A 115343-nucleotide genomic window follows, 5' to 3' on the forward strand; every position below is an offset into this window, starting at 1 on the left:
TACTTGAGAATTTTCGAAACAACACCCGCACCAATAGTACGGCCACCTTCGCGAATTGCAAAACGCATTCCTTGCTCAATAGCAATAGCGTTGATTAGTTCAACAGTCATTTTAATCCGATCACCAGGCATCACCATTTCCACTGCACTGCCATCATCAGCAGTGTAGTCTTGGATGGTTCCGGTCACATCCGTGGTACGGACATAAAACTGAGGGCGGTAATTCTTGAAGAAAGGCGTGTGACGACCTCCTTCCTCTTTTGTTAAAACATAAACTTCACCTTCAAATAGAGTATGAGGAGTAATAGAACCAGGTTTAGCCAAAACCATTCCCCGTTCAATATCTTCCTTTTGAACACCCCGCAGAAGCAGCCCCACGTTATCTCCTGCCATTCCTTCGTCAAGAGTTTTCTGAAACATCTCTACTCCAGTAACAGTGGTGCTACGAGTATCTCGAATACCGACAATTTCAACAGTTTCGCCTACTTTAACTTTACCTCTTTCAATTCTTCCGGTGGCAACGGTTCCTCGACCAGTAATGGAGAAGACATCTTCAACTGCCATTAAGAAAGGTTTATCGATTTCCCTCTCAGGTTCTGGGATATAAGCATCTACTTCTCCCATTAATTTCAGGATTTTATCTGTCCACTCATTATCCCCGGCAGCAAGCTTAGGGTTCTCTTTTAAGGCTTCTACGGCCATCAGAGCAGATCCAGTGACGATAGGAATATCATCTCCGGGAAAATCATACTCACTAAGAAGTTCACGAACTTCAAGTTCTACGAGTTCGAGAAGTTCTTCGTCGTCAACTTGATCTTCTTTGTTTAAGAACACCACTAGACTAGGGACTCCTACTTGTTTTGCCAGCAGAATATGTTCGCGAGTTTGGGGCATAGGTCCGTCAGCTGCCGATACGACTAAGATCCCCCCGTCCATTTGAGCAGCTCCGGTAATCATGTTCTTAACGTAGTCAGCGTGTCCTGGGCAGTCTACGTGAGCATAGTGGCGGTTTGGCGTTTCATATTCAACGTGGGCGGTATTGATGGTGATACCCCGCGCTTTTTCTTCAGGGGCTGCATCAATATCCTCGTAGTTACGAGCTTTAGCACTACCTGCAGCAGCCAAAGTCATGGTAATAGCCGCTGTAAGGGTGGTTTTCCCATGGTCAACATGACCGACGGTGCCGATGTTGACGTGGGGTTTTGTCCGTTCAAATTTTGCGCGTGCCATGAATCAATTGTTCCTTTTTTTGTCTTCTGTTTAAATTACAGTGATAAATATCAGTTTAAATTACAGTGATAAATATCAGTTTAAATCACAGTGATAAATATCAGTGATTAGCGATCAGTTACCCGTAGTTCATTATTAACTATTAAGGGTTTACTATCCACTTTTCACTGTTTACTATTCACTGTAGTAGGCGTTCCCTGTATTTTTTGCTATTATCGCTTCGGCAACACTGGACGGGACTTCGGCGTAATGGCTAAACTCCATTGAGAAGATCCCCCGACCCTGAGTTTTTGAACGAATATCGGTCGCATAACCAAACATTTCTGCTAGAGGAACATGAGCAGAAACTTTGGCAAGGCCGTCTTCAGATTCCATTCCTTCAATGCTGCCACGACGAGAGTTTAGATCTCCCATTATCTCTCCTAGAAAATCTTCAGGGACTTCTACCTCAACTTTCATCATTGGTTCTAACACAATGGGAGAGGCTTTAGTGACAGCATTACGAATGGCCATTGAACCGGCGATTTTAAAGGCCATTTCCGAAGAGTCAACATCATGGTAGGAACCATCAACCAGCGTTACCTTAAGGTCAATAACAGGATATCCTGCAATAATACCTGATTCACAAGCTTCTTTTATTCCTTGTTCCACAGGAGCGATATACTCTTTGGGTATGGTTCCCCCCACAATATTAGAAATAAATTCAAAACCACTTCCCGATTCTCCTGGTTCAAGATGAATGATGACATGTCCATATTGACCTTTTCCTCCACTCTGACGAATATACTTTCCTTCCGCATCACAAGGTTTACGGACGGTTTCGCGGTAGGCTACCTGAGGTTTACCAACGGTTGCCTCTACCTTATATTCCCGCAGCATTCTATCAACAAGGATCTCTAAATGTAATTCTCCCATCCCAGCAATAACTGTTTGGTTAGTTTCAGGATTGATACTTACTCGGAAGGTAGGATCTTCATCAGAGAGAGATTGAAGAGCTTTGGAGAGCTTCTCCATATCCTGCTTAGTTTTGGGTTCAACAGCAACTGAAATAACCGGTTCTGGGATGAACAAAGATTCAAGGATAATGGGCTTATTTTCATCACATAGGGTATCCCCTGTGGTAGTATTCTTTAAACCAATGGCAGCACCTAAATCTCCGGCTCTTAGTTCATCAACTTCAATGCGATCATTGGATTTCAAAACTATTAAGCGTGAAAGCCGTTCTTTACTGTTTTTGGTTGAGTTATATACATAAGTCCCTTTAGCTAAAACCCCTGAATATACTCGCATAAAGGTTAGGCGTCCATAGGGATCAGCTGAAATTTTAAAAGCCAATGCGGAGAAAGGTTCATCATCTAAAGCTTTTCTCTCTTCTTCAACTCCATTAGGTAATAATCCTTTAATTGCCGGCACTTCTAAGGGAGAGGGTAAATAATCAACTACAGCATCAAGAAGTAGTTGAACACCTTTATTCTTGAAGGCAGAACCACACAAGAGAGGAATAATAGAGCGATTAAGAATTCCTAAGCGTAATCCTTGTTTGAGCTCAGCTCCAGTTAGTTCCTCTCCCTCGAGATACCTTTCCAAAAGCTCTTCATTGTTTTCTACTACTGCTTCAATGAGTCTGCTTCGGTATTCAAGGGCTTGTTCTAAATATTCTTCAGGAATATCTGTATCTTCAACGTTTTTACCCAAGTCATCTTGGTAGATTTTAGCTCTCATCCGAACCAAGTCTATAATACCACGGAAATCGTTCTCACTCCCAATAGGAATTTGGATCGGCACTGAATTAGCTCTGAGACGATCCTTGATTTGCTCACAAACCCTGAAAAAGTTGGCCCCAGTGCGGTCCATTTTGTTCACAAAGGCAATACGAGGGACTTGGTAGCGCTCCGCTTGTCGCCACACCGTCTCTGATTGGGGCTGAACACCTCCCACGGAACAAAACACAGCTACTACACCATCCAACACCCGCATAGAGCGTTCCACTTCAATGGTAAAGTCTACATGACCTGGGGTATCGATAATATTTATTCGGTGGTCAAGCCAACTGGTACTAATGGCAGCAGCAGTTATGGTGATGCCTCGTTCCTGTTCTTGTGCCATCCAGTCCATAGTGGCAGTTCCTTCATGGACTTCTCCAAGCTTGTGGGCGATTCCTGTATAGAAGAGGATTCTCTCAGTTGTGGTAGTTTTGCCTGCATCTATATGAGCTGCGATGCCTATATTTCGTACCTTCTCTAGTGGAATAGTACGTGTCACAGCTACCTCCTTGGTTTTATTTAAACTAGTTTCATTATTTCTGTGATTATCTGTTTATAGGAGAATGAGTTTTTTGTCTGGGTTTATCTATTACCGCCTAGCAAAACTAACCCTTAATAGCGATAGTGAGCAAAGGCTTTGTTTGCTTCAGCCATACGGTGGGTTTCATCCCGTTTTTTCATCGCTCCCCCTGTTTCGTTGGCTGCGTCCATTATTTCACTGGCTAATTTACTTGCCATTGTGCGACCTCCCCTAATACGAGCATAGTGGACTAACCAACGTAACGCTAGAGTTGTTCCTCGTGAGGAACGTACTTCCATGGGAACCTGATAGGTAGCACCTCCAACCCTACGGGCTTTAACCTCTACTAGGGGTGTCAAATTTTTAATAGCTTTTTCAAAAATTTCTAAAGGGTCAGCTCCGGTTTTTTCACCGACAGAAGTCATTGCATTATAGATAATGCCAGCCGCAACAGATTTTTTCCCGCTTTTCATTACTCGACGGATTGTCATGCTGAGTAGACGGCTATTGTAGACAGGATCGGGGGGAACCGGTCGTCTTTTTATGTTTCCTCTACGAGACATAGTTGGGTTTTCCTCTTAAAATAGTGATTATGGGTTCCCCCTCTTCCCATGAAGAGGATAGGATCCTCGGGAGATGTTCGTCTTCTATAGACCTACACATTTAGCATTGCCTTTGAATCTGATTTTTCTCTAAGAAAATTAGATTCGCCTATCGTTCAAGGCAAGACTCGGTGAAACTAAAGTACATTGACGATCGCCTAACTAAAGAAAATTATACTTCTAGACTTAAGTGATGATTAATAATTAGATACACTCTATTTATAATTTTATCCTTTAGGTCGTTTGGTTCCATACTTGGAGCGCCCTTGTTTTCGATCTTTGACCCCTTGTGCATCTAATGTTCCGCGAATGATATGATAGCGTACTCCAGGTAAGTCTTTGACTCTACCTCCACGAATGAGGACAACGGAGTGCTCTTGCAAATTATGACCAATCCCAGGGATATAGGCAGTAACTTCAAAGCCAGAGGTAAGACGAACCCGGGCTACTTTTCTCAAAGCTGAGTTAGGCTTTTTTGGGGTAGTTGTGTAAACTCTGGTACAAACTCCCCGACGTTGAGGACACTGCTTGAGCGCCGGCGATTTTGTCTTCTTTTTTAATTTCGAGCGTTCGCTGCGGATGAGTTGTTGAATAGTGGGCATGGGTAAACTCAAGTTAGGGTTACAACCAACCCTTAATCGTTAATATAGTTGTTGACAAATTACCATTTTACCTATAAAGAAGATAGTCTGTCAACTCTTAAAAGGGGGATTCTTTTTAGTTAATGGGGAACTGTAAAGGATAAACCACAACTACAAGTCGCCGAGACTTGAGGATTGGAGAACCTAAAACCACCGCCCATCAGGTCTTCTGCATAGTCCAAACGTAATCCTTCAAGATAGGGAAGACTCGCCTTATCGATCAACATTGAAATTCCTTCTAGTTGATAGAGATGATCACTTTCTTGTTGCGTATCAGACAATTCAAAAATATAGTACAGTCCTGAACAACCTCCCTTTTTTACCTTTAGTCGAAAGTAATTATTGATTTTCTGGCGGCTTTCCTGCATTCGTTGGACTTCTTTGACTGCGGCTGGTGTAATTTGAATCATAAAAACTCCCAAGTAAAGTATTGATTATCAGTGATTGTTATATCAGTTCTGAACCTTTGATTCAGATGTTTGTTAACTCGGCTAAATTTGTGTAAAGGTTTACTTCGTTTATCACAGATAATAGGAGGCAAAAACTTTCTACTCAGAACTGTTGTTTATTCTCTTAGAATATAGATCTTTGGATTAGGAGTAGAAAACAGATACACTAAGAAATGTAAGGATATTCAATCCATAACAGCTCAACACATATATTAAGACTGCCAAAATAAAAGAGGTATTAGATTGACGTGATTTAGACTGGATTGTATTGCAATAACAGAACAGTCTTCGGACAAGCAATAACTATCGATGTTATCATTTGCTTTACCTCAAACATTCAGCAAAAAAAGCGAAAAAAGAGTTGTCGCGTTAATCTTCACATTAATCGTAATAGGCTGTTGAAAGACCTTTCAGCAGATGTAGAGTTAGACGACACTGTACGAAGTTATACAAACTGTTCCCAGGGGCATAATATGAACATCTTATTATTTCTATATAAGTACTATGTAACTAGTGCTAGTGAAATAATTATTTACTATTTAATGACTTCTGAACAAACTTCTTTAACGTTGCTTGTTAGAATATTAATTTAGCACACAAAGAATGACCCCAAGTAGTCTGAAAACTACTGCTAGATACTATCTAGTTTAAAAAATTAGCTAATACAATCATAATTGTAATGACACATCATATGTATTAATTTACTTTTTTATATCCGACATAGTTATGAAAATTATAATTTATTTATCAATAATTTATTTTTATCCTTAATTTTTTTCAACAATGGAACATGTTAGTTTATTAATTGTTTTTTTAAAATTTCACTAGAGAATTGGCAATAGTCAAAAATGCTGAAATCCTTTAGTCATAGTTAATTCTTGAGGAGGATATCTCCCTTGATCATCAACTAAAACCACATTTAGTTCTTCTGTTATAGCTCCAATAATAGCTGCCCCATTCCCTAAGCGATTTGCCAATTGCTTGGCTAATTCTAGGGGTAAACAGAGAATTAATTCAAAATCTTCTCCCCCATACAGAGTCCAATATAAAGCTTCTTCTGGTGACATCCATAGCAATGATTGTGGAGATGGTTCAACTTGCGAGCGTTTTAACCTCGCTCCCACTCCACTCATACAACAAATTTGCAGCACACCATCGGCTAACCCATCACTACTGTCTATTCCTGCCACCGATGTAGTTCCTACTATTTCCCAAAGTAAGGGAAGAACGTCTAGCCTAGGTTTTGGGCGTTGATGAGATTCAATTAAAGCGTTTCGTTCGTAAATATTGCAATTATTTCCTAATTCTGGATTAAGTAACAATTGCAATCCTTTATAAGATTTTCCATGAGTTCCTGTCACCAGGATAGCATCTCCAGGTTGCGCTGAAGAACGATGAATAACATGATTAGGCACTACAGTTCCAAAAGCGGTGATATTTATGGTAGTGACTGGAGAACGACAGATATCACCACCGACAATGGGAGCTTGATACTGTTGGAGGCAATCGGTTAATCCTTGATAAAGCCTTTCTAGCCAAGTTACCTTCAATTCTCCTGGTAAGGATAACCCTACTGTAATGCCTATGGGGGTAGCTCCCATAGCCGCTAAATCGGATAAATTAGCCGCGGCAGCACGCCATCCTACAGTTTCAGGAGGAGTAGTGCGATCACTGAAATGAACCCCATCTACTAAAACGTCAGTAGTTATGACCAATTGCTCTTGGGGGTTGATCGATAAAACCGCTCCATCATCTCCAATAATATCTCTATGACAAAATAGCTGAAGTTTCTTTAATACTCCTTGTTCACCTATATCATTGACTGATTGGTTTGATTTCATGATTTTTCCTCAAATGATTGCAATATAAATATTGCAAGTCTTTATGACTAAAATAATAGCTATCTATTAGGTAAAACAATAATAAGTTATCAAATAATAAAATACATACTAAATAGATTCTAAATTTTTCACAAGAATAGAGGAGATTACAATAAGTCTTATCGATTTGTTATTCTTTGCTGGTAATTTTTTGATATTTCGAAATTTATGTGTAGTTAGCTTTTATCTTTCCATATTACTTTATAGTTTTTGCTAAATATTTTAATTAAATAATTTAAAAAATTTAGCAAAAACTACTTTCATATAACCTTAGACCCACTAAAATGATCTTAATTCAATTTATCAGTGAGGTTTCTGTGGCTTTATACGCGGACTTACATCGTCATTTGGGAGGATCTGTGGTTCCTCGTATTCTCTGGCGATATTTTCAACGCCATGATATGGAAATGGCACGGCAATTTCCTGAATATCAAAGATTTGAAAAATTTTACACTTGTGAACGCAATACCCTCGATGAATATCTAGAATTACATACTATCGTTGAGAAAGTTCAAACTGAACAAACCCTCCCTTATTTCATTTATCGATTAATTAGAGGAGCTTATATTTTTGAGAATTTAGCCTATCTAGAGTTGCGCTATACTCCTTATTTGCGGACGCCTGAACATTCGAGTCAATCAAAACGTATTGATGCTATGAAAAATATTGTCGAAATCGTTGGGAGAGCGACTCAAGTCAGGGAATATCCGATTATTATCAGTCAAATCCTTTGTATGCACTCCCGTTTACCATATGAAGTTAATAAAGCGATTATTGATTTAGCAGCTAGCATGAAAGACTATGTCTGTGCTATTGATGTAGCAGGAGGAGACTCTCATTATGGAGAAAGAATAGAAGAGTTTATTAGTTTGTATCAGTATGCCCATGCTTCAGGATTAAAAACTACTGGACATCTTTACGAAACCCCAAGCGGTTGTTATCAAGAACTCCTTCCCTATTTAATGCGAATTGGTCACGGTATTCAAATACCTTTGAAGTATCCTGAATTATTACCCAATCTTGCTCAATCAAAACAATGTCTAGAAATTTGTCCCACTACATATTTGAAAACAGGAACACTAGAAAATTTAGAAGAACTAAAAATAGTCTTTGATCGCTGTTTTGAAGCAGAAGTCGATATTGCGATTTGCACAGACAATGCGGGGCTAAATAATGTACGTCTCCCCTTTGAATATGAAAATCTATTGACTAAAGATATTATTGATTTTCATCAATTACAAGCTTGTCAAGACTCAGCTTTTCGTCATGCTTTTGCTTGGCCTCATAAAGAACCTCCTGCCTCTTTACTTACTGGATTACTCCAAGATAATTCGGCAACGGATGGCTTGGTATCAGTTTGACTTTTAAATTCATTCCAGAGTTTCTCAAATGTATAAATTTAATTGTAATTTATTTTCATACTAATGTTTCTAAAAACTAAAAAACTCTATACCTCATAAATATGAAATTTTCTGCTATGCACTCGTTAAGTATTAGAAAAGTAGATTTAATCTTAAAATAATTAATTTAAACTTTGTTCAATTATCCCTTCTAGATTAGCTGTAGTAAAATTACGGCAAATATCTACTATAAAACTTATTTAAGGATAGTTAAAATTATTGAATAATTTTCCAAATTAAATTGCTCATATAATTTACTTTAGTAAAACTAATAGATCTAAAAATTATGGATACTAATTAATAAAAATAGATGTAACTATTACAGTAATTTTAAGTGTTTTAGTCTATATAAATTTAAAATACTTATCCTTTTTTGAAAAATAGTTAATTATAAAAAATATATATTAATAATTTATTCTGAATTTAGTAACTTTTACATGAAAAATTCAAATATAAATACGATTACTATTACTATTATTAACTTTATTTATACTTTTATATATTAAGTATCTAAAAATATAGTACTGTTTAAAAAATTAACTGCTAGCTGGTCAATTTAATGATACTAGACAAATTAATTACTAAGATACTTTGCCCTATTTTATAAGAAGTTGGCTATTAAATATAATATTTAACTTTACCATTTTTAATATGATCAATAAAGATAGTGCTGATTATTTAAACTATATAGTCTAAATAATTATTAAAATAGTAAAAGCGTATTTTGTAAATAAATCATATATTAAAATATGGTTATTGAAATAGAAAAATTTTTCTGATTTTTGATTCTATACTGCCATATAAAAAATATTGTTAGTTTTTAATTAAAACTCGAACTATTTCGGGTAGTATATTCTATACTAGTGAAGTTAGACTCATGTATTAAACAAAATCAGACAAAAATTAAATTGAATAAACTTTATTCAAAATATAGTTAATCAATACACATAATTAGTTTCTTATCAACTAGTATATTTTATGTCTTCTAAAAAAATATTTTGTATCTTACTTTATTTTTAATAATGGTTACATCTTCGCTTTCGATTCCTCCCCGTTTTGTGCTGGCTTCCGTATCTCCAGCACGTCGAAAATTATTACAAACTGTTGGAATTGAGCCGATTATCCGTAATAGCCAATTTGACGAATCCCAAATACAATCCAAGGATCCTCTTAAACTAGTCCAAACCCTAGCTCACTATAAAGCTAAAAGTGTTGCTCCTTATTTTCAAAATTGTCTAATTTTAGGATGTGATTCTTTATTGGTGGTGCAAGGGGAAATTTACGGAAAACCCCACTCATCTGAAAAAGCAGTTAGTCATTGGCAAAAAATACGAGGGAATCGAGGCTCATTGTATACTGGACATGCAATCATTGACCAGAAACAACATAACACTTTAATTCGCTGTGGTGTCACCCTAGTTGACTTTACCAATTTAGACGATGCTTCTATTGAAGCTTATGTTAACACTGGAGAGCCACTCAAGTGTGCTGGATCTTTTGCCTTAGATGGAAAAGGGGCTTTATTTATTGATAGAATTGAAGGATGCTACAGTAATGTCATTGGCTTAAGTCTTCCTTTACTTAGACAGATGTTAGAAGAGCTAGGCTATCAATTTACACAGTTTTGGAATAATCAGTAGAATCACTTGATTTTTTATTAGTTTTTGCTGGGCTCTAAAAAAATTAGAGAATATGTTCATTTTATAAGCTCTGTAGACAAGAGTTTTTTTAAAACTATTATGCTAAGTATAATTAATTTTTAACAACTATTAATACTTTTTTATCTATTTTTAGATTTAAACTTTATTTATTTTAAATAAAACTGACAGTAATATAAAAACATATTATGAATATATTGATTAGCTTGTTCTGTTTACGCTCCTATAGCTCTATCAAAATTAGGACATGTTTTAGATATAAAAATAACTAATTCAATATTATGATTGAATTAATTTACACACATGTAACTATTAACTATGTATGATATTTTTTAAATTAAAAGTAAGTCTTTTGTAGACTACTATAATTCTAGTATTATTTGACAGGTTGAATACTGAGACTAACTTAATTACATAACATTAGGTAATTTTCTAATTTTATATTGACTTTCGCAAATAGAATTACATCTTTTTTATAGAAAATGTAATAAGTAGTAAGTAAAATAAATCACGTATTTGGTAAAACTATTAAAAAATTAAATAATATAAACAACTTATAGTCAAAATAAAAAAATAACATTGAATAAATCTTCATGGAATTGTTTACAACGATATCTAAAAATATGTCCAATCTAGATTAGGCAGCCAAATAAAAAATTGTTTAAATCAATTTCTGTTTTTTTATGTATTGAAATTTACATATAGATAATAATTTTTTTATTAAATGTCTAACTTTATTTATAGAGTTAAGATTTAGTTACTAAAATTTATGAGCTTTCTACTAGCGTTGATTAAAATATTTATTAATAAAATTTAGCTATTTTAGATTTACTTTTAAAATTTAATATCGTATTCTTTTATTATTAATAATTGGCTTAATTTATAAAAATGTGATAGTTAATGCCTGTGTCTTACTACAGTAGTTTCTTTTTCTTGTTAACTTTAACTCTCTTCTATCTTTATTAAGTCTTCATATATTTATGTTAGTTGCTAACAGTATTTTGTCTGGATTTTTCAAACAAATAATATTTTTTGTTCAAAACATTATTTGCTTTTATATTATAGTCTAATTTTTTATAACTATCTCTATTTATCAAATGGTATGATTGTATTTATTTTAAAAATTTTTGTCATAGTTTTGTTTGAAAATCTATTTTTTATTCTGTCCTTATAAGTCAATACAATAGTTTATTAGTTAATCTAAGTTTTTCTTCTTAAATTGATTATTTATAATACTTTTAACTCTTTCTTTCTCTAATTCATTATTTTTTTATAAGAAAAAATGTTTATACATAATTTAATAATGACAATTAAGTAATTATTTTTATCTGATACTAGCATTTAATAAGCAGAAATTAATGAATAAGATTATTTTTTAGCGGTCATTTTTTATTGATTCCCTTTGCTTTTTTATAGCTATAATCAGTACAATTCAAATTATTTTGCGCTACTACAAACCCATTTCCGTAAAGGATGACTTGGTTTAAGTTGTTGAATTTTTTTAAGCTGATTTTTAAGACGAATTTTCTCTTTGGGAGAAAGGTTACGAATAGTATGACTGCTATGCCAAGCCGAAACAGCTCCAGTGATTGCAATACAAAAAAATAAACTTAACGTAGGAAGTAAATTAAAAGCTAATCCGTAACGTAGTGCAACCCAAGTAAAATGTTCATGCAATAATTTAAATTCTCCCCATAATTTCCAAAGAGAAAAGGACCCTAAGGTTAACCAACACAAGATAATAGATAACCAGCGACGATAAAGATTGAGTTTGTATAAACGTTGAACTTGTTGATTGAGTATAGTATCGGAATGTTTCATTGACTTTTGTGGGACTTAAACGAAATATTTCATTGACCTTTGTGGGACTTAAACAAAGCAGTATCTAATGATACTAGGTGTCCTTGGTGAATCTTCCAACAACGATCAGCAATTGCGAATAACTCTCCTGGATCATGGCTTACAACTAACAAAGTCCAGTGACTTTTTAGTCTAGCTAACAACTTAGCTAATTGATTGCGCATAGACCAATCCAAACCGGCTGTTGGTTCATCTAAAAGCAGTAAATTGGGTTGGCGGATTAACTGTACAGCTAAGGCCAGCCTACGCTGTTGTCCTCCACTAAGAGCATGGGGAGACTGATTTAAGGGAATATGTTCCAACCCTACTTCTTGCAAGGCAGTTTTGATATGATAAGAAGGAACTTCTGGATGTCCTAAACGTAATTCTTCTAAAATAGAATGGCCACAAAAATGCCGTTGGGGAAATTGAAAGACTAACCCTCCTAATTGTTGTAATTCTAGGGATGTAAGTTCTTGATTTCTCCATAAAATTCTTCCTTTAGTTTTCTCAACTAATCCAGCCATTATTTCTAATAATGTTGTTTTTCCTGAACCACTAGGTCCAATAATTAAACCTAACTCTTGAGGAGCAAGCTTTAGGTTAGTCTCCTTCAAAATAGGGGTCAAGGTTGCTGGAGGGTGATAGGTCACATTTTTAAGGTAGAGCATTCAAACAGCAAGGTAGAAGACTATACTAAAGACAATTGGAAATGATTCCTTTATTTTGACAGATTTTTGTTAGCATCAATATCGATACTCAGTGTCTGCTACTAAAATTATAATTTTGTGTTGTTAGGAGTGAGGTTATGATAGCGCGATTCATTAAAGTTCAACAGATGTACCTGTCTATATCAATGGCCTGTACCGCTATCTTAAATATTTGGGGAGGACCTTCTTTCGCTGGCGACCCTTTTCGAAAGGATGATTCTCGTAATATTGGCGATCAAACAGAAGCGGCTTTTATCGCTGTCTTTCATGAAGGAAATTATTCTAAAGCTCAAGCTTACCTCGAAGAAGCAGTTAAGAAAGAAGTTAATGAACCTTTAGCTCATGCTATGCAAGCGTCATTGGCATATTCTAATGGAGATTTAGGGTCCATGAACACTCATGCGCAACAAACCTTAAAAGCTGCTAGACGACTAATTGAGGAAGATCCCTTACGAGGAAATCTTTATTTAGCTGTAGGACATTTTCTCGAAGGAGCTTATACATTTAAAGTAAAAGGGGCCATTGGAGCAGTGAATAAACTTCCTCAGGTGTTTAGTTACCTTGATGAAGCAGAAAAACAGGACCCAAATGATCCTGAATTAAATTTACTGAAGGGCTATCTTGATTTGATTTTAGCTGTTAATCTACCGTTTTCCAGTCCAGAAGATGCAATTATTCGTTTTGAACGATATGCAGCCCCTGATTATATGGTGAGTCGTGCCATATCTGCTGCCTATCGAGATCTAAAAGACTACGATAAGGCTCTAAGATCTATTGATCGAGCACTAGAAAGTAATACTAACAATCCTGAAGTTCAGTATCTTAAAGGTCAGATACTTCTTAATATAGGGATAAAAAATCAAGATTCAGAAAATCTTCAAGAGGCTTTCACATATTTTGAACGGGCAATGATTAGAATAGAACAATTGCCTGTGTCTGTGCAAACCTCTCTGCGTCACGATTACAATAAGGTACAACTAGAAATGGATAAATTAGCGACTAAACTAAATTAATGACATGTTCCAACCTTTTTATATTGATGAAAACAAATCACTTTGTTGTTTGTCAAATTAGTGGCAATCACAGCTTGAATTGTTTGTATTTATTTAGACTAGTAGCATATTTTTATCCAAAGAACTTTCTTACTTTACCGTTCCAGATTTAATAATATCTAGGTTATTGCTATACCGCCTATTATTACGAGAGAGTATGACCTGAGATAGCAACCCATGTATTTTCCTATCCTGAGTAGTACATTGATTGTAACGAGAGTACGATTAATCTAATGAGAGTCAGCTATCTCCATACTACTTGGAAGGTAGGCTAACTTTCAATTGCACTGGGATGCGGATGCTAACGTGTCTTTTAGATACCGTACTATCTTGCTATTTTTTCCATAAAAGCTCTTATATAACCAAATGTGGTTAAACGAAGCAAAACTCAGACCCTCATCTAATTAGAATAATTCTAAATTTATTGGCACTTATTCACATAATTCCCCATCATTATCATTGCTGATGATCTCATTTAAGAGCTCAATCAATAACTAATCGCTAAACTTATTGATAACTGTGAAGATTTTTATTTTACTTACTTGTCTAGCATTCACTCAAGTTTTTGGGGATATACTACTTAGTAGAGGAATGAAGGATTTTGGAATTTTTGAGTTTTCTAATCCCTTAATCATACCTCATTTAATTACTTATATTTTAAGTAATATCTGGATTATTTTAGGTATCATTGTTCTGATTATTTCATTAGGTCTTTACTTGACAGCAATTTCTGACTTAGATTTGAGTTATGTATTACCTATTCATGCCTCAAGTTATGTATTGAATGGTATATTCGCTTGGTTACTTTTAGACGAAAAAATTTCGATAATGCGATGGTCAAGTACTTTATTAATTGCTTTTGGTGTATTTTTAGTTGGTTTAAGTGATAGTAAAACTGTCCAAGTTTCTCATAATAGAAATATAACTCCCCAAAATTTACCTTTGTTTTTATTTCCATTTAATGCAGCTATTTCTAAATCTTGGTTAATAGTTTTAGGTATTTCTTTGTCTGATTCTGCAGGAGATTTACTCTTAGCGCTAGGAATGAAAAAGATCGGTAAAATAGAAGAATTAACCTTTAATTCAATGTTAAAGTTAATTATTAAAATTATTACTAATCCTATGATTATTAGTGGTATTGCCTGTCAGGGAATTGCTTTTTTTTGTTTTATTAGTGTGTTGACTTGGTTGGATATTAGTTTTGTTCGTCCTGCAACAGCCTTGACTTATCTTATAAGCATGTTTGGAGCTAAATATATTTTACACGAAAAAATTGAAGAACGTAAACTAATTGGCATTAGTCTAATTGGTTTAGGGGTATTAGTACATAGCTAACACTATTAGTTAATTTATTAACTTCACTAACTTTGAAAAAGGTGTTGCACTGACTTATTCTAATATATGTTTAAACAAGAATAGAAATGGGGATTACTTCAATATTTTTATCTCAATGACAGTTTTTAGACATAATTTACAAATTATTGCATTATTATTTCTTCCCTTTACTGGGAAAGCTGTCTAAAGAGATAAATTATGTCTATAATTACTTAGAATCTATTTTTATATTTTTAGCCTTTGAAATTATTTATTTCATTAGCTTGATCCCCTAAAATATTTTTGGTAAAATTATTACAAGAGAAAGTTAACAGTATTACTTTGTGAATTTTTTAAAATTATAAATACTTAATCGTTGTAATGTTGTTTCATTGATACATTACAAAAATAATTCTTGTTGCTAATAATTTAATGGCATTAACTTTACATAATTTTTTGATATAGTTAATAAATAGATTACTTTTTTATTTTTTAAAAAAATCTAAACCAGAAAAAATATTTAAATTTTTATAGTTATTCTCACATCATAGTACTTTGATAATCAATGACAGAGTCTATATTTTTAGCAAAGGATAAGTCTAAACTTTTATTGTTAGAAAGTAAGACTATGTTTTAGGTATATATTCAAATATATAGAATAATTGTCTATATTATCAAAATATTTGAGTAATTTTTTATAGAAAGAGAAGTCTCAGTAGATTTTAATAAATCCAAGAATATCCCTCTTTTAGTCGAAGAAGTTTTAAGGTACTACCAAAATACTAAAGTTACTATTTTGAACTAAAATTATTAAATTTTTTTGTATATTATTAAGTAATAATTAAGATAAAGTCCATTTTAGTAAAAAATACTTAGCCCATTACAAGAGATATTTAATACCTTTAATAAAATATTTATTTAATCAAGATTAATTTTAATTATGTTTGGAGTTTATTGACTATTTTTTTTGTATAAAATTAGGAGCTAGTATAATTAGCCTAAGTAAACTACCTTGACTATCATCAACAGAATAATTTTATTGGGCATAGTCTTAGGATAAGACTATGTTCGTTTCCTCTTATAGGTACAATTAAATAGAATATTAATCTTTGTCGTAATTATAATTAAACTCAAATATTTTCCCGATTGCATTCCAAAATTTTTAAACAAATTATCAGCTCTGTTTCTCTATTTTAATAACTGGAAAGCTATCCATTAATTTTATTTTTGCAAAAACAATAGAAATAATTATCATATCTACCTTTTTATTGTGATTTATTGTCTAATACAATAGCTAACAAAACATTTATTCTATGATTATTGCTTTACCCAGATTCAGTCAAATTAAAAACACATTAATTAATGCGCTGTTGTTAGGGAATAAATCTACTCCCGAACTTTGGGGAATTCTAACTGTTTATTTTGTCCAAGGAATCTTAAGTTTAGCCCGTTTAGCGATTAGTTTTTTTCTAAAAGAAAATTTAGGACTACCCCCTGCTCAAATGAGTGCCCTGACCGGCATTGCTGCTTTACCTTGGGTAATCAAACCTGTATTTGGGTTTATCTCCGATAGTTTACCTATCTTTGGTTATCGCCGTCGCCCTTATCTAATCCTGTCGGGAGTATTAGGTAGCTTTGCCTGGCTCATGCTAGGAACTATTGTGGACAACCTTTGGAGTGCTACTGTCAGTCTACTATTAGTTTCTGTATCTATCGCTATTAGTGATGTTATTGTAGATTCTTTAGTAGTAGAAAGGGCAAGAAAAGAATCTCTAGGACAAGTAGGTTCCTTGCAATCTTTAACCTGGGGTACTTCTGCATTAGGAGGAGTAATCACCGCTTATTTAAGTGGCTGGTTGTTGCAACGTCTAAGTAGTCAAACGATTTTTATCATTACTGCTATTTTTCCCTTAATTGTTGTAATGGTTGCTGGGTTAATTACTGAAAAATCGGTTAACCAGAATTGTGTAAATAAAATATCTTCTAGGAAGCCTTCAGTTAAGCAACAGTTACAAGAACTCTGGAAAGCCTTCAAACAAAAGTCAATTTTATTTCCTGTTGTTTTTATTTTCATCTGGCAAGCAACACCCAATGCTGAATCAGCTTTCTTTTTCTTTATTACTAACGAATTAGGATTTGGTCCTGAATTTTTAGGGCTAGTTCGCCTGGTCACTAGTCTAGCTACTCTAGTCGGTATTGGAATATACTATAAATTCCTTAAAACAGTTTCTTTTCAGCGTATTTTGGGTTGTGGTATTCTCATTTCTTCGAGCTTAGGGATGACGATGTTACTCTTAGTAACTCATACTAATCGAGTGATAGGAATTAGTGATCGTTGGTTTAGTTTAGGAGATAGTTTAGTTCTCACAGTTATGGGAGAAATTACCTTCATGCCCATCCTTGTTTTATCTACTCGTTTATGTCCTAAAGGCATTGAAGCTACTCTTTTTGCCCTACTTATGTCTATTCTTAACCTATCAGGGTTAGTCTCCCATGAATTAGGAGCATTATTAACTAAATGGCTAGGTATAACACAAACCAATTTTGATAGCCTTTGGCTATTAGTCATCATCACTAATCTTTCTACTCTTTTACCGCTCCCTTTTTTATGTTGGTTGCCGGCTACTAATCTTCGAACAGAAGAACCATAAATCAATATTACACTTCCCATAAAAATTTCAGTACATTACGATATTTACTAGTAAATAGTTTATGATTTATCTATTTATCTAAAAAGATCATACTTTAATAAAAAAGTTATATTTCGCCCCAGTCATTATTAGAATCTATTACTATGTTAGAGTAATTTATGATAGTTTATAATTAATTAAATTGAAAAGATAATATATTCCAATGTAGTCTAGCATCAGATTTAAGGATCGTCGTCGTAAATTACTATTATTTTTATTCTAGTATTGTCCATGATACGTTGATAAGTAATTCTCTATAAGTCACCTTAGAAATAGCTTAACGTGGATACTTTTAAATTAGACTAATAGAGTAAATTATTAATCTTATTGACTCTCTGTGTGACACCAGTAAAATAAACTGAAAACTTAATTTAATTACTTTTAAAAAATGTTCATAAAAAATGAGGTAGAAGCATAATCTATAAAAAATTATGTATTACAATAAAAAAAAAAGAGGGAAACTACCTAAAAAATTATAGTTTTTCCAATGTACTTCATTCCAAGTTTCATGTAAGAACAGTTTTTTGGTTTACAAGTCTTCCCACCGAGATGTATATATGAACTGTATACATCTCGGTGGGAAGACTTGTAAACAGATTCTGTCCTTAGTATTGGGAAATTAGAGCTAAATTTAGCTCATCTATGCTCATTGTCTTTCTCTATTTTCTTATTCAAATTTATCTTAAGAGTAAGTTACATTCCCATGATTTCATAACCAGCATCTACATAAAGTACTTGTCCTGTAATACCACTAGCGAGATCACTACATAAGAAAGCCGCCGCATTACCTACTTCTAATTGGGTGACAGTTCGCTTAAGGGGAGCAACTTTTTCAACATGATGAATCATATCGAGAATACCCCCTACCGCCGATGAAGCTAAAGTACGAATAGGACCTGCAGAAATAGCATTGATACGAATGTTATTGGAGCCTAATTCAGACGCTAAATAACGTACACTCATTTCTAAGCCTGCTTTAGCTACCCCCATTAAATTGTAGTTAGGAATTACCTTCACCCCACCTAAATATGTAAGAGTAACAATATTTCCTCCATCAGTCATTAAGGGCTTAGCATATTTAACCATATTGGCTAAGGAGAAGGTGCTAATTTCTAAAGATTTAGAAAAGGCTTCACGGGATACCTCACTAAAGTCGCCTGTTAATCCTTCTTTATCTGCAAAGGCTAGGCAATGAATAAGAATATCGAGTTTACCCCAAGTATCCGCTACTGTTTGAAAGGTTGTCTTCATCTGGATTTCATCTTGAACATCACAGCCGACAAAAATAGAGGGGTTTAGAGGTTTTACGATGTCCCGTACTTTTTTTTCAAAACGACCCTTTTCATCTGGTAAAAAGGTAACACCAAGATTTGCCCCAGCTTTATGAATTTGTTGGGCAACACCCCAGGCGATAGAGCGGTTATTAGCAATTCCCGTTACTAGTGCGTTTTTTCCGGTGAGATCTAACATAATTATTATCAACAATTGTGCAATTTTTAGCGAATGAAGTCTCCCACTGTTTAAGATGAATAGGTATAATCTTCACAGAACTGAGAACTTCTTATCCCAATAAAAACATTGTGAAGCAAAACGTAGCAAAAACCACCTCTGAAGATAGATTAAAGTATTGTGTCTATACTGAAGTTAATAATCACCTGTCCGTTTAATCGAGTCTATACTTACCGTCCTTAATATTCAAGTGTGATGGAAGCATCCTTATCTCAAGATAAACCTTTAGCAGCCGTTTTTCGCCGCATTGGTGGCGGTGCCTATCCCCCTTTCGTTGAATCTTTTGAACGGGGTAAAACAATTTTTTTTCCAGGTGATCCAGCCGAAAGAGTCTACTTTTTATTAAAAGGAGCAGTCAAACTTTCCCGTGTTTACGAAGCTGGGGAAGAAATTACTGTGGCTTTGTTGCGCGAGAATAGCGTTTTCGGAGTGTTATCCCTGATTACAGGGCAACGCTCAGATCGCTTTTATCATGCAGTTGCCTTTACTCGTGTAGAATTATTGTCTGCTCCAATAGAACAAGTAGAGCAAGCTCTCAAAAGAGAGCCTGATTTGTCTATTTTGATGCTTCAAGGGTTATCTTCACGGATTTTACAAACAGAAATGATGATCGAAACCTTAGCACACCGCGATATGGGTTCACGTCTTGTCAGTTTTCTATTGATTTTGTGTCGGGATTTTGGAGTTCCTACTTCTGAGGGGATTCGTATTGATTTAAAGTTATCTCATCAGGCGATTGCTGAAGCTATTGGTTCGACCCGTGTTACTGTAACTCGCCTTTTGGGAGATTTGCGTCAAGAAGAGATGATTTCCATTTATAAGAAAAAAATTACTGTTCATAATCCTGTCGCCCTAAGTCAACAATTTACCTAACCCATTCAATCATTCTTGATCACCAATGACTAGTGCTTATATCTTAATTGTAGCGATTCTTATCCTCGGAGGCTTAATCGCTGCATTGGGCGATCGCTTAGGCACTAAAGTAGGTAAGGCTCGACTCCGTTTATGGAATCTCCGCCCAAAGGATACAGCTATTGTTGTAACAGTATTAACCGGAACCCTTATTGCTGGCTCTACTCTAGGTATTTTATTCACTTTTAGTAAGTCATTGCGCGAAGGGCTATTTCGTCTCGATGAAATTCTCGAACAGTCACGAACAGCTCAGGCTGATTTAGAAAAGGTTTCTAGAGAAAAACAAGATGTAGCAAAAGACTTACAAACTGCTCGAGAATTACAAAATCTTGCTCAACGACGTCTTAAGTCCATTAATGAGAAATTTGAAGATGCCAATGATCAACTAAAACTGGTTTCTGATCAAGCAATAAAATTAAAAAAAGATATTCAAATTATTCTTAAGGAACGCAAAGAACTTTTAGAGAGCAAAACTAGGCTTGACAAACAAATTGCCCAGCTTCATGAACAAGTTCGTGCTAGAGATGAAGAACTCAAAAAAGGTCAGGAAAAAATTGCAATTCAGAATCAAATTCTTCAAGAGAGACAAACTCATTTACAAGAACTTGAGACTCGTTTACAATCTCTAGAAAACCAACAAAATAAATTACAAACTGAAATAGAACAACGAGATAGTAAAATTGCCAAACTTGATAAGGCGATAAACCAAAAAGACGCTGCCTTGAAAAGTCGAGAATCCCAACTAAATGAGTTGGAATCTCAATTAACGTATCTTGAAAGAGCAGTTCAAGTCTTAGAACAACACTATCAAACCTATCAAGAATTACGAGAACGTCAAATCGCTATTGTTCGAGGCCAAGTGTTAGCACTAGGAGCCGTTAGAATTGTTTCTCCTAATGCAGTTCTCCAAGTTGTAGATGAACTACTTAGACGTGCTAATGAGTCAGCTATTGAGGCGGTTGGTAGTCGAGATGTTCAACCGCCAGAACGGGTAGTTAAAATCACTAAAGCTCAAGTACAACAATTAACTCAACAACTTAAAGAAGATCAAAATTTTGTTGTAAGAATTATCTCGGCTGGTAATTACGTAGAAGGAGAAAAAGAGGTAAGAGTTTTCGCTGATATCGTAGTTAACCAAAAGATTTTTAATCAAGAAGAGACAATTGCGAGAGTTTCTATTGATACATCTAATATGACTGAAGAAAGTATTCAACAACGTATTGATATCCTATTAGGAGTAACCCAATTTCGTGCACGTCGTGCTGGTGTAGTGGGTAATATTCAGATTGAAGACGGACGGTTAAAAACTATTGTTAATTTCATTGAAGAAATTAGTGCTAGAAAAGAAGGACTAGATGAAGTTAAGGCAATCGCAGCTGAAGAAACATATACCATTGGACCTCTTAAAATTCGCTTAATTGGGATTAAGGATGGAGAGATTCTTTTAAGTACTTGAATAGTTTATAGTTAATAGTTACTATTTAATAGTTAATATTTGAATAAATTTAGAATGATTATTGGATTCGATCCTGGACGAGATAAATGTGGTATTGCAGTAAGAAATGAGCAAGGACAATTCCCCTATCATCAAGTAGTTAATTCTGAAGAGGTAATCGCCACTTTACAATTTCTTTGTCAACAGTTCCCAATTACATTATTAGTAATGGGTAACCAAACAACATCTAAACAGTGGAAAAAGCAATTAGAAGGTATACTTTCTCCTTCTGTTTCTATTGAAATGGTTGATGAACGCAATACCAGTTTAGAGGCTCGTGATCGCTATTGGAAAATGTATCCACTGCAAGGAATTACTCGAATAATTCCTCTTAGCATGAGGTTTCCTTCTCGTCCTATTGATGACATTGTGGCTATTTTACTAATTGAAAGATACTTAAGGATAAATACTCCATAGAAATTAAGATGCTAATTTTTTTGAAAACTTGTAAGATATGTAAACACTATAACTATCTTTAATAGCCAGAGGCAGCAAAATATTAGCTAGTTTTATAAAAAAATAAATTTTTCAACTATCTATTCAGATATTAGTGTGTAATGCAAGAATATGATAATAAATAATTAACAACACTAAGGGTAAAATTTAAGACAAGGAAAGGAAAAAATATCTATCAACTAATTAACTAATTAGAAAACTGATGCCAGCACTAACCAATATTTAGTATATTGTCTTTCTTGACTAATTAAACCTTATATATCTACTAATAATTTAATTGAATTTTGAGATCTGGCTAGCTTTATATAAAAAAGAATTTTTTGAAAAGTTTATTTAACTAATCAACCGACGTCAGATGCTTATTTGAGAAATATATTTGATTGAACAGTTTTTTGTGTAATTATTCCGAATCTGCCAGTTCACTACATATCATTAAAGTCTAACAACTCAGGTATAGCAGCAGAGTTATACTCGTAAAATCTGTCATTAAATAAATGCTATCTGTTTTAGTAACAGAGTGTTCTAATTTTAGTTTTTAACTCTCTTATTCACTAACTTATCGAACTGAAATATTTTCAATATTCCAAAATGCCCCTCCTAATGGAGAATACTCAATTTCTTCAAAGCGATTTCTAACAGCTTCTAATGAATAAGGGTTAACTAAATAAATAAATGGAACATATTGCGAGACTAATTGCTGTGCCTTACTATAAATTTCTTTACGTTTTTCTCGCTCTAATGTTTGTGATCCTATTAAATATAATCGTTCAATTTCCGTTTCCCAGTCTGCGACAACTCGCCCAGTAATAGGTTTTTGTCCTGCCTGAGGTTTTTGATTAAACATATGTAAGTTACCATCAGTATACCAGATATTAGGAGCATGAGGTTCATTTCCACCAGTAAATCCAATAATATGAGCTTCCCAATCCAAAGAATTACTTAACTTGTCAACTAGTACGTTAAATGCCAAGGGAGTAAAATCGACTTGTATTCCCAATTTTCTTAAATCCTCTTTAATTTGCGCTCCCATTGCTTCTCGAATTTTATTTCCTGCATTGGTAATTAAACTAAATTGGACTCGATTTTCTTTCTTGTCAAAAAGTTCCCCTTTTTTATTTAAAAAAAAGCCTTCTTTTTTAAGCAATTCTTTTGCTTTATCAATATTAAACTCATAGCCCTTAACAGACTCATTATAATAAGGAGCTTGTACAGAGATTTGGGTATTTTGAGGCGCTCCTAATCCACGATAAACATTATTGATAATACGGGGACGATTAATAGCATAAGCCACTGCTTTTCTAAAATTTAAGTTGTTAAACCACTCTGATTTGACAGGATTTACTAGAGGTTTACTATCTCGTTTACCTTTATTTAGATTAAATGACATAAATGTAGTTCCGTAAGCAGGACCTCCATTGTAAATGGTAAAATTACCTCGACTTTCTTCCCGTTTTAATAAAGGAAAATATTCAGGAGTGATTCCAATAGAATCTAAACTTCCTGAACGAAATTGTAATAAAGATGTGTCGGTTGATTCTACAATTGCAAAAACAATCTTATCAATGTTAGGAAGTTGATTTCCTTGTTTGTCTTTTTTCCAATAAAAAGGATTTCTTTCAAAGACAACTTGTTGACTTGTTATATAGTCTTTTAGTTTATAAGGTCCATTAACAATAATCTTTTCAGGAGGTGTGTCGGTTCCCCAAGTTGATAAAAAAGCTAGATTGCCATTATTTCCCCTTTCAGTTAATGTTTTTTTTAAAATATGAGCCGGCAAAACTGGGACACTTGCATTATCTAAAAATGGTGCAAATGGTTCATTTATTTGAAATTCAATACGCCGGCTATCAAGTTTTCTAATTTTAGGAAATGTTCCTTCCCGTCCCACACGAAAACTATCTCGATAATTATTAGGTATTTTTTCATTTAAATATAAGTCATTATAAGTAAAGACAACATCGTCAGCCGTTAATGGTTCACCATCTGACCATTTTAAATTTTCTCTCAAAGTAAAAATAATTCGTAATTTATCATCAGAAATTTCCCAAAACTCCGCTAAAGCAGGCTCTTTAATACCAGTGATAGGATTTTCTGAAATTAGCCCTTCATAAGTGTATTGAAATATACTCGGAGAAGAACTATTAAGTACAGCATTAAAAGTTTTAGGATCACTTATCCAAGAAAAAACTGCTTGATTAGTATTTTCTCTTGTAGTACAACTTGTTAGAGGCAAAAAACATAAAAAAATGATTATAAAAGTTAGACCTCGTTTATATATAAAAGTAACCAAATTCTGTAATCCCATAAAATTATTTATTTAATAATTTACTTTAGTTAATCATTTTATCTGATTAACAGGACTCATAGCAAAAGTTTCTTTAAGAAAGTAACCAATCAAATAAAGAGAACCACAAAGGACAATTGTCTGCTCAGCATCATCAACAGCTCTGTCTAACGCTTGAAAAACATTAGAAAATATTTGAATATCATTCAACTGAGAACAAATTTTATTTGCCAATAATGCTAAGTCTTCTGGGTTTGCAGTTTGATGATCAGGAACAGGAACTAAGTACAAATTATTCTGTGGTTGCAACAAAGCTTCAAAAATTTTATCGTGATCTTTTGTTGATAAAATTCCCATTACCCAAGTAATAGGTTTATGTAATGTATCTACATACTCTCGCAGAGCCGCGGCAGCGGCTCCATTATGTGCGCCATCAATTAAAATAGAAACACCACGCCATTTTATCCAATGTAATCTTCCCGGCCACTGAGTATTTCTCATTCCTTTTTGAATAGCAGATAATGAAATTTTCCATCCTTTTTCTTGTAATATTTTTGATGTTGCGATAGCTAAAGCAGAATTCATTAATTGAATTTTTCCTAATAGAGGTAAGGGATAGCTAATATCTTGGTATTGACCCCAATTTTTTCTGGTTAATAAGGCAGGTTTTACCCATAAAGAAGGACAATTTAATTCTTTAATACGGGTTTTAATAACTGTTTCTGCTTCTAACGGAAGTTGTCCAATAATAGCAGGACATTTCGGTTTTAAAATACCTCCCTTCTCATAAGCAATATCAGCTAGTGTTGGACCTAATACTTGCCAATGTTCTCTACTAATAGACGTAATAATTGTAACTAAAGGGTTATTGCAAACGTTAGTTGCATCTAGCCGTCCTCCTAGTCCCACTTCAAGAACAGCAACCTCTACTTTTTTTTGAGCGAAATAAGCCAACGCTGTTGCAGTCATTACCTCAAATATACTTGGTTGGTTTTTATAGGAAAGACTTAAGTTTTTAACTTTAACAATAATCTTTTCAAAGTCTGTTTCAGAAATAGGTTTATTATCAATACAAATTCTCTCTGTGGGGCAGACCAAATGAGGAGAAGTGTAACGTCCTACCCGGTAACCAGCTTCGGTTAATATAGAAGCAATATAAGCACAAACAGATCCCTTACCATTACTTCCTCCAACATGAATAATAGGAAAACAATGATGGGGGTTATTTAAGGATTTCAATAGAGCTTGAATTTTGTCTAACCCTAAAGTTACTCCAATAAGTCCAAAAGATTGTAGCAAAGAGTGAATAGCCACTTAGTTTAAGTATCCATCATAATTTGTAAGTAAGCAACTATTAACTTAACACTCTTTAATACACTTCTCTGAAATCAGAATAATGTTTTTACTTCTAGCTTTCTGGCAGTCAACTTATACATTTTTATTTGTAATATTCGAAGAATCCTTTTGTTTTGTTTTTTAACTTAATTTAAGTTATCATTAATAGGTCAATAATTAATTAAATAGTGATTTTTAGTTAATTTTACAGAATGCAATAAATATAAATAGATATTTTTTGACACCAAAAATATCTATTTATATTTTATTTTTTATAGAAATAGATTAAAAACCTTGTTTTGCAAGAAGTCTATTAAGTTGATTGCCTAGGACTCTCGAATTAACGATGATCTGTACTGAATACGTTTGAGATAAAAATTTTAAAGACTGCTAGCTACCAGTTCTATTTACTTAGTCTAGGGAAGTTAATATTGTCTACTATAGATTATAGATGCATCATCTAAAAATATTATGAAGTACAGACGATTTGGCAGAACTGAATTTAAAATGCCTATTTTTTCTTGTGGTGGAATGCGCTATCAATATAAATGGAAAGATTTTCCTTTGAAAGATATTCCTAATGATAATCAGCATAATTTAGAACAAACTATTCGTCGTTCTTTAGAGATAGGAATCAATCATATAGAAACGGCTCGAGCTTATGGTACATCTGAAGTACAATTAGGACAGATTTTACCGAAATTACCTAGAGAAAAATTAATTATTCAAACAAAAGTTATTCCAAAAGGAGGAATAATAGAATTCAACAGTAAGTTCAATCAGGGACTATCATTACTAAACATAGACTATGTTGATTTGTTAGGAATTCATGGAATTAATACCCTAGAAATTCTCGAATCTTGTGTCCGTCCAGGGGGTTATATAGAAGAAGCTAAAAAATTACAAAAACAAGGAAAAATAAGATTTATTGGTTTCTCAACGCATGGTTCTACAGATGTTATTATTAGAGCCATTAATACTAACTATTTTGACTATGTTAATCTACATTGGTATTATATCAATCAAGATAATTGGAAAGCTGTAAAAGCTGCAGAGAAACATGATATGGGACTATTTGTTATTAGTCCTTCTGACAAGGGCGGTAAGCTCTACGATCCCCCACAAAAGTTAGTAGAACTCTGCCAACCTTTAAGTCCTATAGTCTTTAATGACTTATTTTGTTTGTCTCATCCTCAAATTCATACATTGAGTGTAGGAGCTTCTTGCCCTAAGGATTTTGATGAACATTTAAAGACATTATCTTATTTAGATAATCCTCATAAAATATTAACTATAATTCTTCAAAAGTTAGAAAAAGAATGTATTAAAACTCTGGGAGAAACTTGGTATAAAACTTGGTATCTTGGTTTGCCAAGTCAAGATCAAACGCCAGGGAATATTAATATCCCGGTAATTCTATGGCTGAGAAATTTAGCACTTGCCTATGATATGATTGACTATGGAATTATGAGGTACAATCTGCTAGGAAATGGAGGACACTGGTTTCCAGGACAAAATGCTGAGCGAGTTAAGGAATTCGATTTAAAACCATGTTTAATTCATAGCCCCCATCAAGATAAAATTCCTGATTTGTTGGTAGAAACTCATCAGTTGTTAGGCGGTGAATCAGTAAAACGTCTGTCTCAAATGTAGATAGTTGATATTTTTCTTGTTTCTCTTTATCTCGTTAATAAATATGATGAGTAATCAAGAACGTAAACCTATTTTATTAATATATAAAGATACTAACGCTTAGTATCTTTATGTCTACAGGATTAATCATATTTTAGTCCATTTAATTACGTTTCACCACAAGATGCAAATTATGGCAATAGGGAATATAGGTTTATAGCAAAGCCTTTATTCCGGATGGTAGATGACAGTTTTTTAGTGCAGATTAATTTATCTGCCACGGAGTACTATTTTGCCCAGTCATGATGTCTAAATTAGTATCCAAGGAATATACTAATTTAGAGAGGAAGTGAAAAGGCAATGTTTTGGTCAGTTTTACGATAGAAAATATCAAAAAATTGTGAATAACTAACCATGATGGGATAGTGGAGAGAGCCTATCGTAAAAATCATACATAAATACATCAAATCTATTTTAATAATCTTTATGTAGAGTTAATTATTACTGATCCTCTAGCATTATTAGAACTACTAACAAACAATAGAATGTTATTGGTTTTAACTTGAGATGATTTATCAGCCTTAAAGTTTTAGAGAACTCATGATAGTCTGATCGGAATCTATTGCCCTAGCGGAATTACTTACAGATATCTGTGCAATAAATACACTGTGAACAGTGTCCCTCTAGTTTCTTATATTTCTAATTGTATTTCTAGTGATAGTTTTTCTGCTATTTACTCTCTGTTCAAAATATTATGTAAATATAAAAACTGATACCATGATAGTGGACCAGCTATCGTTTAGAAAATAACTAAGGAGTTTACGTGTTATCGATAGAAAAATTTTACTAGAGCTTTTTAAAACACCTATCTATATCCGTATACGTAACATAATTGATACTAGAATTTATATTTATAATCTTTTTTTAGATTTGCACAGATTTAGGACATATTGTCCCTGGGGGTATCTATTTAGGTTTAAAAATTTATAAACTATTGATTTAAATAATTTATAAATTTTATTGTCTGCTTTAAATTTAATTTAAAGAATATTTAACTTTTAATCATTACCTCTGTAAGTGTGCAGTAATACTGGACCTGCCGTAGTTTAATCTACATAAGTAGAACGAAGTATATAATTTGTAAATTTTAGTACTAGGCAGTTGTTAATATTTTTAACTCCAACCATAACTATGACTATTATTTATATGATCAATGTTATCTAATAAAAATCGTGGTTGATATCAATATTATTATTTCTATCAAACTCAATAAGACAGCTTTCTTAATTTAGTTTTGATTATCTCAAAGTCATTTGCTTACCATTCTTAATGATAAGTTTTCTTTCTCTTTTTCTTTTACTCTCGTACTTCTTCTTATATTTTACGACTCTTACTCCACGCTTGCCAGCCTACATACACCAACAAAAAGGTTGATCCGGTAGCAAAGCCCCAACCACTAGGAATATTGGAAAATCCTAAGGCCAAACTTCCCACCCATAACGTCAACGAGTAGATGAACAACACCGTTAAACGATGGGAAATACCTGCATTAATTAAACGATGATGTAAATGACGTTTATCAGCACTGAAAGGAGATTTTCCTTGACTTAAACGTGAGATGATAACTGCTGACATATCCACAATGGGGACAGCTAATACCAAAAAGGGTAATAGAACTGCTGTTACTGCTACCGTCGTCACAGCTGCTATTTTTACCAAACCGATTACCCCTACTCCAGCAAGGGTAAATCCCATAAAATAGGCCCCACCATCTCCCATAAAAATTTGAGCGGGGTTGAAGTTATAACGAAGAAATCCTAATGCTCCTCCAGCAAGGGCTGCAGCAATTAAAGCGGCAGCAGGTTGAGCCATAAATAGAGTTAACACCAACATCACAACAGCAGAAATTCCGCATCCTCCAGCTGCTAGACCATCCAATCCATCAATCCAATTAATTGCATTAGCCATCCCTACTAACCAAATGACCGTTAGTAAAAGACTTAATCCATCATTAATCTGGATTAACCCCCCAAATGGAATAGAAAAGAAATCGATACGCACTCCGACTCCCCAAGCAGCACTGGCAACAACTGTTTGGATAATCAAACGGGACAGAGGACTTAAATTAAATAGATCGTCAGCTAATCCAATTAGAAAAAAGCATACTCCTCCTAAGGTTACCCCCAAAATTTCCCATTCTTTATCGGGGGGGAGCCAACCAAACCCCCCTAACCCCCAAACCACTAGTAACGCGGTAATAGTTCCAGTAAAGATAGATACTCCCCCTAAACGCACCATAGGACGTTCGTGCATCTTCCGCCCATTAGGTTTATCAACATAACCTGTTTTTAAACCAATTTGATTGATGAGGGGAGTCATCGACCAAACGACAATCATAGCAATCAGAAAAGCAACAATATGGAATAATTCTGCTGGTGGGATGGGCATGAGTTTAGCTAACGCGCCGGGAGTCACATTTGAAAAAGTTTACCCCACGTTACTCTATTTTCGTTAGGGGTGTAAACGACCTTAGAAATCAGAAGTAAAGTCAGGCTAAAACGGAGATGGGAATGCTCAGATGGGAATAGTCACATGAGAATACAACGGGAAGTGGTCACATAGAGATTTAACTCTACCTAAACAGTTTTGTTTAACCTGCTCTTCTCCTTTAGAGAGAATAAAATCAGCGATAATATCGCCAATTTCCTTAAATTGTTCTTCCTTCATTCCCCTCGTTGTTAATGCAGGAGTTCCCAATCGTAACCCACTGGTGACAAAAGGCGATTCAGTATCAAATGGGACAGTATTCTTGTTTGCAGTAATGTTAATCTCACTAACTAAGCGATCAGCTTCTTTGCCAGTCATTCCTACAGATCGTAAATCCACTAACATCAAATGGTTATCTGTACCGTTTGATACTAATTTAAACCCCCGTGTCATCAATTGATTGGCTAGGACTTTTGCATTAACAATGACCTGTCCTGAATAAGCTTTGAATTCGGGCTTGAGAGCTTCTCCAAAGGAGACTCCCTTTGCCGCAATTACGTGTTCCAATGGACCCCCTTGAATTCCTGGGAAAACTGCTTTATCAAATTTTTTCCCTAGGTCAACATCACGGGTTAATATTAACCCTCCTCTAGGTCCTCTGAGAGTTTTATGAGTAGTAGTCGTTACAACATCGCAATGGGGAACAGGATTAGGATGATGTCCACTAGCTACCAATCCTGCAATGTGGGCAATATCAGCCATTAAGTAGGCTCCTACTTCATCGGCAATTGTTCTAAATTTTTCAAAGTCAATAATTCTAGGATAAGCAGAATAGCCGCAAATAATCACTCGCGGACGTTTTTTAAGAACTAACTCCCTAATTTGGTCATAGTCAAGCCTTTCTGTATCCGGGTTAACTCCATAGTGGCATACCTCAAACCATTTCCCAGAAACGTTAACAGGGGAACCATGAGTTAAATGACCTCCGTGAGATAAATCCATCCCCATAATGGTGTCGCCAGGGTTTAGAAGAGCTAAAAAGACAGCGAAATTGGCTTGTGCCCCCGAATGGGGTTGGACATTAGCATGAGCTGCCCCAAACAACTTTTTAGCCCTGTCAATAGCTAACTGTTCCGCACGATCCACAAATTCGCAACCACCATAATAACGTTTTTGTGGTAGTCCCTCTGCATATTTATTGGTTAATATAGAACCTTGGACTGCTAAAACTGCCGGAGAAGTAAAATTTTCACTCGCAATTAACTCCAGATGTTCCCGTTGACGTTGAAGTTCTAAGTGAATAATTTCAGCCATTACTGAATCACTTTGGGCTAAGAAATCTAAGTTAGTATTAGTCACTGTTGTTTAATCCTTTTTATGTTAGAAAACAATATCCCAGAACCATCCATTATAGTAAATTTAAATTTGGCGGCAAACTAAGCCAGAAAAACTTAAGAATCCTAATAAAAATCATGAAGACAGATAATTTATAGAGATTAAAATGGTTAATACTCTAATTAAGAGTTATCTAGAAACTTCGTAGAAAATAGTTAAGCTATGTGGCGATTTAGGGAATTGAAGTTAGATCTTACTACTTAATCTACTACAATATATCCAATATATATTGAGGAGCGGTGGAGGTATTGTATGTTGGTTATCCTGACTCAGGAAAATGTTTTATCAGCACAGACAGTCTGTCAAGACTGTCTGTTAGCGGATCATCAGGGATTACCTCGCTGGAAACAGGGAACACTCGGCTGTAGGTCTTCTCTTGATAAAAATTTGGACACTCATCAGCCAAAACATTATCAATGTCAAATGGGCTTTCAAATTGTTGAAGTCGAATAATTTTTAAGATAATCAAATTCCAATCACATATTTGCGCCACTTGTGATTGAGATATCTTTTGATATATTTGACAAGTTAAAAATGTAGACTTCTATAAGAACAACGAGGGAGACAGTTTATATTCATGTTCGCTTCTTTTGGGGGACGATGTCTTTTTTTAGAGTACAATGAATATAAGCAGTAACTAGGTTTTTCCTAACCTCTCCCTCGCCTCGTAAACGAGTTATAATATAATTTGACGTTAATTGTTCTTCCTAATAGTTGCTGCGCTCACGTCAATGATATTGCATTGAGTTAGAAAAATTTTGTTGTAAGGAATTCGAATATATTGGCGTATAAAGAAAAAAGATTAACAGAGTTTTAAATGATTACTACAGCTTCTACATTGGTTTCTATTTTTTGTAGACTTTGTTTTTTTTATATCAGTTCATCTTTATAGCTCTTTTGATTTGACTTATTTGAGCTTGTTTAAGATACATAGCTATCAAAGTTGACAACATTAAATACTATTTCTGACACATATAGGTAGATATGGTAATTGTGAGAAAAGTTGTGTATTTAATAATATTACTTTAATAACTTTGACTCCTTGTTGATAGAAATCTCTCGAGATAATAATAGGATTAGGATAGAATAAGGACCTATATTGTTAGAATAGGAGACCCTCGGTGTTATCTTCTCTCATTGTTGACTTTCGCATCATCTTTGAGCGTGACCCCGCAGCCCGTAATTGGGTAGAGGTCCTTGTTTGTTATCCAGGTCTACAAGCCTTAGTTTGCCATCGTTTTGCTCATCTCCTATATTGCCTTGGCTGTCCTTTTATACCCAGATTTATTTCCCATCTAGGTCGCTTTTTGACCGGCATTGAGATTCACCCGGGAGCAAAAATTGCCCAAGGAGTGTTTATTGATCATGGAATGGGGGTAGTTATTGGGGAAACTGCCATTATTGGAGATAATAGCCTGATTTATCAGGGAGTTACTTTGGGAGGAACTGGCAAAGTAACAGGCAAACGTCATCCTACTCTTGGTAAGAATGTAGTAGTTGGGGCGGGTGCCAAAATTCTTGGTAATCTAGAAATTGGTAACAATGTCCGAATTGGTGCAGGATCAGTGGTCCTACGAGATGTTCCCTCCGATTGTACTGTGGTCGGAATTCCAGGACGCATAATTCATCAATCAGGGGTTCGAGTGAATCCTTTAGGGCATAATAATCTTCCTGATTCAGAAGCAAAAGTAGTACGATTGTTGCTAGACCGTATTGAATCTTTAGAACGAGAAGTTCAAAAATTAAAACAAGATATTAAGGAAGATAAATCTAGAGACTGGGACTCAGTAGCTACCGAGTCTTCTACTCCTATTCATTATTATAGTTTGAGAGATAAAGAGATTGAAGAGTTTCTCAATGATGTAGAATAATAGTTTTCATTCTAATAATTAATTTATACTGTCTACCCTGTTAGGATAAATACTTATTGATATAAATAATATTTAGCTACTTTACAATCTGATCTTACTTGCATTCTTATAAAGGTATATAGCTGTACAAAAAAAGTCTTATTAAAACAATAAACTATAGAGTATTTTGTACACTACTTATACTTAATAAATATGGCTAGTTGATACTGGGATATATCTATAAGCTTGCTAAATTTTTGGGGTATTCTTTAGTTGAAAAGGATTAAAATAGTCCTTGTAAAATATAAGTAATATAGTTTTAGCTCTAGTCAATGCAAAAATCTCTACCACTGGACTAATGGATTATAATTTCACGTCCTGACAATACTTTTTTGCTTTGAGAATACTTAAAATAATTATTAGGGTGGTTTTTGAGTAAGTTAACTGACTGTAAAAAATAGGATAATTACCTTAATACAACCTGACTATATAAATTGACAAACATTGTAGTAAATACTGATCATAAAGTAATTAGGTTAGTATAGTTTACAGCTAAAGACTTGTGGACAATTGTCGCAAAAGTTCCAATACTATGTTCCTAAAGACAACTCTACCCTGGATAATAAGCATATTAGTGAGTGGCTTAATATCTCCAGCCATTGCTAGTCCTTTCTCCTTTCAACTTATTGTCCAGAAATCTTCTCAAAGTAATCAGCTAAAAGAGCTCCTCCGTTTAGGTCGAGAATATGTAGATGCTAAAGATTATAATAATGCCATTGCAGTTTATGAAAAGGCAGCTATTATCGATGAAAAAAATCCCAGAATTTTTTCGGGAATTGGCTTTCTATACGCAAAGAAAGGAAATTATAGACAAGCTGTTAAAGCTTATCAACAAGCGGTCACTCTTGATTCCGATAATGCAGAATTTTATTATGCCCTAGGGTTTAGTCTAGCTAATATTAGTGATAATGCTAACGCGGCATCGGCTTATTATTATGCAATTCAACTTGCTCCTAAAGTAGCCAAAAATTATATTGGTTTAGGAGTTGTCTTGTTACGTCAAAATGACTATGAAGGAGCTGCACAAGCTTATAAACGGGTTATTGCCCTTGATCCCCGCAATCAAGAAGCTTTTAATATCATGGGATCTTCGTTAATTCAACAAAAGCAAATTGATGAGGCGATTAAGTATCTCGATAATGCAGTGAAAAGGTTCCCTAATAATAGTGATTTAAGGTTATTATTTGCAACCGCCTTATTAGAAAAGGGAGAGGTTGAACAGGCATTTAAAGAATTAAAAATTACTGAAAAACTTGCTCCAGGAGTAGTTAAAATTCAGTTAAAAATTGGTAGACTGTTGGAACAACAAGATGTATTTGACCACGCTCTCAAAACCTATAAACGGATTACATACTTATATCCTAGTTCAACAGAAGCCCGTGCTGGAGTAGGAAGGATGCAATTAGCAACAGAAGATTATCTAGGAGCCGTCATTACCTATCGAGAATTGATTGGTATGTTACCAGAAACTCCAGAACCATATTATTATCTCGGCATAGCTTATAAAGAAAGGAAAAGAAAAACAGAAGCAAAAAAAGCTTTGAAACAAGCTCGTCAATTATACAAGAAACAAGATAATACTAAAGGAGTTGAGCAAGTTGATAAATTACTGGAGGAACTGTAAACTGGCTTTAACCTAAAGCTAAATAGTTAAGATTATGGTAAGAACCCCTTCAACAATGTTACCCCTTGGCACAAAAGCACCTGATTTTCAATTACCTGACGTAGTATCGGGAAAATACATTTCTTTAGATACTTTTACTAATGGAAAAGCTTTCCTAATGATGGTGATTTGTCAGCATTGTCCCTTTGTTAAGCATATTCAAAATGAACTCGTTCAGCTGGGTAGAGATTATATTAGACAAGGGTTAGGAATTGTTGCAATTAGTGCAAATGACGTTTTTAATTATCCCGATGATTCTCCTGAAAATCTCAAGACAATGGCTCAACAATTAGGACTTAATTTCCCTTTTTGTTATGATGAAAGTCAAGAAACAGTTAAAGCTTATACTGCCGCTTGTACGCCCGATTTTTTTCTTTTTGACAGTGACTTCAGGTTGACTTATCGGGGACAACTAGATGATAGTCGTCCGGGGAATAATATCCCTGTCACTGGTAAAGATTTAAGAACGGCAATAGAAGCCACTTTAGAGAGAAAAACTGTGAACAGTAACCAAAAGCCCAGTCTTGGTTGTAGCATAAAATGGAAGCCTGGAAATGAACCCTCCTACTATAGTTAATTTCTTCAAAAATACGGGAGTTAGTTCATCGTGGATGATCTAATCAGATTAGATACGATGGATTTGATATGGTCATCTGGTATCATTACTGCGGCCGTAGCTCTGTCAAATTGGCAAAAATTAGAGTTAGAAGGACAATTTATTCTAGCCGCGGGGAGAGCACTTCTACAATTATTGGTAGTAAGTTCTGTTTTATTAGTCATATTTGAGTTGGATAATCCTGTTGCTGTCCTAGGAATTTTGGGAATTATGCTAACTATTGCTGCTAAGGCGGCTAATAATCGTATCACTCATCAAAGACAACAGTTATTTCCCATTATTTTAGGAGCATTGCTGGTGAGTAGTTTATTAACTCTAAGTTATGCTATAACTATCATTATCAGACCCCATGTTTGGTACTCTCCTCAGTATTTAATTCCTTTGACTGGTATGATTTTGGGGAATGCTATGAATAGTGCTTCTTTGACTGGGGAACGATTAGGAAGTATGATTGCTCACAACCGTTTAGAAGTGGAGACTCATTTGTGTTTGGGAGCAACGCCAAAACAGGCAATCGCTTCTTATCGCAAAGAGGCTATTCGTATTGGATTGATTCCTACTTTAAATCAAATGATGGTGGTAGGAATTGTAAGTTTGCCTGGGATGTTTACCGGACAAGTCTTAGCCGGAACTGATCCGTTAAGTGCGGCTTCCTATCAAATTTTGATTTTATTTATGATTGTTTTTAGCAATTTATTAACTGCTATTTTAGTTACAGAAGGAGTATATCGTAAATTTTTTAATTCTCAAGCTCAGTTACTTCTTTGACTAATGTTTACTTTTTACTTTTTTTTAGAACTGAAGTAGTTTATTCCAAAATAAAAATATAAATGCCATACTCATAAAAGTTATGGAGATTACCTTAATAATATCTACCATGTTGTCATTAACAATATGGTTATACTTATTGATTTTCAGAGGCAAATTCTGGTTATCTAATCAAAAGATAGATTCGGAACAAATACAGTTAAATACTTATCCTTCTATTTGTGCAGTTATCCCTGCTAGAAATGAAGCAGATGTTTTACCCGATAGTTTAGAATCATTGCTCAATCAAGAGTATTTGGGGGATTTTAGAATTATTCTAGTTGATGATCAAAGTGATGATGAAACGGCAGAAATTGCTCATAAATTAGCTACAATCTTTCGTAAGACTGATCGCTTGACTGTTATATCTGGACAGTTATTATCCTCAGGATGGTCAGGGAAATTATGGGCAATGGAACAGGGAATTAGGTACATTAAAGAACAAAATTTACACCCCGATTATATTCTCTTCACTGATGCCGATATTAAACATCATAAAACCAATCTACAGGAATTGGTCGGCAAATCTCAACAAGAAAATTTAGCCATGACTTCTTTAATGGTTCGGTTGCGCTGCCAGAGTATTTGGGAACACTTTTTGATTCCCGCTTTTGTTTTTTTCTTTGAAAAACTATATCCCTTTGTGTGGGTCAATGACCCTCGCCATAAAATGGCTGCTGCTGCAGGAGGTTGTATTTTGATTCGTCAAGATATTTTAGAACAGGTAGGAGGACTTGAAATTGTCAGTCAGGCTTTGATTGACGATTGTTCTCTGGCAGCAGCAGTTAAATCAAAGCTACAATCGGAAAATACCTCTCAAGGAATTTGGTTAGGACTAAGTGAAAAAACTTACAGTTTACGACCTTATGATTCACTAAAAACTATTTGGGATATGGTAGCTAGGACTGCCTATACTCAATTAAATTATTCTCCATTTTTACTCATAGGGACCGTTGCAGGGTTAATCCTAATTTACATTATCCCTCCAGTTAGTTTAATTTGGGGTTTTGTCGTTGGTAATAGCTTGATTACTAGTTTAGGAGGAATCACTTGGCTATTGATGAGTATTTCTTATCTACCCACTTTGTGGTTATATAGAACTTCGCCATTATGGTCAATTAGTCTACCTATCATTTCTTTTTTCTATTTATTGATGACCATAGATTCTGCATTACGCCATTGGAGAGGAAAAGGAGGCCGCTGGAAAGGAAGAGTCTATTCAGTTGATCATTTGTCTTAAAACCTAAATTAAAGTAATTAAAATATCTAGAGACAACCGTCTTTTTAAGATACTCTTTTTGACGTAGTTTTAGAGTCCTCAAGCTCAAAGTTAACTGGTGAGTAATTTATACTATCACCGGCTTCTCTATCCATTCATCAATTTGTAGTTTTATCCAAGTAAAGTATTTTTACTTAGCTGTTACACCAAATTTTCGTAATACTAATATTTCTGACCCTATTGTAATTAAAATTGTAGATCACTATCCTGCTAAAGACTACAATAGAAAAAGTAATAGTTAAAAATGATAAAGTAGAGGTGTTAATATTAATCCTATTTATGGGGTGATATCTTTGCTAATAAGATTAGTGAACTAATTTTATTAGCAATTGTTATTAGAAGTAGTTATCAGTGAGAGATGTTTTTTCTCAGTTTAAGTCAGGTTGTTTGAAAATATTAAAACAGACAAGATAAATTTTTTAACGATGTAATAATAAGTTTTGATTACTCAATAGTTAATAATTATTATTGTATCAAACTACTTAGAATTTATAAATTAGTCTTGAAACTTTTAAACTTTATAGACAGTTTATTATTCTTTCCTGGAATAGTAAGCTATATGATTAAACAGATACACAGTTAAACTGAACAAAGGAAATTACTAGATCCTATATTATGTGATTGTATAATTGTAGTCATAGATTTTCTAAAATTACTTATCATACTCAATGTCCCGAATATTTAGAATTTCTTATAGTCAAAGAATAGTTATTAGCCATCTTTTTTATTCTGTAGAAGATTATCCTGACATTACTAAATTAGAAAGAGAACTCTGGCGTGCTGAGCTGTATTTTGATCATAAATTTATTAACTTTTATAAGTTATAATAAAGTGATACTAATATCTTCGATAACTTTATTTATGATTTTGTGAGCTAATATCATTCAATATCTGCTCTTATGCCCTTATCAAGATAATAGCTCATTAAACAATTATTAACTATTGCACTAGGCTATACTAGTAATCAAAATACAACAAATATAAATTCACCTTGGCTCTATTTTTTTAAAATATTAAGTTATTCCTATCCTATTTCTATCTTATTGAAACCATACAAATATTTGTTGATGCTAAATATTATGAGCATCAACAAAGTGAATCTTAGTTTCAGCGTCTTCTATCTTGTAACTTCCGGTAAACGTCTTTAATATCAATTTGATGGTAGGATAAAGCCACTAAGGTATGGTAAAACAGATCAGCAACCTCGGAGGCGATTGCCTCTGGATCGTCATCTTTACAAGCCATTATTACTTCAGCTGATTCTTCCCCTATTTTTTTGAGAATTTTATTATCTTTTCCCTCTAACAAACTACAAGTATATGAGCCATCAACAGGGTGATCTCGACGGTTACAAATTACTTCAAACACTCCTGATAAGGTATCGGCTGGTGGTGCCACCTTTCGATTATCCACTTTATGAAAACAACTTCTTTCCCCCGTGTGACAAGAAATATCCCCAAGTTGTTCTACCGTAACTAATAAGGCATCACTATCGCAATCATAACGAATCTCTTTAACCTTTTGAATATGTCCAGAAGTTATTCCTTTATGCCATAATTCTTGCCGAGAGCGGCTCCAGTACCATGTTTCTCCTGTCATTAAGGTTTTTTGTAGAGATTCTCGATTCATCCAAGCCATCATCAACACTGTTCCATCTAAATAGTCCTGGACGATTACAGGGATTAATCCTTGTTCATTGTATTGAATATTATTTACTGGAATGGCATTGGTTAAAGAAAACATCTTAGGTTAATTAATAATATATTAAGTTAGTTAATAGTTTCGTTCTTTCCGCGAAGGTAACTGTCAAATTTTAAAGATTGAAACTTATCGTTTTTGTAATTGATAGTCATCACGAACATCCTACTTGATTTTAAGATATAGTCTTTTCTGCTTTATCAACTTTTAAGATTGTCTGCTCTAATTTATATTATCCTTCTTAAGATGGATTAAATTTAACTCTGACAATAATGGAATTAGTTACTGAATTATAGAAAGGGAAAAATCTTATCTATTAATTTAATATAAGAACAGTATCTTAACTCAAAACAAAAGATGGAACTACTATAAATATAACAAGCACTAAATAAACTTTCATTATTTGTTTATCAAAATTTAATTGTAAATTATTTAAAAATTATCAATTATAATCTTTATTTTTTTTTAAACAAGGACAAAATTTATTTGGTTAGATTAGTTTAATTCTGGAAATAACTATCCATGCTATAAATACTAGATAAACGTAATATACATATACTTTTTAAGGTTTGATAATTTATTAAAAAATATTTGTTATGTAGAAAATTTAGCAAAATAAGTATAATTGCCTTCTGAATTTAAGCTAAAAAACTAGACAAAACGACAGAAAAAAGATACATTAGATATCTAATTGTACCCCAATGTTCAGTTAATATAAAAATGAGATTGTTTAAATTTGATCTTTGCTTTTGGGGAAGACTTCAACCCTCAAGACAAACAATAGCCAAAACTTTTATTTAAAATAAAAATCTACTAAAATACTCTTGTTTTCTTCTCCAAGTCAACATCTTTAATATCATTGTCTCTTGGCTGTAGAACAAATGGATTCAATTCCACGTCACATAAATTCATAGCGTTTTCTATTCTTTGTTTACCGTTCCTTCCAGGTGAAGTCTTACTTGACAAGTTTGATACAACTTTATTAACTTATCTTTTTTAACACCAACTCTAGAATTTCTATAGCTTTTTCTACTTCTATTTCTGAGACAATTAAAGGAGGTACAAAACGTAATACCTTCGGCCCTGCTGGAGCCAATAACAACCCGTTCTCCATTGCCATTTTAATAATATCTAAAGAAGTTAATTTAATCTCTTGTTTTAACTCTATTCCATTGATTAATCCCCATCCTCTAACTTCTGTAAATAAATTAGGGTATTTTTGAGTGATTGTTCGTAAGCTAGTTCTTAACTGTTCTCCTCTAGCTTGAACATTCTGTAAGATATTTTCTTTCTTAATAGTTTTTAATACTGTTAAGGCTACAGCAGTTACAAAAGGGTTTCCTCCAAAGGTACTTGCATGAGTTCCCGGGCCCAAGACATCGCAGAATCTTTTGCACATCATCGCCCCAATGGGAATCCCTCCAGCTAGTCCTTTTGCACTAGTAAGGATATCCGGTTCGACTCCTAAATGTTCGTAACCCCATAATTTACCAGAACGACCTACCCCAATTTGGACTTCATCAAACACCAAAAGAATATTCTTTTCATCACAGATTTTCCGTAACTTAAGAAAATATTCTAAATCCCCTGGACGAACTCCTCCCTCTCCTTGAAGAGGTTCTAACATTACAGCAACTACTCTACTATTCTCTTGATTTAAGTCAGTGATGGTGTCTTCTAATATTTTGATATCATTATAGGGAACATAAACAAATCCTGGTACTAGGGGGCTAAAATCTTTTTGATACTTAGGCTGCCCAGTGGCAGTAATGGTAGCTAGGGTTCGTCCGTGAAAACTGGCTTTAGCGGTTAGAATTACGGGCTGTTTACAGCAATCTAACATTGTATGAGCATATTTTCTTACTAATTTAATAGCCGCTTCGTTGGCTTCTGCACCAGAATTACAAAAAAATACACTATCAGCACAGGAATGATCTACAAGCCATTTAGCTAAAGCTCCCTGTTCGGGAATATAGTACAAATTCGAGACATGGTGAAGTTTTTGAATTTGTTGCGTAACCGTTTCGATTAAAGCGGGATGAGCATGGCCGAGAGTAGAAGTAGCAATTCCGGCAACAAAGTCCAAGTATTCTCGTCCCTCAGTATCCCAAAGGCGACATCCCTGTCCTTTTTCGATAGCGATGGGGAAACGCCCATAGGTGTGCATGACATAATTGTCAAACTCATTGTAATTAAACGCATGGGCGAGAGTGTCAAGAAGGACAGGGTGGCTCACAGTTTGCTCCTAATAAAGTTATGCTAAGCTACACCCACCATTGTAAGTCAAAATTAAAGATAAGACCAAGATTTGTTTAGATATTTCTCAGATTTAATTTTGGATTTTTTCAATAAGGAAATAGATAAGGTAATTGATTTAAAAATTCAATATTTTAGTTAAAGTAACGAGTAGAAGTTAAGGGATATTTTAAAGAATTACCTTCTCCCATAAAATGTTATAATCAACCTAATTATGTTGGTTAATCAGTGTTTATGAGTAGTCAATTTACACTGAGTCCAAGATATTGGCGTTTAATCTGTTGGATCTTTATTCTTGATTATTATTAACACAAAATGTCTAACTTGACTCATTCTCAGTATGGTCTTGCCTTCCACACAACTAGTGTTCAACTTGGACTAAGTATTAGTGATTTCTCAAAGGAAACTTATTCTCAAACTTGGGATATTGATCACAAATTATCCACTCATTTACATCAATATCTAATTGAGTTTATCGGATCTATAACATGGGAAAAAATAGCATTTATTGCGGTTGCAAAAGGACCGGGTAGTTTTACAAGTACTCGTATTGGTGTAGTTACAGCGCGGACACTAGCACAACAATTAAATATTCCTCTTTTTAGTATTTCAACTTTAGAAGCTTTTGCCTGGCAGATTAGAAATAATTATTCTGTTGACGCATTAGTTCCTGTACAAATGTCAGCTTCGAGAGGAAAACTGTATGTTGCTATTTACAAAGTAAAAAACAAAGATCAAAAATTTACTATTATTTTACCTGACATGGTTATTAACCCTGATACATGGAAACAAAAAATACGAGATTTAAATATTAAAATAAAACCTGCAATAACTCCTGAAAAGCTAGGTTTCACTGTAACCAGTATTTTAGAACTAGCTTATCATGATTGGCGACAGGAAAAACGCCCTCATTGGTCAGATACCATACCTTTTTATGGTATGTCAGTAGTTAGTTGATAATGTTAAAAACACGATGAGAATATATAAAAAAAATACTTTAATTAAGAGTCCTTTACGCTTTCCTGGAGGAAAATCCAAAGCTATTAAACAGATTATTCAACATCTTCCTAAAAATTTATCTAAATATACTGAATATAGGGAACCCTTTTCTGGCGGTGGCTCTATGTTTATTTATCTTAAGCAAACTTATCCTAATCTTCATATTTGGATTAATGATTTAAATCGTGAATTATATTTATTTTGGAAAATAGCTCAATCCGATCTGGAGGAATTAGTAATTACCTTGCGAGAAATTAAATTAAATTGTACTGATGGTCGAAAACTTTTTAAAAGGCTAATATCGATTAATGTTGACGAATTATCCGATTTTGAAAGGGCAGTTCGTTTTTTTATTTTAAATAGAATTACTTTTTCAGGAGCTGTAGAATCTGGAGGATTTTCATATCAATCTTTTTTAACTAGATTTACAGATTCTTCCATTGATCGCCTTGAAAATTTAAGGCATATCTTAAAAGATGTTACGATCACCAATTTAGATTACAGTGAAGTTATTAATGTAGAGAAAGGGCGAGTATTTATTTTCTTAGATCCTCCTTATTTGGCTGCCTCTCAATCTAGATTATATGGAAAAAAGGGTAATCTACACACCTCTTTTGACCATCAAAGATTTGCAAAAAATCTAGTGAATTGTCAACATAAATGGTTAATCACCTATGATAACTCTGAAGAGATTAAAAATAACTTTAAAGGGTTTAATATCATTAACTGGGAATTTCAATATGGGATGAACAATTATAAACAAGGAAAGGCTATAAAAGGAAAAGAAATTTTTATTAAAAATTAATACACTTAAAATAACTCATTGATATCCTTGAATATTTACATCTATATTTAAAATCTTTCACTTTATGAGAATATACCTTTGAGATCAAGTTGGTGTAGTTACGACGAGGACATCAGCACAATTATTAAATATTCAATAAAATCCCAAACTATTTTATAGAAAACTTTGATTTTAAGAACTTTATTTTTGTAAAGATAGAGTTCTTAAAATTTTATAAGTCTTGCAAAGCTAAACTTTCAATTTTTTACTTTATGATTTTTACCTAATGTGAAATAAGCACAATTTTGTGTAGGCAAACATTTAGTTTTCTCAAATCATATTAATATAATTGCATACTTTTATCTTCGATTTTAATAAGTATTTTTAGCAATAAATTCTACATAATTTTGTATTTCCAACCAATTTATTTATTAAAACTATATATCGTTTAATAACATAAGTTATTTCTGAGGAGATGAGACTCTTTAATGTAGAATCAGAAAAAGACAATAACTATAAAATTTAAAAAAGAGAGCTAGTCACTCAAGTTATTCTGGTGGCTTATATATCCTATTGATAACAAATAAAGATAAGTAATTCTCAATATTACAAGTTTGCTTGTTTAAATACAATATTAAATATTTAATTAAAAAATTTATTTTGTAGGTATACTTTATTATTAATCAGTAATATTATTTATCAAAAAAAACAATATTTAATGGATATATAAAACAGTAGTCGTAATTAATTATAATAGTTATTTAAAACAGCAGATAAAAATAACCTTATCTTAAACAGGTAAGGTTTACACAAAAAAGTTATCAATCAAGTAAAGAGAACAATAAAATTATTTTAACTACTTAATATCTAGAACTGCTAACTTATGAGATAATCTATTAAGTAGTTCATCAACATAACATTAATCAAGAAAATTTTACTAATTAGTTTCATTTGTTTTTACAGGTTTATATCTTGTTGATAATGAGTGACTGATTAAATTTGTTTTTTACGAAAAGTATTAAATAATAATTGAGCAACTTTTTCTCAGCTTTCCAATATTTAGTTAATTAATCTTTCCTTGATTTAGAAGTAAATATACTGTTTTGACATTTCCTGTAGCAGAGTTAAAATAAGCATCTTACAGTAATTGTTTGTTATCAAACATAATCTAAAAAAATATTTTTTACCATAAATAGAATAAAAGACTTTTATCGAAAACAGTGTAGTTATATTTTTAGTAAACTAAATATAGGAAGTACTTTTCTATTCTAGAATAAGGAAAAGTCCATACTGTATAAAAATATTTAAATATTTTAACTCTCTAAATAGAGATATACAATTGTACTATCCATATAATTTACCTAAACTTGAACGTAAACAGAATCTTTTCTCTAATAAATAATATCAATTCATGAATAAGGTTAAAATGCTGTTAAAATTTTTGATGAATACTTACCCAGAATAAAAAATGTTATAGTGGGAGCGTAACAGGATAGATATAAAATATACAAATACTCAAATATCAGTTTTCGCAACTAATTTTGTCAAAAGCGTCTATAACTTCCCCTACTGTTACCCATTAAAGTCAGGTTCGATTCTAGAACAATAGCCAAATCTTGGTTTGGATCGATAGAGATAACCTGAGTTTCACCTCCTCCAATAACACCCGTTTCTGGTAGGCTCCATCCGGCTAGAGTTCCTACTGCAGCGCCTGCTAAGACTTCTAGAGCGTCAATACGGCGATCACCCGTCGTTCCCGCAATGATGGCAGCCGCAGCAGAGCCAGCTAAAGTCCCCCCTAAAATTTCCTCAACACTTGCCCCTTCATTAACAGTTTCCGTCCGAGTAATGACTCCAGAACTGGCATAAAGGGGATACCGTTGATTGTCAACGACGATTTCCCGCGCAACAAACTGAGCCCCCCCATTAGCTGGTCGTATGATTCCTATAACTTTACTACCTACCGGAACTAAGAAATTACCGTAGCGATCCTTGATGTTGGCCGCAGTTTCAAGGGTTATATCAAGACTTTCTTCCTGAGTAACAAGGATCTTCCCAACATCTTGGTGTCGGAGGGGAATTCGAGTTCCGAGGGGAACTACTACATCATTAGAAATAGAATCAGAATTATTGTTATTTTCTCTAGAAAGTAATTGAGCGGCTGCCGGCTTTAAGAGACAGATAGGAGTCACTACTGTCATTCCAACCAAGAACGATATTACTAAAGCTGCCCCATGTTTACTATAATTTAATTCAAACATAATGTTAAATCTCCTTAAGACTTCTGCGTAATAACATAGCAGTTCCCCACTTTATACTCCGATTCTAACTTCTTCCACTAGGGAATGTCAGTCCTAAATAATAAGTAATTATTTGACCTAAGTGGATAAAAGTGGAATTTTTTCCATTTAAGCTAGTAAATTTTTCGTCTTATTCCAATTCAATAAAGTTATTGTAATCTTTATTAAGATACTTAAATATTTTCAACAAATAGCAGGTTAAACTTATAGACTAACTCAAATAACAGATTTTTAATTTTAAAAATCTGCTATTTGTCGACAAGAACGACTTTAGGACTCAAAATCTGATAATTATCAAATTCAACGACATTTCCAATGCCTAATAGCTTATCCTCTGGTTGATATACTCTAACGACTCCGGAAACGGATAATGGCAGTAAATCTTGAGTGATTTTTTGTCCTTGAAGCCAACGTTTTTCATCCATTTCCGATAAAGTTATTTTATTTAAATGTTGTAGGGCAATATCTGAAGAGATTAAGCTAAAACTTCCCTTTTCAACTTCTTCCTTTAATTGTCTTAAAGAAATGCTCTCAGATAAATGCATTCCACAACTTTCAATACGAGTTAATTTAGCTAAAGTTCCCCCTGTATTAAGCATAGTCCCCAAATCGCGGGCAATTGCTCGAATATAAGTTCCTGAGCCGCAAATAATGTCAACTTCTAATTCAGGAAATTCTCCAGGAGACCAACCTACCAATTTTATTAGCTCAATATAAACTGTTCTTGCTGGAACATCTATTAATTTTCCCTTTCTGGCTAAATCATACAATCGTTTTCCATTAATTTGAATAGCACTATAAATAGGGGGAGTCTGTTGAATAGTACCAACAAACTGATGTAGTAGAGGTTCAACTTGTTTTAAAGTTAACATAGAAGCAGGTTGAGATTTAACTACCTCTCCTTGGAGATCATCAGTGGTTGTCTGCACTCCTAATCGAATCAAAGCACGGTAAGTTTTGTTTTCGGGGAAAAATCGCAACAAACGAGTTGCTTTTCCCACAGCAATAGGTAAAACTCCCGTAGCTAAAGGATCTAGAGTTCCGCCATGACCAACTTTTCTAAGTTTTAGAATTTTTCTGACCTTGGCTACACAATCATGGGATGTAATTCCTGATGGTTTATTTAATGCGATAAATCCAAACATTCGTTCCTATAAAGACTGCGTTTTGTTATTATAATCTTAGAAGTTGTAAAGTTCCTTTTAAACCCCATAGCAGTAATCTTGAAATCTGATAGCAACACAAAATTTGAGTGGTATGCCCTTGACATAATTTGGGGAGGTACTGAAGAACAAGTTAAACAAGGACTTCCCCATGATCAATTGTCTCCTACATGGCAAATTCTGTTATTAGGCGATGGCTCTCCGACTCGTCATTTGCAATTGCTCACAACAGAGAATACAGAAGTTGATCTTATTGACATGTCTTTGATTAATAGAGGTGAAGATGGTGCACCAGCAGAGATTCAAAAAATCCTTGAACCTCATTTACGACGACAGGTTTGGCTACGAACAGTGTCGGGGCAAAGATTAGCCTATGCTGCTTCTTGGTGGAATGAAGCTCATATAGATGAGTATTTACAGAATCGCTCCTTACCTATTTGGGAAAGCCTTTCGCGATCATATACAGAATTGTACCGCGATATTCAAGGAATTTATTATGGTAATTGCACTGCTTTAGAAGAAAAATTTGGAGAAAAAGGACCTTTTTGGGGCAGGCATTACTTATTCTGGCATAATGGCAAACCTTTAACTCTAATTTATGAGGTATTTTCTCCATATTTACGCAAATACTTGGGTCCTTTTTGTTTAAATTGCTCCTGACCTAGGCTTGTAAAGCACCGAGTGTGAGATGTTAAAGTCTAATGGATAGACAAGTAGAAATTGTGCACTGAATAGACTTCTAATACACTTTTTGATAAGAATTTATCTTTTAAAGATTATAAACTAAAGCTCATTACATCTAAATCAATCATTATCATTTATAGTTTTAAAACCATAAACGATAGTGGATAGTCCTTTTTATTTTAAAATAGTCTATTCTCTGAGAATAAGAAATATACTATTCGCTATTTTGTAGCAAGATATATAATTAAAAACTAACAATTTTGTTATGGGCAAGTTTTATTAATGAAAATTTATCCTAACCTAAATAGCTAGTACTATTAAATTAGTTAAAGGTTGATTATAATCAGTTATATGTTGACAGTGATAAACAGTCTCCATCCTTTATCATCTTATTATTAATAATGATAAATAGTTCAAATATGTTCTTGTATTTGACTAAAGTTTAACTTTGATTATGAAAAATTACTTTTTAAGGATTCTAATGAAGCCCAACGATTATCAATAGGTAACGTATTTTGATCATAATTAGAAACAGGTTGCCGACATTCCTTTCCACATAACCGTCTAAGAGGCATTGCTAATGACAATTGTTCATAAAGCCAGGTCTCCAGATCAAGATGTCCATCAGGAGAAAGGGTTTCTGATAAGTCCTCCAAAGAAACTTCTCTTTCTTGGGGAATACCAGATAAACTGAGGTTTTTATCAAGCCAAATAATTTCCGAAGTGTTGATAATAATACGATGATTGTATTGTTGTACGCAGCGATCACAGATTAAGGTAACGATTGTTTCTCCTTTTACTTTTACATCCAGAAACGTTCCTCCATGACGAATGCTCAGAGTTCCACGAAAAGGGGTCAAAGTATCTAAGCCAGGGATAAAATCATCAATGAGAATAGTTTGAGTTTTCTCGGCGCGTTGAAGTAAATGAGGAATGTAGAGGGATTGCATTGTGTCACGCCTCCTATCCATAGCTATTATTCACTGATCCCATTGTACCAATCGTTATACTAACGGTGAAGGGTGAAGAGTCATAATAGCCCAAGGTTTAATTTAATTTAAGGTTTAATACATTTAGTTAGTTAATCTATTTTCTTAATAGGATTGATCATCCCATTTGTCTCAAAAGGGTTAAATGGAGGCAAACAGTAGAAGAAATGTCAATTATTTTTTAGTTTGAATATATGATTATTCTGAGCTCTTTTAGACTAGATATGATCAATTAGCAGTCAATAACTTTAATAACAGTCATTTTAACTATATTTTTCGCCAAAAACTTAACTTTTATCAGAATAAAGTCTTATAAAAGTTGTAAACTTCGTAAAGTTAAAATCGTAGCATTTTCAATGGAGATTTTGTCCATAGCTAGTCTAGAAGAGCTGTAATTCTTAATTAGAGACGATGGATAGTATTTTTTAGGTTCATGAGATACTCATAATAAAAATTTTATGCTTTTGCTTTACTAACAAACATAGGAATTACGATTAACTACTTACCCATACCTAACTGTTGAGCTTTCTGATACACTTTTCCTTCCGTTAATAATGACGGCGCAATAACGACCTCAACCTGTTGCATATCTTTGATGTTCTTTGCTCCTAAGGTTCCCATACTAGTTTTAAGTGCACCCAGTAAGTTGTGAGTTCCATCATCTAGTCTGGCTGGTCCAGTGAGGATTTCCTTAATTGTTCCAGTGCTACCAACATTAATCCTAGTTCCCCTGGGTAACACTGGAGAAGGAGTCGCCATACCCCAATGATATCCACGTCCAGGGGCTTCTATAGATCGAGCAATTGGAGATCCAATCATCACGGCATCGGCTCCACAAGCAACACACTTACAAATATCTCCTCCTGTTATCACGCCCCCATCGGCAATTACAGGGATATAGTCCCCAGTTTTTTGGTAATATTCATCGCGTGCCGCAGCACAGTCAGCTATAGCAGTTGCTTGGGGGACCCCTACCCCTAAAACACCACGAGAGGTACAAGCAGCTCCAGGTCCTATTCCCACTAAGATACTAGCTGCACCAGCTTTCATCAGATTTAATGCGACTTCGTAGGTGACACAGTTGCCTAAAATAACTGGCATAGGCATTTCTTGACAAAATCGGCTTAAATCTAGGGAGTTAATAGATTTAGGAGAAAAATGATCCGTAGAAACTACTGTTGCCTGAACAAACAATAAGTCTGCTCCTGCTTCGGCCACAATTTGACCATATTGAGAAGCTCCTGCTGGAGTCAGACTAACTGCTGCAATGCTTCCTTTGGCTTTGATATCAATGATGCGTTTCTTGATTAATTCCGGGTCGATAGGTTTGGCATATAGTTCTTGCATTAACCCTACAAATTTCGATGTCCCAACTGATACGATGCGATCAAGAATAGGATAAGGGTCTTCATAACGGGTTTGTATTCCTTCTAAGTTGAGAACTCCTATTGCTCCTAACTCGGATAGCAGTACCGCCATTTTGACATCAACAACTCCATCCATTGCACTAGCGATAATAGGTATATTTCTTTCAATACCACCAATAGTCCAGTTAGTCTGTGCTAAACTCGGATCCAAAGTACAGTTTCCGGGAACAAGAGCAATTTCATCTATCCCGTAGGCTCGCCGGGCAATTTTACCTTTACCTATCACTATATCCACGAATTTATATCCTATTTCCGATAAGTATTAGTTTAGATTATCAAACTTTGAGAGGTTTAGGGATCGGGCTCTCAGAATTATTTAAGAAATTTCCACAAGTATTAGAGCTAGGGAGAATATAAAATTTATATAGTAAAATAAGATTAAACAAAAAGTTTAGGTATGAACACTATATAAATCTTTCAGTAAAGAAATTCTGCTTTTTTTACTTAGAAGTAGCAACAATAATATTTTATACTGACATCATAACTGTTATTGAAGAAACTATTAGTTATGCAATTAAAATTTTTACTTGCTTGATGTTGATTAATATTTTAAAATCCAACAAAAACATGCATAGTAATAATCAAACTCTTATAGAACAAAAACAATTACAGTATTTTTAGAACAATCTTATTTAAGGTAATTTATATTGCAAATAACAATAAACATGTCTTAAATCGATTGCTTCTTATTTCCTTGCTAGTTAAGTTTGATAAATGCAATAACCAAACAAATAAGTATTATTGATATTATTTCGACAACGATTTTTTTTATTAATCATAATACTATAAACAGTAAGTAAATTAATTAAACCACAGCATTTTATTATAAAAGAAGTATGATAGTTAGGAAAAAGCCATAAATAAAAACAAAAATGTAGAATATATCTAACCTGACTTTTAGCTATTATTTATTGCTCTTGCCAAATTTCTTAAACCTGAATAAAGGATTAGAGTAAACATAAAATCCTACAGATAGTGGATACAATAACCTCGGTTTGTTTTATTTATCTACTTTACAAAAACGCTTATGCCACGCCGCAACGACTTAAAAAAAATCTTAATTTTAGGTGCAGGACCCATCGTTATCGGACAAGCTTGCGAATTTGATTATTCTGGGACTCAAGCTTGTAAAGCATTGCGAGAAGAAGGATATGAAATTGTATTAGTCAACTCCAATCCTGCATCCATTATGACCGATCCTGAAATGGCTAATCGCACTTATATTGAACCATTGACTCCCAATATAGTAGAAAAAGTTATTGCCAAAGAACGTCCTGATGCGTTATTGCCAACAATGGGAGGTCAAACTGCTCTCAATGTAACAGTTTCTTTAGCCAAAACTGGAGTTTTGGATAGGTACAATGTGGAGTTGATTGGCGCAAAACTGTCAGCTATTGAAATGGCAGAGGATCGAGAGTTATTCAAAACAGCAATGGCTAAAATTGGGGTTCCTGTTTGTCCTTCTGGTATTGCCAGTACTCTCAAACAAGCACGGACAATTTGTCAAGAAATTGGACCTTATCCCTTGATAATACGCCCTGCATTCACTCTAGGAGGAACAGGAGGGGGAATTGCTTATAATCAAGAAGAATTTGAAGCAATGGTGCAAGTTGGCATTGATATGTCCCCTGTTTCTCAAATTTTAATCGAAAAATCTTTGTTGGGGTGGAAAGAATATGAATTAGAGGTAATGCGAGACTTAGCTGACAATGTGGTCATTATCTGTTCAATTGAAAACTTTGACCCTATGGGAATCCATACGGGGGACTCTATCACAGTAGCGCCCGCACAGACATTAACTGATAAAGAATATCAACGATTAAGAGACTATTCTCAAGCAATTATCCGTCAAATTGGAGTAGAAACAGGTGGATCCAACATCCAATTTTCTGTTAACCCTGTCAACGGAGATGTGATCGTCATTGAAATGAATCCCCGTGTATCACGATCATCTGCATTGGCATCTAAAGCGACAGGATTTCCCATTGCTAAAATAGCCGCTAAACTAGCTGTGGGATATACTCTCAACGAGATAAACAATGACATTACCAGACAAACTCCTGCATCCTTTGAACCCAGCATTGACTATGTGGTGACGAAAATACCCCGTTTTACATTCGAGAAATTCCACGGTTCCCAACAGATTCTAACTACCCAAATGAAGTCTGTAGGAGAAGTAATGGCTATTGGACGCACTTTTCAAGAGTCTTTCCAAAAAGCCTTACGATCACTAGAAACGGGACGATATGGTTTCGGGTGTGACCGAAAAGAAACCCTACCTACTATATCTCAAGTCCGAGCTAATTTACGAACTCCTAATCCTGATAGGGTTTACAACATATACTATGCATTGCGACTGGGTATCACAGTGACTGAGATTCACGAATTGACTGCCATTGATATTTGGTTTTTGGATAAGTTACAAGAACTTAGTGAAAGCGAAAAATTCCTTAAACAAACTCCCTTAACTAACATCACGACTAGAAAAATGCGATTGATTAAACAACAAGGATTTAGTGATAATCAAATCGCTTTCGCTACGAAAACTAATGAAGATGAAGTCAGAAGTTATCGCAAAAGTTTAGGTGTGGTTCCGGTATACAAGGTTGTAGATACCTGCGCAACAGAGTTTGAAGCATTCACTCCTTATTTCTATTCCACTTACGAACCTTCAGAAACAGAAGTGATTTCTAGCAAGAAAGAGAAAGTCATGATCTTAGGGGGAGGTCCTAATCGTATTGGACAAGGCATTGAATTTGATTATTGTTGTTGTCATGCATCTTTCTCCCTAAGCGAGGCAGGGTTTGAAACTATTATGGTGAATTCTAATCCTGAAACTGTTTCTACTGACTATGATACAAGTGATCGCTTATATTTCGAACCCTTAACTAAAGAAGATGTATTAAATATTATCGAAACTGAAAATCCCGTGGGGGTTATTGTCCAATTTGGGGGTCAAACTCCCCTAAAATTATCAATTCCTTTACAGAAATACCTTGATAGCCCTGGGTGCTCTGTCCAAACTAAAATTTGGGGAACTTCTCCAGATGCGATTGATGCAGCCGAAGATCGGGAACGCTTTGAAAGTATTTTACATGGTATTAATATTCAACAACCTCCTAATGGAATTTCTCGCAGTTATGAGGAATCATTAATTATTTCTTCTCGCATTGGTTATCCTGTTGTTGTACGTCCTTCTTATGTTTTGGGAGGAAGAGCTATGGAAATCGTCTATTCTGATGAAGAATTAGAACACTACATGACATATGCCGTACAGGTGGAACCTAATCATCCTATTCTGATTGATAAGTTTCTCGAAAACGCGATCGAAGTTGATGTTGACGCTTTGTGTGATATCACTGGACATGTAGTTATTGGCGGTATTATGGAACATATTGAACAAGCAGGTGTTCACTCAGGAGACTCAGCGTGTTCTCTTCCTTCCATAACCCTTTCTGCTACAGTGATTAATACTATCAGAACTTGGACAACTCACTTAGCAAATAAGTTGAAAGTTATTGGATTAATTAACGTTCAATATGCTATTCAAGGAGAAACTGTTTACATTTTAGAAGCAAATCTTCGTGCATCTCGCACCGTCCCTTATGTGTCTAAAGCAACAGGACGACCTTTAGCTAAAATTGCTTCTTTACTTATGTCAGGACGAACTTTAGAAGAGTTAAAAATAACTAAGGAACTTATTCCCCGCCATATTGCTGTTAAAGAAGTAGTTTTACCTTTCCAAAAGTTTCCAGAAGCTGATACTTTATTGGGACCAGAAATGCGTTCCACTGGAGAAGTGATGGGAATAGATGATGACTTTGGAAAAGCTTTCGCTAAAGCAGAAATTGCGGCTGGAGTTGACTTGCCTACTGCTGGAACAGTTTTTGTTTCTATAAGTAATCGAGATAAAGTCTCGATAGTTTCAATCGTTAAAGATCTAGTTTGTTTAGGATTTAAAGTTATTGCAACCTCAGGAACTAAAAAAATATTATCTGATAATGGAGTTGAAGATATAGAAGTTGTTTTTAAACTTCATGAAGGTCGTCCTAATATAATAGATTGGATCAAAAATAAACAGATTCAGTTGATTATTAACACATCTAGTGGTGGAGAGTCCCAAGTAGATGGCCGCTTAATTCGTCGTACTGCTTTAGATTATAAATTACCTATTATTACGACAATAGCAGGGGCAAGGGCCACTGTTGCAGCTATTCGAGCTCTGCAGAATCAACCGTTAGAGGTTAGGGCGTTACAGGACTATACTTTCTGAAATTATCGGGTGGGTTTTGCCCACCCGACTTAAATATAATAAGACATTAAAATTTATTAAGTTACACGATTGCTATTGTCTAAACAAAAAAATAAGCCTAGGTTTAATAATATCAATAAATTCTTTATTAATTAAATACCTTAGTGTAGGTAAATTAGATTTATTTATTCTATAACTTTTAGTTAAGTTCACTATCTAGTTCACCTGGAACCTGTCTTTATAATGGGTGAGGAAGAAACCTTAAATAGAAGCTAAATCAAGCTGAATTTGCCCAATTTTTTGCCCAATTTAAAATTTTATGAACTTGTTTAGTAGTTGTTGATTCACAATACAATCGCAATACTGGTTCAGTACCACTAAAACGAATTAACAACCAACTTCCATCAGCTAAACGATACTTATAACCATCTTTAATAGAACAATCTAATATCTTTTGTTCAGCAATTTTAGTTAGTGATTCTTGCTGTAATTTTTTTAGCAACTGCGTCTTAACTTCTATATTAGCTAATGGTAAATCAATACGATCATAAATATTATAAAAACCAGTTTTATTTTGTATATATGAATAATATTGTCCTAAATCTTTACCACTTTCTACTATAGCTTCTAAAATATATAAAGCTGATAATAAGGCGTCTCGTTCGGGAATATGAGTTCCATAACCAATCCCCCCAGACTCTTCTCCTCCAATTAGGGTATCAGTTGTTAACATTCGATCTGTAATGTATTTATACCCAATTGGAGTCTCATAAACTGAGAGATTATAAATTTTAGCCAAATGAGAAATTAAATCTGAACCACTCACAGTTTTAATTATTTCTCCTGTAAATCCCTTACGTTTGGCTAAATGATCAATCAAAATAGGAATTATAATTTGAGAACTTAAAAAATTTCCTTGTCCATCTACTGCGGCAATGCGGTCACCATCTCCATCAAAAACTAAACCAACTTTTAATCCATCATCTCCCTGACGAGCTGAGGTTTTGATGACATTAAATAATTTTGATAAATAACGAGGTAATGGTTCAGGCGAACCTCCTTCAAATAATGGATCGCGATTACTATTAATTTCTTCAATACTACACTCTAATAATCTTTCTAAACCTGTTGCAGCTGCCCCGTGCATAACATCAGTAAATACTCTTAATTTACCCGATACAATTGCCTCACAAATAACTTTAACCTTAACTTTTTGTTGCAACTCATAACAGTAACTTTTCCAAGGATCAAAGTAGCTTAAAGTGCCTAATTTAGAGTTAAAAGTGGGAGGAGCAAGCAGTAAAGTTTCAATTTGCTGAGTTATTTCCCTAGAAACTGAGCCGCCAAATGCTCCTTTTACTTTTAACCCTAAATATTTGGCAGGGTTATGACTTGCTGTTAGGACAATTGCACCTAAGGCATTTTGTTGTTTAGCTGTCCAACTAAAGGCAGGAGTAGGAGCATAAGATTGAGATAGAGCTACATCAAATCCTGCTTCTTGTATTGCTTCAGCAGCAACTTGAGCAAATTCTTCGGCTAAAAATCGGCGATCATATCCTACAATTATCTGGTGTGTTCTATCAGGTGTTCCATAATTATCAGCTAAAATTTTTGCTACTAGAGGAGCTAAAAAAGCAACCCGTTCAAAGGTAAACTCCGCGGCGATAACACCGCGCCAGCCATCAGTGCCAAATTTAATTGGGTTAACAGAAAATAGCATAGTGAAGAACCTTCAAAGAATATCAACTCTTTTTAGAGTAGCCTCTTGAGTTCTATTTGAGAACAGTCACAGGAGATATTTTACATATAAATTAATAATAATATTTGATTTTTAAAACTGGAGCCTTCTTCAACATAGTAAGATTAGATTCTCAACAAATAAAATTGTTATCTGTTGAGAATATCTATTTTATTCAACAAATAAATATCAGTATTTGATTTTTTTAATTAAAATAAAACAAGACATCGCAATTTTATTTATAATGTATTTCTTGTTCTTTTCTTTATTAGATTAACATGGTTCTCTTAGATTTTATATAATAATCAACTAAGTTGATTATTATATAAAATCACCTATGTACATTTTTTCTTTGTTTTTTATCTTCTAATTCACAAGAATATCTTTTGATATTATGTAAAATTGTTTTTGTATTTATTCAAAACAATAATTTTATTAAACATTAACTTGTTTGTTTTTATAAAGACCTGTAGATATTTAACTTTTTTTCAACTGTTGTTCTCAATATCGAAGTAAGAATATGACAAAAATAAAAAAGTACAGCTAACAATCAAAACTATAATTTGAAATAAAAATTTAATAGAAAATTATGAAAAAAAATTAATAGCAGCCCCATACCAGAGCCATATTTGTTGATCCCTGGTTCTATGAGTATAAAATGTCACCTCTATAATTGTAAAAATATTTTGTGATTTAAATCACTTCTATTAAAAAGTTGAACAGTAGCCAACCAATTATGAGGAAAAGGCAGCGTTTTCTATGTTACGTCTTAAAAAGAAAGTAAATATGAACACAAAAAAGCAGTTCGCGTTTAGTTTGCGCGAACCGTTACTATATTCATGCTTAATCGAATTAAACAGTGTTGGATCGAATTCAGATAATCATATCATAATGATTTCTCAAATCTTCTATTGAAAAATCTGAATTTCGAAGATCTCCTATTATTTTGACCAAGGTATTTCATTTTATTTCACAAACTTAGGCATTATTTCCGCAGCAGTGAATAGTCCATAAATCCCTCGACGATGTAACTCTATTCCTGCCTTAAGATAACCGAAAGCAGGTCCGCACACATTGGCTGCCATGCTGGTTTCATCTCCTAGGGTAAACGTATGAGTAGAGATTTTTCCGTCAAAGGTACGTCCGGTTACTTGAACATTGGTACTTAAAGGTTTTTTTGGACTGCGGGTATTAACCACGCCCCCAACTGTTACTCTATCACGAGCGCAAACCCCTGCCAATTCCAGCATAATATCATCGGCGTGTTCCATGTTTTCTAGGGTTAGAATACCATTAGTTTTATCTAAAAAGGTTTTCACCTCAGCATCACTCATCCCTTTAGCTTTTTCCACGTCAAACCCTGGCAAATGAGCGATGTCTTCACGAATTGTGGCTCTATAAGCTTCCCAATTAGCAATTCCGACCCCAAAAGATATTCTGACATGATGAACTTCAGCGTAACTTTGGGCAGCTATAGTTGCAGCAGCGGTAAGTAAACCGGGAGTTGCCCCACATCCAGTCAAGTAAGTAATCCCGGCTTGAGCCAATTCGTCTTTTAAGTTCAGTAATTGTTCTACTGCGCTGGTACGCTTGAGAGCATCTACCAACACCCCCCGCCATCCTGACGCGACAAATTGCTTAGTTACGTCTGCCATAAAGGTATTAGGAAGGTTGGGCAAAGCTAGAAAATAGCCGTCAACTGCTTTAGTTTCAAGTAAATCTTGAATACTTTTGTTACTGAAGGTTCCATAGGGATCACAATAGCCAATTGACCCTTTTTCATGATAAGTGGAGATTAACTTATCAGGATCTAATCCTCTCTCACAGTAACTATAACCTTTAAGATCGGCAGCTGCTACCCAGGTCATTTCTTGTTTAGGGGTAAGAATTCGGGCAGCCGCTTGTCCTAGTCCCCCAAATCCTAGAACTCCCACTTTGAGCGCGCTATTGATATTCATTATTGGTCTCTTTCACTATTCCATTCATCTTTTATTATTAATGCTGAATGAAGTTATTTACAATTTTCTTCAAAATCTCTCTTATAATTTATGCTCTAAGATCCTATGTCTCTTAGAGAATTACATCAGAAAAAAGAATAAGAAGCAAAAAATAAAGAATGATAAAATCCTATTATTACTTCCCTAGATTTGACTACGCATACCTTAGCTATTTTGTCTTATTTTACTAAATAAAACATTTAAATTCCGGTATATTATCTATTTAGACTGAAAATAGTATAAAGTAGATGAGAACTGTTAATTACCTCTCTAAATCTTATTCTAAAATTTAAGTTTACAGCAATAAACTAATATATTAGGATTTACATATAGAATTCTAATTATTAAAACTGAGAATACCACTTTTATCCAAGCTCTGATAGTATAAGGATAATTTTCAGTAGTAATTGAGCAATCATAAGTATGAAGAGCAATCGCTAGAACTAGACCACTTTTTTCCGAAAGGATGGAGTGTCAGTTTCAGTTCGTACTCATGAAATATATTTCCGATGTAAACGATTGAAAGTGTAAGGTCAATCAGTATGTGAGGTAAATTTATCTCAAAAAAATCTGAATCGCAATCAATAATTTTAACCTCGATAGCTTGACTAATGTTGCATGATTTAAGATTAACTTGAATGGTATATCCCAAAAGACTATATTTGAAACTATTATTTAGCAGATTGAGAAATGCTCGGTTTATTAAGTTGTTTGTTAAACTCAGATAATATGTTAATTATTGCTTGACTCTAAGTTAATCAATCACTTCATGTAATTAATCAAAGCGATAGCCAGACTCTCTTACTGTAATTAAATATTCTGGTTTACTTAGATAAGGCTCCAGTTTTTCTCTAAACCAGTGAATATGGACATCAACGGTTTCAGTCTTTTCTAAAAAATGGGGTCCCCACATCTGTTTAATTAATTGTTCACAGTACCAACCCCGACGGGGATAGCTCATGAATAAGTCTAGTAAGCTATATTCTTTGGGAGAAAAATTTGCTTCTTTACTCTGAACATCTACCCGACACTCATTGGGATATGAAATAACATGCTAAACTCTTGAGGACGAATTTAGGCACGACAACGATTCATTAATTTCCGCATACTTAAAGGCTGGATTAAATAACCATCTGTCCTGACCTCTAGACCTAAAACCTGAACAGTTTCGTTAGCTTTGGCACTAAGAATTAAAATAAAAACAATATTCCCATCGTGTCCTAAAAGACGACAGATAGCCAAACTGTTAATCATTAAGCACTGTTAAGTCTAAAACCATCAGGTAGGAACTCTAGTCTAGTTTCTGAAGAGGTTTTATTCTGGAAGAAATTTAACTCGGTTCAGTGTGTCTATAGGAAGAACTTATCATCTCATAATCTCATAACCTTCTTCTTCTGACTAAGGTAATGACAATCATATAGAAAACTACATCTTCGTCTTTGACTACCAAAATTCGATGATAGTTGACGTTTTTATGACAGAACAAAACTTGAGTTAAGTCCAGAGACAAGATAAAAAATGCTTTTAAATTTGACTATAGGTTAAGATACACAACGAGGTTAGCTGTTAAGTATAGTTTTTTCCATCTTTTCCTCAACGTCTTCTAAGACACTTAAGTATTTTATGCTGTTACATTTAAGCACTTGGCCAGAAGTTGAAAATTATCTACACACCTCTCAAGGGCTTATTATCCCCATAGGTTCTACAGAACAACATGGACCGACCGGGTTAATAGGGACTGATGCCATTTGTGCAGAGGTGATTGCTGAAGGAGTGGGAGAAGAAATTCAAGCGATGGTAGCCCCTACTATTAACGTAGGTATGGCATTGCATCATACAGCCTTTCCCGGAACAATTAGTTTACGTCCTACGACCTTAATTCAAGTAATTGAAGATTATTTAACCTGTTTAACCAAAGTGGGGTTTACTCGATTTTTCTTTATTAATGGACACGGTGGCAACATTGCTTCCCTTAAAGGAGCTTTTTCCCAATCTTATGACTATTTAGCTTATCTCAATCTTCCTCAAGCAGATCAAGTACGCTGTCAAGTGGAAAGTTGGTTTATGTGTCGTTCTGTATGCGAGAAGGCGAAGGAATTATACGGTGATCAAGAAGGAGCTCATGCCACCCCCTCAGAGGTAGCTATTACTCAATATGTCCACCCCAAGTCTATTAAAAACGTTCCTTTATCTGAAAAAGTGGCATCTGATTATCCTATCTATGGGGCGGTGGATTTTCGTCGTCATTATCCAGATGGAAGGATAGGCTCAAATCCTGCGTTAGCGACTCCAGAACATGGACAGCAACTATATAACTTAGCGGTTAAGGAACTTTGTAAGTCTTATCTTAAATTTTTACAGAGAAATTAATTTTCGCTATCTGTCTCTTTGCAATAATACTTGGAGACTAAAACTCAATACATTCGAGTACACAACAAAAAATTAGCTATTATTGATGCTTATTTAAGCATACAAATATATGATGTATTTTTATGGTTAGAAAAATTTTAGAGTCAGTGTCCATATTTTTGATGAGTAACTAAAAAATTGCTGAATATAGGTTATGTAGTAGTTACCTTAGCTTTCTACCAAGCTAGATTTGAAGCTGACTACATCTCAGGGGCTACCAAAATTAGTTAAATTTATAAAAATTAAACCAAGGTATCAAAATCGAAACAATATCAATAACACATAATATTTCTACCAAGTTTTTTCTTAGGCAAGGGGCCAATTATGGATTTCCTGCAATAGGAGTGGACTGAGATGCTTGGAGGCATATGTTAGAGTTGTTTAGCACCTGATTTATAATTGCGACTAACGGTTTGTTGTCATTACGATAACCTAACCGACTGTTCATTGCTTCTCCTTCTTTATTCAATCATCATGACTCCAGAATCTAGTTCCTCTAAACCATCCAGAATTAGCTTTTCCATGGATGACTTTGCTAAAGCCCTAAACCAGCACGATTATACTTTTGAGAAAGGACAGATCGTTAGTGGAATAATAGTTCAACATACCTCCGATGGAGTTTATGTTGATATAGGAGGCAAATCTACAGGATTTGTTCCCTTAAAAGAAGCGGCTTTAGACTCAAACTCTGATTTGGTTGAAATTTTTCCTTTAAATGAGGAATTTAAGTTTTTGATTATCGGTGATCAAAATGCTGAAGGTCAAGTTAAACTTTCTGTTCGTAAACTCCAATTACAACAAGCCTGGGACCATATAACGGAATTGGTTGAGACCGGACAAACGGTCCAAATGCTTGTGACTCGAACTAATAAAGGGGGAGTTATAGGTAAGGTTGGAGGGTTGAGAGGGTTTGTTCCAAGATCACACCTTCTCGAGAAAGATAATTTAGAATCTTTAGTAGGTCAATCGTTAACTGTTAATTTTTTGGAAGTTAATCGAGAAAACAATAAATTAGTTTTGTCCCAACGCAGTGCTATTTTGGCAGCAAAAATGGATAAAATTACAGTGGGGACATTAGTAGCTGGTAAAGTGGCTAGAATTGAACCTTATGGGGTATTTATAGATTTAAATGGGGTAACAGGATTATTACATATTACACAAGTTAGTAGTTTACGGGTTGACTCCTTAAATCAACTATTTAAGGTCGGACAAGAAGTTCAGGTAATAGTCCTTAATATTGACGAATACAAAAGCCGTATTTCCTTGTCTACTAAAATTTTAGAAAATTATCCTGGTGAAATTTTAGAAAACTTCGATGAGGTAATGAAAAAAGCTTCAGAAAGAGTCGAAAAAGCGTTAGAAAGGCTACAAGAAAAAGAGTAGGTTATTTATGTTACGAGTTAATTTGAGGTTAGCGATTATTTCTTAATAATTGATATAGGATGAGATAAAGAGGTATTTAACCCCCAGTTATAAATGATAATAACCCATTATCCCTTCAGTTCAAATTAAAGAAAATAAAGTGATCATTGCTTTTGATATGTAGACGAGGCATTTATCTTAAGTAGTTTATAGTAAATTTTGAGGTTTGGAATGTTCAACAAACACAAACAAAAACCTAAAGTTTTTGTTTGTGTAGAGAAAGATAAACAATATACTGTCCATCTAAACTAATATCAGTTTTATCCAGACGGCTTCCTGGCTGATTCAATCCTGGTAAAGGTAAAAGACGATGATCTGACGATCTCAAACATCATAAAGCAAGGACTCTTCTTTCCAGTCGTCTATCTACAGTAAATACTAAATGTTGGACATCGCAGTAAAAATGGGAATGTTATCCTAACCTACCGTGTATTTAAACCTAATTTAAAGTTTTATATTGAAATAATAGTAGAATTTTCTGTTGACAGTTAACCTAGCCTAAGATCAGGATATTAACTATAATCGTCTACCATATGAATCTATTAGAAATGTTATGATACCACTTCGTTAATGACATTTACTTGATGAGATATAGGTAAAGAACAGCAGTTAACATCGTTGAGGCAAATCTTGCCCCACTGCAATGCCCAGCGCAATAGTTCTACTCTGTTTTCCGTCTTTGTTTTTGCTAGAGTGTTACTAACATGATTATCGACAGTTCGCTTACTAATTTTAAGCTTATCTGCAATTTCAAGATTAGTTAAACCATTGGATACAAGTTCGAGAATTTCCATTTCCCGACTCGACAGAGAGGCTACTGTCTGAAACTTCTTACTCAGCATAAGTATATTTCCAGTAGTATATTTACTCACCTACTTGTTTCATTGTCGTATTAGAGGAAGATAGTTAAACACTAAAGTTCACAAAATTAAATAAATTTTGTATAAATTATGAGGATCTAAAATTATCCTCACATTGTACACATTATGATTACTTAAAAATACTCCTTTAAATATTGAGCAATTCGTTTAGCAGATCCTGATTTTCCAAGCCTTTTTCGTCCGTTATCAGCGATATTTTGTAGTTTTTGAGGATTTTTTGTTAAAGAATTAATTACAGTTGATACTTCTCGCGGATGATCAACTAAAATGACTGATTCTCCTAGAAGATAAGTCTGTCTTTTAGCAAAATTTAAGGTAAATTGTGGTCCGTTTCCAGGGATAGTAATTACTGGTTTGCCTAGTCCAACGAATTGCTCTGTTGCTGTTCCGGCCATGGCAATCGCTATATCAGCCGTTTGTAAACAATTTTTATAGGAATACTGGCTTAGTATCAGAGTGGTGTGGTGTTGGTTAAAAACTAATCCATTGGGAACATTTAATGGAAACTTACTGGTTATTGTTGGTTGAGCTAACCAACCTTTACATCTTAGATGTTGGATAAAACTATCAATATCTAGGTCAGGAGAAATTGCCCCTAAAAATGTAAAGGTATTTTTAGGGTTTTCTTTAATTATTTCTTTAATTGCTTCCAGAATAATTTCCCAGTTCTGTTGTGCTTCTGGACTTCTCGAACCAGGAAGTAGTACGATTGTTAACGAATTGTGTTTTAAGTTTAAATTAACTGTTGAACTTGATTCAAAACCGTCCATCATCGGATTACCTAGATTAAAAACTCGGATTGGCCATTGTTCTAAGATTTGGGCTGTCAATGAGTCTCTAGGAAATACGGACTGACACCGTGGATGACTCATTAACCAACATTCCCAAGGAAAATATACTGATCCAAACCGACGCGCTAACCAAGAAGTTTGAGGCAACCAATCTTTTTCATCTCGTAAATAATATTCTGATTTAGCAGTTCCAACAAATCCATAGTCTGTTCCACTCAACCAGGCAAGAAATAACGGAACTAAATCACCAACTGCTAGAATTTTACCACCATTTTTTCCCCATTGACGAATATTTTTATACTGACAAAAAGTCAATTTGACTAGTCCTCCAGCAACGTCTTTTAGTAAGTATTTTGGATTTTGATTAAACCCACCTGATGGCATTTTTTGGACATACCCAATAATAGGTATATCACAATTTTTATAAGCGTGTCCCTCTCCTACTAAAGGTAAAGCTGCTATTTGAGGTGCATTGGATAAACTGCGTAATTGTTCAGCAATACAAGCTGCTATCACATCCTCTCCATGACCGTTACTAACCATTAAGATCGCCATTATACTTTTAGTTATCAATCAATATTATTTATGGGTATAATTATCAGACTATATAATTTAATTCTAAAATAATTAGAGTAAAAATTAGCATTAATCGTTATATTAAAGATATAAATTGAATCCTACAACAACTCAAATAACAAATTATAGCTCTAAATTAACTTAACAGCAGTGCATTACATTGTCGATGTTAATGTAAGAATTTTATTTGCTATATATTTTACGACCTTTTTAAAATTTTAATTTATTGGGATTAAGATTATTTATTCCTAACGGGCTTCTCTTATATGCTACCATTCACTATTATTGTTCATAAATTTTTAGTGTTTAGTTACATTAATCATTACAAAACTTATTTATTCAACTAAATATTCACTAGATTCAAATTTTTAAATAATCTTTAATAAAAATATTCCATAGCACATCCTAATTTGCTAATTAATTTTATGTATGTATTGTAAATAAAACACTAAAAATTTATGAAATATAGAGATTATTGCTCAACTCACTTACTCTTATACGGAAAATTATAGACTAAATCTCAACGACTTACTATGAACTTGACAAATAGTTAGGTATCCTGTTTTCTTGGTGAGCTCAAATTTCTTTATGGCAAAATCAATTATCTTAGACAGTCCTTTAAAAAATTTCTAATAAAATAATATTTTTGTTTATGGCTTTAACCTTCTCCAGTGTTTTGTCAACTGTGTTATAAAATTTCCAGGAACTCGTACACAGTTACTGCAGCTTTTAAAAATGATCAATTTAATCATATTGAACATTAGGCTTGCCAAAGTAGTACATAGAAACTGTACATCTTAAACAATTTGGCCAAACAATCAATCCTTAAAAAATATTAAGGCTCAAGGGTGTTGATAAATTGTAGGTGTTTCGATGGTGAAACCGTTACATTTATATGGTACCTATAACAACTAGGACAAAAGTTAAAAAATCTACCCCTCACTCCATCTTCCTCTCACCGGAGGTTCCCCAACTACGATACAATTTGTTATCGGATCTTAATTTCGCAACGGCATCAATCGTAGCCGACCATCAAGGTAGATTCAGTGGACTTGACTCAAATTTTCAACACAACACATCCGGTTATTGGTGTCGTTCACCTGTTACCTCTTCCTACTTCTGCTCGTTGGGGAGGTAGTTTAACCTCGGTTATCGAACGAGCTGAACAGGAAGCAACTGCACTTGTCGCAGGGGGGGTAGATGGTATCATCATCGAAAACTTTTTTGATGCCCCTTTTGCAAAAGATCAGGTTGATCCAGCCATTATTAGTGCTATGACTTTGATCGTTGATCGCATTAAAAATTTAGTAGTTGTCCCTATCGGGATTAACCTTCTCCGTAACGACGCCATAGGAGCAATGGCAATTGCTTCCATTATCAATGCTCAATTTATTCGGGTTAACGTTCTTACGGGAATTATGGCAACCGACCAGGGGTTAATTGAAGGCAATGCCCATAGACTACTTCGTTATCGGCGGGAATTAGGAGCTGATGTTGCTATTTTAGCCGATGTCTTAGTTAAACACGCTTATTCTTTAGGAATTTCTAGCCTAACTACTGCAGTCAGGGATACTCTTGAACGAGGTTTAGCTGACGGAGTAATTTTATCAGGATGGGCAACAGGACTTCCCCCCAGTCTAGAAGACTTAGAATTAGCCTCGGCAGCAGCCCAAGGAACCCCTGTTTTTATTGGTAGTGGGGCAAACTGGGATAATATCGGAAAATTAATGCAAGCTGCTGATGGCGTAATTGTCGCTAGTTCCTTAAAACGTAACGGTAGAATTAGAGAATCGATTGATCCTATTCGGGTTGCCCAATTTGTAGAGGCTGCACAACAAGTCAACGTATCTAAAGAAAGGTCACAATCTCAGCCTTCTTTAAAATTGACTCTGTAGGGTATTGTTAAAATCACTGATACGGACTGAATTTTAACAAATCTTACTATGAATCGCCGACGTTCTATACCTTGGATTTATCGCTGGTCACGCCCCATTATTGGAGTAATCGCTGTTGTTGGAGCTATTTTGACTGCCTACTTAACCATCACTAAATTGGTGGGAGGAGAAGTTGCCTGTGGAGTAGAAGCCGTAAAAACTGGAGTAAAAGGGTGTAAAAGTGTTCTAGATAGTCCTTATGCTACAGTTTTTGGGTTACCTCTCAGTTTATTTGGATGTCTAGCGTATGTCAGCATGGGAATTTTTTCTCTAGGTCCTCTAGTTGTTAGATCAGACAATAACAAACGTCTTAGAAAACAATTTGAAGACTGGACCTGGTTACTTCTACTGGCTGGGGGAACTTCAATGGCCATCTTTAGTTGCTACTTAATGTATATTTTAGCAACGGAATTGAGAACTACGTGCTATTATTGCATCGGTTCAGCAATACTATCCCTTATTTTGATGATACTAAGCATTTTAGGACGAGAATGGGAGGAACCAGGGCAAATTTTTTTTATTTCTATAATAGTAGCTATGATAACTATAGTAGGAACTCTGGGGGTCTATGCCGGTATTAATGAAGCTACTGTTGATGGTGGTACTCCCATTCTCGTGCCAAACACTGAACCTCAGCCCCCTAATGGGTGGAGTATTACCACCACATCAGGAGAAGCGGAGATTGCCTTAGCCAAACATCTCACCGCGATAGGAGCAAAAAAATATGGGACATTTTGGTGCCCCCACTGTTTTGAACAAAAACAATTATTCGGAAAAGAAGCTTTTCGAGAAATTGATTACATAGAATGTGCCCCTGATGGGAAAAATCCTGATCCACAGGCTTGTATTAGGGCTGGAGTCAAGTCTTATCCTACTTGGGAAATAAAAGGACAAGTTCTCAGAGGAACTCAGCTTCCTAAAAAGTTAGCTGAAGTTTCTGGATATGAAGGTCCAATGAACTTCAAGTATACGATGCCTGCCTACTAATTTATAGTCTGCTAGTTTCTAAAGAGTTAACCATTTAAAGCAGAGCTTAATATGATTATTAAGCTCTGATCTTGTTTATAGACTACCCAATTTTAAGTATCGCAATCAAACCATGTCCACAGCCCCATCCTTGTTGCATTTCATATTCTAAGGTTCTAAGAGCATATCCTAGTTGGGGTTCAATAATATTAGCTCGAGGATCACAATACCACATCCAACCAACATCTGAGATAACCCGATCCATAGTCATTAAAGCAAATTGTAAGGGTTTTGGAAAACTATCCCATCCTTGAAGTTCAGGAAGAGAATGATTATGGGACAGACGATGCTTGGTAAACTTAATTAAAATATTCCAAGAATTGATAAGTTCATGTAACATAGGAGTAATAAAGTGATGCTCGGGAAAGATAGTCGCATCCAGTATTAGTTCTTCCAAGTTGGTTCGCAAGTAATCTTCATGAAGAGAATTAATTAAGCGACGAGTCTGTTTAAGTTTAGGATTAAATGCCCGAGTATCAGTATGACGACCTACTAAGATAGAACGGTCTACCAATTTGATTACTTCAAGATTGATTCCTGTGTTAATAGTAATTTCTTTGGTTAACTCTCTAACTTCTTCTCCCGTCCAAAAACGAATAGGAAATGATTCAATATCTATAGTTTGACGAACTGATTCAGAATAAAGATAACTCATATTATATTCACGGACCTTTTCCTCTTCCGATTGAGCATCCCAAAAATCAGGCCATTCAATTGAGTATCTTCCAATTAAGTCCATCACTATTAGACTATCACGTTTGCCATGACAGCAAATGTCTTGTAACAAATTAACTAAATCCTTTCGAGCTAAGTGAGACAAAGAGCCGTAGGATGAGAAATATAGATCAAAAGGCTCTTCATTTTTTTTTAGGTCACCAAGCCCTTCACTTAAGTCAGCCTGTTTGAATCGAACATGAGGATGATCAGCAAATAGAACTTGTCCCTTTTCTACCATTGCTTGGCTAATATCCAATCCTAAAAAAACAGATAGATCATTATTAGGTAAAATCCGTTTATGTTGTACGCCTAAATCTAGATTATGACGATCAATTTTGGTTAGAATATCATAACCTTGACCGGCACCGCAGCCGAGATCAACAATTCTGATACCTTGATTCTTCTTGCCTTGATTGTCTACTAAGTTACTCAGAAAAGGACGTAGTACAATTTTAGTTAATTGATCTTCCCAGTAGGTACGGACGTTATCATATTTGCCAAATAGATTACCAACATACAGATCGTATTTTCCCTCTTGGACAGCTTGTGTATAGGTTTTGAATCCATTTAATTTTGCTGGTTTCATCGATTTTTCCTAATAAACAGTAATTGTCTCCCTCAAGGGTGATACATAGCCTGAGAGTTTTTAATCCTTTAGTAGCTTACTCTCGTCTAATACCTTTGTCATTAATTTGTATTCTTACGAAGATAAGCCAACTGTGATCAACATAATAACTAGAGAATCATTAATATATGCTAGACATTAGTAATCCAGAGAACTATCGGGTATTAGCTACTGAAAAATTAGGGATTAAGAGATCAGTGTCAGCTTTTCTCTACAATGTATATGAGCACTACCTATCTGTACAAGATGGACAAAATGCAAACCATATTCAGGAGCTAGCACAAGTTGATCCTAATCTATTGGGGATTAGTCTTATAACTACTAAGGGTGAAATTTGTAATGCTGGTGATACACAAGTCCCCTTAGTGATTCAATCAATTGTTAAGCCATTAGTTTATGGAATGGTTTTAGAAGATTGGGGGTGGGAATATGTTCTGAATAAAATTGGAGTCGAACCTACAGAAGAACTTTTTAATGACATTATCGATACTCAGAAAATTTAAGAGCGTAAATATAATCCAATGGTGAATGCCGGTGAGATTGTCACCCTCAGTTTAGTAAAGGAAGATACGTTACTCGAAACTATAGCAACGTTTATTTGATATATTTAGACGATAATTAGAAGTTAATCAATCAATTTTTTGGACCAAAAAGGTAATTTTAATCGTGCCATTGCGTAGATGATGCTCAATTTTGGACTTATTGACGGTAATGTTGAAGAAACTTTATATTTTTTAGTTTGAGATCTAAAAATGATCCTCTCCCTTTAATGGAATGAGCCATAGTCATACTATCAACATCCTGTAGGTTAATATTATATAAGCTCTTAACAGAACGTCTTAATTCTGTGTGTAGAATCTCATCATTAGGAATATCTTTATAAATAGATTAGCTTATACAATGCCAACCCAACCTGAGTAAACTGAAAAAGTGTTTATGGACTTTATAAGGATTGGCTAACTTAGGCAATAAGTGGGTTATTAAGTCCCGTAGTAGGGACTTAATAATTTTTCCATCAGCTCTCTATTGATTTAAAACCCAGTTAACTAGAGTTCGTACCGGAAACCCAGTTGCCCCGGAATTATTGACCCCATTTTCTTTATCTAACCAAACAGGTCCTGCTATATCAAGATGCGCCCAAGGGGTTTTCTTAATAAACTGTTTTAGGAATAAGGCAGCAGTAATTGCTCCACCAGCACGAGGTCCTGTATTTTTGATGTCTGCAATAGGAGACTTTAACCCCTCAAAATATTTTTCCTCCAGAGGCATTTCCCAGAAATTTTCTCCTGCTACAGATCCAGCTTCCCTAAGTTGAGCAGCTAAGATTTTATCAGTACTCCATAGCCCGGCAATATTGTCTCCTAATGCTACAATACACGCCCCTGTCAAGGTTGCTAAATCAACAATCGCATCTACACCTAATTTTTCGGCAAATACCAGAGCATCCGCTAGAGTTAATCTTCCTTCTGCATCAGTATTATTCACTTCGATGGTTTTTCCATTAGAAGCGGTTAGGATATCTCCAGGGTGCATAGCGCAACCACTAATCATATTTTCAGTAACAGCACAGATAAAATGGACTTCCACATCTGGTTTTAATTGACCGATTACTTTTGCTGCTCCTAGAGTTGCTGCACCACCCCCCATGTCCATTTTCATGGTTTCAATACTACTTCCTGCTCCTTTAAGGTTAAGTCCTCCAGAATCAAAGGTTAAACTTTTACCCACAATGGCTAGTTTTTTTTGAGGGGTTTCGGATGGTTTATAGGTTAAGTGAATGAAGTTTGGTGGAAAATCAGAGGCTTGAGCCACTCCTAAAAAGGCCCCCATTCCTAAATCCTCACACTTTTCACGGTCTAAAATTTCAATATCAAGTTCATGGTCCTTGGCAATAGTTTGAGCAATTTCAGCAAAAGTAACAGGGGTGACACTATTTGCAGGGGCAGCAACTAATTCCCGTGCTAGTATAACGCCAGAACAAAGGATATTTGCTTGATTGATAGCTTTTTCGTTCTTTCCACACCCTAAAATTTCTACTCTTTCTAGTTTCAGCCCGTTCTTATCTGGTTCAGATTTAAAACGTTTATCTTGATGTAGAGATAATATGATTCCTTGTGTAATTGCATTAACTGTACTTGCTACATCATCATTAACTACTGGAAGGTTAATGCCTAAAGTCTTAACCTTAGCTTGTTTAGCAAGACGGGAAATGGTTGCAGCCCCTAACCTAACAACATCCAAGCTTAAATCTTCTGTTTTTCCCAATCCTACTAATATTACTTTTCGGATGGGACTATTACTACCAATGCGATTCACTGCGCTATTATTAGGCTTACCTTCAAATTCTATTTCTTCAATTAGTTCTCGTAAAGTTCCGCTTAATTTCTCATCTAATTCCTGTAAAATGCCTGTTAATTCCATAGCATCCTCGAAAAGGCCTAACGCTAAAGTATCTCCAGTCCAATCCAATAGTGGTGTGTCTATCCCACGAATATCCATACGCTCCTCTCTAAAAATATTTGTATAGATGTATGTTTTTGCAACGTCCCGTTTGAAATTCTAACCCAATTTTTAGGTAAAATTCTCTGTGTAGGTTAAGACAGTTTAATATAATTGATTAAACTTGTTATTTATTGGTAGTTGCTGTATTAATAGTAGTCAAGTTAAGCGTTGACAAGTTACACTAAATATTTCCTGAAGGAAGCAACCATACACAATGATTGCTTTAATTCAATTATGGATTATAAAATGCTGTCAATTTCCAGATTATAGTTATGATAGATATCTTCTGTTTTCTATTTTAATAATCTTTTCTACTTTAGAGATTTCTACTGGTTGTTTTTAGTATTTACCACTATTTTTTTTAAATGTATTTAAGTTCATCTGTTGAGGTTTAACTCTTATAGTTTACTTTTTTTAAATGCAATCAAATTAATTCTTAAAACATATTTATTTGGTTTATTTACTAAAAAAATTTTCAAGTATATAGCTTACAATGGCTGCGAGTTATATCTTGATTTGTTTCCCAATCATCAATCACTTTACTAAAGCTTTTAAAATTTCATAATTCTATTGCTTAACAAGTACTAAGTATTTGTTTAAAAACATTATTATTGTATTCTACAAATTGTTTCAGAAAATTTAATTTTTATGCTTAAAGTAAAGAAAATCTTACCTAATACTATCTTCTTGGTATTTAACAAGTATTTATTTATAATTTACTTATGATATTAATTGGATTTAACTTTTTTGAAAAAATAGTTCAACTCTAAGATAGACTTAACCCACTAAATCTATTGAGACTAAAAAATATTAATAAATATAAGTATTGAACTTAAAAATAGCTAGAAGCCAAAAATAATAGAAGATGTATCTCTAAATTATGCTTTGTTTTTATTAATGAGTTTGTTATTTTTTTAAAATTAATTAGTTAGTTAGTTTACTTTGCAATATCTCGCCATTTTTTTATGGAGAAAAACAAAAATAATTTGACTAATTATTTTTGTTTTTCTTGCAAAAAATTAAAACAAATAACTTAATTATTTAATCCCAATATATGGATTATATATAATTGTCTCTTATTCTTATTAAAAGAACCAACCATAAGAATGTAAACCCTTGCCTAATAAATTAACTCCTAAATAGCAAACCCAAACCACAATAAAACCACTAGCGGCTAAGATAGCCGGTTTACGTCCTTGCCAACCGCGGGTAATGCGGGAATGAAGATAAGCAGCAAACACTAACCAGGTGATTAACGCCCAAGTTTCTTTAGGGTCCCAACTCCAATATGATCCCCAAACCTCATTAGCCCAAACTGCCCCCGCAATAATGCCAATAGTAAGTAAGGGGAAACCTAACCCAATGATCCGATAACTGACATTGTCTAAGACATCAGCTAAACTCAGTCTCTGGAGAGATAGAAGAGTCGAATCAGCTGTTGAAGCCTGAGAGTCGCCGCGCTCAAAATGTGTTGTTTTTTCACTACCATTTTGGTCAACAACCGTAGTCCCAGAAACTTTTTCATTACTGTCGATTTTGGAAAGTCGTAGACGATTAAGCTTGTGGTGATAACTTCCTGTCCCAACTGAACTTCCCCGTAGTTCTATATCTTGTCCATAGGTAACTACCAAAAAAGTAATTGCTAGCATTGAACCGACTATCAAAGTGGCATAGCTCAACATCATAACGCTAACGTGCATCATTAACCAGTTAGACTTAAGGGCAGGAACTAAAGGGGCTGAAGTCTGCATATCTGCTGGTAAAGACAACGCAGCAAAGGCAGTAATAATCATTGTTATGGGAGTTGTTACTACCCCAACTAATCCACTAGCACTTATTTTTTCGGCTATCAAATGAACAGCTGTGACGCCCCAGGCAAGAAAAAATAAAGACTCATAGAGGTTACTTAACGGAAAATATCCACCTTCGAGCCAACGAGCTGCTAATAGTGCAGTAATTGACAAATTGGCTATTGCTATTCCTGTTGTTCCCAAAGCAGGTAGGATAGAGGTTTCCCGAAAGGCTGCTCCTGTCCAATAAATGAGCATAGTGAAGAATAATATTAAAAATGAAGTGTTATCAAGGAAATTTTGTAGGGTAATTAAGTTCATATCTATAACATCTGTTTAACAGGAATGTCTGATGGTTAAAATTTAAAAACTTTTATTGTTCGCTTGTGTAACTAACAAGGAAAATGTCAATTGTTACTTTCAACTGGCATATATAGTCTAGGTTTTTAGAAAAGACTGAGAGTGAGGTACCCATGCCATTATAAAATAATAAAGTGCTTCACAAGCCAAGCACAACTAAAAGAGGTTTATAGACAACCACAAATTAAGCATCATAGTCTGACGAATTCTATTGTTGAATTAAAAATAATGATTAACTCCATAAGATAGAACTTGTGCATTGTATCTTAATTTGTTGTAAAAAGTGCTATCTATAATTTTTTTGCAAAAAGCAAAAATTTTTAAAACAACCATTATTTTAAGACAAATAATAGCAGCACAAGAAAATACACATTAATATGAACAATTGTAAAACTCTTTCTTCACAGTTCAATTAAATAAATTGGAATAAATTTAAATGAGTCAGCTCAAAAACTAACGTCCTTATTTTTAATAAAAAACTCAGAGTTTATTCAAGTCTTTGTTTCATATAGCAAATGTTATTTAATGATTTTAAATCAATACTTTTAATGGTTTAACAGTGAGGTTTTAAGTTTTCAAACCCAGACAACAGGTTAAAATAGCCGATGGGATAGTGAAGTTCGCCATAGTTGTGTAAGTTTTTATGACTAAATTTGTCTTTGTCACTGGAGGAGTGGTCTCCAGCATTGGAAAAGGGATTGTAGCAGCTAGTTTAGGTCGCCTTCTCAAATCACGGGACTATTCTGTATCAATTCTAAAACTTGATCCCTATATTAATGTTGACCCAGGAACCATGAGTCCTTTTCAACATGGAGAAGTCTTTGTCACAGAAGATGGGGCAGAAACGGACCTAGATTTAGGACATTATGAACGCTTTACTGACACTTCCATGTCCCGTCTCAATAGTGTCACCACAGGGTCAATTTACCAAGCGGTGATAAACAAAGAACGACGGGGTACTTATATGGGAGGAACAGTTCAGGTAATTCCTCATATCACCAACGAAATTAAGGAAAGAATTCATCGGGTGGCTAAAAATACCAATCCTGACATAGTAATTACTGAAATTGGAGGAACTGTTGGTGATATCGAATCGTTACCATTTCTGGAAGCTATTCGTCAGTTTCGTAAAGATGTAGGACGTACTAACGTAGTTTATATGCACGTTACCCTAATTCCTTGGATCCCAGCAGCCAGGGAAATGAAAACTAAACCCACCCAACATTCTGTTAAAGAATTACGGTCGATTGGTATTCAACCCGACGTACTTGTTTGTCGTTGTGATCGTCCTTTAAAGGAGGGAATGAAAGAAAAGCTCTCAGAATTTTGTGACGTTCCTGTAGAATCTGTCATTACTAATCAAGATACTAGCAGCATTTACGAAGTTCCCCTAATTGTAGAACGAGAAGGTCTTGCCCAACAGACTTTAAAACTATTAAAGCTTGAGCCTCGTCAACCAGACTTAAGCCGGTGGCAAACTTTAATAGATAAAATGCAGTCTCCTACTCGACAAATTGAAGTAGCCTTAGTAGGGAAGTACGTCCAGTTGAGCGATGCCTACCTATCTGTAGTAGAAGCTTTGGTCCATGGTGGGATTTCTGTTGAAAGTGAAATTAAATTACGATGGATTAATGCTGAAGATATTGAAGAACAGGGTCCAGAGAAACTCTTAAGCAATATTAGCGGCATTATTGTTCCTGGGGGATTTGGCATTCGGGGCGTGGACGGTAAGGTGAAAGCTATCGAATATGCCCGTCAACATAAGATCCCCTTCTTAGGGTTGTGTTTAGGAATGCAGTGCGCGGTTATTGAATGGGCGAGAAATATAGCTCATCTAAAAGGAGCTAATAGTGCAGAATTTGATTCAGAAACACCTAACCCAGTGATTAACCTTTTACCAGAACAGCAGGATGTAGTGGATTTAGGTGGAACTATGCGCCTTGGACTATATCCCTGTCGTTTAGCGCCAGATACTTTAGCTAACTCCCTTTATCAGCAGGAGGTAATTTACGAACGTCATCGCCATCGTTATGAATTTAATAATGCTTTTCGGAGTCTTTTACTAGAAACGGACTATTTAATTAGTGGCACTTCCCCCGATGGCCGGTTGGTAGAAATTGTTGAATTAACTGGACATCCCTTTTTTATTGCAACTCAATTTCATCCTGAATTTCGGTCTCGTCCTAATAATGCCCATCCGTTGTTTTTAGGTTTTGTCAAAGCTGCGGTTGACCACCACTCTGTATATTTAACCTCTATTAATGGAGATCAACCCTTAATCTCTAGTTCCTAATCCCAATCTCTTGTACAATTAGTCTTGACATTTCTAGGCTCTCAAAGCATTTCATGATTTCTAGTAATGATTTTCGGACGGGTACCACTATTGAGTTAGATGGGGCAGTGTGGCGTGTTATAGAATTTCTACACGTTAAACCTGGTAAAGGCTCGGCGTTTGTGCGAACCAAATTAAAAAATGCACAGACCGGAAGCGTTATAGAACGGACTTTCCGTGCTGGGGAAACCGTCCCCTCAGCTAACTTGGAAAAGCGCACTATGCAACATACCTATAAAGAGGGTGAGCAATACGTTTTTATGGACATGCAAACTTTCGAAGAAGCACGCTTGACTCCAGAACAAATGGGAACAGCTGTCAATTACATCAAAGAGGAAATGGAAGCTGATGTACTTTTTTGGAACGATCAGGTTTTAGAAGTTCAACTTCCCACATCAGTGATGTTAGAAGTTATTGACACCGATCCAGGGGTTAAAGGAGATACAGCAACTGGTGGAACAAAACCAGCTATTCTTGAAACAGGAGCACAAGTTATGGTTCCTCTATTTATTTCTATAGGAGAAAAAATTAAAGTAGATACGCGCGACGGCTCCTATTTAGGACGAACATGACTTTTAAATATTTAAGTTTACCTTGTGTCGGTTGTCATAATTTGGACAACCGCCCTTCTATTTATTTTATAGGATGGATGATTTGTGTCGATCAACTTCAATGAACTTAGAGAACTGTTAGGGACAATCTCTCAAACAGATATTGCAGAAGTTACCCTAAAAACCGAAACGTTTGAACTGACTGTACGTCGAGGAAATAACAACTTTCCGGTTGCATCAACTGTCTCGCCTCCTCCAACCGTTGTTCTCCCTTCTCTAACAACAGGGGAGAATTCTACTATGCCTCCCTCATCTGAACCCCTTAAATCTTCAGTATCGTCTCCTGTCGACAAAAAGTGGGTAGCGGTTACTTCTCCCATGGTAGGTACGTTTTACCGAGCTCCTGCCCCTAACGAAGCCCCTTTTGTAGAGGTAGGTGATCACATTAGTAACGGACAAACGGTTTGCATTGTTGAAGCGATGAAGTTAATGAATGACATTGATGCAGAAGTGGCTGGAGAGGTCATGGAGATTGTGATTACTAATGGAGAACCGGTAGAATATGGACAAACTTTAATGTGGATTAATCCTAACTAACTTTTGGGGAGATGAGTCAACTAGCTGTTAGGACAATTGTGACATGACCTAAGTATTCGTTGGTCTAAAAAGATAGTGATTGTAGTTATCTATCCAACTCCAAATAATCTCTATTCTTTAGAATATTGAGATTATCTATTTTCGCTTTAATATTGATAATCTCAATATTATTTTGAATATTTAATCTATTGTGATAAGTTTTAAAATCATGGGAGATTTTTGAAAATATTTTTTTCTACTTGAATCTTATTGAGGATAGATTAATTAATTATTAGCAAGTTTTATTTGATTACCATTCATGCAGAACTTAACATGAATGGTGCCAACTGGCTCGTGTATTAGGTTTTTATCTATTAGAATAGTAAGATTAAGCTTAAGTTACGACTGAAAATATTTTATCATAAATAAAATTAGAGAATAAATATTTTATTTAAGTCTATCTTTTCATTAAAAGATAAATTGTACTCTTGTACAAGAAGTAGATGACAAATAATTTTATCATTACAAGATATAAAATATCTTGAATAGTCTTAAACAAACAATTTAATCACTTACAATAACCGAAGTTATAAACAGCGAATGTATAAAAACAGATATTAAAATTACTTAGTGTATGCAAGTAGTTTAGACAAAAAACTTAAATAGTAAAATAAGATTATATTCCTATATAATATTTTGTTTATTAAATTACGATGTATATTTAATAAACAAAATGTTAAGACAATAGACTATTTGTTTAAGGCAATAACTTCTTTGATTTTATAATCAATAATTTTAGTATTATATGCCTTAGTACATGTTCTTTTTTTTGATAAAGTTCAACTCTTCTTTGAATTTACTTCTATATTGATTAGATATCATTTAATGATAATGATAATCTATCTTAAGATAGATTTATCCTAGTACTAGGATAAATCTATAATAGTTAATTTGTTGTTTTGATAAAGTTTTCTAGTAATTAGATTACAATAAATACAGATTACTTTAAAACTTATTTCATGTGAGATCTAGAATCTCATTGTTACAAACTAAATAAACATATCAAACTTTAAATATTAGCATCATAAGTTTAGTAGAATTATATTTCGTATGGCAGTCATCTATAATTATTTTATAAAATTATTTATCTAAATAACAATGTTACTATTTCCTATTTTTGTAGATTTACAAAGTAAAATCACAGTAGTTATTCATACAAATTATGCCCTAATGGAAGTCTGCCGACTACCAGTTACGAACTCAAAAATATACTTCCAACTATATCTTTAGACATTGGAAATAACAACAGTTTTTGACTATAGCATTGAACTCATGTTTAAAGGACTAGTAAACAGAAAAAGTCTATCACAGCAATATCAATAATTTGTCAAAGATTTATTTTAGGTGAGATAAAAACTCTAGGTCCGGAAATATAATTTTTAAATTCCTAGTCGTTGATAGATTTGATCCAAATTCTGTAAATGATATTGAGGATCAAAACAAGTATCAAGTTCTTTAAGAGATAAATATTGAGTTACTTGTGGATCTTGTCTAATTAATCTATAAAAATCACCATCAATTTTATTCCAGGCTTGGTGAGCACATCCTTGAACAATTTTGTAAGCATATTCGCGACTCATCCCTTTTTCTATCAAGGCTAATAATACCCGTTGACTAAAAATAACTCCACCATAAATATTCATATTGCGCTTCATATTTATAGGATAAACTAATAAGTTTCTCACTAAGCTAGTAATTTCAAGCAACATAAAATGGGTTAAAATGCAAACATCTGGTAACATAACCCGTTCCACCGAACTGTGAGAAATATCTCGTTCATGCCATAGAGCGACATTTTCTAAAGCGGCGACAGTGTGTCCTCGAATGATACGAGCAATTCCCGTCAAGCGTTCTGAACGGATGGGATTTCGCTTGTGGGGCATAGCAGAAGAACCTTTCTGTCCCTCATGAAAAAACTCCTCAACTTCCAAAACATCAGTGCGTTGAAGATTGCGAATCTCTATTGCAAACCGTTCGATAGAAGCAGCTAGCAAGGCTAATTGTTGGACAAAATCAGCATGGTAATCACGAGAGATGACCTGAGTTGAAGCGGTATCAGGTTGAAGCCCCAATTTTTGACAAGCAAGGGCTTCTACACGAGGATCAACATTAGCATAGGTCCCTACTGCTCCCGAAATTTTTCCAACCGAAATATTATTGCGTAGGTTCACTAAACGATCACGGTTACGCAAGGCTTCAGATAACCATCCTGCCAATTTAAAACCAAAAGTAATAGGTTCAGCATGAATACCGTGTGATCGTCCCACCATTACCGTATTACGATGCTCTTGCGCTTGGTAGCGGATAACCTGTATTAAATCTTCAAGACGTTCCAAAATCAAATTGAGACTGGCTACCATTTGAAGGGCTAAAGCCGTATCAAGAACATCGGAACTGGTTAACCCTAAATGGATATATCGTCCTGTATCCCCTACGTGTTCATTAACATTAGTTAAAAAAGCAATCACATCATGACGAACCTCAGCCTCAATCTCAAGAACTCGTTGGAGATCAAAATCAGCTTTGGCTTTTATTTCCTCTACTGCATCTCTGGGAATATAACCCAATTCAGCTTGTGCTTCACAGACGGCAATCTCTACTTGTAGCCAGGTTTTCAGTCTGTAAGTATCTGTCCATAATTCCCCCATTTCGGGAATGGTGTAACGCTCAATCACTTAATGTTTTACCTAGTACAACCCTTCTATTCTACCTTGTTTAGTTAAAAGAAAAATATTTCAAACAATACAGGTCAGCATGAATGAGGTATCGTTAATTGCTGTTTTCTGATCAAGTTATGCAGTTAGCTTCTATCGGAATCAAGGTCTTTAGTCTCTGTCCACTATTGGCGATAGTCAAGCTATTCAATACTTCTGGCTTATGAGTATTAAAATTATTCTACATAAATTGCCGGCATAAAAATGTCAGCCAATCACAAAGAGATTTTAAGACAGGGGTGATTAACCTATACTATGCTCGAACACTATTCTCTAAGTTAAATTCGTCTTAAGGTGGTAACTTTTAGTATAGTCAACTACCAATATTTTGCATTACCCAACTGCTAGCCATGATGGGATATGATTGCTCAGAAGGATGTGCCGTCTTAAATATCGAGTTATCTTATGTCCGAATGCAAAAACTAAACCCATTCCAAAAGCCTAGTTCGGGAAGAAAGTTAATCCTTTCTATTCTTCAACAATTTTAACAATTTTTGGGAAATTATCTTTTTTTCAAAAATTGTATTAGGTTACCAATATTTGTAGGGACTTTAAAAAGGTTTGTCTTACTAATATCGCAGTAACTAGTTCCTATAATTAGGATAAACTTATCACACTCTTTCCTATTACGATATAGTTTATTTATACACAGTTGTCTTTCAAATTTTTCAAGAAAAAAAATTGATATCCTTTTATTATAGCTAACCTATCTTTTACTAGGCTTATAGAAGGAAGTTAATCCTTCAATTGAAGTTAAACAATAAAGTAAATAATTGTCTCAGTTCATATAATCTCTACTCTAATTAATTTAATATTATTTTAATGTCAGTCACATATCTTACAACAAAATCTACAAGAAATCATTTTAATTGTATAGTTAAACCTTGTAAAATTCTATAATGATCATACAACTAAAGATTTTTCTATTCACCTAAATTACTAAATAACTTTTCCATTGGGTAGTGTTATATTCTCTTCTCAGTAAACGCCAAGTTTTTCCTTCTATCTGTCGTTGTATATAAATATCAAATTGATTATTTTGCTTATTTTTTGTTTGACGAGGAAACATTAATTTTAAATCATAAGTACCCTGAAGATGGTAAGTAGATAACTGTGTAATTAGAACTAATTCAAGCTGCTTCACTTGAATTTGATTGATTTTAATCTGGGGAAGAGTTGTGTTTAAATGATCGCTCAAATGCTGAAAATTTTGGGTTAATTGTAAGACAATTGCTTTTTTGATTACCTCTTGATTAGGAACAGATTCTGTGAGGGGATTTGAAGAACTACAAGCGATAATTAAACTGCTAAGGCCAATTAAAATAATCGTTAAGACAAAATATAACCACAAACGAATCATATTACGTACACACTAAATGAGATTTGATTTACTTCTCTTTTCTATTTTTCCACAACTTTTCTAAAAATATAAGTTAATTTATCCAACTTAACTTATATTTTCTTGATATATATTACTGCAGAGTAATATAGTGTAACTATTATTAAGAGTTTGTGTTTCCATGATTAACCTTTATATCCTTGAATAACTTCGTCTATTTAAAAGAGTATTTACTCAGCCGATACTTATTTTAACAAATACTTCATCGTATTGTTAATTAACAATACGATATAAAATTATTTTTATGTAATATTTTACATCCATTGACGATGCCTTCTTTACTTTTCTTATAATTAAATATATTTGTCTAAAACTATATGTTCAGTCAATAGCTTTAAATGAGCATAAAGAATATTAAATAAATATATTTTTACATTTTTTAAATAATTTAGAATGTTTCACTTGTTATTATTTAAAGTCCTGAAAAGTTCTACAGATTTTGTACTTTGTCTAAAGTTAATATAGTAATTGTATTTACTAATTGAATTAATAAACACGCTTTGTTTATCTTTTATTGTCTTAGATTCAAACATAATGTTTTTGCCTTTTTTTGAACTAGAATAAGTTTTTAGGCACAGCATCATGTTATTTATTTTTACTTTTCTAATTTAGAAAATATTTTATGTAAGCTTACATTGAGTAATTACTTTTTTTGACTGTTTTTATTGTAAGCTTATGTAGACTAACTCACTTATTTAGTCTACATAATCCATGTTGTATAGATTATTGTTTTAAAATATTATATCAACAAATATATATCAATTTATATCAGGAATGAGATATTAATTATTAAGAGTGAGTCGTGCTCATTCAATTATAGCTAACTTAAATTTCTACCAAACATAAACTACTTTTTTTATTATTCTGAATCAGTTTGTTTTTTTCAAGGGAGAATTTAAGAGTTAGACTCTTCACTTAACTTACTTAAATATCACAAATATTAACGAATTTTGAAAAAGCTTCTTGAGCTGCGGCTTGTTCAGCCATTTTTTTTGAACGACCTTGCCCTGATCCTAATTTACGGTCAATTAGCCAAACTTCAGCTAGAAAACTAGGTTGACTAATTGAGATTGAATCAACCTGTTGAACTCGATATTCTGGTAAGAGTTTATACTGAGCTTGAGTCCATTCTTGTAGTGCATCTTTATAGTTTTGGCGCGCTGGATCCTGTCGAATTTCTTCCGCTTTGGCTTTCAAAAGATCATCTAACCAAGGACGTACTAAACTCATAGTTTGAGTACTTAAATATAATGCACCTAAAACTGCCTCAAAAGTATCTGCTAAACGAGAAATTTTTCCGACTTCGTCTTTAGCTACATGATCAGCCATGAGGAGGTAGCGTTCTAATCCAAAACTCTCGGCAAATTGGGCTAGAGTTCGATCACTAACCATCATAGAACGTAAAGCAGCAAATTCTCCTACAGATTCATTAGGGTGGATTTCTAAAAGAATTTCAGCTGCTGCAAGCCTTACGACGGAATCTCCCACAAATTCGAGTTGTTGGTAGTTATTTTCCCTAGAAATGGTGGGATGGGTTAATGCAAGATCCAACCATGACCAATTAATCTGTGAGGTATCAGATAACCCAAGTTTTTGTATTAACATTCGTAATTGCTTGCCGCGTCGAGGATCTTTAAAATTCATGAGAAATTTGCCTTGAAATACTATCAGCTGCTCTAGTATATAGATAAGTCAAAGGCTCGACAATTTTTTTTGTTTTGAACTTTTTAGCAGCACGTTCCCATAAGTCCGTATCTTCTCCATAAATGATGTCTTGAAAACCTTGCAATTCAAAAAATACATATCTTCTGCCGAAAAAGGTGGGACAAATAACACAGCTTTGGATATTAACTTTTTGGCCAGGATTATAATAGTCTTTCACCCAGGTCTCTTCATCTGATTTGAATCCTCCTGAAATCAACTCAATCTCTGGATATTTTTTAAAAAAGTCTAGTCTAGATTGTAAGTGATGGGAAAGATATTTATCGTCACTGTCAATAAAGGTTATATAATCTCCAAAAGAGACTTTAATTCCTATATTTCTTGATAGCGCAGCTCCTTGATTTTTATGTTTTATATAGCGAATATTAGAACACTTTTCAATATAAAGATTAACTACTTCAAAAGTATTATCTTGACTGCCATCGTCAACAATAATTAGTTCCCAATCTTGATAAGTTTGTCTAAGGACACTTTTAATACATTCTGTTAAATAATCTGCTCGATTATAGGTGGCTAAAATCACAGAAACTGTAGGGATAAAAGAAAAATTAATATCATTCATGACTCAGATGTTAAAAGAAAAATAGTTTTAGATAATTATTTGTCTTTGATGATATAGGCGACAATTAAGTAGTTGGAATTAAAATCACTAATTTTTTCTGAAGACATTTATTCAATAACTATACCATAATAATCAGATATTAAAGTAGTGACTTTACCGTAAATTTATAATTTTTACTCAAAAATTTCTAAATAGATACTTAATTTCAGTAGGGTTAATTAGTAATTAAACGAAGTATCATAAGTTATGATTTTATCAAAAAGTATTACTAAAAAAGAAATGATATTTTAATATATTAAAATATTGGAAATAATTAATAAATTCACTAAATAAAATTACACTACAGAATCATTGTAAATATTTTTTATAGTATCAATATATGTCTATAACTTAAATTTTGAATTAAGAAACAAATAATAGTCTTAGAATCTAATTTTATATAGATCTTTATATTTCTTCATCTTTTCTATAATTGATTTAAAATAGTTTCTATAAAATTATGGCATTAAACTTAATACATGATAGCGAAAAGTAGCTTTTTAGTATTTCTTAATCTAAAAATTTTTTATATAGAAACAATAGCAATAAAACTTAAAGATTATCAATAATTATTGCAAGCTTTTCTTTGATGTAAGCCAAGCATACAGTCTTTTAAAATCAGAGAATAATTGTATATATTTTAAACTTTATTTTTTGATTTAAATTTACTTAGGAACAAACTAAGTTATGATCAGGGACTATGTTAGATTGATTAATTAACTTAACGTAATCTATAATCAAGATCTTAAAACTGAATGGTTAAATAATGTAATAGTAAAAAAACAGTAATTACAATTCTTATGCTCAGGACTCTATAATCCTATATTTTACTATTTATTGTTTTATACATACTCCAATTATGTTATGTTTCAATATAAATAATTTTATTGTATTTAATACTATATAAAAAGTTATTTTTAATTATTAAATTGTCTTTAATTGGATAAATTCGGCTACAGCATTAACAATAGCATAAGCACAAGTAAATTTATTTTTAGCTTTGTTTTACAGTTTTTATTTATTGTTTAAAATTGTCAGTATTTATCTTTAGTTCACCTAAGTGTTTTAAATATTTATCATTTATTTAAATTGATTTACTGTGTTTATTTTTTTCTGATTCTAGTAATTTTTAGGACTCTAATTGTAATTTTATTTGATTTGTGAGAAGTCAATATTATCTATCTTTTGTTAGAGATTTTAGTCAATCGAATCTAAAACTATAAAAGACTGTTTTAAATAACATTGTTCTCGTAACATACGATATCATTGGTGTATAATTCTAATATCTATTAAGTAAGCTTGATTTTCTGAGGAGATCACACTAAATTAATTCTTGTTATTATTTAGGTTAATGGCTTAACTTATAGATAAGTATATTTCTAAGGTAAAAAAACATTACCTAAGACTGTAATATTGTTTAACTTAGGATAGACTCGATGATTGACATCGAACTATTAATATAAAAGTTCCCTTCACAATTTCTGGAAATTTGTAACGAGAAAATGAATATAGACGACTACCAAGTTCCCAAATCCAAGTTAACCAACGACTCAACTGACAATACCGCCGAGAATCCTGTCGAACTAGAACCATTAACCCTAACCTCAAAACCGATAAAATCTACTATGGCGTCAGCTGCTTACGTCGAGGAAGAAAAGGAGAAAAGTATTCCTAAATCAGAAATAGTCGAAGTTTCTGATGATACATTAAACATTGGAAATCAAGTTAGGGAGTTAACTGCACAAGTTCAATATCTAGAACTACAAAAACAAGAATTATCCCAAGAAATCAAACAGTTACAAGACCGTAAACATAAAATAATAGCGGAAAAAATTCAAGATATTGAGCAACATATTAACATGATAGTTAAAGAAGGTTTAAAAGAACTCAAACAACAAAGACAAGCCTTAGAAATTTCGGTTGAACAACTTGAACGTCGTCGGGATAGAATCGAAGAAGAAATGCGAACAACATTTGCAGGAGTTTCTCAAGATTTAGCTATTCGAGTTCAAGGATTCAAGGATTATTTAGTGGGTAGCTTACAGGACTTAGCTGCGACGGCTGAACAGCTGGAATTGAGTACACAAGAGACTTTGAGTTCCTCTTCAAAAACAATTTCTTCTCAATCTTCAAATTCAGATCAAATTCAGTTTAATACCCAAGAATTTGAAATTCAGGCTGCGAGGATAAAACAAATATTAGAACAATACCGTAATAATCCTGATTATTATGGATATCCTTGGCAACTACGTCGTACTTTTGAGCCAATTCATTCTGAACGAGTGCAAATGTGGTTTTTTTCCCAAGGGGGACGGGGTGCTATCCGATCTATGGGGACTCGCTTACAAAATATTTTGATTGCATCGGCGATTATTTCTATACTAAATAGTCTTCATGGTGATCGCTCTCGATTCCTGATTTTAGCTAACAGTCCTGAGAGACTTGGAGAATGGCGTAGGGGATTACAAGATTGTTTAGGAATTTCTCGAAGTGATTTTGGTCCAGAAAAGGGAGTAATTCTTTTTGAATCTCCAGATGCTTTAATCCTAAAAGCAGAACGTTTGCTCGAAGATAAACAAATTCCTCTGGTGATTATTGACGAGACTGAACAACAGATAGACCTTTCCCTCCTACAATTCCCCCTTTGGTTAGCATTTGCACCTGACATCCAACAAATGTCAAGCTATTTATATAAATAATATAAATCTGTAAACTATCATAATGATGGAACAAATTAGGGATTATGATTTGGGTAATTAGTGGATTTTTGTGTCTGATAGCTTATTTACTAGGTTCGATTCCTACTGGTTATCTTGCAGGAAGAATGCTCAAAGGGATTGACATTCGTGAATATGGATCTGGTTCTACAGGAGCGACAAATGTGTTACGAATACTAGGGAAAACGGCAGCTGTCCTTGTTTTAATTACGGATTTAGGGAAGGCTATGTTGTCTATGGTAATAATCAAATGGTTTTATATGTTAGCCCCTACAGGACTGATTGCTTTGAACTGGGAACCTTGGTTAATGATAGTGGCGGCAATAACTGTTATATTTGGTCACAGCAAATCAATTTTCCTTAATTTTACAGGAGGCAAGTCAGTAGCCACCGGGTTAGGGGTATTGTTTATACTCAATCCCTTAGTTGCTGTGGTAAGTTTAACTAGTTTTTTACTAATATTAAGTTTTTCCAAGATTGTTTCTCTGAGTTCTTTGATAGGAGTACTTGTAGTTAACGTTCTAATGATTTGGTTACATCAACCCCTACCCTATTGTATTTTTGCTTTTATAGCAGGACTCTATGTTATTATTCGTCATAGCACAAATATTAATCGTCTTCTTGAGGGGAAAGAACCAAAAATTGGTCAAAAGTTACAAGACTCCTCTCGGTCTTAATCTAAAAGTCAGTTTAATTTATCTCTGTTTTTGCTCTTTTGGGTAAGGGTTTTCTGGATACTGAGTATTCATGTACTTTTATTACAAACCTATCTTTAAAATTAGGGAATGAACTAAGTATATCAATAGAAAAAAAACTCCTTAAAAGGGAATAGACGAGCAGCCGAAATATAAACATTAAAATGGATTACTATTTTAATATTTATATTTGAATAATCAAAATCTACTTTTTATTATTTTAGTTGATTTTTCAAATAATTCTTTACAATGAGAATATTATTTGATAATACTAACTAAATTGTATTTTTTCCCAAGCTACTTAGAGTTTAACTTCCAGTCTAGTTTGATTATTTATGTAAAATATATATAGTTTTAAGAATTCAGTTTGTGTGGATTTTTAAATATTTAGGCTAGAATTAAAACAATATAGGCTCAAAAAATATTGTAAGATTTAAACCTATGAAGAAGTAAAAATTATTTCTATGTGAATGTAATTTTAGATGATTATAATGATGAGCGGCTGAGAATGATTTTTGAGTAGACACTTTTACCACTTATGTGGGATTACAACTTTGGGAGTTTAAGTTCAAATGGCTTAAATGGCTATCACCTTGGTTTTTAGTTATGAGGATGATCGACTTTTCATTGACAAGATAGTAACAATATGCGGTGCATATCATAAAAAAACAACTCGTCAAAAGGTAAAATCTATCTTAGTATTGAAAAATAAGAGGATTGATTTTCTTGAAAATTGACTCACGCAAAACAACAGATAGATTAGGAGGACATCTATGGCACTCGTCCCAATGCGAATGCTTCTAGATCACGCGGCTGAGAATGATTACGGTATTCCTGCATTCAACGTCAACAATCTTGAGCAAATATTGGCAATTATGCAGGCAGCAGACGAAACTAATAGCCCCGTCATCTTGCAAGCTTCTCGCGGTGCTCGTAAGTATGCAGGAGAAAATTTCCTCCGCCACTTAATCTTAGGAGCTGCAGAAAGCTATCCTAGAATTCCTATTGCTATGCACCAAGACCACGGAAACAGCCCCGCTACCTGTTATAGCGCAATCCGCAATGGTTTTACCAGTGTAATGATGGATGGTTCTTTAGAAGCAGATGCTAAAACCCCTGCCAGCTTTGATTACAACGTAAATGTGACTGCCGAAGTTGTTAAAGTTGCTCATGCCGTCGGTGCTAGTGTTGAAGGTGAACTCGGTTGTTTGGGTTCCCTTGAAACTGGTCGGGGAGACAAAGAAGATGGTCATGGATTTGAGGGAACTTTAAGTAAAGAACAACTTCTAACAGATCCTGATGAAGCAGCAGAATTCGTTGAGCGTACTCAAGTTGATGCTTTAGCTATTGCCATTGGAACCAGCCATGGCGCTTATAAGTTTACTCGTAAACCAACTGGTGAAATTCTTGCTATCAGCCGCATTGAAGAAATTCACCGCCGTTTACCGAACACCCATTTGGTGATGCATGGTTCTTCCTCCGTACCCCAAGAATGGTTAGACATGATTAATCAATACGGAGGTAAAATTCCTGAAACTTATGGAGTTCCTGTTGAAGAAATTCAGAAGGGGATCAAAAGTGGTGTTCGTAAGGTGAATATTGATACAGACAATCGTTTAGCAATTACAGCTGCTATCCGGGAAGCCTTCCATAAAGATCCTAGTAATTTTGATCCTCGTAATTTCATGAAATATACTATGAAGTATATGAAACAAGTTTGTTCTGATCGTTATAGGCAGTTCGGGACTGCTGGAAATGCTAGCAAAATCAAGCAGGAAAGTATCGAGGTTTATGCAACTAAGTATGCTAAAGGAGAGTTAGATACTGGACTTAGGAAGACTGTCACTGTGTAGACGTTAAGTAGCAAAAATTTTTACTTTTCATTTACTATAAAAAACTTGGGTAACTCGTTAAAGTTATCCAAGTTTTTTATTTTTGTCTTAGAATTGATAATTGCATTTTATGAAATTGAAGTTGTTGCAAAAATTTTAATCATTGTGTTAAAAGCATTCTTTAGAGCTAAAGATTTAACTCTGTAAATTAATTCACACTTTTCAAAAAATATCAAAATATTTAAATATAAAAGAAAGTAAGTGTAAATGTTAGTGTAAGTTTCATCCCTATCACAGAACAAATCACTTTAGAGATTAAATCTCAAAATCCTAAATCTGCCTTAGCAACTTCAGCTGCCATAAGGACTTCTTCATCTGACTTTTCTGACCAATTAGCCTCCCTAATTTCACTATAAAATTGTTGATCATAACTACGGGTCCTAACAACTACTGGCATGGGAATAGCATGACCTAAAATTAATGCCTGTTGTTTAGAATCTAATTTAGACAAAACTGAACGTAAATGTTGACCCCCAGATACTCCTGTAAAAATTGCTTCAATATCTTTTTCATCATTTAACAAACAGGTGATACGAGTCCCCACTTGAGACATAACTTCATTATCAATTTCTGACGGTCTTTGATCAACAACTAATAGAGTTACAAAATATTTTCGCATTTCTCTGGCAATAGTTCCAAAAATTGTTTGATGAACAATCTTAGAATCTAGAAAACGATGCGCTTCTTCAATTGTAATGACTAATTGTCTAGGGCGATCAGTCGGATTTTTACTCTGAATAAATTTTTCTGATTGTTTGACATAATTGGCATGTATTCGCCGAGTAATCATATTAGTTGCCAGCATATAAGATAAAATATTTGACTGAGAACCGAATTCAACAACTACGTGTTTTCCTGCGTTTAAAGACTGTAAAATTTGCAATATATAATTATGGGGACAAACATTACGTAAGTACTTTAGTTTTTCTAAACGCATTAATTTACGTTGTAAGGACATAATTGACCCTGGATGGCCTTGTTTTTCTTGACAAAAAATCTTAATGTCTTCATTAGTCATATTCAATAAATTGATAATCCAAGATTTCCCATATTCTTTCTGAAGAATCTCAGCGTTATCTAAACTGGCCTCTGAAATGCCTAATTCATACCCTACTAAACGAATATCTTCAATCTCAATTTGTTCAAAACTCAAGTAAAGCTCTTGAGCACCTCTAACTCCCCTTCGTTTAGTAGATTCTACATCTAGAGTATAGATTTCTACCTCACCAGAGAACAGTTGACGCAATCCTTTTACTGTAGAAACCTGTTTGCCTTCTTGCATTGCTTCCCAACCGTATTCCGAATGCATATCAAACATCAAATTAACGGCTGCTCGTTTTTTAATAATGCCTGAGATTAATAAACGAGTTAGAAAAGATTTTCCTGTTCCAGACTTACCAAAGACTCCATTGCTCCGTTCTACAAATCGATCTAAATCAACACAAATAGGAACCTCCATATCTAACGGTTTTCCAATAGAAAAATTACGACGGATAGGATCCTCTTCCCAGCCAAAAACACAACGAAAGTCTTCCTCTAAGGCTTCATAGACTTGGCTAAAATGAGCTGGAATAGTTTTAACTGGTAGTAATTCGATATCATTATTCGTATTTGCTTCAAATGATCCTAATGAACTATTCTTATTTTTCTTTTTAGGGTTGACTTGTGCTTCTTCCTCAATAGGAGTAAACATTAACATTGGAACTAATTCTATTTTTCCGTAAGTTCCACTTCCTGCTAGAACATCACGCATAAAACTATCTTCAAAACTAGGAGGATTAGAGAGGATACGAGAGTTAGTAGTTCCTAAAGAGACATCAATGAGAAGACAGAAAAACCGAGACTTTATTCCCTGAACAACTAAAAACTTACCCACCCGCATTTGTTCTACAGACACATCAGGATATAAGCGAACCTCTAATCCTTGACTGAGGGAACCTTCAATGACTGATCCAAAGGGTTGTTCTATCATAAAACACAAAAAATAATACAGACGTTCTAGATAAAGGTTGATTTATGCAATCAGCCTTAGGGCTATTGTATCGATGTCTTATAAAAGATTAACTGTAATCGATACTTAATAATCATCCAAATCATCCAAGAATAATTATTAAGGTTATTATGAGTCTATTTGGAGAACTTACGAACTGTTTAAAAAGTAACTATAATAAATTATGAAAATATATAGTTGATACCACTGGTCAGTTGATCTTTCTTTATATATAAAGTTTATTTATTTTCAAACTATCAACATTTTGTCGATATAAAAAAGCAGAGATATTTTTGTTAAAAGTTTAAATATTATTTATCAATAAATAATATTTAAACATAACGGTGTATGAGTTAACAATAATACTCTGTTAATTACTGTTAAATTAGTCTTTCAAAATACAAAATAAATAACTATGTTTGTTATAGAGGGAACTTATCAGTGTATTGGTTATGCATTAACTAAATTCAAAATGAGAATGACTTTTCCAGAATTTTGTCTAATCATCGTATCAGAATTGCCTAAAAAAGTCAATTATAGCTCAATATTATAGGTTGACTCTTTCTTATGAAGTAGAGTTTATCGTTATAAAGAAATGAATCATAAAAACTAAAACGTTGCTGAGTTAGTTTGCATGTATTTTAGTTGTTTTTAATTAAAAATATTGGTTTTTGATATAAATTTTCTTGGAAAGACTAAATAATACGATGAGAAACTTTTTAGAGAGTAGTTAAGAGCAAGTTTTAAAAAGCTAAGTCTAAGACAATTCGAACAGTAGTCTCAGCAACCCTCCTAATAATACTCCTAATAATATTCTATTCAGAGTGTATATTCCCTTTATTTCCTATAGCAACGTATATTAATCCTTGTCTAGTTTGTGAAAAAATTGTCAGTTATGGTTAAATTTAAAATAATCAAAAAATAAATTGTTTGATTTTAGAGTATGAACTTATATTAATAAAGAAAGTAAGACGAGAGCTTGACTATTTAGGTAATCAATAAACAAAAGACTGTTTTAAAGTAGACTTATTTTTAGCGATAGACTGTTACAGTAAAACAAACCACTTCTAATATTTCATAGAATAACAGTTACTAAAATAAATTCGATAAATCTTTATGAGTAATTTACCTCAATCCCCTCAACCTAGTGACATCCCATCTTTATCATCTAATGCCACTCCTAGTGGACCGGCACTAAGTTATGTAAAACTAGCAATGCGTAATATGGTTCGTAAAAGAGGTACCTCTATTAAACACTTTATATTAACAACAGTAGGGTTATTAGGATTTCTTATTGGCATTTCCTATTTGACTCGTTAAACTTGAGGGCATTATGACATCTTTTCCAGCAAAACCCTTAACTGTTAACCTTAATCTTCAAAATGTTTTGGATTTACAAACATTAAATAATTCAGATGTTTCTGACATTATTACTGAAACTTGGCAACAGTGGATTCAAATTTGGTTAGAAGAACTACACCCAATAATTACTAGATTAGAGGTTTGCGAACTTAGCATAAGGTTGACCAGCGATCATGAAATACAAACGCTAAACAACCAATATCGGCATAAAAATCAACCCACAGATGTTTTAGTATTCGCTGCTCTTGAGGTGCAGGTTCCTCAATCATCAGAAAAGATAAGTACTGACGAACCCCTATACTTAGGAGATATTATTATTTCAGTGGATACAGCTAGAAAACAGGCACGACAAAATTATCATTCTCTAACTGTAGAATTAGCATGGTTAGTAGCTCATGGACTCCTACATCTTTTGGGGTGGGACCATCCAGATGAGGAAAGTCTTCAACATATGCTTGCACAACAAGAAGCTTTGTTAAAACTCGTGGGCCTTCAGCCAAATAATTGATATATTAAATTAATTTAATTATTCCAAATCTATAGTATTTACAAGAATATTTAAAAGTCCTGTCGTCAAGTTTTAAGACAATGAAAACAAATTTTCACTTAAACCAATCCTCTCCCCATCAATTGGGACCTTCCTCTCTATTACCTTCTGGTCTGGCTTTTAAGAGCTATCCTGGTCTCCAGACAAGCTCAACTACAGAATTAAAATTGCATTCCCCACGACAATCGGCTTGGCAAGTTGCCCCTAACCTATTTTTAAGTTTCAAATATGCTTGGGCTGGTATTTGTTACGCTTTTGGTACTCAACGCAATTTCCGTATTCATGCCGCTATGACTTTAATTGCTATTAGCCTAGGACTATTTCTGCAAGTCACTGGAGTGGCCTTGGCTATTGTTTCTTTAACTTGTGCTCTCGTAATGGTTTTAGAGTTATTAAATACTGCTTTAGAATCGATAGTAGATTTAACTGTAGGGCAGTCGTACCATATTTTAGCTAAAATTGCTAAAGATTGTGCGGCTGGAGCGGTAATGGTTGGAGCGATGGCAGCAGTTTTAGTCGCTAGTTTTATTTTATTACCCTCTTTAGTTCCTTTTCTTCTTACCCTGTAATATTTTGCGTCAAGGTCAAAGGTAGATTTTGTGAAAAGATCAACTATTCCCCCAGTAAGCTTCAAGGAGACAAGCATTGATCCTCATTATCGATAATTACGACAGTTTCACCTATAATTTAGTGCAGTATTTAGGAGAACTGGGTGCCGAACTTCCCGTAGCTTTAGATATCCAAGTTTACCGGAATGATCAAATCAGTATTGATGAAATCCGTTATCTAGAGCCAGATGGAGTTGTGATTTCCCCAGGACCAGGCCGTCCTGACAATGCAGGAATATCCCTAGCATTAATTGAACAATTGGGACAGACCTTACCCATTTTAGGAGTTTGTTTAGGGCATCAAAGTCTTGGTCAAGTTTATGGAGGACATATAGTAGCCGCACCGCTGTTAATGCATGGCAAAACTTCTCAAATATATCATAAGGGAGTAGGAGTATTTACGGGTTTAGAGAATCCTTTTAGTGCTACTCGTTATCATAGTTTAGTAGTAGATAGAGACAGCTTACCAAAAGTATTTGAAATAACTGCTTGGGTTGAAGATGGAACCATTATGGGACTTCGACATAAAGGCTATCCTAACCTGCAAGGGGTACAATTTCACCCAGAAAGTATTTTAACTCCGTCAGGAAAACAACTTCTTCGCAACTTTTTGATCAATATAAAAAATTTTAATAATCAAGGAATAGAGAACATAAAAACGCCATGATTATTTTGGTAAATACTATAAATTACAAGACAAATAATTTAATAGAATAAATAATGGATGAAGTTTTTGATTGCACTATAATAGCCATTATAGTGCAATATGTTTAATTACTATTTTTATATAAAAAAATACATAGAAAATCACCAGAATTTTTATATTCTGAACTTAATCCTCGATTTATAAGATTAGTTATTTTTTAATACTAACATTACTCCTTTATCTTACTTTTAGTTTAATTATTAATATGAATATAGAGACATCATTATCTCTATCTATTTACTAAGAGTTAAAATAACTATATTTGAATATAAATAACAAGAATAATTTTGTAAGACAAAGGTATTTAAAGTTAATTTAAAAATATTTAAAGATCAATTTTTACTCCGAAATTTAAAAATTAAAATAATAAAGATTAATTATAGTGATTGGAACTTAAAAAGTAAAAAAGAATAGTCTTAAAAAGATATCCCTTAAATATTTTAGAGACTCGTTATCGAAACGAATAAAGCTATTGCATGATTTGATTATGGAAAAGAGTTTTAAGATTGTCCATATTAAGACTCCCACATTTTCACTCAAGTTATCATTTGCTCTAAGTATTAGAAACATTTTTCCTTTTTGTTACTATTTCCTGACAATCACAGTTCAGTTAAACCATATATAACTTGGCAAAATAAAGCTTTAACTGTTAGAAATTAAGAAGTAGTTTTTTTGAGGCAATTAGCGTGTATTCCCACTTTCCGTTAACCTTTCGTATTTCTCCACTCATTCACATCACTTTAATGAGCCTTTATCTTTCTCTTACTCTTCCCCTGCCCTTTCTTGCAAAAGTTACATCCGTTTCTATTTCTCCTTTGATTCTATGGACGGGAATCATTATAGGCTTTCTAGTTTTAATAGGAGCTTTAAGTGAACAAGTTCTTTTAGAAAAGGACACTATAAAAGTGACTTATCCAAGTTGGGTACCTTCTTTATTCTATAAAGGATGGTCTTTGCCTTGGTCAAAAATTACGGATTTAAAATCACGAACTACTGGACAAGGGGGACTTGTTTACTACTTTGTATCTCATGAGACTCAAACAGCGTATTTATTACCTATGCGAATTGCTAAATTTTCTTGTTTAATGAATATTGTTAATGAGAAGACAGGAATTGATACTACTAATATTCATCCTTTATCTAAACCTTGGATGTATTTAATATTATTAGGATTGACTTTGCTCTTAATAATAGTAGATATATGGACTATTGCTACAGCAATAAGTATTGTAAGCTAAAATAAATGCACTGCACTTTTTTTAATATACAAACTTTTTTCTATTACTTTATTAGTTGTTGATTTATAATATTTTGAGTACAGTTAGATACTTCATCTTATTGTTACTATTAATTTATAATCTTTTTTAAATTAAGTTGATTTTGAAAAATGTAAATATATCAAAATAATAACAATACCTAAATATTAACTTATATTAGATTTTATCTAGAAACAACAATAACTGTTAACTTGTGCATAAAAACTTTTCATAAAATGAAAGCTTAATAATAAAAATTATGGTATGTATTAAGAATATAGTAAATGTAAAAATGAAAATATAATATATACAATTATGAAAATAACTATGTATCTTGTATTTTTCATGTAAGTATAAAAATACAGTTTATATAATTAGTATATGTATCAATTATATAAAAGTTTAATAACTTATTTTAAGTTACGATAATTGCTCACTTATTTTAAGGAGTAGAAGTTAAGGTTGTTAATAATAAATATTTAAATATTATAGAATAGTGGTTACACAATAGTTTTTTCTGATACGATTAATACGTAGCTAAATAGCCTGAACGATCTTAAAAATTTATTGCGAAGAAATGAAGCGAATATATTCTTTGATGATCTGTTAATTGTTAATTATTTATTTTGTTTTTTATATTGTTAAACTCAACTAAATATATTGTAAAAACTATTACATTTATAGTAAGTATTACATGGTAGTTAAACTGTAAAGAATGTAGCCACTTAATCAATAAATAATCTTGAATATAAATATTTACTTGTGAAAATATTTATATCTTAGTATAAATTTGAATGTTGTTTTTTGAATACTTTATGACTTGTAATTACTAGTTAAACTGTATTGAAATAGATTGATTTTTTAGAAGCCATATTGTGTTTACTTCAAGATACTTTACCTCATTATAAATACTACTAATGAAGAAGATATCTTCTTCATTAGTAGTATTCAATTTGTTGAATTTATATATGATAACAATCATTGTTTAAGACTGTTCTACATTGCTTTTTTGTTTGAATAGATACAATTTCTTTTTAGAAAAAATCACAATCTCTTACTAGTAGATGGACCTTGGCTTTTACTAGGCTAGAGAAAAATAACCTTATTTGTTTTCTATCAGTCTTAACTCTGTATACTTTAAAAGATCTATACAGAAAATTTACTGTAAGTTTTTATTCCTAAAGTTGTATTTTTATTGATCAAAAATGCTAATTCTCTTAAGAGCGTTAGTGGAATTTATTTCCACTAACGCTCTTACTGGCTAATCTCAATGATAGGTACCATAGTAATTTACTAAATCAACCTTGAAAAATCATTAATTTTAATCTATGATTTAGATACGTGGTTTAAGACCCCAATAGGTCTAAAATCTCACATTTAGAGGAAATACCCATTGATTCAAGCCACTCTACATCAATTAAAAGTTTTTGAGACTATGGCTCGTCATGGGAGCTTTACCCGTGCAGCGGAAGAATTATTAATCACTCAGCCTACAGTATCAAGTCAAATCAAGCAGCTGACTAAGTCTATTGGTCTACCATTGTTTGAACAAATTGGTAAACGTCTTTATCTAACTGAAGCCGGCAAGGAATTACTTAAAACCTGTCAGGAAGTATTTGGAAGGTTAGAAAACTTTGAGATGAAAGTTGCAGATTTAAAAGGAACTAGACAGGGGCAATTAAAATTAGCAGTTATCACTACTGCAAAATACTTTATTCCTCGGATTTTGGGTACATTTTGTCAAAAATATCCAGGCATTGATATTTCTTTAAATGTCACCAACCATCGGCATATCCAGGAACGCATGATGGAAAACCAAGATGATTTGTATATTGTTAGTGAACCCCTTAATAGTATGGGTTTATCAACTCAACCTTTTCTTGATAATCCTTTAGTGGTAATTGCTCCTAAAAACCACCCATTATCAAGAAAACAAAAAATTCCCATCAATGATCTTGATGGCGAAGTTTTTATTATGCGTGAATCAGGTTCAGGGACTAGACAGGCAATACAGGAACTATTCTATCAACACGGTGTATCTGTTGAAGTACGTTTAGAATTAGGGAGTAATGAGGCGATTAAACACGCGATTGCAGGTAACTTAGGAATTTCTATTCTTTCTCAACATACTCTGATTTCCGAAGGAAAGGATAGCGAACTAACTATACTTAATGTTGACCATTTTCCAATTAAACGTCGTTGGTACGTAGCGTATCTGGAGGATAAACAACTATCAGTGGTAGCTCAAGCATTTTTAGACTATCTACTTCAAGAGAGCTCAAAATTTTCTGTCCCTCCTGTTAATCTTTTGGCAAAAGTTTGATATTTAAGGTAAGCGTTAAAGTTTCACTAAAGTTTCACTAAACCTAGTACATAAAAGTTATGAATATTAAGACATAGTTTGATTATTAATAATAAGTGTGTTAAAAATTATATCTGTTTACATGCATCATATTGATTGTGGGTAGTAGTTTTTATTTTATAACTGGGTGATACATAGTTATAAATAAAAAATTTTTAGGAGCTGAAATAATTTCTTCTTGATTAAGACATATTTATTAATACTCTTAGTTTTTCAAAATAAAAGAGCGATTATAAAAACTATAAAGATAAGAAAATATATGTTAGGATAGTTAAATTTTTCTGAAAATTAGTTTTTATTTAAAGAAGTAAAGTCAACATAAAAGAGTATATTTTATACTGTAATTTTATTCTGTATATACAAAGAATAACTAATGAGATCATAGATTATATATCTCTGTTATACTGAAGTTAATTTTTTTACTCAGCATTTCACTAATTTGTTCTAGATTATCAGTAAAGTCTAGTCAAAATTTATTGTCGCTAATAGTCAATAATATATAAAATTTTGACTATTCTATAACTTTCTTGAAGTAGCAAACAAAACTATTTTCTTTAAAAAACTACTTAATATCAGTTTAAGTATTATTGATTTAGATTATAAAAAAGAGTTTTAAAATAACTATTTATTGGATTAATATCAGATTTTAATCAAAGTAAATATATTTGTTTTGCTTGAAATATAATATCATTTCTTAATAGTAACTAGTTTGGTTTATATTATTTTAGGAATTTATTTATTTAATAAAATTTGTACTACGTATATACATATTATATACATAGTTTGATATAATTTAGCAGCAGTAGTATTTTTACTAAAAAAGTACTATATATATTGATAAGAATCAAGTTATTAAGATATATTCTAGCACTATTGTTAAATTTGCTGTAAATAATATTTGACCTAATATAAATGATTATAAAATATAATCGCTAAAGCTTTCCGTATAATATCATTTTAAATATAAATAGTAATGGTTGATAAGAGGCGTTATAAATTGTAGTCTCGTTGCGGATTTATGTAGCTAAATATTAATCTATTTAATGACTATGTAACAATTATATATTGTTATCAAACGAATATTAAGTATTATGTTATCTTCTGACTTATTAATTTATCGTCACAGTGGTGGATCTATAGTTCCTAAAAAATTGCCTTTAGATTGTAATGCGTTAACCATTGCTTCTAAACACATTAATTGTTTTCAAGAGAATCTAGGAAGTACCCAAGAGCAATTAAATCAAAAGCTGTTGGAATTAGAAGGAGATAACCCGAATTATAGAATTAAACGAGGGTTAGCCCATCTGTTAAGAAATAACTTTTCAACCTTTGAAATTGTCAGCCCACTCGAACCTCAACAACTACGACAACGTGTTTTTAGTCGTGCGGCTAAGTCTCTTCCTATTCCCACTAACCGTTTTTATCTGTTAGATCAAATTGCCAGTTTATTAAGTAAGGAACTAAATCGTTCAATCTTACCTAGTGAAATTGAGCAGGGACTTTATGCCGACTTACAAGAAAATCGTATTCTAACTGATTTTGTGTCTCCAACTCCAGAAGAATTAATTCACCGCTACAATTTATCACAGGTTCAAGGGATTTTCTATCGTTCTAGCCACATTACAATTAATGTCCATCGCAATGATCCTGGAGAGTATAAATTATTGTTTCGTTATCTTAAATTGTTTCAATTGATGGCTTATATCGAAGGAGATGCAGACACGGGATTTACTATTACAATGGATGGTCCAGCAAGTTTATTTAAAGTTAGTACTCGTTATGGATTAGCTTTAGCTAAAATGATTCCGGCTTTACTCTATGTTAGTAGGTGGAGTCTTGAAACTGAATTGCAAATTAAGGATAGTTATACTGGCGGGATAAAAATTAGTCATTTTGGTTTAAATGATTGCTGTGGTTTAGTAAGTCATTATCCTAAAGGCAAAATTTATGATAGTATGCTGGAGGAGTCCTTTGCTAAACGATGGGTAAAGTTGAAAACCCAATGGCGATTGGAAAGAGAAGTAGATTTGGTACCTCTGCCTGGAAGTGTAATGATACCCGACTTTCGTTTAGTACACCCTGACGGGAGAGATATTTTGTTAGAGATTATTGGGTATTGGCGACCAGAATACTTACAAAAAAAATTTTATCAAATTCGGAGTTCTAATCTAGATAATCTTATAATAGCTATTTCTGAAAGATTGAATCTAGAAAAAGCAGGGGTTAAGTTCAAAAATATTTCTGCAAGGGTTGTTTGGTTCAAAGACAAGTTAAATCCTAAAGATGTTTTAGGCTTATTGGAATGACCTAATGAATATTCTATCTATATAAAACTATTTCATTACGGCTTCATTCTAAAAAAGGTAAAAACTTGATACAGTAAACTTCTTTCTTTTAAAGGAGTTAGTTGACAAATTGGAAGTCTGAGCATATAGTTTTTTTCCAAAAAGGGTCTTTAGGAAAAGAATTTTGTATTTTCCAGCCAACCCTAATTAATGACAGGAATCAAATCAAAACAAGAAACGCAAAGCTACTAAGAGCTACTCTACTCAGAGAAAAAATAAAAGTTGTAGCCTCCATTTGACGCATGTTAAGTACTTAATTACCAACGCCAAACTTGTTGATATTGTTCGAATAAATTAGGTAGATCTCGACGAGACAATTTTTGAAGCCCACTAAGTAATTTCGCTTCAGGAATACCTCTTTGGGCAAGATCTTCTGCGATCGCATATACTTTAAAACCACTATCAAGAGCTTGTTGTAAATCCTGATCAATTTTTGCTGGACAAGTTTGTTGCCAAGAACCTAAAGTCAATCCCTCATTCCCCTGTTTATTAACAGCATAATTAACCGCATTCCCTCGTAACAAAATGTCGACTTCCCCACCAGCTGTTTTTAAAACTTGAACTATCCAAATAGCTGGATCATCTTGTTCTTCAACAATACAACGATAAGCTGATTCAATGATTTGTAATGCCTTCATAGTTAATGCTCCTTCAAGATTCAGAAGAGTTTTATTCCTCACCTTACTAAAACTATTTCAAATAGATTTTAGCTTATTTTGTACCGATAACTAATGTTGACGTAGACTCGACAGCCCATTGCCAAAAATCCTTTGGTGCACCACGGCGACACCCTTCGATCGCTTCTTGTACACCTCTTTCATCAACACAAAGACCGCAATTAATCCAATCAAATTTACAGCCCTTATTTTGTGCTTTTGCTTGCATTGCTGCTACCCAATCTTTAGTTAATGGGTGATTTTCTTCCTCAAAAGTACGTCCATGAATACTGTTAGCGTGGGGTCTCTGATGAGAAAAAGCCAAGGAAACTGCTCCTTCATAAGCAAAAACATTAACGTTGTAACCTTTTTCTAAGGCTGCATCCATTAGCCGGAAAGCGGTAGTTGTTCTCGCTTGTTCAAACGGCCCATCCATCAAGAGAAACGTAATGGTTGTTGTACTCATTTTTTTTATTACTAATAAACGCTAGAACGCTAGTCAGTGGTTATAAGTCGATGGTCATAGTCCATTGCCTTACAACCATCGACTTATAACCACAAAGTTTTTTGCCCTTGTCCCATGGCATCAGCTACTGAAGATATGTTAGAAACCTGAATACTGTAATTCACTTCGGAAGATTCAATTCCTCTTTCTTCGAGGGAAAATTTATCTGCTAAGATTTTGACTAAACTCAGGTTGGCTAACTCAGGGGGAATAATACTTGAACGAGTAGCTAATACACCATTTTCTACCAAAAATAAAGTTACCTCGTGTCCTGATTCAGCTAGATCAGATGCCAACTGATAATCATACATCACTTCTGTAGACTCAAAAGGACTTTTTGACTCAATTAAAAAATATTGACTCATGGACTCTTATTGAAAGACTATAGTTTTCGACTATACATAACAATAAGTTTAGATCCGATTCCTTCAGACTAAATTTAAGGCTTTCTTTAAGAGTAACTTGGTAGACTTAAAGAAAGTCTTAAATAGAAAAGTAATTATAAAAGAGTAACTACTATATACCAAACTAAAAATTTAGCTAACATAATCATAAGGGTAAGTCTCCTCAATAAGGAATCAATACAATAATTGTTCTTTATACTTATTTACTGTAAACAACTAGATTAGTTAAATCTAAACCTAAAGAATAAAAATAATTGTATCCATTTACTCAACTAACTTATGATCTATAACCAGATATAATATAAAGAAAAGCAGAGTAAATTATAAGTATAAAGCTCAATAAAATAGATACAAATATCTGAATATAAATATGACTTTTTTAAAACACATAAAAAATACTTACAAAACAGGCTCTTTTTTGCAAAAAAATGTAAATAAATCTCTCTCTATGATCAATTTGATTGAGATGAGATATGTTTAAACAAATAAACTTGCTTTTTTTTATAAGTTAATTCAAACTCCGGAATTTTTTTAATTCTTTCTACTAGGGTATCAATCAACTCTGGTGAACTATTCCAACCGGGATGAAGCTTATTCAGCAATATATCATCAAATTGTTGAAGATTAATGTTTTGTGAACCCTCAATTGCTAACTCAACTTTAGCCCTATGGGTAACATGGGGAGCAATATTAGCTGAGGTTAATATATCCCCCTCTTTTGTTACTTGGGTTAATGCTGCTCTGGTTGCTGACCAAGTATCTATAGATTCAAGATAACGAGAAGTAAAATAACCTACTTTAGCTAAAGCAAAAAAAGTTACCAATGACCATACAATAATATGTTTAGGTTTTTGTATCCATCCTTGCCCTGTACTTAAAGATAAAATTACTACTAAGATTAGAAATGGTAAAATTGGGAGTGAATACTGATGTAATAAATCTTTTTGTTCTTTATTTTCAGTCAATAAATTTAAAAATAAAATAGGAAAAGCACTAATTAACGGAAAAAAATGTTTAGGAACTAATCCCCAAATCAAAGGGCATAAAAGCAATAACAAATATTCTAAATTATCCAAAGTTAAAAGATGACTTAAGACAATTTGTGGTTTCAAAAAAAGGTTCAAGATAATCTCTGGTAGAGACACTCCTAAAAAATCATATCTAGCAACAGCAGCCACCTGTTCTCCACTAAATTGAGGGATAATTATTTTAGTTGCTAAGATAAACCAACCTATACCTAATCCCAAGGAAATAAGCCCAAATTTTATGTTTTTCTCTCCTAAAATTAACCATACTCCCATTGCCGCTATAGTTAAAGACAAGGCATCTCGACAACTTAAAATAAAAATTAGTGCTAGAACAAACGTAAAAATATTGTTTTTCTTTGCTGATAATAATGCCCAAAAAAAAGCAGGCAATGTCAATGTCTCGGGATGAAAATCAAATAAATTTAGGTTAAAAATTATGGGATATAGAATATAAGAAACTGCGACTGCTATTGCTGATTTTTCGTTCAAATTTGCATATCTTGCCAACTGCCACACGGGTAATACACCCAAAGAAAGTGCAATTGCTTGTAGCCCAAATAACCAATAAACACTAGGGTGAATTTTATATAATCCAGCAATTACATAAAGAATAAATGCAGCGTGATCTCCCAATATATGTATACCCCGTAAGGAAACAAAAGGAGTTTTTCCTTGACTAATTAAATAAATGCCATTATCAAAAATCGCTAAATCATAAGCAGTAGATTGGAATAAAATATGTCTTACACTACTACAAGTAAATAAAATAAGTATACTCACTATTACTATAATCGTCGCAGAATGGCAATTAAAGTTGTTCCGGTTCATCTCTATAATTTTTCCTCTACTAGAAATAAAAATAATTATTTAAACTAATAATTGCAATGCTTTTGCAGACAAAATTTAATTCAGTGTTTGAGTCTAACTTCATATTATTGATTTATAAACTATATTTGTTATAAGTACACGATACACTGAGATTAGCAAGTTCCGGCAAAACTACTATATCAAGATTCCTTAACCATTAACTATAATTTGTTATTGAGTTGAGAAACAACTATCATACTTACATGATCTTCCCGGAAAATTATATTTAAAACTTCTCTCTTGTAGGAGAATCTTGTGGTACAATTTCACTCTAGTAAGGTAAGAATATATAAAAAACCCTACTCAAACATAGTAAAGACAGTTAGGAAAATAACCGGACAGGAAAACAACCGGATTTTCGGCTACAGTACAGAGTATTCTTTAAACTGAGAAGCTAACTAAACTAAATGACTGAAAACGCTTATGCCTATGGTCAACTGATACAAAAGTGGAAATACCTAAATGATACGAATAGTTAGGTGGTTCTTATCCACAAGTCCGGGTAATTATACTCCCTGCAAGTGTCAGAAAGTGTAAGATATCTATACATTTAAATGTATTAACAGTTTTTAATCGTCCCTATATGCTAAATATTAAAAAGATTGCCGAATACGCTCAATTAAGTGCGAAAGAATTGGGAATTAAGAAATATGACATTTATGGTTCATCCATCGATGATACCAGCGTTGAAGTAGATGGTGGTGAACCCAAACAAGTTCAAGCATCAAATCGGTCAAGCGTTATTGTTCGTGTTTGGAATAAACAAAAAACAGTTGGGGTGGCAACCACTACAGATCTAGATAATGAAGGAATTAAATTAGCTTTAGAAACAGCTAGAGAAGCGAGTGTATTTGGCAATGAGAATAACACTCCCGAGTTCAGTCCAGAAGCAAAAAAACCAACTGCTAAGTTATCCCGTAGTTTGACGAATGCAGCACCCATTCCTACCCTTGTAGACATTTTAATTAAAACTGAGAAAAAACTTTTAGAAGCACATCAAGCTATTACAGGAGTTCCCTATAATGGGTTGTCTCAGGAAAATGTAATGCGGTTCTACCTCAACAGTGAGGGAGCTGTTCGTCAAGAAGAAGGGTCTTATTCTTCTATTTACCTCTACAGTCGTACCGAAGAAGAAGGTAAAAAACCGCGAGGAGCTAGTTCAGTTAAAATTAGTCATAGTTTGTCAGATTTAGATGTTGATGGCTGTTTAAAAGAAGTAATTGAGAAGACAATTAGTCACATAAATTATCAATCTATTCCCTCTGGAAAATATAGAGTTATTCTTTCTCCCACATCATTTTTAAGTTTAGTTGGTGCTTTTTCTAATATTTTTAACGCTCAAAATATTTTAGATAATCAAAGTCTTTCTACCCGAGATTCTCTCGGTACTGAGATTGCCTCTCCTCTCCTGTGCTTATGTGATGATGCTCTTCATCCTGATAGTATTGTAACGGAAACTTTTGACGGAGAAGGAACTCCCACTCGTCGTGTGGAATTAATTGCTAATGGAATACTGTCGGGTTTATTGCACAGTACTGGAACCGCAAAACAGATGAATGCAAAACCCACAGGGCATGCAAATATTGGCTCAAAAGTTACAGTTAGCTCTCATTTTTATCATGTTTTTGCTTCAGAAAAACAAGCTCAGAAGTTGAGTCTAGAAGAATCGGACGGAATCATTTTAATTGATCGTTTACAAGCTCTTCATGCGGGGGTTAATTCCTTACAAGGCTCATTTTCTCTGCCATTTGATGGTTGGTTTGTCAATAAAGGAAAATTGACCAGTATTGATGCAGCAACAGTAGCTGGCGATATACAAGATGTATTGAAATCAATTATCTATATTGAGTCTAAGGCGGAAGTTCTTCCTGGAGGGATTTGCCCGCGAGTTTGGATCGATGAATTGTCTATCACTGGAGAATAATGTATCGGCTTTTACTATAAGAGACTGTTCATATGTCGAACATTAGGTTAAATGAAATAGAGCTTAATCTCCAGAACTAGAGTTAACTAAAGGATTATAAGTGTCAGGAAATCAACGTTGATGGACTTTTTATGGAGAAGCTCTTACTGAATTATTCTATTATCTTTAATAACATGAAAAGTTAGTCAACAGTAATGAGTGAGATTACATGTAGTTTTTTAAAATAAAATTGCTAACAAAATCGATTTTAGAAAATAGTAAAAGCAATAAAATAAGTCTCTCTTACATAAGATTAAATATCTTTTTCTTAAAAAGAATAGATTAAGATTAAATATCAGGACTGTTTAAGTTAACTAATTAATGGCTAAAAATCATACAAAAATTAGTATATACCAGGTTGAGATGTTAGATTGGCATGAACTATTGTCTATGCTAACTGAGAAATAGTAGACAGCACTAATGGTAAATAAAAAATGTCCTTAACTAGTCTTAGATTGTGTATTGATATAACCATTAATCCCATGAAGCTTATGGGAAACCGTTAGGTTTAGTGAAAGTAAACCAAGAAATACCGTTTCTTCTGTTAGAGAATTAATTTTAAGATGGGTGGTCAATTGACAATCTATAACTCCAAAGATCTGATTAGATCAAAATCAACTTTCTGAAGTTTTTGGAACGTCTATAAAATTAAGACTTTCAATTTCAATTAATTATATATCCCAGCTAGCCTAGAACTATTAGAGTTAATTACTATTTGAATCATAAGTAGGTTCAAATAATTCTTGTTGTAATTTTCTTTGTTGGATCAGTTTAAACTCTTGAGCAGCTTTATTAAGATTATTATTTGTATCTTCAGCAAAGTCACCGGCATTACGACTTCGTTCTAAATTAGAACGATGCATTAAATTCATTGGATTAAAAATATTACCAAGCTCCCCAGCGGGATCTTGTTCCCTATTTTGATAACCATTTTCTTCGTCAATAACATCAATGGGCTGGGCTAACATTACCCGAGGGATTCCACTTATTAATCCTAAACTAATTAGAATAGAAGACAATTGTCTCAAAGGCATCTTAATAGACATTATTAATACTCACTCCTGTATACAATCAAACATTAGACATTTCCAATTGACATTTTTCTAAGCAAAACGGCGACTTAATAAGGGTTGAATTGCGACTAAGATAAACGCATTGAAGGCTAACAAAAGAAGTAAAGCAAATCCAAAACTCAGATCTACCCAAGGGGTTTGTAGTACCAAGCTACTCAAAGACCAATCTTCATTAAGGTAAATATAACGAATCGGTTCAATGGCATAGGTAAGAGGATTTAAACTGACGATAATTTGTAACCATTTAGCCATAAATGACAAAGGAGCTAAAGCAGTACTCGCAAATAATAAAGGTAAATTCGTTACGAAAATAACTGCGATCAATTCTATATGACCTGGTAAAGCAAAAGCTAGTCCCAGACTTAATCCCGTTACTCCTAAGACAATAGAAAAGACAATGAAGGAAATAACACTTAATCCAACTGCACTTGGTAGACTAGCTCCTAAAATAGTACTAGCGCCCACAATAACTGCCGTTTGAATTAAACTCAAGACAATAATGTATATAGTGGAAGCGGCTACAATCGAATAACGAGAAGCTAGTGGGGCAACTAGTAAACGATTGAGAAAACCAAATTCTCGGTCAAACATCACAGGTAATCCTGCATTCAATGCACCGGAAAAAGCAGTAAAAACTATAATACCGGGGGTAAGGAACTTAGCATAATTGAGTTCTCCTTCAAATAACCCTTGGGGTGCATTGTAAAACAACGCACCAAACAAAACTAACCACATAAACGGCTGAATAATACCAGCAATTAAGGTTGATGGACGACGTTGCAGTTGAATGAATAGACGCTTTGTCATAGCAAAGGTTTCTTGAACAAACTCACTGAGAATATTTCTATCTTCATCTATGGGGATTGTTTTTTGTTTGTTAGGAGATAAAGAAGACTCTACCTTGGAAGGGATCATAGTTTTACCCATATTATTATTCCTCATTGAGCATAATATATTGACATTGATTTGCAGCTATAAATTGAATTACTTATTTTCTCTCATCTGTTATCTGTTTTAATGAGCAAGTAAACTTAAATCCAAGGTTAACAATGTCTACCCTAAAATTAGGATAACTTTATTTCATTTGTTGTTTTTTCTCAGCCTTTATATCTCGAATACTGGCGAACTCTAATTCGGCATCCATCAAAGTTTGTCCAGTGGCGGCTAAGTAAACGTCATCAAGACTAGGACGAGATTGGGCTAAACTGAAGATAGGAAATCCTGCCTTTATTAAAGATTGTTCAATTTGACTTAAACAATTACTCCCTATCTTTACCACAAGGTTGAGAGAATTTCCTTGGCATTGATTGATGATTACTTCTTCAACAAAAGGTAAATCCTGAAGCAGGGTTTTGGCTTGTTCGGCTTCTTCCACTGGAGAAAATTCCCGAACTCTTAGGGTAACGCGATCACCTCCCACTCGATTTTTCAATTGAGAAGGGGTTCCCTCAGCAATAACTCGTCCTTGATTAATAATGGCTAAGCGATCAGCTAGGGCATCGATTTCTTCAAGATAATGACTGGTAATCAAGACAGTTGTGCCAGCTTGCTGTAATTTTCGTAAAAACTCCCAAACAATAAACCTACTTTCTATATCTAATCCCACAGTAGGTTCATCCAGTACCAACACTTCCGGTTGATGAAGTAAACCAGCTGCTAAGTCTAGACGTTTACGGATACCCCCTGAGTAGGTCCCTGTTTTGTGGTCGGCATAGTTTTCTAAGTCCAACAGTCTGATTAACTCAGCAATACGATCTTTTGCTTTTTTTTGGGGAAGATGGTACAGGTCCGCTTGCAGTTCTAATAACTCTCGTCCTGTTAATACTTGATCTAAGGCTACTTCCTGGGCTACGTACCCCAAGCGACGACGGGCTTCTTTAGGGTATTTAAGAACAGAAATTCCCGCTACTTCTATTTTACCTTCCTCAGGCTTAGCTAAAGTACATAAACAGCGAATGGTAGTGGTTTTTCCCGCTCCATTAGGACCTAATAAGCCAAAAATCTCTCCTGGTTGGACCTTAAAGGAAATATCTTGAATCGCTTTAAGAGTACCATAATTTTTTTTCAGGGACTCAATAACAATAGCAGGGATCATAACCGATTGATAATTAGAAAATAACGATGCAAACAACCTCATTACTGCCACACAGGGTTCCCTCAGCTCAGTTTGGGACCGAACTGATGTCATTCTCGATGCACTATCTTTAAGTGATAGCCACCTTATCGGGATATACCGTATAGACACCAATTCTGACAGTCTTTGTCATACAACAGATGACTATGTCTAGTTGTTGTGAACCGATCTTGATTTCGGTCCTCTTTTTCCATTGTATTGGAAGTTTAAGAAATGTGGGGATATGAATTAAAGATCGTAAACTATAGTTAGTAAGTTGTTTAATGGATAAACTAATTTAAAAGCGACCATAATATCTCCGGTTAGTATTCTTTATTTAAGAGGTTGTGATTCAATGAGTCTAAAGTTACATATAAAATTTAGAAAATAGTATTTTTACTTATACGACTACTCAATAAATTGGTCAACTAAAATCAATTATTAAGAGGCAGTCAACTCTATATTCAAAAGAAATTAAACTTTTTCCTAATATTTTAGGTAACTTTTTACAAAGTTGGATGTTAACTGCACTAATAGATCTATGTATTTTAATTTGATAAATATTTTAAATAAAAAAATGTTAGTATGTGTTTTTCTCTTGTACATTATTGATGTATCAAATAAAACAGTTCAAGAGAAGTAATTTGTTATTTATTGACAAATCTTATTGAGTATTTTTCTGTAATATTAATTAATATAATCTCTTAATTCTGATAACTTTTTATGGTTAGGATTAACCTGAATATAGAGGAGTAATTTGCCTTTGCTTTACTCTGTATAATCTCACGATCTAGAATGGACAGATAATAGTAAATTGCTACTGCTTTAATACTACTTTCAAGAATCACCAGCCTCGTGTCTAAGTTGGTAAGAAGGTGGTTAGATTACAATTATAAATTTTTATAAAGAGAGAGATGGTCTTGAAGTAATGTACTTTAAAAGTGGTGTTAGAGGTCATAGAGATGCGAAAATTTTGGAAAATATATACTCAGACAAATCAATCTAGAAATTGACAACTAAAAAATAACTGATTATGGTCACATTTACTAGAAGTTTTTGAATCACTCCCAATAGCTGTTCCCTCATTAAACAGAGATGGAGGGAATTTATACTTAATAATTCTACTTTAAAGCAACTGAACTATACCCCAAGTAGTAAGACAGAAAAGAAACTATCAGCTAATTCTACTACTTTAAATTAAAGATAATTCTCGGTCTCCCTTAGATTATAAGATATTGAGCATAAACAAGTAAGATTAATATTGAAAATTTAGCTAGGTTTAGTAGATAATTGAGGGAAATCTTATCAGTAATAATATCGTCGATGGAACATCTGCAATTTGAGTTTCCAGAAAGGTAAAACCGATAGTCTGTTATGGTAATAAAAATGATAAGATATTCGTAGACTTTACTGGATTTGCCCTCAAACCTAGCTAATAAAGGTTTGTGGCGCAAAAATAGACTTTGTGTTAGCTTTAAAGTTCAGCTCCAGCTGCTTGATCAAGCAACCACCAGAGTTCGCCTTGGGGATCAATAAAACGGGAGGGATAAGTCTTGCCATTGGCTTCAGTGGACATAATTTGAGCTAAAGCCGGACGTTTATTCTCCCCAGCTACAATAAAAATTACACAGTGAGCCTGATTAATTAAGGGGATAGTAAACGTTAAGCGAGGTTGTCCGTCTTTATTTCCCACAGTAATTAAGCGATCACGAACATCGAGAGCTTTCGTTTGAGGAAATAAGGAAGCCGTATGACCATCATCTCCCATGCCAAGTAAGACAACATCTAAAGCAGGGAATTCTCCAGGAACAACCTGAAAAAACTCTTTTAATTCAGCTTCATAAATTTGAGCATCAATAGTAGGATCGCTCGATCCTGTGGGCATAGGATGAATATTCTTTGCCGGGATAGAGATTTGATTGAGCCAAGCTTGGCGTGCCATCCGTTGATTACTATCTGTATGATCATGACTCACATAACGTTCGTCTCCCCAGAAAATATGTATTTTCTCCCAGGGCAAAGACTGTGTAGCTAAGGATTCGTACAATGGTTTTGGAGTACTGCCTCCGGATAGGACGATACTACATCTTCCTTTATTTTGGATAGAATCAGTGATTTTTTCTACTGTCAGAGACAGTGATCGCTCAATGAGAGCAGTTTTATTTGGTAAGACTTCAATCAATTTCTTCATTACTTTTAAAGTGTGTTCTAGTGTTCTACTGTAAGCTATGTGGGCTATATTTTTAGCAAAGCCTTTAGATAAAAGGTATAGGGAAATATCCTATCCATATTTTTCGATAAGATTTTACCAAGAGGTAGTATCGACTAGAAATAACTGAGGGGAATAAATTTTTTCAAATTCTAAAACCGTTCAGTTATTAGCCATTTTGCTACGGACTAATTAGACCACTAAATATTATCATATTGACAGTGATTGTTATTCTGACAAATTTCTACCTAATGTTTTAACGGAATAGTTCGGAGAAATTTTAATCTGTCAATTCTATGGGAACATCTATTTTGGGAAAAGAGGGTTTTTCAAAGAGAGTGTAATTTCATAGCAATTTTCGGTATTTAAGTTGCCTCTCAATAGTAGTCAATCCTATCATTGTCAAGTGTTGCTTGACATCCTTCATTAATATCCACTAAATAAATTAACAGCCAAGCACATAATAATGACGATGAATAACCGTGCCTTTACTTCTCTTTCTTTCAAACTCATTGGAGTAGTTTTACTCCTGTCTTCCCTGTTGGACTATATCACTTTAGCTATTCCTTTAAACTTGCAAAGTTCTCAATGGCAAATTGGATTACTTACGAATATTGTTGACCGTGGAATCGTTCCCTTAGTGGGAATAGGGTTCATTCTCCTTGGATATTTTGTAGAAAACTTAAATGACACCACTCTTCGACAATCTTCTGAATTCGATCTACGCGTTCCTATTTATATCCTGTCCAGCATCATGGGGCTTATGTTTTTGTTAATTATTCCGCTTCATCTCAATAATCTTAATGAAGTCAAGGTCAATACCCTTAATCAAATTGAGCAAGGCGCTGGTCAGGGGGCTGACCAAATCCAAGCTTTTTTAGCTCAAATCGATCAATTATCTAAAAATCCACAACGTCTTAGCCAACAGATTCAACAGTTAAATCAAGCCGTCGAGTCAGGAGAAGTTCAAGGACAATCTCTCAATGCCCAACAGCTAGAACAATTGCAAAAACAACGTACTCAACTTGAACAATTACAGGATTTATCCAAAAATCCAACAGAATACAAAAATCGTATTGATGAGTTGACTGAACAGTTTCAAGAACAGTTAATTAGTCAGCGCAGACAAGCTGAAAATAAAGCTAAGACTCAAGCTCTTAAGCAAAGTTTACGGATCGGATTAAGTAGTTTGATGCTAGCCATTGTTTATAGTACTGTCGGCTGGATTGGATTTAAGGTTGTGATGGGTAGCAAAACTTCTTAAATTTCAAGGCTCGAAATTACCATAGCTAAATTTCCGATAATTATTTTGTCTTTCTTACTTACATATTTTTTCAGCAATTTCTAAAAAGCTTACGATGACTAGACTCAGTATGATCAGTTAAATTGATGTCCTCTAAATTATGAACAAACTATGATACGATCAATGGGATTAATTACCTTCTTATTGAAGAGTTTGCGGACGTGCTTCAACACTTCAAGCAGGATCTAAAAAATGATCTAATTGCCGGTTTGTTAGTGGTGATTCCCCTAGCAACAACTATATGGCTAACTATTACTGTTGCTAGCTGGGTAGTTAATTTGCTAACGCAAATTCCTAAGCAGCTTAATCCTTTTGACGGGCTTGATCCAATTTTAAGCTACTGTTTCAACTTGCTGGTTGGATTAGCGGTCCCTCTGCTCTGTATTTTAATTATTGGCTTAATGGCTCGCAATATCGCAGGCCGTTGGTTGTTGGATCTAGGAGAACGAATCTTACAATCGATTCCCTTAGCTGGGGCTGTTTATAAGACTCTTCAACAAATTTTAGAAACTCTATTTAAAGATTCTAAAAGTAAGTTTCGCCGTGTTGTCATGATTGAGTACCCCCGCCAAGGGGTATGGAGTTTGGGCTTTGTTACTGGAGCGTTAAGTGCTCAGTTGCAATCTCATCTTAATGAGCCAATGCTTAGTGTTTTTATTCCGACAACTCCTAATCCTACCTCTGGGTGGTATGCTATCGTTTCTGAAAATGATGTGGTTAACCTATCCATTTCCATTGAAGATGCGTTTAAGGTCTTGATTTCCGGCGGTATAGTCAGTCCTCATGCTACGGAATCGGAATCGGTTTCGCCATCTCAATCTCATGATCAAAAATTTATTTCCTTAGATAAACCCATTATTCGAGAATCCGCTCATACTATTTCGACAGAAGACAAAACCTAAACAGGCATCATAAACGATACAGTTAATGTCTCATAGTTTGTCGTGGTTTTGTTAATTCTTAAGTGCGGGCCGGTTACCCATTAATGGCGAGTGTAGTTGTACGGCCCACTTGGGAGTTTCTCTTGTTTTACTACTCATGATACTATTGTACTATGTTTTTTAAGCAGAAACCTCGTCGAATTTCTCGTGAATTAGCCCTATTGAGCCTTAGTCAAATTAAGGGAAGTGCTGTAAAATTCGAACAAAAAGAGTTAAGCAATTTAGTTTTAGCAGCAATTCGCACATTGACTACTGAAGGACAAGACATTCTGGAATCTGCTGCGGCAGAAATAACACGTAGTCATGAACGATTGCTGAAAAGTGAGATTCAGGCGGCTGATGTTCAAAGTGCAAAAACCATGGTATCCGAAGCTATTGAACTAGCTAAAGGAGCCATTAATCGTTTAGTTTATGCAATTGAATTACCCGAAACGATCCAGCTCTCGAGTCAACACGAAGTACGAGAGTATACATTAGAGTTGATCGAGACTGTTTGTCGCCGTCGATTCGAAATCGACCAACAGCTTGATTCTGTTCTTGTGGATTGGCATTTAAGCCGTTTACCCAAAATAGATAGAGATATTCTGAGAATAGCGGCAGCAGAGATTCTCTTTCTCAAAATACCTCACAAAGTCTCCATTAATGAAGCAGTAGAAATAGCCAAGCGCTATTCTGATGATGAGGGTTATCGTTTTATTAATGGAGTTTTACGTAGATTAACCGAACATTTGAGAAAATCGACAAGTACTAAAGACTCCACTTAAAAATTAGGAGACTTTAAAGTAGAGATTCAAAGCAATTCAGGAAGTCTGATGATTGAAATTAGATATCTCTTGAACTGTTTGAATACTCTCTTCTGTGTCAAAAATCGTTAAAACATTTGGCTTGCACCGTTTGACAACTACTTTAATCTCTTGAGCTCCTTCAGATTGTAAGTCTTCAACATAACCCCCACAACTAACTTGTGCCGTTTTTTTTCGGATAAATGGACCAAAATAATAAGTACATTGGGGAGTTTTTGTAATAATTTCTACCCAGTAAGCTAGTCCGATAAAATTAAACATTTTTAACATAGGTCGTTTTATCCTTATTCCCTTCGTGACGATTTTAACTGTTTCTAAAACGCCATTGTAACGTTCTCTTTTTAAGAACATTTGGGCGTTAAGCTCTTATTATTTGTTAGTTTATCGGTCGAAATTCAGTTTGTTAACTTTAGAGGATGATGTAGATCCCAGATAAACTCGACCTGACCAACGTTGACGATAGACCTCGTAAAGGGTTATAGCCGCCGCTACAGAAGCGTTTAGACTTGGAGTTTTTCCCTCTAAAGAAATGGAGATAAGTTGATCACAAAAACGTTGAGTTAACAAACTCAATCCATTCTTCTCCGAGCCTATTACCAATCCTATCGCACCTTTAAATTCTATACTATGTAACAGTTTACCTCCATCAGATGTGGTGCCATAAATCCAAAATCCAGCTGTTTTTAAGGTTTCTAACGCTCTGCTGAGGTTGACGACCCTAGCTACTGGAAAGAACTCCAATGCCCCTGCAGCTACTTTAGTTACAGTAGAGGTCACTCCAGCTGCTCTTCGTTGAGGGATTACTAATCCTTGTGCTCCCAACGCTTCGGCAGTGCGGATGATTGCCCCTAAGTTGTGGGGATCAGCAATACCATCAGCAATGATAATGACAGGTTCATCAGTACTTATTTTAGCTTGAGAAATTAACTCATTTAGATCTTGGTAACTATAGGGAGAAATTTGGACTGCTACCCCTTGATGATTTCCTCCGTGAGTAATTTGATTTAGACGTTGAATGTTAACTTCGTCAATTACTGTTCCTTTAGCTTTTACTGTTTGAAGTAAAGAATGAAAGCGAGTATCATAATGGAGTTTATTCGTGATCCAAACTCGATTTAACTGGCGACCACTTTCTAATGCAGCAAGAACAGAATGGCGACCATAAACTATATCATCAGTTTCATCATTTTTTTGTGGAGCTTTAGGAGAAATATTTGATCCTGATGAAAATTTCTGTTTTTTTATCGTTGGTTTCCTAGAACCATAGGAGTTCTTACGGGGAACTGGATAAGATTTTTCTGTCATAATCGGTGTGTGGAAAAGAATAATGATATGTCTACTTTTTTAGGAGTAAGGATTCTAGTGATCAATAAACACCTGGAACACAACTGATAAGATCTCCTGAAAATGTACAAAGTCTAAACTTTTAGTTATAGTTAGTTATATCGTGTTCAAGTCTAGGATTACTTTTAATTATAAGAAATAGTCACAGTACTTAGCCGAAACTTGTCTATTCTCGACTATTATCGACAGTGTTGTTGAAATAAATGGACCTCTCCTTATCTGAGGTATTAGGAATGAATTACCTTGTCTTCAGGGTTTATTAACCTTAAAAGTTTTTGCTTGATTTGGGCGTCAAAGACTTCCCATTTAAGTTTGGTATAGTTAGTGTTGTCGTTACTTCCCCCAAGAAAGCCAATGTGAATCTCAAACCCACCGGCCATTTCTCTCCCACCTCCATAATATCGACCTTGAGCATCTTTTCCCAAAGCTTCCTTTAGAAATTCATCAGGATCAAGAGTTAGCTTATTAGTTCTCAGAGAACCGATAACTACTTCAACATCATTATCTTGATCGTGGATGATGCCATACACCACGGCAGTATGAATATTTTCCTCAGTGACTAAAAAATCAGCAGCCTGGGGGATTGCATCTCGATCTTCATAACGTAAATAACCTACTCCAGCAATAGAAACATTATTTTGAGTCCAACGATTCTTTAGTGATCGTTCAATCACATCCATTACTCGCCGTGAACGTGCTGATTGTAGCACAGCATTGAGTAACTGAGAGTCGTATATACGAGATAAATAAGCAGCTGCTAATAAGTCTTGTTCTTGAGCTTGGAGTAAATTATTAGTATCAGAACGAATGCCATGCATTAGGGCAGTCGCACACTTCACATGAACGTTATCA

Annotated in this window: 85 protein-coding genes and 1 pseudogene (2 of these 86 running past the window's edge); 41 read left to right on the top strand and 45 right to left on the bottom strand. The window is 34.0% G+C overall.

Translation table 11 applies throughout. The features are described from left to right. The 6 genes from tuf to thiL all read right to left on the bottom strand — a co-directional run. Positions 1–1229: the 5' portion of an elongation factor Tu gene (gene tuf, locus OXU93_RS07760; protein ID WP_267383628.1), read on the bottom strand. 1 nt of this gene lie to the left of the window's left edge; the window shows 1229 of its 1230 coding nt (coding positions 1–1229); the start codon lies at positions 1227–1229; the stop codon is cut by the window's left edge — 2 of its three bases fall inside, at positions 1–2. Positions 1230–1403: 174 nt separating this feature from the next. Continuing rightward, entirely contained in the window at positions 1404–3491 is a 2088-nt protein-coding gene (fusA, locus tag OXU93_RS07765; protein WP_267383629.1) for an elongation factor G, read from the bottom strand. 113 nt (positions 3492–3604) lie between these two features. Beyond that, positions 3605–4075 carry a 30S ribosomal protein S7 gene (gene rpsG, locus OXU93_RS07770; protein WP_267383630.1) on the bottom strand — a complete coding sequence of 157 codons (471 nt, stop codon included), beginning with the start codon at positions 4073–4075 and terminating at the stop codon, positions 3605–3607. Positions 4076–4341: 266 nt separating this feature from the next. Further along, positions 4342–4716 (bottom strand): 30S ribosomal protein S12, encoded by a 375-nt coding sequence (rpsL, locus tag OXU93_RS07775; RefSeq protein WP_119260200.1) that lies wholly within the window; start codon positions 4714–4716, stop codon positions 4342–4344. A 119-nt stretch (positions 4717–4835) separates the two neighbouring features. Then, a complete protein-coding gene (locus OXU93_RS07780) occupies positions 4836–5165 on the bottom strand; it encodes a HesB/IscA family protein (protein WP_267383632.1) in 330 nt (109 codons plus the stop codon). A gap of 881 nt (positions 5166–6046) precedes the next feature. After that, positions 6047–7045, bottom strand: a complete 999-nt coding sequence (gene thiL, locus OXU93_RS07785) for a thiamine-phosphate kinase (RefSeq protein WP_267383633.1) — start codon at positions 7043–7045, stop codon at positions 6047–6049. A gap of 356 nt (positions 7046–7401) precedes the next feature. Here thiL and OXU93_RS07790 point away from each other — a divergent pair, with 356 nt between their 5' ends. Both OXU93_RS07790 and OXU93_RS07795 read left to right on the top strand, forming a co-directional pair. Then, positions 7402–8445 carry an adenosine deaminase gene (locus OXU93_RS07790; RefSeq protein ID WP_267384853.1) on the top strand — a complete coding sequence of 348 codons (1044 nt, stop codon included), beginning with the start codon at positions 7402–7404 and terminating at the stop codon, positions 8443–8445. 1061 nt (positions 8446–9506) lie between these two features. Continuing rightward, positions 9507–10124: a Maf family protein gene (locus tag OXU93_RS07795; protein ID WP_267383634.1), complete on the top strand. Its 618-nt coding sequence runs from the start codon at positions 9507–9509 to the stop codon at positions 10122–10124. A gap of 1455 nt (positions 10125–11579) precedes the next feature. Here the strand turns inward: OXU93_RS07795 and OXU93_RS07800 are convergent. Continuing rightward, on the bottom strand, positions 11580–11963 hold the full coding sequence (locus OXU93_RS07800) for a hypothetical protein (RefSeq protein ID WP_267383635.1): 384 nt from the start codon (positions 11961–11963) through the stop codon (positions 11580–11582). Between the two features lie 29 nt (positions 11964–11992). Next, complete coding sequence (locus OXU93_RS07805; RefSeq protein ID WP_267383636.1) at positions 11993–12652, bottom strand: ABC transporter ATP-binding protein; 660 nt, start codon at positions 12650–12652, stop codon at positions 11993–11995. A gap of 137 nt (positions 12653–12789) precedes the next feature. Here OXU93_RS07805 and OXU93_RS07810 point away from each other — a divergent pair, with 137 nt between their 5' ends. The 3 genes from OXU93_RS07810 (at position 12790) to OXU93_RS07820 (ending at position 17708) form a co-directional block, all read left to right on the top strand. Then, positions 12790–13704, top strand: a complete 915-nt coding sequence (locus tag OXU93_RS07810) for a Sll0314/Alr1548 family TPR repeat-containing protein (protein WP_267383637.1) — start codon at positions 12790–12792, stop codon at positions 13702–13704. 558 nt (positions 13705–14262) lie between these two features. Next, positions 14263–15078 (top strand): EamA family transporter, encoded by an 816-nt coding sequence (locus OXU93_RS07815; RefSeq protein ID WP_267383638.1) that lies wholly within the window; start codon positions 14263–14265, stop codon positions 15076–15078. A 1292-nt stretch (positions 15079–16370) separates the two neighbouring features. Beyond that, positions 16371–17708 carry a folate/biopterin family MFS transporter gene (locus OXU93_RS07820; protein WP_267383639.1) on the top strand — a complete coding sequence of 446 codons (1338 nt, stop codon included), beginning with the start codon at positions 16371–16373 and terminating at the stop codon, positions 17706–17708. Between the two features lie 732 nt (positions 17709–18440). On the opposite strand, the gene fabI is transcribed toward OXU93_RS07820, so the two are convergent. Beyond that, the gene (gene fabI, locus OXU93_RS07825) at positions 18441–19217 is read right to left on the bottom strand and encodes an enoyl-ACP reductase FabI (protein WP_267383640.1); all 777 of its coding nucleotides are present in this window, start codon (positions 19215–19217) and stop codon (positions 18441–18443) included. A 234-nt stretch (positions 19218–19451) separates the two neighbouring features. On the opposite strand from fabI, the gene ntcA reads away from it, so the two are divergent. The 3 genes from ntcA to OXU93_RS07840 are packed head-to-tail and all read left to right on the top strand — an operon-like array spanning position 19452 to position 22080. Next, a complete protein-coding gene (gene ntcA, locus OXU93_RS07830; RefSeq protein ID WP_267383641.1) occupies positions 19452–20129 on the top strand; it encodes a global nitrogen regulator NtcA in 678 nt (225 codons plus the stop codon). Between the two features lie 25 nt (positions 20130–20154). Continuing rightward, entirely contained in the window at positions 20155–21624 is a 1470-nt protein-coding gene (locus tag OXU93_RS07835; protein WP_267383642.1) for a DUF3084 domain-containing protein, read from the top strand. 54 nt (positions 21625–21678) lie between these two features. Next, positions 21679–22080, top strand: coding sequence for a pre-16S rRNA-processing nuclease YqgF (locus OXU93_RS07840; RefSeq protein WP_267383643.1), 402 nt, complete (start codon positions 21679–21681; stop codon positions 22078–22080). 595 nt (positions 22081–22675) lie between these two features. Here OXU93_RS07840 and OXU93_RS07845 read toward each other — a convergent pair. Continuing rightward, entirely contained in the window at positions 22676–24424 is a 1749-nt protein-coding gene (locus OXU93_RS07845; protein ID WP_416378767.1) for an ABC transporter substrate-binding protein, read from the bottom strand. Between the two features lie 33 nt (positions 24425–24457). After that, positions 24458–25717 (bottom strand): bifunctional folylpolyglutamate synthase/dihydrofolate synthase, encoded by a 1260-nt coding sequence (locus OXU93_RS07850; protein WP_267383644.1) that lies wholly within the window; start codon positions 25715–25717, stop codon positions 24458–24460. Positions 25718–26209: 492 nt separating this feature from the next. On the opposite strand from OXU93_RS07850, the gene OXU93_RS07855 reads away from it, so the two are divergent. Then, a complete protein-coding gene (locus tag OXU93_RS07855; RefSeq protein WP_267383645.1) occupies positions 26210–27391 on the top strand; it encodes an aldo/keto reductase in 1182 nt (393 codons plus the stop codon). A gap of 1353 nt (positions 27392–28744) precedes the next feature. On the opposite strand, the gene OXU93_RS07860 is transcribed toward OXU93_RS07855, so the two are convergent. Together OXU93_RS07860 and glyA are read right to left on the bottom strand one after the other, a co-directional pair. Further along, positions 28745–29818 (bottom strand): glycosyltransferase family 4 protein, encoded by a 1074-nt coding sequence (locus OXU93_RS07860; protein ID WP_267383646.1) that lies wholly within the window; start codon positions 29816–29818, stop codon positions 28745–28747. A gap of 126 nt (positions 29819–29944) precedes the next feature. Continuing rightward, positions 29945–31216 carry a serine hydroxymethyltransferase gene (gene glyA / locus OXU93_RS07865; protein WP_267383647.1) on the bottom strand — a complete coding sequence of 424 codons (1272 nt, stop codon included), beginning with the start codon at positions 31214–31216 and terminating at the stop codon, positions 29945–29947. Between the two features lie 288 nt (positions 31217–31504). Here glyA and OXU93_RS07870 point away from each other — a divergent pair, with 288 nt between their 5' ends. From OXU93_RS07870 to OXU93_RS07895, 6 genes are all read left to right on the top strand, one after another. Further along, positions 31505–31705, top strand: a complete 201-nt coding sequence (locus tag OXU93_RS07870; RefSeq protein ID WP_267383648.1) for a hypothetical protein — start codon at positions 31505–31507, stop codon at positions 31703–31705. A gap of 668 nt (positions 31706–32373) precedes the next feature. Next, positions 32374–33123 (top strand): serine O-acetyltransferase, encoded by a 750-nt coding sequence (cysE, locus tag OXU93_RS07875; protein ID WP_267383649.1) that lies wholly within the window; start codon positions 32374–32376, stop codon positions 33121–33123. 613 nt (positions 33124–33736) lie between these two features. Continuing rightward, on the top strand, positions 33737–34786 hold the full coding sequence (locus OXU93_RS07880) for a tetratricopeptide repeat protein (RefSeq protein ID WP_416378768.1): 1050 nt from the start codon (positions 33737–33739) through the stop codon (positions 34784–34786). A 34-nt stretch (positions 34787–34820) separates the two neighbouring features. Next, on the top strand, positions 34821–35402 hold the full coding sequence (locus OXU93_RS07885) for a thioredoxin family protein (RefSeq protein ID WP_267383650.1): 582 nt from the start codon (positions 34821–34823) through the stop codon (positions 35400–35402). Positions 35403–35432: 30 nt separating this feature from the next. Further along, a complete protein-coding gene (locus OXU93_RS07890; protein WP_267383651.1) occupies positions 35433–36209 on the top strand; it encodes an ABC transporter permease in 777 nt (258 codons plus the stop codon). An 82-nt stretch (positions 36210–36291) separates the two neighbouring features. Next, positions 36292–37488, top strand: a complete 1197-nt coding sequence (locus tag OXU93_RS07895) for a glycosyltransferase (RefSeq protein WP_267383652.1) — start codon at positions 36292–36294, stop codon at positions 37486–37488. 1146 nt (positions 37489–38634) lie between these two features. Here the strand turns inward: OXU93_RS07895 and hisIE are convergent. After that, entirely contained in the window at positions 38635–39270 is a 636-nt protein-coding gene (gene hisIE, locus OXU93_RS07900; RefSeq protein ID WP_267383653.1) for a bifunctional phosphoribosyl-AMP cyclohydrolase/phosphoribosyl-ATP diphosphatase HisIE, read from the bottom strand. A 937-nt stretch (positions 39271–40207) separates the two neighbouring features. Next, on the bottom strand, positions 40208–41461 hold the full coding sequence (locus OXU93_RS07905) for an aspartate aminotransferase family protein (protein WP_267383654.1): 1254 nt from the start codon (positions 41459–41461) through the stop codon (positions 40208–40210). Positions 41462–41796: 335 nt separating this feature from the next. Here OXU93_RS07905 and tsaB point away from each other — a divergent pair, with 335 nt between their 5' ends. Then, positions 41797–42438: a tRNA (adenosine(37)-N6)-threonylcarbamoyltransferase complex dimerization subunit type 1 TsaB gene (tsaB, locus tag OXU93_RS07910; RefSeq protein ID WP_267383655.1), complete on the top strand. Its 642-nt coding sequence runs from the start codon at positions 41797–41799 to the stop codon at positions 42436–42438. Positions 42439–42454: 16 nt separating this feature from the next. Continuing rightward, positions 42455–43285, top strand: a complete 831-nt coding sequence (locus tag OXU93_RS07915; protein ID WP_267383656.1) for a DNA adenine methylase — start codon at positions 42455–42457, stop codon at positions 43283–43285. A 1523-nt stretch (positions 43286–44808) separates the two neighbouring features. On the opposite strand, the gene OXU93_RS07920 is transcribed toward OXU93_RS07915, so the two are convergent. Next, entirely contained in the window at positions 44809–45525 is a 717-nt protein-coding gene (locus OXU93_RS07920) for a hypothetical protein (protein ID WP_267383657.1), read from the bottom strand. A gap of 287 nt (positions 45526–45812) precedes the next feature. Continuing rightward, positions 45813–46709: a tRNA pseudouridine(55) synthase TruB gene (truB, locus tag OXU93_RS07925; protein ID WP_267383658.1), complete on the bottom strand. Its 897-nt coding sequence runs from the start codon at positions 46707–46709 to the stop codon at positions 45813–45815. Between the two features lie 78 nt (positions 46710–46787). Between truB and OXU93_RS07930 the strand changes: the two genes are divergently transcribed. Next, the gene (locus tag OXU93_RS07930; protein WP_267383659.1) at positions 46788–47387 is read left to right on the top strand and encodes a chorismate lyase; all 600 of its coding nucleotides are present in this window, start codon (positions 46788–46790) and stop codon (positions 47385–47387) included. Between the two features lie 476 nt (positions 47388–47863). Here OXU93_RS07930 and OXU93_RS07935 read toward each other — a convergent pair whose 3' ends face one another. Then, on the bottom strand, positions 47864–48361 hold the full coding sequence (locus tag OXU93_RS07935; protein ID WP_267383660.1) for a YceD family protein: 498 nt from the start codon (positions 48359–48361) through the stop codon (positions 47864–47866). A 537-nt stretch (positions 48362–48898) separates the two neighbouring features. Further along, positions 48899–50062 carry a GuaB3 family IMP dehydrogenase-related protein gene (locus OXU93_RS07940; protein ID WP_267383661.1) on the bottom strand — a complete coding sequence of 388 codons (1164 nt, stop codon included), beginning with the start codon at positions 50060–50062 and terminating at the stop codon, positions 48899–48901. Positions 50063–50854: 792 nt separating this feature from the next. Between OXU93_RS07940 and carB the strand changes: the two genes are divergently transcribed. Next, positions 50855–54100, top strand: coding sequence for a carbamoyl-phosphate synthase large subunit (gene carB, locus OXU93_RS07945; RefSeq protein WP_267383662.1), 3246 nt, complete (start codon positions 50855–50857; stop codon positions 54098–54100). A 256-nt stretch (positions 54101–54356) separates the two neighbouring features. On the opposite strand, the gene OXU93_RS07950 is transcribed toward carB, so the two are convergent. The 3 genes and pseudogenes from OXU93_RS07950 to OXU93_RS08660 all read right to left on the bottom strand — a co-directional run bounded on the left by OXU93_RS07950 (position 54357) and on the right by OXU93_RS08660 (position 59327). Beyond that, the gene (locus OXU93_RS07950) at positions 54357–55799 is read right to left on the bottom strand and encodes a phosphoglucomutase/phosphomannomutase family protein (protein WP_267383663.1); all 1443 of its coding nucleotides are present in this window, start codon (positions 55797–55799) and stop codon (positions 54357–54359) included. A gap of 983 nt (positions 55800–56782) precedes the next feature. After that, positions 56783–57775 (bottom strand): (S)-8-amino-7-oxononanoate synthase BioU, encoded by a 993-nt coding sequence (bioU, locus tag OXU93_RS07955; RefSeq protein WP_267383664.1) that lies wholly within the window; start codon positions 57773–57775, stop codon positions 56783–56785. An 814-nt stretch (positions 57776–58589) separates the two neighbouring features. Then, a pseudogene (locus OXU93_RS08660) lies at positions 58590–59327 on the bottom strand (response regulator transcription factor). A gap of 110 nt (positions 59328–59437) precedes the next feature. Here OXU93_RS08660 and OXU93_RS07970 point away from each other — a divergent pair. Further along, positions 59438–60184 carry a creatininase family protein gene (locus tag OXU93_RS07970; RefSeq protein ID WP_267383667.1) on the top strand — a complete coding sequence of 249 codons (747 nt, stop codon included), beginning with the start codon at positions 59438–59440 and terminating at the stop codon, positions 60182–60184. 361 nt (positions 60185–60545) lie between these two features. On the opposite strand, the gene OXU93_RS07975 is transcribed toward OXU93_RS07970, so the two are convergent. Further along, positions 60546–60692, bottom strand: a complete 147-nt coding sequence (locus tag OXU93_RS07975; protein ID WP_267383668.1) for a hypothetical protein — start codon at positions 60690–60692, stop codon at positions 60546–60548. 5 nt (positions 60693–60697) lie between these two features. On the opposite strand from OXU93_RS07975, the gene OXU93_RS07980 reads away from it, so the two are divergent. After that, complete coding sequence (locus OXU93_RS07980) at positions 60698–61606, top strand: S1 RNA-binding domain-containing protein (RefSeq protein WP_267383669.1); 909 nt, start codon at positions 60698–60700, stop codon at positions 61604–61606. Positions 61607–61841: 235 nt separating this feature from the next. Here OXU93_RS07980 and OXU93_RS07985 read toward each other — a convergent pair whose 3' ends face one another. From OXU93_RS07985 to OXU93_RS07995, 3 genes are all read right to left on the bottom strand, one after another. Then, the gene (locus OXU93_RS07985) at positions 61842–61973 is read right to left on the bottom strand and encodes a hypothetical protein (protein ID WP_267383670.1); all 132 of its coding nucleotides are present in this window, start codon (positions 61971–61973) and stop codon (positions 61842–61844) included. 223 nt (positions 61974–62196) lie between these two features. Then, positions 62197–62487 (bottom strand): helix-turn-helix domain-containing protein, encoded by a 291-nt coding sequence (locus OXU93_RS07990; protein ID WP_267383671.1) that lies wholly within the window; start codon positions 62485–62487, stop codon positions 62197–62199. Positions 62488–62639: 152 nt separating this feature from the next. Beyond that, positions 62640–63872, bottom strand: coding sequence for a lipid-A-disaccharide synthase-related protein (locus OXU93_RS07995; protein ID WP_267383672.1), 1233 nt, complete (start codon positions 63870–63872; stop codon positions 62640–62642). Between the two features lie 1067 nt (positions 63873–64939). On the opposite strand from OXU93_RS07995, the gene btpA reads away from it, so the two are divergent. Both btpA and OXU93_RS08005 read left to right on the top strand, forming a co-directional pair. Further along, positions 64940–65788 carry a photosystem I biogenesis protein BtpA gene (gene btpA, locus OXU93_RS08000; protein ID WP_267383673.1) on the top strand — a complete coding sequence of 283 codons (849 nt, stop codon included), beginning with the start codon at positions 64940–64942 and terminating at the stop codon, positions 65786–65788. A gap of 48 nt (positions 65789–65836) precedes the next feature. After that, a complete protein-coding gene (locus OXU93_RS08005; RefSeq protein WP_267383674.1) occupies positions 65837–66814 on the top strand; it encodes a vitamin K epoxide reductase family protein in 978 nt (325 codons plus the stop codon). A gap of 82 nt (positions 66815–66896) precedes the next feature. Here OXU93_RS08005 and OXU93_RS08010 read toward each other — a convergent pair whose 3' ends face one another. Continuing rightward, complete coding sequence (locus OXU93_RS08010; protein WP_267383675.1) at positions 66897–68156, bottom strand: class I SAM-dependent methyltransferase; 1260 nt, start codon at positions 68154–68156, stop codon at positions 66897–66899. Between the two features lie 167 nt (positions 68157–68323). On the opposite strand from OXU93_RS08010, the gene OXU93_RS08015 reads away from it, so the two are divergent. Then, positions 68324–68698 (top strand): glutaminase, encoded by a 375-nt coding sequence (locus OXU93_RS08015; RefSeq protein ID WP_267383676.1) that lies wholly within the window; start codon positions 68324–68326, stop codon positions 68696–68698. A gap of 520 nt (positions 68699–69218) precedes the next feature. Here the strand turns inward: OXU93_RS08015 and OXU93_RS08020 are convergent. After that, positions 69219–70694: a leucyl aminopeptidase gene (locus OXU93_RS08020; RefSeq protein WP_267383677.1), complete on the bottom strand. Its 1476-nt coding sequence runs from the start codon at positions 70692–70694 to the stop codon at positions 69219–69221. 1088 nt (positions 70695–71782) lie between these two features. Further along, the gene (ccsB, locus tag OXU93_RS08025) at positions 71783–72808 is read right to left on the bottom strand and encodes a c-type cytochrome biogenesis protein CcsB (protein ID WP_267383678.1); all 1026 of its coding nucleotides are present in this window, start codon (positions 72806–72808) and stop codon (positions 71783–71785) included. Between the two features lie 682 nt (positions 72809–73490). On the opposite strand from ccsB, the gene OXU93_RS08030 reads away from it, so the two are divergent. From OXU93_RS08030 to accB, 3 genes are all read left to right on the top strand, one after another. Next, on the top strand, positions 73491–75140 hold the full coding sequence (locus OXU93_RS08030) for a CTP synthase (protein WP_267383679.1): 1650 nt from the start codon (positions 73491–73493) through the stop codon (positions 75138–75140). A 53-nt stretch (positions 75141–75193) separates the two neighbouring features. Beyond that, on the top strand, positions 75194–75751 hold the full coding sequence (efp, locus tag OXU93_RS08035; RefSeq protein WP_267383680.1) for an elongation factor P: 558 nt from the start codon (positions 75194–75196) through the stop codon (positions 75749–75751). 84 nt (positions 75752–75835) lie between these two features. After that, positions 75836–76327: an acetyl-CoA carboxylase biotin carboxyl carrier protein gene (gene accB, locus OXU93_RS08040; RefSeq protein ID WP_267383681.1), complete on the top strand. Its 492-nt coding sequence runs from the start codon at positions 75836–75838 to the stop codon at positions 76325–76327. A gap of 1418 nt (positions 76328–77745) precedes the next feature. Here accB and purB read toward each other — a convergent pair. The 4 genes from purB to OXU93_RS08060 all read right to left on the bottom strand — a co-directional run bounded on the left by purB (position 77746) and on the right by OXU93_RS08060 (position 82763). Continuing rightward, on the bottom strand, positions 77746–79041 hold the full coding sequence (gene purB / locus OXU93_RS08045) for an adenylosuccinate lyase (RefSeq protein WP_267383682.1): 1296 nt from the start codon (positions 79039–79041) through the stop codon (positions 77746–77748). Between the two features lie 970 nt (positions 79042–80011). After that, positions 80012–80440, bottom strand: a complete 429-nt coding sequence (locus OXU93_RS08050; protein WP_267383683.1) for a hypothetical protein — start codon at positions 80438–80440, stop codon at positions 80012–80014. A gap of 963 nt (positions 80441–81403) precedes the next feature. Next, complete coding sequence (rnc, locus tag OXU93_RS08055) at positions 81404–82123, bottom strand: ribonuclease III (RefSeq protein ID WP_267383684.1); 720 nt, start codon at positions 82121–82123, stop codon at positions 81404–81406. After that, a complete protein-coding gene (locus OXU93_RS08060) occupies positions 82113–82763 on the bottom strand; it encodes a glycosyltransferase family 2 protein (RefSeq protein WP_267383685.1) in 651 nt (216 codons plus the stop codon). Before OXU93_RS08060 ends, rnc begins: the two co-directional genes overlap by 11 nt. A gap of 1541 nt (positions 82764–84304) precedes the next feature. Here OXU93_RS08060 and OXU93_RS08065 point away from each other — a divergent pair. The 3 genes from OXU93_RS08065 (at position 84305) to fba (ending at position 88067) form a co-directional block, all read left to right on the top strand. Next, positions 84305–85501: a DUF3086 domain-containing protein gene (locus OXU93_RS08065; RefSeq protein ID WP_267383686.1), complete on the top strand. Its 1197-nt coding sequence runs from the start codon at positions 84305–84307 to the stop codon at positions 85499–85501. 44 nt (positions 85502–85545) lie between these two features. Continuing rightward, on the top strand, positions 85546–86196 hold the full coding sequence (gene plsY / locus OXU93_RS08070; protein WP_267383687.1) for a glycerol-3-phosphate 1-O-acyltransferase PlsY: 651 nt from the start codon (positions 85546–85548) through the stop codon (positions 86194–86196). 791 nt (positions 86197–86987) lie between these two features. Then, the gene (fba, locus tag OXU93_RS08075; protein WP_267383688.1) at positions 86988–88067 is read left to right on the top strand and encodes a class II fructose-bisphosphate aldolase; all 1080 of its coding nucleotides are present in this window, start codon (positions 86988–86990) and stop codon (positions 88065–88067) included. Positions 88068–88368: 301 nt separating this feature from the next. Here the strand turns inward: fba and OXU93_RS08080 are convergent, their stop codons facing one another. Further along, positions 88369–90078: a helicase HerA domain-containing protein gene (locus OXU93_RS08080; RefSeq protein ID WP_267383689.1), complete on the bottom strand. Its 1710-nt coding sequence runs from the start codon at positions 90076–90078 to the stop codon at positions 88369–88371. A 1134-nt stretch (positions 90079–91212) separates the two neighbouring features. Between OXU93_RS08080 and OXU93_RS08085 the strand changes: the two genes are divergently transcribed. The 7 genes from OXU93_RS08085 to OXU93_RS08115 all read left to right on the top strand — a co-directional run bounded on the left by OXU93_RS08085 (position 91213) and on the right by OXU93_RS08115 (position 99243). Beyond that, entirely contained in the window at positions 91213–91416 is a 204-nt protein-coding gene (locus tag OXU93_RS08085; RefSeq protein ID WP_267383690.1) for a DUF3285 domain-containing protein, read from the top strand. A 13-nt stretch (positions 91417–91429) separates the two neighbouring features. After that, positions 91430–91966: an rRNA maturation RNase YbeY gene (ybeY, locus tag OXU93_RS08090; protein WP_267383691.1), complete on the top strand. Its 537-nt coding sequence runs from the start codon at positions 91430–91432 to the stop codon at positions 91964–91966. A gap of 80 nt (positions 91967–92046) precedes the next feature. Further along, positions 92047–92574 carry a diacylglycerol kinase family protein gene (locus tag OXU93_RS08095; protein ID WP_267383692.1) on the top strand — a complete coding sequence of 176 codons (528 nt, stop codon included), beginning with the start codon at positions 92047–92049 and terminating at the stop codon, positions 92572–92574. A gap of 76 nt (positions 92575–92650) precedes the next feature. Continuing rightward, a complete protein-coding gene (locus OXU93_RS08100; RefSeq protein WP_267383693.1) occupies positions 92651–93280 on the top strand; it encodes an anthranilate synthase component II in 630 nt (209 codons plus the stop codon). 782 nt (positions 93281–94062) lie between these two features. Next, positions 94063–94557, top strand: a complete 495-nt coding sequence (locus OXU93_RS08105) for a hypothetical protein (protein WP_267384856.1) — start codon at positions 94063–94065, stop codon at positions 94555–94557. Positions 94558–95968: 1411 nt separating this feature from the next. Further along, on the top strand, positions 95969–96898 hold the full coding sequence (locus OXU93_RS08110) for a LysR family transcriptional regulator (protein WP_267383694.1): 930 nt from the start codon (positions 95969–95971) through the stop codon (positions 96896–96898). A 1130-nt stretch (positions 96899–98028) separates the two neighbouring features. Continuing rightward, positions 98029–99243: a DUF790 family protein gene (locus OXU93_RS08115; protein ID WP_267383695.1), complete on the top strand. Its 1215-nt coding sequence runs from the start codon at positions 98029–98031 to the stop codon at positions 99241–99243. 296 nt (positions 99244–99539) lie between these two features. Here the strand turns inward: OXU93_RS08115 and OXU93_RS08120 are convergent, their stop codons facing one another. The 4 genes from OXU93_RS08120 to OXU93_RS08135 form a co-directional block, all read right to left on the bottom strand. Further along, positions 99540–99920: a hypothetical protein gene (locus OXU93_RS08120; protein ID WP_267383696.1), complete on the bottom strand. Its 381-nt coding sequence runs from the start codon at positions 99918–99920 to the stop codon at positions 99540–99542. Positions 99921–99993: 73 nt separating this feature from the next. After that, a complete protein-coding gene (locus tag OXU93_RS08125) occupies positions 99994–100404 on the bottom strand; it encodes a DsrE/DsrF/TusD sulfur relay family protein (protein WP_267383697.1) in 411 nt (136 codons plus the stop codon). Between the two features lie 83 nt (positions 100405–100487). Beyond that, on the bottom strand, positions 100488–100808 hold the full coding sequence (locus OXU93_RS08130) for a DsrE family protein (RefSeq protein ID WP_267383698.1): 321 nt from the start codon (positions 100806–100808) through the stop codon (positions 100488–100490). A gap of 491 nt (positions 100809–101299) precedes the next feature. Continuing rightward, the gene (locus OXU93_RS08135) at positions 101300–102703 is read right to left on the bottom strand and encodes a DUF2079 domain-containing protein (RefSeq protein WP_267383699.1); all 1404 of its coding nucleotides are present in this window, start codon (positions 102701–102703) and stop codon (positions 101300–101302) included. Positions 102704–103325: 622 nt separating this feature from the next. On the opposite strand from OXU93_RS08135, the gene OXU93_RS08140 reads away from it, so the two are divergent. Continuing rightward, positions 103326–104666: a TldD/PmbA family protein gene (locus tag OXU93_RS08140; RefSeq protein WP_267383700.1), complete on the top strand. Its 1341-nt coding sequence runs from the start codon at positions 103326–103328 to the stop codon at positions 104664–104666. Between the two features lie 743 nt (positions 104667–105409). On the opposite strand, the gene OXU93_RS08145 is transcribed toward OXU93_RS08140, so the two are convergent. The 4 genes from OXU93_RS08145 to pgl form a co-directional block, all read right to left on the bottom strand. After that, a complete protein-coding gene (locus OXU93_RS08145; RefSeq protein WP_267383701.1) occupies positions 105410–105751 on the bottom strand; it encodes a hypothetical protein in 342 nt (113 codons plus the stop codon). Between the two features lie 57 nt (positions 105752–105808). After that, complete coding sequence (locus OXU93_RS08150; RefSeq protein WP_267383702.1) at positions 105809–106705, bottom strand: ABC transporter permease; 897 nt, start codon at positions 106703–106705, stop codon at positions 105809–105811. 148 nt (positions 106706–106853) lie between these two features. Beyond that, positions 106854–107873, bottom strand: coding sequence for an ABC transporter ATP-binding protein (locus OXU93_RS08155; RefSeq protein WP_267384857.1), 1020 nt, complete (start codon positions 107871–107873; stop codon positions 106854–106856). A 1492-nt stretch (positions 107874–109365) separates the two neighbouring features. Further along, positions 109366–110082, bottom strand: a complete 717-nt coding sequence (gene pgl / locus OXU93_RS08160) for a 6-phosphogluconolactonase (RefSeq protein ID WP_267383703.1) — start codon at positions 110080–110082, stop codon at positions 109366–109368. 490 nt (positions 110083–110572) lie between these two features. On the opposite strand from pgl, the gene OXU93_RS08165 reads away from it, so the two are divergent. The 3 genes from OXU93_RS08165 (at position 110573) to nusB (ending at position 113108) form a co-directional block, all read left to right on the top strand. Continuing rightward, a complete protein-coding gene (locus OXU93_RS08165) occupies positions 110573–111364 on the top strand; it encodes an HpsJ family protein (RefSeq protein ID WP_267384858.1) in 792 nt (263 codons plus the stop codon). Positions 111365–111564: 200 nt separating this feature from the next. Continuing rightward, a complete protein-coding gene (locus OXU93_RS08170; protein ID WP_267383704.1) occupies positions 111565–112305 on the top strand; it encodes a DUF502 domain-containing protein in 741 nt (246 codons plus the stop codon). 152 nt (positions 112306–112457) lie between these two features. Continuing rightward, the gene (gene nusB, locus OXU93_RS08175; protein WP_267383705.1) at positions 112458–113108 is read left to right on the top strand and encodes a transcription antitermination factor NusB; all 651 of its coding nucleotides are present in this window, start codon (positions 112458–112460) and stop codon (positions 113106–113108) included. A 36-nt stretch (positions 113109–113144) separates the two neighbouring features. On the opposite strand, the gene OXU93_RS08180 is transcribed toward nusB, so the two are convergent. The 3 genes from OXU93_RS08180 to OXU93_RS08190 all read right to left on the bottom strand — a co-directional run. Continuing rightward, positions 113145–113498 (bottom strand): DUF1816 domain-containing protein, encoded by a 354-nt coding sequence (locus OXU93_RS08180; RefSeq protein WP_416378769.1) that lies wholly within the window; start codon positions 113496–113498, stop codon positions 113145–113147. A 30-nt stretch (positions 113499–113528) separates the two neighbouring features. Next, positions 113529–114452, bottom strand: a complete 924-nt coding sequence (gene rlmB, locus OXU93_RS08185) for a 23S rRNA (guanosine(2251)-2'-O)-methyltransferase RlmB (protein WP_267383706.1) — start codon at positions 114450–114452, stop codon at positions 113529–113531. Between the two features lie 266 nt (positions 114453–114718). Further along, positions 114719–115343, bottom strand: the 3' end of a protein-coding gene (locus OXU93_RS08190) for a DHH family phosphoesterase (protein WP_416378770.1). The gene runs 638 nt beyond the window's last position; only the last 625 of its 1263 coding nucleotides appear in the window; its start codon lies off the right edge, out of view — the gene reads right to left on this strand; it ends in the stop codon at positions 114719–114721.

It is taken from the genome of Cyanobacterium sp. uoEpiScrs1, from assembly GCF_947331815.1.
Taxonomy (GTDB): domain Bacteria; phylum Cyanobacteriota; class Cyanobacteriia; order Cyanobacteriales; family Microcystaceae; genus Rippkaea.

Excerpts from the sequence above, each read along its gene's own strand:
- OXU93_RS07995 (WP_267383672.1), bottom strand. The coding sequence starts at position 63,872 with ATGGCGATCTTAATGGTTAGTAACGGTCATGGAGAGGATGTGATAGCA.
- efp (WP_267383680.1), top strand. The coding sequence starts at position 75,194 with ATGATTTCTAGTAATGATTTTCGGACGGGTACCACTATTGAGTTAGAT.
- truB (WP_267383658.1), bottom strand. The coding sequence starts at position 46,709 with ATGTTTGGATTTATCGCATTAAATAAACCATCAGGAATTACATCCCAT.
- OXU93_RS08105 (WP_267384856.1), top strand. The coding sequence starts at position 94,063 with ATGAGCCTTTATCTTTCTCTTACTCTTCCCCTGCCCTTTCTTGCAAAA.
- OXU93_RS08130 (WP_267383698.1), bottom strand. The coding sequence starts at position 100,808 with ATGAGTCAATATTTTTTAATTGAGTCAAAAAGTCCTTTTGAGTCTACA.
- OXU93_RS07915 (WP_267383656.1), top strand. The coding sequence starts at position 42,455 with ATGAGAATATATAAAAAAAATACTTTAATTAAGAGTCCTTTACGCTTT.
- fba (WP_267383688.1), top strand. The coding sequence starts at position 86,988 with ATGGCACTCGTCCCAATGCGAATGCTTCTAGATCACGCGGCTGAGAAT.
- OXU93_RS07840 (WP_267383643.1), top strand. The coding sequence starts at position 21,679 with ATGATTATTGGATTCGATCCTGGACGAGATAAATGTGGTATTGCAGTA.
- OXU93_RS08065 (WP_267383686.1), top strand. The coding sequence starts at position 84,305 with ATGAATATAGACGACTACCAAGTTCCCAAATCCAAGTTAACCAACGAC.
- OXU93_RS07920 (WP_267383657.1), bottom strand. The coding sequence starts at position 45,525 with ATGTTTGAATTAAATTATAGTAAACATGGGGCAGCTTTAGTAATATCG.
- OXU93_RS08135 (WP_267383699.1), bottom strand. The coding sequence starts at position 102,703 with ATGAACCGGAACAACTTTAATTGCCATTCTGCGACGATTATAGTAATA.
- OXU93_RS08030 (WP_267383679.1), top strand. The coding sequence starts at position 73,491 with ATGACTAAATTTGTCTTTGTCACTGGAGGAGTGGTCTCCAGCATTGGA.
- OXU93_RS08165 (WP_267384858.1), top strand. The coding sequence starts at position 110,573 with ATGAATAACCGTGCCTTTACTTCTCTTTCTTTCAAACTCATTGGAGTA.
- OXU93_RS07950 (WP_267383663.1), bottom strand. The coding sequence starts at position 55,799 with ATGCTATTTTCTGTTAACCCAATTAAATTTGGCACTGATGGCTGGCGC.
- OXU93_RS08085 (WP_267383690.1), top strand. The coding sequence starts at position 91,213 with ATGAGTAATTTACCTCAATCCCCTCAACCTAGTGACATCCCATCTTTA.
- carB (WP_267383662.1), top strand. The coding sequence starts at position 50,855 with ATGCCACGCCGCAACGACTTAAAAAAAATCTTAATTTTAGGTGCAGGA.
- OXU93_RS08015 (WP_267383676.1), top strand. The coding sequence starts at position 68,324 with ATGCTAGACATTAGTAATCCAGAGAACTATCGGGTATTAGCTACTGAA.
- OXU93_RS07870 (WP_267383648.1), top strand. The coding sequence starts at position 31,505 with ATGTTGGTTATCCTGACTCAGGAAAATGTTTTATCAGCACAGACAGTC.
- OXU93_RS08125 (WP_267383697.1), bottom strand. The coding sequence starts at position 100,404 with ATGAGTACAACAACCATTACGTTTCTCTTGATGGATGGGCCGTTTGAA.
- thiL (WP_267383633.1), bottom strand. The coding sequence starts at position 7,045 with ATGAAATCAAACCAATCAGTCAATGATATAGGTGAACAAGGAGTATTA.
- OXU93_RS07810 (WP_267383637.1), top strand. The coding sequence starts at position 12,790 with ATGATAGCGCGATTCATTAAAGTTCAACAGATGTACCTGTCTATATCA.
- OXU93_RS07780 (WP_267383632.1), bottom strand. The coding sequence starts at position 5,165 with ATGATTCAAATTACACCAGCCGCAGTCAAAGAAGTCCAACGAATGCAG.
- OXU93_RS07795 (WP_267383634.1), top strand. The coding sequence starts at position 9,507 with ATGGTTACATCTTCGCTTTCGATTCCTCCCCGTTTTGTGCTGGCTTCC.
- pgl (WP_267383703.1), bottom strand. The coding sequence starts at position 110,082 with ATGAAGAAATTGATTGAAGTCTTACCAAATAAAACTGCTCTCATTGAG.
- OXU93_RS08050 (WP_267383683.1), bottom strand. The coding sequence starts at position 80,440 with ATGATTCGTTTGTGGTTATATTTTGTCTTAACGATTATTTTAATTGGC.
- OXU93_RS07805 (WP_267383636.1), bottom strand. The coding sequence starts at position 12,652 with ATGCTCTACCTTAAAAATGTGACCTATCACCCTCCAGCAACCTTGACC.
- ybeY (WP_267383691.1), top strand. The coding sequence starts at position 91,430 with ATGACATCTTTTCCAGCAAAACCCTTAACTGTTAACCTTAATCTTCAA.
- OXU93_RS07935 (WP_267383660.1), bottom strand. The coding sequence starts at position 48,361 with ATGCAATCCCTCTACATTCCTCATTTACTTCAACGCGCCGAGAAAACT.
- plsY (WP_267383687.1), top strand. The coding sequence starts at position 85,546 with ATGATTTGGGTAATTAGTGGATTTTTGTGTCTGATAGCTTATTTACTA.
- hisIE (WP_267383653.1), bottom strand. The coding sequence starts at position 39,270 with ATGTTTTCTTTAACCAATGCCATTCCAGTAAATAATATTCAATACAAT.
- rpsL (WP_119260200.1), bottom strand. The coding sequence starts at position 4,716 with ATGCCCACTATTCAACAACTCATCCGCAGCGAACGCTCGAAATTAAAA.
- OXU93_RS07845 (WP_416378767.1), bottom strand. The coding sequence starts at position 24,424 with ATGGGATTACAGAATTTGGTTACTTTTATATATAAACGAGGTCTAACT.
- OXU93_RS07835 (WP_267383642.1), top strand. The coding sequence starts at position 20,155 with ATGACTAGTGCTTATATCTTAATTGTAGCGATTCTTATCCTCGGAGGC.
- OXU93_RS08145 (WP_267383701.1), bottom strand. The coding sequence starts at position 105,751 with ATGTCTATTAAGATGCCTTTGAGACAATTGTCTTCTATTCTAATTAGT.
- ntcA (WP_267383641.1), top strand. The coding sequence starts at position 19,452 with ATGGAAGCATCCTTATCTCAAGATAAACCTTTAGCAGCCGTTTTTCGC.
- OXU93_RS07855 (WP_267383645.1), top strand. The coding sequence starts at position 26,210 with ATGAAGTACAGACGATTTGGCAGAACTGAATTTAAAATGCCTATTTTT.
- OXU93_RS07885 (WP_267383650.1), top strand. The coding sequence starts at position 34,821 with ATGGTAAGAACCCCTTCAACAATGTTACCCCTTGGCACAAAAGCACCT.
- OXU93_RS07800 (WP_267383635.1), bottom strand. The coding sequence starts at position 11,963 with ATGAAACATTCCGATACTATACTCAATCAACAAGTTCAACGTTTATAC.
- OXU93_RS07970 (WP_267383667.1), top strand. The coding sequence starts at position 59,438 with ATGCTGTTACATTTAAGCACTTGGCCAGAAGTTGAAAATTATCTACAC.
- nusB (WP_267383705.1), top strand. The coding sequence starts at position 112,458 with ATGTTTTTTAAGCAGAAACCTCGTCGAATTTCTCGTGAATTAGCCCTA.
- OXU93_RS07860 (WP_267383646.1), bottom strand. The coding sequence starts at position 29,818 with ATGCCCATCCCACCAGCAGAATTATTCCATATTGTTGCTTTTCTGATT.
- OXU93_RS08080 (WP_267383689.1), bottom strand. The coding sequence starts at position 90,078 with ATGATAGAACAACCCTTTGGATCAGTCATTGAAGGTTCCCTCAGTCAA.
- OXU93_RS07980 (WP_267383669.1), top strand. The coding sequence starts at position 60,698 with ATGACTCCAGAATCTAGTTCCTCTAAACCATCCAGAATTAGCTTTTCC.
- rnc (WP_267383684.1), bottom strand. The coding sequence starts at position 82,123 with ATGAATTTTAAAGATCCTCGACGCGGCAAGCAATTACGAATGTTAATA.
- bioU (WP_267383664.1), bottom strand. The coding sequence starts at position 57,775 with ATGAATATCAATAGCGCGCTCAAAGTGGGAGTTCTAGGATTTGGGGGA.
- OXU93_RS08020 (WP_267383677.1), bottom strand. The coding sequence starts at position 70,694 with ATGGATATTCGTGGGATAGACACACCACTATTGGATTGGACTGGAGAT.
- fabI (WP_267383640.1), bottom strand. The coding sequence starts at position 19,217 with ATGTTAGATCTCACCGGAAAAAACGCACTAGTAACGGGAATTGCTAAT.
- OXU93_RS07895 (WP_267383652.1), top strand. The coding sequence starts at position 36,292 with ATGGAGATTACCTTAATAATATCTACCATGTTGTCATTAACAATATGG.
- OXU93_RS08005 (WP_267383674.1), top strand. The coding sequence starts at position 65,837 with ATGAATCGCCGACGTTCTATACCTTGGATTTATCGCTGGTCACGCCCC.
- tsaB (WP_267383655.1), top strand. The coding sequence starts at position 41,797 with ATGTCTAACTTGACTCATTCTCAGTATGGTCTTGCCTTCCACACAACT.
- OXU93_RS08060 (WP_267383685.1), bottom strand. The coding sequence starts at position 82,763 with ATGAATGATATTAATTTTTCTTTTATCCCTACAGTTTCTGTGATTTTA.
- OXU93_RS07820 (WP_267383639.1), top strand. The coding sequence starts at position 16,371 with ATGATTATTGCTTTACCCAGATTCAGTCAAATTAAAAACACATTAATT.
- OXU93_RS08010 (WP_267383675.1), bottom strand. The coding sequence starts at position 68,156 with ATGAAACCAGCAAAATTAAATGGATTCAAAACCTATACACAAGCTGTC.
- OXU93_RS08140 (WP_267383700.1), top strand. The coding sequence starts at position 103,326 with ATGCTAAATATTAAAAAGATTGCCGAATACGCTCAATTAAGTGCGAAA.
- OXU93_RS08120 (WP_267383696.1), bottom strand. The coding sequence starts at position 99,920 with ATGAAGGCATTACAAATCATTGAATCAGCTTATCGTTGTATTGTTGAA.
- OXU93_RS08115 (WP_267383695.1), top strand. The coding sequence starts at position 98,029 with ATGTTATCTTCTGACTTATTAATTTATCGTCACAGTGGTGGATCTATA.
- ccsB (WP_267383678.1), bottom strand. The coding sequence starts at position 72,808 with ATGAACTTAATTACCCTACAAAATTTCCTTGATAACACTTCATTTTTA.
- rpsG (WP_267383630.1), bottom strand. The coding sequence starts at position 4,075 with ATGTCTCGTAGAGGAAACATAAAAAGACGACCGGTTCCCCCCGATCCT.
- OXU93_RS08095 (WP_267383692.1), top strand. The coding sequence starts at position 92,047 with ATGAAAACAAATTTTCACTTAAACCAATCCTCTCCCCATCAATTGGGA.
- OXU93_RS08180 (WP_416378769.1), bottom strand. The coding sequence starts at position 113,498 with ATGTTCTTAAAAAGAGAACGTTACAATGGCGTTTTAGAAACAGTTAAA.
- rlmB (WP_267383706.1), bottom strand. The coding sequence starts at position 114,452 with ATGACAGAAAAATCTTATCCAGTTCCCCGTAAGAACTCCTATGGTTCT.
- OXU93_RS08155 (WP_267384857.1), bottom strand. The coding sequence starts at position 107,873 with ATGATCCCTGCTATTGTTATTGAGTCCCTGAAAAAAAATTATGGTACT.
- OXU93_RS07990 (WP_267383671.1), bottom strand. The coding sequence starts at position 62,487 with ATGCTGAGTAAGAAGTTTCAGACAGTAGCCTCTCTGTCGAGTCGGGAA.
- OXU93_RS08150 (WP_267383702.1), bottom strand. The coding sequence starts at position 106,705 with ATGGGTAAAACTATGATCCCTTCCAAGGTAGAGTCTTCTTTATCTCCT.